The sequence below is a fragment of the Chryseobacterium sp. JV558 genome (assembly GCF_033712365.1).
Classification (GTDB): Bacteria; Bacteroidota; Bacteroidia; order Flavobacteriales; family Weeksellaceae; genus Chryseobacterium.
Map to the genome: position 1 here is coordinate 173015 of NZ_WJHU01000004.1, position 115343 is coordinate 288357.

Sequence of the window (115343 nt, forward strand, 5' to 3'; positions counted from 1 at the left end):
TGCTTCGTTGGAAGCAATACCTCCTCCTGTTCCTCCCATTGTAAAGGCAGGACGAACAATTACAGGATAACCGATCTCATTTGCAAATGCAACAGCTCCTTCTACCGTATTCACGATATCAGAGTCCGGAACCGGCTCATCCAGTTCTCTCATCAATTCGCGGAAAAGGTCTCTGTCTTCTGCCCTGTTGATTGCAGAAAGTGTAGTTCCCAATACTTCCACTTTACATTCTTCAAGAATTCCTGATTTCTCCAGCTCTACCGCCATGTTCAGTCCTGTCTGACCTCCCAAAGTTGGTAATAATGCATCCGGACGTTCTTTTCTGATGATGCGGCTTACAAACTGTAATGAAATCGGCTCGATATATACTTTATCAGCGATTTCCACATCCGTCATGATTGTTGCAGGATTTGAATTGATTAAAATTACCTTATATCCTTCTTCTTTCAAAGACAGGCAAGCCTGCGTTCCTGCGTAATCAAATTCAGCTGCCTGACCAATAATGATAGGTCCTGAACCGATTACTAAAATTGTTTTTATATCTGTACGTTTTGCCATTTTTCTTTTTTTATTAGAGTCAAGAATCAAAATTCTTAAACTTCGTATTTTTTACTTTTATAAGACTTACGATTGTATTTTGTCATTCCGAGAAATCGAGGAATCTAATTCTATTACTGAGATTCTTCACTCCGCTTTCTCTTCTTTCAGAATGACATTTAGTCGTGTTACTTCTTAAAGTCCTCCATCATTTGAATGAACTCATCAAACAAGTAGTTTGCATCTTCAGGACCTGGGCTTGCTTCCGGGTGGTACTGAACAGAGAAACAAGGGTGGATTTTATGTCTTAATCCTTCGTTTGTTCTGTCATTCAATGCGATATGAGTTTCAACAAGATCTGTCCCTTTTAAACTCTCCTGATCTACAGCATATCCATGGTTTTGAGAAGTGATGGCTACTGTATTTTTCTCAAGATCCAGCACCGGGTGGTTTCCTCCTCTGTGTCCGAATTTAAGTTTGAAAGTTTTCGCTCCACAAGCAAGACCAATCAATTGGTGTCCTAAGCAGATTCCGAAGATCGGAACTTTTCCTAATAATCCTCTGATCATATCTAATGCATGTGGTACATCTTCCGGATCTCCAGGACCATTTGAAAGCATGATTCCGTCCGGATCCATTAATAAGATTTCTTCTGCTGTTATATCCTGAGATACAACAATGATATCGCAGTTTCTCTGAGACAATTCTCTAATAATTCCCAGTTTTGCACCGAAGTCTACCAATACAACCTTGAAACCTCTGTTCGGGTTAGCATAAGGTGTTTTTGTGGAAACCTCTTCTACCTGATTGGTTGGGAAGCTTGTTCCTTTCAACTCAGCAACTACTGTCGCTTCATCTGCATCAACGTTTACGATTTTTCCTTTTACCACTCCAGAGTTACGAAGAATTCTTGTCAGTCTTCTTGTATCAATTCCTGAAATTCCTGAAAGGTTTTTCTTTTTAAATAATTCATCTAAAGTAATTTGAGTACGGAAATTGGAAGGAAGATCGCAAAGTTCTTTTACAATAAGTCCTTTGATTGCCGGCTCAATACTTTCATAATCATCACGGTTAATACCATAATTTCCGATAAGCGGATAGGTCATACAAACTATCTGACCGCAATACGACGGGTCAGAAATCAATTCCTGATAACCTGTCATTCCGGTATTGAAAACTACTTCTCCTGCAGTTTCCAATTCTGCTCCGAAACCTTCTCCATGAAACACTTCACCGGACTCCAGTATTAATTTTTTCTTCATTTTAAACTTTTATCTCTTATTATTTTATTTATATGTCATTAACAGGCCGCCCTTACAGGGCTTGGATTGTCTCAATCCTTTTGTTTCCATGGGCTTCACCCATTGCTATTAACAGACCGCCCCTACAGGGTTCATTAACTTTTAACTTCTTACTTTTACCCTAGCTCTTTTAATTGGGCTCTTATTTAAAGGTATAACCCTTGCTTTCCAATGCCTCTTTCAAAATGGCCATTCTTGCGAATACTCCGTTTTGCATTTGTTTGAAGATTCTTGATCTCTCGCATTCTACAAGGTCCGAATCTATTTCTACTCCTCTGTTGATAGGCGCAGGATGCATGATGATGGCTCCTTTTTTCATAGCCTTCTCTCTTTCTTTGGTCAGACCATATCTTTTATGGTATTCTGAAGCAATGAGGCTCATAGCAGCGTCATGTCTTTCATGCTGAATTCTTAATAACATCAGAACATCTACTTCAGTGATCAGTTCATCTACTGACATATAAGTTCCGTTGATTAAAGCTCCTTCATCAAACCACTGTTCAGGTCCTGAGAAGTATACTTTAGCACCTAATCTTCTTAAAGCCTCCGCATTTGAATTGGCTACACGGCTGTGTTTTACATCGCCTACAATTCCTACTTTTAATCCTTCAAACTTCCTGAATTCCTGATAGATGGTCAATAAATCCAGCATACACTGTGAAGGGTGGTTTCCTGTTCCGTCTCCTCCGTTGATTACAGGAATCTTAATATTTTTCAAGTCTTCAAAGTATCTATCTGTCTTATCGCGGATTACTACAAGGTTTACTCCTATACTTTCAATGGTCTTTACTGTATCATAAAGGCTTTCTCCTTTGTTTACTGAACTGTGTGATGCATCAAACGGAATTACCTGAAGTCCTAGTTTTCTTTCTGCAAGATCAAAACTTGTTTTCGTTCTTGTACTGTCTTCGAAGAAAAGGTTTGAGCAAAAAACTTCTCCTTCAATTTTAGCAGTTTTACCGTTCGCAAAAGCCAGCGCTTCTGTCAGTATACTGTTGATTCTCTCGGTGCTTAGTTCTGTAATCGTAAACATAATTCTTATTTTTGGGCATAAAAAAAGCGAAGACAACAATCTTCGCTAATAACAATAAATATCGTAAAGGGCGCTTTCGCCCGGTAAATCTAATGATATAAATGCTTTTTTATTCATTAGGTGCAAAGATATAACAATTTTATGAACCTACAAAAACAAAATTTAAAATAAATTAAAAACCTCAGTATTTCCTTATTCTCATTTAAAATTAATATTTTTGTTACAACTCAAATTATTTTATGGATTTAAAAGACAAAATGATTCTCAGCATTATTCAGGAAGACTCTACACTATCGGTTAAGGAAATTTCCGAAAAAATAGGCCTTACCTTTACTCCTACTTATGAGCGAATCAAACAATTGGAGAAACATGGGATCATTCAGAAATATGTAGGACTTTTAAACCGTGAAAAATTGGGTTTGAATATTGTAGTCTACTGTAATGTACGTCTCAAGGAACAATCCAAGAAAGTATTGGAAACTTTTGAAGAGCATATCGGAAAATATGATGAAGTACAGGAAATCATCAGTCTTTCCGGAGAGTATGACTATATGTTGAAGATCATTGCCAAAGACATCAATTCTTATAATGAATTTGCTGTAAATGTGATCTCAAACATTCCTAATATCGGGCAGTACCACAGCTCCATCGTGCTTCACGAGGTGAAAAAATCTACCAAGTTCAAAATTGATCTGGAATAAATCCTTTTATTTTAAACCATTAAGAGCTTTTAAGAGGTGAAGAATTATTAAGGAATTCGCAAGCGAATTTTAAAACTATGCGGCTAAAAAAATCGCGGCTTTTCTTAACTTACCTTAAACCCTTCATCTACCTTAATGGTTCAATTTATCAATCATCAAATTCAAAGAGCGGAGTAAAAAATCAAACCATTAAGACCACTTAAGCAGATAAGATTTAAGATTAAGGCTTTCACAACGAAAAGGCAGCAGGCTAAAATAATTTTAGAAATTCTACTGATTTTTGCTTAAGTTTTTAATGACCTTAATGGCTTAGATTTTAACCCAATAATTTATTTTTCAGTTTATTGAACTGATATTCTATTTTATCCAGACAAAGATTTCCGATACTTCCCTGGTGGGTATGTTCAAGGTTTCCAGGTTCAAATTCAAACTCATTATTTTCAATTTCCTGTCCTACTTTCACGTAAGCATCACGGAATGAACTTCCGTTTTTCACTTCTTCATTGATCTTCTCAACACTGAAAAGGTATTTGTATTTTTCATCCTCCAGAATTCCGTCTTTTACCTGAATATTAGGTAAAGTGTAGCTTAGGATCTCTAAACATTCTTTCAGGGAATCAATGGCCGGGAAAAGAATTTCTTTCGTCAGCTGCACATCTCTGTGATATCCTGAAGGCAGATTATTTGTCAATAAAATAAGTTCATTCGGAAGCGACTGGATTCTGTTGCATCGTGCACGAACCAGCTCAAAGATATCCGGATTCTTTTTATGAGGCATGATACTACTTCCTGTGGTAAACTCCTTTGGAAAACTTATAAAATCAAAGTTTTGATTCAAATACAAGCATACATCATACGCAAATTTCCCAAGCGTTCCTGCTAAAGTTGCCATAGACATCGCCAGCATTTTCTCTGACTTTCCACGGGTCATTTGAGCATACACAGAATTGTAATTCATCGACTGGAATCCTAAGTTATAGGTTGTACTTTCACGGTTGATCGGAAAAGATGAACCATAACCCGCAGCAGATCCCAATGGATTTTTATTAATGATATTCTTTACTGAAAACAGCATTTCCACATCATCCAAAAGCGCTTCCGCATAAGCTCCAAACCACAATCCGAATGAAGAAGGCATCGCAATCTGCAAATGGGTATATCCCGGAAGTAAAACATTTTTATGTTGATCTGCCAATTGAATCAGAATCTGGAAAAACTCATCTGTAAGAACTGTGATCTCACGGATCTCATCCAATAAATAGAGTTTGATATCCAACAAAACCTGATCATTTCTTGATCTTGCCGTATGAATTTTCTTTCCTGTATCTCCTAATTCTTCAATGAGGATCGCTTCTATCTGAGAATGGATATCCTCAGCTTCTTTATCAATTTCAAAAGTCCCATTCTCAATTTGATTTAAAATAGTGTTCAAAACAGATACCATCTGCTCTGATTCCTCCTGGGAAATAATCCCGGTTTCTGCTAACATTTTGCAATGTGCCATAGAACCTTTGACATCATATTTCGCCAAACGCTCGTCGAAGTCAAGGTCTTTCCCAACGGTAAATTGAGTGACTAATATATTGGTGGCAAGGTTATCCTTCTGCCATATTTTTTTCATATGTAATTATTTATTTTTTTTAAATCATATGCAATCACCACTTCTATCTGCTGTATTACAGAAAAATTCGTTGATAGTGACTTCATACTATTTGATTTAAAATATTTGTTGGTTTTGACATGCCCGGCAAGGCAATCCTTATTACTATTAACTATAAAAAAACATTTCCTTATGAGAAGCTTTCATTTCTAATTTTCTTTTTGCATAAATCTTATTAAAAACTAAACTTCGTGCCTGCCGGGCGGAGTCAAAACATATATTGAGCTGAAAGCCTGATGCTGGAGACTGAAAGCGAATTACAAACTCTAATAACTCCCATCTTCCTGCTTCATTCTTCCATTATTTATAACACTTTTTCTAAAATTCTGATGTAGATTTCTATACCTTCTTCTATTTCCTGAACATAGATAAATTCATCTGCAGTATGAGAGCGCCTACTATCTCCAGGGCCCATTTTCACGGATGTACATGGGATAATCGCCTGATCTGAAGAGGTTGGCGAACCGTAAGTTGTCCTCCCTATTTCGATTCCTGCTTTTACAAACGGATGATCCATTTCGATCTTTGAAGAATTTAGTCTGAAAGACCTTGCCGTCAAAGTGGATTCCATCTGAGACTGAATAATATCAAACGCTTCGTGGTTAGAATATTCATCTGTTACCCTTACATCCAATGTGAAATTGCAAGATTCCGGAACAACGTTGTGCTGCACTCCTGCATGAATTCCTGATAAAGTAACTTTAACTTCTCCCAGATATTCTGAAACTTTTGGAAATTTAAAAGCTAAAATATTCTGCAGATCCAGCATGCATTTTACAATCGAATTATCATCATTAGGATGAGCGGCATGAGAAGGAGTCCCTTTCATTTCTCCATCAATCACAAGAAGTCCTTTTTCCGCAATCGCCAGATTCATCTGCGTGGGTTCTCCTACAATGGCGAGTTCTACATTGGGTAGCTGCGGAAATAGAGCTTCGATTCCATCAAATCCTGAAATCTCCTCCTCTGCCGTCAAAGCAATAACTAAATTATATTTTAAATCTTCTTTATTATAAAAATGCAAGAAAACCTGCGCCATAGAAACCAAAGAAGCTCCGGCATCATTACTTCCCAATCCAAACAGTTTTCCGTCTTTTTCAACAGGCACAAACGGATCCAGTGTATACGCTTTATTAGGCTTTACCGTATCATGATGGGTATTCAGTAAAACAGAAGGCTTGAATACATCAAAGTGCTTATTCACCGCCCAGATGTTATTCTTAAAACGCTTGGTAGGAATCTGATGTTTCTTGAAAAAATTCTCAATTTCTACCGATGTATTGAATTCATCTTTACTGAATGAAGGAATCTCAATCAAATTTTTAAGCAATCCGACTGCATTATTCAACAATTCTTCTTTATAAACAGATTTCAGTTCCTGCATGATGATTTTCTATATGGTTTTTAAGTTCTGTTTCTTTGATCAGAAACACCTTATTTACATTATTTTTAATTGCTCCAAGAGCATTTTCAAGTTTGGGTAAAATCCCTTTGTGAAGTTTTCCTTCTTCTTTTAATACAGCAAACTCTCCTTCAGTTACACTTTTGATCACTGATTCGGGGTCATTTACATCTTCCAACACTCCCGCTTTATCAAAGCAATACAAGAGCTCCACTTCATATTTCTCCGAAAGAGCCTGCGCCATTACAGAGGCAATGGTATCTGCATTGGTATTAAAAAGGTTTCCTTTTTTATCGTGGGTAATTGCAGAAAATACAGGAACCAGATCCAGTTTCATTAATTTTGAAACCAGCTTTTTATTCACGCTTTTCTTATTGATATCTCCTACAAATCCGAAATCAATTTCAGGATGTTCTCTTTTTTTAGCTTTAATTAAATTTCCGTCTGCTCCGGAAAAGCCTATGGCATTGCATTTTTTCTGCTGCAGCTTTTCAACAATATTTTTATTGATTCCTCCTGCATATACCATTGTTACAATGTCCAATGTCTCTTTATCCGTAATCCTCCTTCCGTTGATCATTTTCTGCTCGATGCCCAGTTTATCAGCCAGCGTTGTCGCCAACTTTCCACCACCATGAACAAGGATTTTCTTTTCCTGGATTTCAGAAAATTGTTCTAAGAATTGGGTTAATAATTCCTCATCATCAATTAAAGCTCCGCCAATTTTTATGATGTATAACTTTTCCTTCATTGTAAACGTTTTGTGATCCATACTTCTTTCTATCCTTGTTAAGGTTTAAAATCTTAACAAGGATTATTTCAGGCTTTTAATTCATCTAAAATTTCACTGAACACAGCCTGTGCAGAGAAAATACGGTTTTTCGCCTGCTGATAGATAATAGAATGGTCTCCATCCATCACCTCATCGCTCAGCTCCACATTACGGCGAACCGGAAGACAGTGCATTACTTTTGCATCATTAGTATGAGCTAATTTATCATTGGTCAGCATCCAATCTCCTTTCACTTCAGGCATTGCTGCATAATCATCAAAAGAGGACCAGTTTTTCACATAGATAAAATCTGCATCTTTCAAGGCTTCATCCTGATCATGAATTACTTTTATGTCTTTTGTAAAGTTTTTATCCAAATCATACCCTTCGGGATTGACAATTACCAACTCTACATCCATTTCCTGCATCCATTCTGCGAAAGAATTTCCAACAGCATGCGCAATAGGTTTGATGTGTGGCGCCCAAGTTAAAACCACTTTTGGTTTATGATCTTTTTTCCAGTTTTCTGTAATGGTGATACAGTCTGCCAGACTTTGCAGCGGGTGGCGGGTTGCTGATTCCAGTGAAATCACAGGAACTTTTGCATGCTTTTCAAACTGGCTTAGGATGCTTTCATTTACATCATCTTCCTTGCTCTTCATTCCTGCAAAACAACGTACTGCGATGATATCACAATATTGATTAAGAACCTCGATAGCATCTTTGATGTGTTCTACGGTATCTCCGTTCATTACAGCTCCGTCAGCAAATTCAAGATTCCATGCCTCTTGTGCAGCATTTAACGTCAATACATTTAAACCTAGATTTTGCGCAGCAATCTGGCTGCTCAGACGGGTTCTCAAGCTTGAGTTTAAAAATACAAGTCCTATTGTTTTTCCTTTTCCTTTTTCTGTTTCGGAAAGAGGATCTGCTTTTATTTGTAAAGCTTTTTTTATGATTTCCTGTAAGTTTTCTACATCACTTACAGAGGTAAAATTTTTCATTTTGAATTAATTTTAAAGATTTTGTTTTTAAATCACTTAGATATTTTCCAATACTGTTTTCAAAGCATTGATGAAAAGATCCGTTTCCTCTTTTTTGATATTCAGTGCCGGAAGAATCCTTAAGACACTTTTATCATTAGAGTTTCCTGTGAAAATATGATGATCGAACAACAAGCTTTTCCTTATTTCTGAACAGTCTCTGTCGAGTTCTATTCCGATCATCAACCCTTTCCTTCGGATGGATTTAATATGTGGTAAATCTTTAATTTCATTCTCAATATATTCGCCCATTTTCTGAGCATTTTCGATAAGATTTTCATCTTTCATTACATCCAGCACAGCAATTGAAGCGGCGCAGGCAAGATGATTTCCTCCGAATGTAGTTCCCAGCAAACCGTTGCTTGCCTGAAATTTAGGATGAATCAAAACTCCGCCAACAGGGAAACCATTTCCCATTCCTTTGGCTGTAGTGATGATATCAGCTTCAAGTCCGAACTCCTGATGAGCAAAGAAATATCCGCTTCTTCCGTATCCAGATTGTACTTCATCCAAAATAAGAACAGCATCATTTTTTTCGCACAGTTCTTTAATTTTAGATAAAAATTCCGGTGCAGGAATCATAATTCCGCCTACTCCCTGAATTCCCTCGATAATCACAGAAGAGATTTCACTTCCAAATTTTTCAAAGGTTTCTTCAAGCTGCTGCACATCATTCCATTCCGATTTAATGAATCTTTCTGAAAAGTTAACCGGAGCTACAATTTTAGGATTATCTGTCACTGAAACCGCTGCTGAAGTTCTTCCGTGGAATGAACCTGAAAAATAAAGCACTTTGCTTTTTCCATTATGAAATGAAGCAAGTTTCAATGCATTTTCATTAGCCTCAGCCCCCGAATTACATAAAAAGAGGTTATAATCTTCATATCCTGAAAGCTTTCCTAATTTTTCAGCTAATTCCGTCTGCAATCCATTCTGAATGGAATTGGAATAAAAAGATATTTTTTCCAGTTGATCTTTCAGCTTATTCTGATAATGTGGATGATTATGGCCAATAGAAATGACAGCATGACCTCCATAGAAATCAAGGTACTTTTCGCCTTTTTCATCCCAAAGGAAAGATCCCTTTGCTTTAACCGGATTTATATTGAATAATGGATATACGTTGAATAAATTCATTTTTTGTTTTTTTTAAATTTTTCTTTTGTCTTAAAACAAAAGAAACAAAAGTTCAAGACCTGGAAACTTCCGCTAAAAATTAGTTCTATTCTCTAAAAATTCTAAAACTTGTGCGAATCCGAGATTAGTTCTTCGGCTCAATATTTGCGTCGCACTTCGAACAGTAGAATTTTATTAACGTTCATAGAATTAATTTTCTTAACGCTTCATTTTCCTAAGTCATTTTACTTCTAGTTAGAAATTGTGATTTAAAATGCTATCGGTTTTAAGTTCAGGCCTGCATTTTCTTCCCAGTTCATGGCCAGATTCATATTCTGTACTGCCTGTCCCGAAGCACCTTTTAACAAATTGTCAATCGCTGAGTGAATAACGGCAACATTTCCACTCTTTTCGATCTGAATCACACAGCGATTGGTATTGACAACCTGCTTTAAATCCACTGCCTTCCTACTTACCGTAACGAAAGGCTCCTCCGTATAAAAATCCTGATATAATTGTTCTATTTCCTCCAGCTCCAAATCCGTCTTCATCGTGGAACTTGTAAAAATTCCTCTTGCAAAATCTCCTCTCCATGGAACAAAATTCAGGGTTACTTCTTTATTATTAAATGAAATCAACTGTTGTAAAATCTCATCCACATGCTGATGCGTTAAAGTTTTATATGCTGAAACATTATCATTTCTCCAGGTAAAATGAGTTGTTGCCTGCAAAGACTGTCCGGCTCCTGTAGAACCTGTAATCCCTGTAGTAAAAACTTCATTTAACGCTCCCTTTTCCGCTAATGGCAGCAAAGCCAATTGAATAGCTGTAGCAAAACATCCCGGATTGGCAATACTTTTAGCACCCGACAGTTGTTTTTTATTGATTTCAGGTAATCCGTAAATAAAATCTCTGTTTTCAAAGTTTCCTTCTAAACGGAAATCGTTCCCAAGATCAATCACCAGCGTTTCATCGTTGACAGGATTTTGAGTTAACCAGTTTTGACTTTCCTTATGTGGAAGACATAGAAAAAGAATATCAACCTCTTCAGGTTTATCCGTCAAAACCATTTCACAAACCGTCGTTAAATCCGGGTACAGATCCGAAATTCTTATTCCCGAATTCGAACGACTATATAAAAAACTCAATGTCACATGGGGATGAAAAGCCAGTAAGCGTATCAGCTCACTTCCTGTATAACCGTTGGCACCAATTATTCCTACTGTTTTCTTCATTTTAATTCTGGCGGAACTCTATTCTGCCTTGCATTAATCGTCCTTCCGGAACTAATTGATATTTTGGTTAATCTGGTGGTATATATTTAAGGAATTGCTTACAATTTTTGTATATCCTTTCACATCATCTCCTGTCCATGCTCTGTTTGCTTCTCCATAACTTCCGAATTTATCGGACATCAGGTCATGAGCAGATTCTATTCCATTCAAAATAAATCTATATGGATGAAGGGTTACAAATACTTTTCCAGTCACTGTTTTCTGAGAATCAATCAGGAAAGATTCAATATTTCTCATAACAGGATCTAAGAATAGCGCTTCATGAAGCCAGTTCCCATACCAGTCGGATAACTGAGACTTCATCATTTGCTGATATTTTGAAAGCGTATGTTTTTCTAATAAATGATGTGCTTTGATAATCACCGATGCTGCTGCTGCTTCAAATCCCACCCGTCCTTTAATCCCAACAATAGTATCACCTACGTGAATATCACGTCCGATTCCATACGCTGAAGCCAAAGCCTCTATTTTTTGAATAGCATATACAGAATGTTCAAAACTTTCACCGTTCACTCCTATTACCTCTCCGTTTTTAAATTCAATCTCCAGTTCTGAAGGCTGAGTTTCTTTAATCTGGGATGGAAAAGCTTCTTCCGGAAGATTATTTCTGGATGTCAATGTTTCTTTACCGCCTACTGAAGTTCCCCAAAGCCCTTTATTTACAGAATATTGTGCTTTATGGAATTCCATTTCATAACCATGGTCTTTCAAAAATTCAATTTCTTCTTCACGGGATAAAGCCATATCACGGATTGGCGTAATAATCTCGATATTCGGGCACATTACCTGGAAAATCAAATCAAAACGAACCTGATCATTTCCAGCTCCTGTACTTCCGTGAGCAATAGCGTCTGCTTTTACTTCAATCGCATATTTTGCAATTTCCTGCGCCTGAATTGTACGTTCAGCACTTACAGAAAGAGGATAAGTATTATTTTTCAATACATTCCCAAAAATCAAATATTTCACACATGAATTATAATAATCTTCCTGAGCGTCTACACACCTGTATTCTTTTACCCCAAGATTTAAAGCTTTTCTTTCCAACTCTTTTTCTTCCTCTTTTGAAAAACCTCCGGTATTTACAGTGACTGCATACACATCATACCCAAGCGTTTCACTAAGATATTTTGCACAGTAGGAAGTATCTAAACCTCCGCTAAACGCTAAGATGACTTTCTTTTTCATCTGGACTTTTTTTATTATTATTAATGGTCATATGGAATTCACTTGCAGAGTTTTGTGCAGAATACACAAAATCACTTTGGTTCGCTCCATTATATTTATTTTCAGGCTGATCTTTTACAACCTCTTTTTTTTCTATATTTTCAGGAACAAATAACATCGCTGTACACAGACAGTTTTTACGTTCCTTCATCATTAAAATTTCATAGTTCACACAGTTTTTGCAGCCGCTCCAGAATTCTTCATCCTGAGTAAGCTCAGAATAGATTACCGGTTTATATCCTAAATCACTATTGATTTTCATTACTGCTAAACCTGTTGTCAATCCGAACACTTTCGCTTCCGGATACTTGTCTCTAGATAACTGGAAAACCCTCTGCTTGATTTGAGTTGCTACGCCTCCATTCCTGAACTTCGGTGATACAATTAATCCCGAATTGGCAACAAACTTCCCATGCGACCAGGTCTCTATATAGCAGAAACCTACCCACTCACCATTTTCAGTGGCTACCACAGCATTGCCTTCTGAAATCTTCTTACTCAAATATTCTATGGAACGTTTTGCGATTCCCGTTCCTCTGCGCTGTGCAGAATCATACATTTCCTGCTGTATTTCACTCACATACATTAGATGTTCGCATGAGGAAATTTCTATTTCCATTTATTTATCTAATTTTTTTGGCAAATTTAAAATAAAACTTCTTTAAAAACCAAATAAAAAAGATATTTTTTTTGTTTTAAAATTTTAGACAGGTAAAATTATCTTTATTGAAAAATATACATTTGCTAATTTATTATATATTTGCTAAAATAATATAGTTATGGAAAACGCATGCCCTAAATGCAACAGTACCAAGGTGGTAAAAAGCGGCATCATCAATGAAAAGCAACGCTTCCACTGCAAAGACTGCAAGTATTATTTCACCGTTAAAAAACTGGGAAAACAGATTGATGATTATTATGTCACCAAGGCTCTTCAGTTATATCTGGAAGGTTTAAGCTATCGTGAAATTGAAAGGATTATCGGAGTTTCACATGTCACCATAAGTTCCTGGATTAAAAAGTACAATATTACCAGACCTCCCCATTCTGAGTTCCATCCTGTTTATAAAATATTAAAGCAGAACGAACTCATTGAATATATCGCTCAGGAAGAAAACATTAAAAATTCCGGGATTATCATTACTCAGTTTGCTGATAAGTATATGTTGATTAAATGGGAAAGGTTTAAAAAATAGATACGAGTTGCGGGGTGCGAGTTGCGGGATATAAAATACAGAGTAACACACTAAATATCAATGATTCTTGAATCTCATACCTCGCAACGTGGATCGCAAAACCCGAATCCCGAAACCCGAAACTCATAATCAAATAAATCATAACTATAGTATTACCACTAATATATATTAAATTTTCGTAACTAAATTATTAATTACAATTTGGCATTCACAAAAAACAACGCCAAAAATTGATAATTTATGAAGAAATTACTTACATTTATTGGAGTAGCCTTAATTAGTAGTTCTGTATACTCACAAGGTTCTCCTGATTACGGCAATGGCTTAAAAATAAACCTCAATCCGGATGGTGACAAATTCGTCCGATTTATTTTATGGGACCAGCTTTGGCTGAGAAATACCTCCATGAATCCCGGAAGTATGGTAGGTGGCGAGCCCACAGACAACTCCTGGAGCATAGGAAACAGGCGATTACGTGCTTTAGCATACGCACAGGTCTCTAAAAGATACATGATTCTCCTTCATTTTGGAATCAACAACCAGACCTTCATCAATGGAGGAGCAACAGGCACTTCCGGCACGGGAGGGTATGGAAATGGAAAGAAGACCCAGTTATTTTTTCATGATGCCTGGAACGAATATGCAGTTATTTTACCTGGAGAAGCGGGAAAATTCAGTTTATCTTTAGGGGCGGGGCTTCATTACTATATGGGACTTTCCCGTATGACGATGGCTTCTACACTCAATTTTCTCACCTTAGATTCTCCCGTTTTTTCATGGCCTTTAATTGATAACTCAGACCAATTTGCCAGACAGCTCGGCATGTTTGCAAAAGGTAAATACGGAAAACTGGAATACCGTTTCAGTTTAAATAAACCTTTCGCCACAGATCTTATTCCTGTGAATGTAACAGATCCATCAAAAGCTGTTGCGGTAGACAACAACGGAAATCCCAGTTTTTCAAAAGCAGGATATGTAGAGTATCAGTTCCTTGATGAGGAATCCAACACCCTTCCATACAAAGTGGGATCTTATCTGGGAACGAAGAAAGTTTTCAATATAGGAGCCGGTTTCTATCATCAGGCAGACGGAACAAGAACTTCCGTAAATTCCAACATTGAAAAGCATGATATTACACTTTTTGCAGTAGACGCTTTTGCAGATATTCCTTTGGGAGAAGCGAAAAATAAAATGGCAGTTTCCGCTTATGCTGGATATTACAACTACAATTTCGGCCCAAACTATGTAAGAAATCTGGGAACAATGAATATTGCAGCTTCCGATCCTAATTTTATCGGAAATAAAGCCATTGCAGGACCAGGAAATCTGCAGCCAACCATCGGAACAGGTAATATTATCTACGCACAGGCTGGTTTACTATTACCAAGTCAGGCAGAAAAGCCAAAAATCAGAATACAACCCTTCGCTGCCTATACCCACAAAAGTTTTGAAGCATTTGATAAATCTTCCTCTCAGTTTGATGTAGGAGCCAACTGGTTCATAGACGGACACCATGCAAAAATTACGACACAATATTCAACAAGACCTGTTTATACCAGCCCTACGGAAAGTCCTTCTTCAAAAGGAGAATTTATTGTACAGTTTCAAATCTACTTGTAAAATTCAAATTAATATCCTATTCCATTAACATCAAAAACTAATCAATATGAGTGAAAATCATCACGAAAGCTACGAAAATATGACCGACAGGCAGAAAAACCGCACCATATGGAGTGTGATCACTGCCTCTTCACTCGGTACATTGATAGAATGGTACGACTTCTATATCTTCGGAAGTTTAGCCATTGTTTTAGCTACTAAATTTTTCCCTGCAGATAATCCTACTGCAGCATTTTTATCTACTCTGGCTACTTTTGCTGCCGGATTTGTTGTAAGACCTTTCGGAGCTCTATTTTTCGGAAGACTGGGAGATATCATCGGAAGAAAGTATACTTTTCTTGTTACTTTACTGATCATGGGATTTTCCACTTTCCTGATCGGCTGTATTCCAAGTTATAAAACTATTGGCTTTATGGCTCCTGTTTTAGTTTTAATTTTAAGATTACTTCAGGGACTTGCCCTTGGTGGTGAATACGGAGGCGCCGCCACTTATGTAGCAGAATACGCCCAGCCTCACCGAAGAGGTTACTGGACATCCTGGATTCAGACCACTGCAACAGCCGGACTTTTTATTTCACTGATCGTTATTTTAATTACAAAATCAACTCTTTCTGCAGAAGAGTTTGACAACTGGGGATGGAGAGTTCCTTTCTGGATCTCGATTCTGATGGTTGCCGTTTCTTATGTCATCAGAAAGAACATGAAAGAATCTCCGCTTTTTGCTAAGGCTAAAAGTGAGGGAAAAACGTCTAAAAACCCTTTGAAAGAGAGTTTCGGGAACCGATACAACTTCAAGTTTGTGCTATTGGCTTTATTCGGAGCAGCAATGGGACAAGGGGTTATCTGGTATACAGGACAATTTTACGCCATGAGTTTCCTTCAAAAGGTAATGAATGTAGAATCCGCACAGGTAGATTCACTCATGGCTACTGCTTTATTTTTAGGAACGCCTTTCTTTGTATTCTTCGGATGGCTGTCTGATAAAATAGGAAGAAAAGCAGTGATGATGACCGGAATGCTAGTTGCTATTTTAGCCTACAGACCTATTTATGACAGCATGTTCAAGAGTGTAAATCTTGAAAGTAAAATTGTTGCTGCCAATGGAATTACAGAAAAAAGAACCGCCAAAATCCACAGTGATATTGCCACGGACAGTCTGGTTACTTTCCATAAAGAAACTCTTTACACGGACGGAACTTTGATTAAAAAAGACAGCATCATTCACTGGTCGCCTGCAGGACCTGTTATGAAAGACGGAAAAGCGGAAGAACCAAAAATCTCCACATCCCTAAAATTAAGCGACGATACGAAATGGTATCTGGTCTTCCTTGTATTTATCCAGGTAATATTTGTAACCATGGTATATGGACCTATTGCCGCTTTCCTTGTAGAAATGTTCCCTGTAAGAATCCGATACACCTCAATGTCTCTGCCTTATCACATCGGAAACGGAGTATTCGGAGGTCTTCTACCAGCTGTGGCAACTTATCTGGTTACTACCGGGAAAGAAGCGGGACATGCTACATGGTATCTTGAGGGGCTATGGTATCCCATTGGAGTCGCTACAGTATGTCTCATCATCGGATTATTTTATCTTAAAAGTAAGAACAATAATCTTCACGATTAAGTATTGAATCACTCAGATTTTTATTAATTTTAAAACTACTAAAATGAACGGACTAAAAAAAATATTAGGCATTCTCTGGATCGCAATTGCGGTGATTGTAGGGTATTTCGGAATTACAGTCTTGGGAATCCCCAAAATCGCATCCGGAAAGCAGGAAGATCTGGTTTTTGGCATCATCATTCTTTTTGTACTGATGCCGATTATCTCAGGCGGAATGGCCATTTTCGGTTATTATGCCCTGAAAGGAGAATATTCTGACGACAAAATTTAAAAACAAAATGGATAATTGATGAATGTAGCATTCATCAATTATCCTTTATCAATAATCATTTATGAAAAAGAGACACGAGCAAAAACTTATTATACTGAGCGTAGGGCTTATGATCGCTTTCAGTATTCCTATTTCATTGCTTTTCAACAGTGAAAGGGAAGTTTTAGGCTATCCTATGATCCTTATCTACCTGTTCGTGATCTGGATGATTTCCATTGTGATTTCTTTTGTAATCGTAAAAAGACATGATGAGTAGTTTCGCATTATTTTTTGTAGTCCTGTTTTACCTGGCCCTTCTTTTCTTAGTTGCCCACCTGGCAGAGAAGAAAAAGAGTAAGCTTTGGATCAACAATCCTTACATCTATGCGTTGTCTCTTGCGGTATATTGTACTGCCTGGACGTATTATGGAAGCATTGGTGTTGCAGCTACAAGCGGATTAAATTATCTACCGATTTACATTGGTCCTATTATGATTATTCCGGCCTGGATCTATATCAATACCCGGATTGTGAGAATTGCAAGGGTTAATAAAATAAGCAGTCTTGCTGATTTCATCTCATTAAGATATGGGAATAGCAGAAGCCTGAGCGCTATTATTACTGTAGTTTGCCTTTTAGCCATTGTTCCTTATATCGGATTGCAGATCAAAGCAATTTCGGAGACGTTCCATTTGGTAACGAAAACTCCGATGTCAAAAAATATACTGACCGACAATGCTACTTTTGTTGTAGTCTTAATTGCCCTGTTTTCTTCCTATTATGGAACGCGATATGTAGATGCTTCGGAAAAACGACTGGGAATTATCTCAGCGATTGCACTGGAAAGTTTTTTAAAGCTGTTCTTTATTATCATTCTCGGACTTTTCGTGATCTATTATGCCTTTGACGGGTTCTCAGACATTTATGAGAAAGCCAGCAAGTTTAAAGATTTTAAAGAAAAAAATACCTTCAACGGTATCGAAGGCGCTATGAACTGGATGATTTTGTGTATGATTTCCGCCACGGCAATCTGCATTCTGCCGAGACAGTTTCACACCGCCATTGTTGAGAACAGACAGGAGAAGCATATCAAAACGGCTATCTGGTTTTTCCCTCTTTATCTCCTGATCTTCACTGTATTTATTTTCCCGATTGCCTGGGGTGGAAGGTTGATTTTTGATGGTCAAAAAGTAAACCCAGAGTTCTACTCTATTCTGATTCCACAGCATTTTGACAATACTTTAATTACTGTCCTTGTTTTTCTGGGAGGATTGAGCTCATGTATTTCCATGATCATTATTTCCGCTATCACCTTATCTATCATGCTTTCCAACAACCTCATCATTCCCTATGGATTGCTTGGAAAATTAAAATCTGAAAGTGAGGAACAAAACACAAGAAGCATTACCAACATTAGAAAAATCAGCATTTTCGGGCTGATTATCATGGCTTTTGCCTTTTATAAATATTTCATTCTGAAAACATCACTGGATTCTGTAGGACTGATTTCATTTGTCATCATTGCCCAGCTGGCTCCTGCATTTTTCGGAGCTTTATTCTGGAGAAGAGGAAGCTATAAAGGTGCTGTTACGGGACTTATAGCAGGATTAGCAATCTGTTATTTCGGATTGATTATTCCCCAGTATTATTTTTCATACAATCAGGAGCTCAAAGGGGTACTGAGAGAGATGTATGATGCTTTCGGATTTTTCACAATTCCTTATCTGGGAAGAATTCCACAGATTTTCTTTTGGTCAATGCTGGTGAATACAAGCCTGTTTACGATTGTTTCCGTCAGTTCTAAAGGAAATTACCGTGAAAGAAACTTTGCTGAGCTGTATGTAGATATTGACAAATATATTCAGAATCATGAAAATGCTTTTATCTGGCGGGGAACAGCCTATATTTCAGACATTCAGAATATTCTTGAGCGTTTTTTAGGCAAAAACAAAACAGAACAAGCTCTGCGAATTTTTAATTTAAAATATAATATTGATTCCAAAACGGAAACTGCCGATTCCAGATTTATTAAATTTTCGGAAAACCTGTTGGCTGGAAGAATCGGGACAGCTTCGGCAAAAATATTAATTGAAGGTGTCACCAAAGAAGATAAAATATCTTTAAAAGAGGTCTTAAATATCCTTGAAGAATCTCAGGAAAATATCAGTTTAAATAAAAAGCTTACCGAACAGTCCGAAGAGCTGCAAAAACTGTCTGACGATCTGAGAACAGCCAACGAAAACCTGATCGTCAAAGACCGCCAAAAAGACGACTTTCTGGATTCTGTTGCCCATGAACTGCGAACCCCGATCACCGCTATCCGTTCTGCGGGAGAAATTTTAGCCGATGACGATGATATTCCTTTTGATATCAAACAGGAATTTTTAAATAATATCGTTACAGAATCCGACAGACTAAGTGAAATCATCAATGATATTCTCTATCTGGACAAACTACAGCATGGTGAAATCTCTCTACACATTCAGGAAAATAATATTATTGAAACCTATAAAAAAGCATTAAACCCGCTTCTTCACCTGATACAGCAGAAAAATATTCATTTAAGTGAAGTTAATCTCCTGAATCAGTTTATATTTGAATATGATGAAGCGAGAATGATTCAGCTGTTTCAGAATATCTGGGGAAATGCATTAAAATTTACAGATGAGCAGGGAACCATCCAGACCAAATTATTTGAAAAAGACCAACAGCTGGCCATTAGCATTTTCAATACCGGGAAACATATTCCGGAGGAAGACCTGGAAATGATTTTTGATAAGTTTTATCAGTCTAAAAATCAAAATATTATAAAACCAACAGGAAGCGGGCTAGGACTCGCCATTTCCAAAAAGATAGTACAGGCACACGGAGGAAGTATAAAAGCCGAAAACAGCGGATTGGGCGTAACTTTCACCATAAGCATTCCCGAAAAAATGAAAAAAGAGATTACAGATGAAGTTGAACACCATTAAAACCCTTTTATGAGAAAGATAATTATTGCGGATGACGAACACAAAATACTAATGTCGCTGGAATACAGCTTCAAAAAAAATGGTTATGACGTTTATATTGCCCGTGACGGTACGGAAGTCCTCGACTTTTTGAAAACAATGGTCCCGGATGTGATTCTTCTCGACATTATGATGCCGAATCTTGATGGCTACAGCACTTTGGACCTTATCAAACAGGATGAAAAACTGAGAGATACCAAAGTTATCTTTCTGAGTGCCAAAAACAATCCAAGAGATATTGAAAAAGGTCTGGAAATGGGCGCTGATGCTTACATCACAAAACCCTACTCTATCAAAAAACTGATGCAGCAGATTGAAGAAATGTTTTAACGTATAAAATTAACCATTAAGATTCATAAAGACATTAAGAGTATTAAGAGATTGCTTCGCCTCCGGCTCGCAAGTATCCTTGTCAAGCTTTAAAACCTTGATAAGGATAAGCAAAAAACAAACACAAGACTATTGATATGGATACTGATACATTATTTAAACAAAGCATAGAATATAAAGAGGATTTCTGGAAAGAACAGGCTGGAGAAATACAATGGTTTGATTTCCCCAAACAGATTCTTTCAAAAGATGAAAATGATTACCCTCAATGGTTTTCCGACGGAAAGCTCAATATGTGTTACCTATGTATAGACAAGCACATTGATGACGGATTCGGAGATCAGGTTGCAATTATTTATGATTCTCCTGTCACCAGTCAAAAGAAAACCTACACCTTCAATCAGGCGAAAGAGGAAATTTCAAAATTCGCAGGAGGTCTGGTTTCTTTAGGATTAAAAAAAGGAGACACGGCGGTTATTTATATGCCTATGATCCCTCAGACTCTTTTTGCCATGTTGGCATGTGCGAGAATCGGAGTTATTCACAATGTGGTTTTCGGTGGTTTTGCTCCCCATGAACTTGTGGTAAGAATTGACGACTGCAAACCAAAAGTTTTAATCACAGCAACTGCAGGGGTAGAAATTGCTAAAAGAATTCCTTACCTCCCGCTGGTGGAAAAAGCTATTGAGCTGGCACAGGATAAAGTAGACCACATTGTTGTGTACAACAGAAAATTAGTAGATAATCAGGATGAAATGTTCGATGGACTGATTGATTATGAAGAACTGGTTGAAAAATCAGCTCCTACAGAGTGTATTTCTGTGGAATCTACCCATCCACTTTATCTGCTTTACACATCCGGAACTACAGGAAAGCCAAAAGGCATTGTTCGTGACACCGGAGGTTACGCTACTGCTTTAAAGTTCTCCATGACATCTGTTTACGGAGTGGAAGCCGGAGAAACCTATTGGGCTGCTTCAGATTTCGGATGGGCAGTTGGCCATAGTTTTTCGGTGTATGGACCACTCATCAACAGAAATACGACTATTATTTTTGAAGGAAAACCTATCATGACCCCTGATGCAGGAACGTTTTGGAGAATCATTTCAGAATATAAGGTTTCAGTGATGTTTACTGCACCTACCGCTATCAGAGCAATCAAAAAAGAAGATCCGAATGGAGAACTGGTCAAAAAATATGATTTAACCCATTTCAAAAAACAATTTCTGGCGGGCGAAAGATGTGATGTAGCTACCCTGGACTGGTTTGCTGAACATATCGGAGTTCCGGCTATAGACCATTGGTGGCAGACAGAATCCGGATGGCCTATGCTTGGACTGCTGACCCATGATGAAAGTTATCAGATCAAAAGAGCATCCGCAGGAAAACCTGTTCCGGGATATGACATTAAAATCTTTGATGAAAACGGATTGGAACTCGATCCTCACCATGAAGGTTATCTGGTGATTAAACTTCCTCTTCCCCCCGGTGCCATGCTTGGAATATGGAAAGACTACAAACGTTTTGAAAACAGCTATCTGTCTCAGTACAAAGGGTATTATTTTTCTGGAGACGGAGCTATTCGGGATGAAGATGGCTATATTTTCATCACAGGAAGAGTTGATGATGTGATCAACGTTGCGGGACACAGACTTTCAACTTCTGAAATGGAGGAAATTGTTTCTTCACATCCTGATGTCGCGGAATGTGCTGTGGTAGGTATTGATGATGATTTAAAAGGACAGGTTCCTTTTGCTACAGTGGTTTTAAAGAACGGCTCAACCATTTCTGAAGAAGCTATTGAAAAAGATATCATTCAGATGGTCCGCAACAAAATTGGCGCGGTAGCTTTTCTGAAAAACGCTATGGTTGTCAAACGTTTACCTAAAACACGATCGGGAAAGATTTTAAGAAAACTGATCCGAACTTTACTTGACGGAAAAGATTTTCAGATTCCTTCAACGATTGATGATGAAAAAATCATTGATGAGATTCAGGAAAAAATCAAGGAATACAGGGCCTAAGCCAGAAATTAAACATAAATTTAAAATAAAATAAATTCAAATTTCAAAAAACGAAAGGGATATGAGAAATTACTTAATAGAAGATTTACCACAGTATTTTGAAGATTATAAAAAGTCTATCAAAAATCCTAAAAAATTCTGGGATAAGGTAGCTGATCAAAATTTCGTGTGGTACCAACGATGGAGCAAGGTTGTTAAGTACGATATGAATGAAGCTAAAATTACCTGGTTCAAAAACGCTAAACTCAATATTACCAAAAACTGTATAGACAGGCATCTTGCCATAAGAGGAGATAAAACAGCCATTATCTGGGAACCTAACGATCCAAAGGAAGAAGCACAGCATATTTCTTATCAGGAACTGTATACCCGTGTGAATAAAACAGCCAATGTTTTACACGATATGGGTATTAAAAAAGGAGACAGAGTCTGTATTTATCTTCCTATGATTCCTGAATTGGCTATTACAATGCTTGCCTGTGCAAAGCTGGGAGCAGTACACTCTGTAATCTTTGCAGGATTCTCAGCTTCCGCAGTAGCTTCGAGGGTAAATGACTGTGAAGCAAAAATGGTGATCACATCAGATGGAAGCTACAGAGGAAATAAAGTTCTTGACCTGAAAAGTATTGTTGATGATGCTTTGGAAAAAACACCAACGGTTGAAAACGTTCTTGTCGTTAAGAGAACCCACAACGAAATTAAAATGAAAGAAGGAAGAGATCACTGGATGGCCGATCTGTATGAGAAAGCTTCTGCTGATTTCGTTACGGTAATTATGGATTCTGAAGATCCGCTTTTCATTTTATATACTTCCGGATCTACAGGAAAACCAAAAGGAATGCTTCATACCTGTGCCGGTTATATGGTATATACCGCTTATACATTCAAAAATGTATTTAATTATAAGGAAAATGATATCTATTGGTGTACTGCAGATATCGGGTGGATCACAGGACATTCTTACATTCTTTACGGACCTTTATTAAATGGGGCTACCACCGTAATTTTTGAAGGTGTACCTACCTATCCTGAACCGGACCGTTTCTGGGAAGTGATTGAAAAACATAAGATCACTCAGTTCTACACCGCTCCTACAGCCATCCGTTCTTTAGCAAAAGAAAGTGCTGAGTGGGTAGATAAGCATGATCTTAGCTCTCTGAAAGTCATTGGTTCCGTAGGTGAACCTATCAACGATGAGGCGTGGCATTGGTTCAACGATCATGTTGGAAAGAAAAAATGTCCAATCGTAGATACATGGTGGCAGACGGAAACAGGAGGAATTATGATTTCGCCACTTCCTTTTGTAACGCCAACTAAGCCTACTTATGCCACTCTTCCATTGCCGGGTGTACAACCTGTTTTGATGGATGATAAACGAAATGAAATTACAGGAAATCAGGTAACCGGAAATCTTTGCATCCGTTTTCCATGGCCGGGAATCGCAAGAACGATCTGGGGAGACCATCAACGATATAAGGAAACCTATTTTACCGCTTTCCCGGGGAAATATTTCACCGGAGATGGTGCACTAAGGGATGAAGTTGGTTATTACAGAATTACCGGACGTGTAGATGATGTGATCATCGTTTCCGGACACAATCTGGGAACAGCTCCTATTGAAGACAGCATCAACCAGCACCCTGCCGTTGCGGAATCTGCTATTGTAGGTTATCCGCACGACATCAAAGGAAATGCCTTATATGGCTATGTAACCCTTAAAGAAACAGGAGAAGGCCGTGATAAAGAAAATCTTAAAAAAGAAATCAACCAGCTGATCTCAGATCAGATCGGGCCTATTGCCAAGCTGGATAAGATACAGTTTGTTTCCGGACTTCCGAAAACGCGTTCAGGAAAGATTATGCGTAGAATCCTTAGAAAAATTGCAGAGGGTGACTTCAGTAATTTTGGAGATATCAGCACGCTTTTAAATCCCGAAATTGTAGAGGAAATCAAAAACGAAAGAATTTAATTATATTCAATTTTTTAACCAATGAAAGCCCTGAAAGTTATTTTCGGGGCTTTTTTTATTTATTGATGAAATAATATAACTAGAATTAAACCAAAGCATCTCACTCACGAACATAATACAATAAAACCTTTATTCCTCCAATGTTTGTAATTTCAGTTGAAGAAAATAATTTCTTCTATATAATACATAACCTAATAATGTAATTTTGATTATTTTTATATCATAAACAAAAATTTGATTTATTCAGGAATATTTGATCAATTAAACTTAATAAAAAACACAATGAAAATGCTAAAGAAACAGAATGTAGAATACAAAATAATAATGAAGGATATTATTAGGGCAATTACATATTTGTTGAAGTTTTGTGGAATTTTGATAATAATTGATATTCTTAGTAGCATAACATCCCATGAAGGAAAGTCATTGAATATCATATTTGATATTATTTTTGGTTTTCTATTTTGGATATTATTTATTTTTTCGGGTAAACTTAAAAAATAATATTCTTAGTACATATCCCCTATTGGCACAAACACATTGCTAGTACCATGAATAATAAACAATTTCTCTAATAATGACTTTCATTTTGGCTTAAGAAAATAATCTTCACTGTCCTTCCCAAATCTTACTAAAGTAGAAGTTTGGAAGCTTTTGTTCTACAAACTCAAATATTATTCAATTGTTAAAATTAAACACCTGTTCAATAATTATTCATAGATATTATCATTTTCTATTGAAAACAGAATATTAATTAACAAATTATATTGCCTTAAACACAATGATAATCAGAAAATTATTACTAACTTTAGTCATAACTTTAAAACCAATTAACTATGTCACATATATTAGCTGGACTATTTGATCATCACAGCGACTACAAAAAACTGGAAAGTGATCTGGAAAATTCAGGATTTGAAAACTCAGATTACATTGTATACCTTAATAATGGTTCTAATAATTCCCAATATCTGGCAAGTGTTACCGTGAATGATATCAATCAGATTGATATTGCCCGGAATGCATTTATTCAGAATGCAGCTTTGAAATCATATTTGTTTGAAAATATGAATATCAATGAAACCAATTATGACACTATTAAAAAGTATATTGATGCAAGAAACAGAGCTGAAATACAGAACAGCCCTGATATAAAAATTAAAACGTCAAGCGACGGTATGAATTCTGAAGTGAAATTCTAATCGGCTTAAAACCTAATAACCAAAGATCCGTAGTGTATTCTGCGGATCTTTTATGTTTGAAAAAACTAAAAAATTTCGTATTTTCGTCTTATTATAGGTATGCGCACAAATGAGTTACGATTTAGAACAAGAGAATAAAGAGATCCTTGCCAGATATAAGGACTTGATTTCTAACACATACAGAACGTTGGATGAGGAAAATAACAAACTCATCCGAAAAGCATTCGATATCGCTTTGGATGCTCATAAGGATCAAAGGAGAAAATCTGGGGAACCTTACATCTACCACCCTATTGCTGTTGCTAAAATTGTAGCGACAGAGATTGGTCTGGGAGCTACTTCTATTGCCTGTGCGCTTTTGCATGATGTGATTGAAGACTCCGATTATACTTATGAGGATCTGAAAAAAATCTTTGGAGAAAAAATTGCCAGTATCGTGAATGGTCTGACGAAGATTTCCATCATGAACCACCAGAATATCTCTGTACAGTCTGAAAACTACAGAAAACTGCTATTGACTTTATCTGAGGATTTCAGGGTTATTCTGATCAAAATTGCAGACCGTCTTCACAATATGCGGACTCTGGAAAGTATGGCCCCGGATAAGCAGAAAAAAATCGCTTCAGAAACGGTTTATATCTATGCTCCAATGGCCCACCGTCTTGGATTGTACAACATCAAATCTGAGCTGGAAGATCTTTCCTTAAAATATAACAGCCCCGAAGTATATAACGAGATCACGGAAAAATTGGAACTTGCCAAAGAAAACCGTGAACGATATATTAACGAGTTTACCAAAGAAGTATCTGCAAGACTTGGTGAAGAGGGCTTAAACTTTAAAATTAAAGGCCGTGCAAAGGCCATCTCTTCCATTTACAGAAAGATGCTGAAACAGGGAGTTTCTTTTGAGGAAGTTTTTGATAACTATGCCATCAGGATTATTTATAAATCAGATGCAAAAAATGAAAAGTTTTTAGCCTGGAAAATTTACTCCATCGTTACAGATGTATACCACAGTAACCCGTCAAGAATGCGTGACTGGATTACGCAACCCCGTTCTACAGGATACGAAAGTTTACACTTAACGGTTTTAGGACCGGACAAAAAATGGATTGAAGTACAGATCCGTTCGGAAAGAATGGATGAAATTGCTGAAAAAGGAGTTGCTGCCCACTATAAATACAAAGAAGGTTACAAACAGAGTTCTGATGACAGAAACTTTGAAAAATGGGTAACTGAAATCCGCGAAGTACTGGAACAGCAGCAGAATCTTTCTACTTCGGAGCTTTTGGATAATATTAAGCTTAATTTATACTCCAAAGAGGTATTTGTATTTACCCCGAAAGGAGAAATTAAAATTTTGCCAACCAATGCTACTGCCCTGGATTTTGCCTTCTCAGTCCATTCCGACTTGGGGATGAAATGTCTGGGTGCCAAAATCAATGGAAAATTGGTTCCCATTTCTTATACCCTTCAAAACGGAGATCAGGTAGATATCCTTTCTTCACAGAATCAGAAACCAAAATCTGACTGGCTGGAATTCGTAGTAACATCGAAAGCCAAATCAAAGATCAAAAGTTATCTGAACTCTCAGAAAAACCAACTGGTAGAGGAAGGAAAAGAAATCCTGCAAAGAAAACTTCGTCATGCGAAAATCAATTTCAATGATGAGGAAATTAATAAACTTCAAAAGTTCTTTAATTTAAAATCTTCTCAAGAATTGTTTCTTAAATTCCAAAGCAACGAACTGGATGTCAGCAGTTTGAGAAAATATCTTGAAAGTAAAAACGTATTTAACAACTTGCTTTCAAGATTCAGAAAATCTCCGCCAAAAAATCAGCATTTCGAGGAACCAAAAGAGGAAAACCTTGACATGATTATCTTTGGGAAAGATGAGGAAAAACTAAACTACAGCTATGCAAAATGCTGTACCGTGATTCCGGGAGATAAAATTTTCGGATTCATCACTATTTCAGACGGAATTAAAGTTCACAGTGATAGCTGCCCGAATGCCATCAACCTGAGAGCACAATATGACTACCGTGTCATTCCTGCCAAATGGGTGAATGCCGAAAGCTTCAAAAACAGAGTGAAAATTGAAATTGAAGGACTTGACAGAATGGGTATGATCAATGATATCACCACTGTCATCAGCGGAAGTATGGGAATGGATATGAAGAGTCTCTCCATTGAATCCAACAATGGTGTTTTCACTGGAAATATTATTCTCGAAGTCAAAAATAAAGGTCAGCTGGAGGAAACCTTCAAAAAACTTAAGAATATTAATGGTGTTTCAAGAGTGAGACGACTACAATCATAAACATGAATTTATCTCTTTATTTTAAAAAATTTTTCAACAACAGCCAGTCTTCAGGAATTATTCTTATTTTCTGTGTACTTGTTTCATTACTTATTGCCAATTCATCTGCTGCGGAGAACTTCCAGCATTTTTTAGACAAAGAAGTGGGTACCCATCTTTTTGGATTGGAATATCCTGTCAGCATCTGGATCAATGACGGATTGATGGCAGTATTCTTCCTTCTGGTAGGTCTTGAAATAAAACGGGAACTTGTAGAAGGAGAACTTTCATCCTTTAAAAATGCTTCACTGCCTATTTTTGCAGCGGTGGGCGGAATGCTTATTCCAGCAGGAATCTACAGTATTTTCAATACCGGAACAGAATACAGCAATGGCTGGGGAATTCCTATGGCTACAGATATCGCTTTTTCACTGGCTATTATCTCCATGCTGGGTAAAAAGATCCCCAACTCTATCAAGATATTTTTAGCGGCATTGGCTATTGTAGACGATCTGGGAGCTATTCTTGTGATTGCAATTTTCTATACCGAGCAGATTCACTGGACTTATCTTCTACTCTCTTTTGGGGTGACTGCCTTATTATTTATTTTAAATTTCTTAAAGGTAACCAAAACTATATTTTATATTATTCCAGGACTATTTTTATGGTATTTCCTTCATCACTCCGGAATTCATGCCACAATAGCGGGTGTTTTACTCGCATTTTCAATCCCTACCAACGCTTCGAATGTAGAAATATCACCATTGGAAAAACTGGAGCATCAGCTTCACATTCCGGTAAGCTTTCTGATCATGCCTATATTCGCTTTAACGAATACCAACATCACTTTTTCCAGTGAAATGGTTGCCGGTGTTACAAGTACATTAGGTTTAGGAATTATTTGCGGTCTGGTATTGGGTAAACTGATCGGTATCAATCTGTTTTCGCTCATTGCGATCAAATTAAAGCTGAGTTCCCTGCCTCAAAACAGCAACTGGCTTCAGATGATTGGTGTAGGTTTATTGGCCGGAATTGGATTTACCATGTCCATTTTCATTGCACTGCTATCCTTTAAAGGAGAAATTCCTATTCAGGATGAAGCTAAATTTGCTATTTTGATTGCTTCTTTTATAGCTGCCATTGCAGGGTTTACCATATTAAGTGTAAGTTCAAAAGAAAATCCCGAACTGGAAGAGAATTAATCTTTCTTCCGGTTTTCCAGCTTTCTCTTATGCTCTTCATCACCATCAAAGTCAGGTTCTGTAATCTGGGTATGATAGTGTATGGTTTCTCTCTGGATTTCATCAGACAGCAGCTTTTCTATTCTGAGCTTTCTGATAGCCATATTCAGTTCATTTCCGAATAAAAGCAGATATACATTCACATTCACCCAAACCATCAGCAGAATCATACTTCCAATGGATCCGTAAAGGACGTTGTACCTCGCAATATCCTTTACATAAATAGCAAAAATATAAGTAGTAACAACAAATAGTATTGTGGTTAAAATAGCACCGGGAACTGCCTGACGGAATCTTGTAATTTTAACAGTCCCCAGCCAGTAAAATAAAGTCAGAAGGATAAAATAAAAAAGCGGAAAAGAAACGAATCCAATAATACTGGAAAGGTTATCTACAAGCCAGGTAATATCATAAGCTGGTGTAAAAAGCTTCATCACGACCTCCACATAATACACGCCGAAAAGTGCTAAAAAAACAATGGTAATAAAGCCTATTGTGATAAAGAATGAAAGAATAAACTCTTTTACATCACTCAGCTTTTCATCCGTATTTTCATTAAAGCCATTGATCAGAGAAAATGTACCATTCGTAGCAAAAACAAGTGCCAGAACAATGGTCAGATTACTGATCCCTCTCATATTTGGAATAATATTGTTTTCTATATATCCTCTGACATCTCCTTCCATATTAGAAGGGAAAACATTATGCATCAGTACATCAAAAATATAGAACTGAAGCTTGTCATAATGCGGCATGTAAGGTAAAACAGAAAGCAAAAACAGAAGAAACGGGAATAAACTGATGGTAAAGCTCCAGGAAATAGCAGCGGCTTTCCTCCCTATTTTTCCTTTGAAAATCCCGGAAATATAGATCTGAAACATCTGCCAAAGCGATATTCCCAAAACAGGAATATGGATGCTGTCAAAAAACTCTTGAATCTTCAAAATAAATCTGGGAACCTTTACACTCATCGATCTGTTTGTCTTTATACAAATGTAGGGGAATTAAATTAAATAGGGAAAAGATAAAGGGTGATAGGTGGTAGGAATTAGGTAGCAGGGATTAGGGAAAATACTCTGTGAAATAGTAATGAAGGTTGGTAGAAGTCAATAGTGAATTTTGCTTTGCAAGTGAATGGTGAATTTTTTGAAGGAGATACAAGATAATAATAACCGAAATAGAACTAGCAACTAGCAACTAGCAACTAGCAACTAGCAACTAGCAACTAGCAACTAGCAACTAGCAACTAGCAACTAGCAAAAAAACTACCATCAACATTCAACCCAAAACTTTGAACTTTCCTTCCTGAAGCCGTATCTTTGCCCTCTGAAACTTCTTACAATGCGAATCAGTTTACTTTGTATCGGTAAAACAGACGATAAGGAAATTATGTCTTTAATCAATTATTATCTCAACCGTTTACCCAAACACTGGAATTTTGAAATCACTGAAATCCCGGATGTTAAAAATGCTAAAAACCTATCTCCTGATCTTCTTAAAAAAGAAGAAGCTAAATTGTTTTTAAATCATATTGATAAAAACGATCTGGTAGTGATTCTTGATGAAAAAGGAAAACAGTTTACCAGCCGTGAATTTGCACAGAAAATTGATACCTGGATGAATTCTTCTGTAAAAAAAGTACATATTCTGATTGGAGGTGCTTATGGCTTTTCTGAAGAGATCTACAGCAGAGCAAATGAGAAAATGTCATTATCCAAAATGACCTTTACCCACCAGATGATCCGCCTTTTTATTGTGGAACAGCTCTACCGTGCTGATCAGATTTTGCAGGGCAAGCCTTATCATAACGATTAAAACCCTTCTTAATTCAGAAGGGTCTTTGATTTATCCAGCTTTAAATCTTATTATTTGATTAAAAATATAAGATCAACTTTTATTTCAGATTGATCTGTCTTTTCGCCTCACCCACTACAAAAGCAACGGAATTGGCAATATTAAAGCTTCTGATCAGTTTTGACATAGGAATGGTCAGATGATTTTCAAAACGGTCCAGAACCTCTTTACTCAGTCCTACACTCTCTTTTCCGAAAACCAGCCAATCTCCATCCTGAAAATCGGTTTCCAGATATGATTTTTCAGCATGTGAACTCATTAAAAAAACACGGGACTTATCAGGGATCTGCTGTATCCACTCTTCAATATCTGCATATTCAGAAACATCGAGATGTACCCAATAATCCAATCCGGAACGCTTCAGGTTTTTATCATTAATTACAAATCCAAATGGGTGAACCAGGTGTAATCTGCTTTCGGTTCCTACACATAATCTTCCGATATTTCCTGTGTTATTCGGTATTTCGGGTTCTACTAGAACAATATTCAACATCTCTCTTTCTCTTTATTCGTTTTTTAAACTGCTAAACCTGATTGTGGTATTTTAGTTTGAATTTATTTTAATGACTGGGATTGGAATCTCAATTTATTTTTTGCCGCATTTAGCATAGGAATCTGTCAGCACCGCTTTTTCATAGCCCAAAGCAACTGCTTTATCCAGATTTGCGCAGGCTTCTTTAAGTTTGGAAGTATCCATCAGAATCATGGCTTTGCTCACATAGGATTGTGCGAATTTCGGATCTATCGAAATGGCTTTATTAGCATCGGTAAGTGCTTCTTTATATTTTTTCATTTTAAAATACACATCAGCACGGCCGTTGTAAAGCAATGATTCCGGTTTCTCAGAAAGAAGGGTATTGTAATCTTTTAAAGCACCGTCCAGGTCACCATTATTTTTTTTCAGATTGGCGAGTCCTGTTTTTGCAAAAATATTATCGGGTGCAAAAGTCAGAATCTGATTAAGGTCTTTGATAGCAAGATCTTTTTTCCCTTGGCTGTCATAGATTTTGGAACGGGTAAGATATAAATCCGGAGTCTCAGCATTCACTTTCAATCCTTTTTCTATATATTCCAGTGCTTTTACCTTATTTCCTTTCTGACTGTAAAGCGATGAAAGGTTGACATAAACGGAAACCGACATAGGATTTGCTTTTAAGGCAGAATCATAGGATTTAAAAGCCTGAGTGGTCTTCCCCAGCCTTCGCTGAGCCGTCCCGAGATAATCATAATATTCCGACTGAAATTTTTGAATCTGTTCTTTCTCTGCCAGTTTTAAGTATTGCTCTTCGGCACACTTATAATCAGCTTTATTAAAACAGTCTTCAGCCAGTTTTTTATCCTGAGCATAAAAATTAAGGGAGAAACAAAGGGAAGTTACTAATAATAAAGTTTTTTTCATGAGGTTATAGTTTGTTTATTGATCACTTTTTTGGCGAGTGCACCAAATATCACTCCCAACAAAGATCCAACAAACGCCCCCACCAAAATATCAATTGGGAAATGCACTCCTAAATAAATTCGGCTGTACGAAACAACCAGAGCCCATGCAAATATAGCATAAGGAAACCATTTAATCTTCTTTTTCAGTAAAATACCTAAATACGTTGCCAAAAAGAAGGTATTGGAAGCGTGGGCAGAATAAAACCCAAACTGTCCTCCACATTTTACAATTCTCATATGATGCTCCAAAGTTGGGTCATGACATGGTCTTAACCTCGCTACTCCGTATTTGAAAATATTGGCCAGCTGATCGGAAACTACCGCTCCAAGTCCTATAAATATGAGAATAAAAACTAAAGTTCTTAGTTGATAATTTTTGTATAAAAAATAAAGAAATATAATATAAAGAGGCACCCAGATCCAGGTACTTGAAATAAGCATCCAAAATTGGTCAAAAGATGAATCGCCCAAATTGTTAAGGTAAAGAAATACCTTCTTATCTTCCTGAATGATTTCCTCCATTGTATTATCTGCTTACAGGTCCCTCATGAGTCTCATCATCTGCGGGCTTCAGTTTCGGAGGTTCATTAGAAGCAAGAGTTCCAGGCTCCGTTAAAATATCTTTTTCGATATCTTTCATCGGATTAAAATCTTTGGCAGCATCTTTTACCTTTTCAATCTCACGCTTTATTTCAGAAACAGGATTATCTGTTTCCTTCATGATTTCAGTTTTGATATCTTCTACTGCTCCACGCATTTTTCTAACGCCTGCACCTAAGTCACGCGCAATCTGAGGCAGTTTATCCGGACCGAATAATACAACGATTGCAATGGCAATGAGTGCCATTTCTCCAATGCTTAATTCCATCCTGTAAAATTACAAAAGATTATTGCATTTATAGATGGTAAACTAAAAATTTAAACAAATTTTAAGATTTTGTAAAATAAGAGTGGAAGTTCAGTGTTGTTGGTAGTTATGAGTTGCAAGTTTTTAGTTATGAGTTGTGAGCTTTTGTTTCTGATTTTATTTAGGTTATTATTATGTATCTCCTTCAAAAAATTCACCATTCACTTGCAAAGCAAGATTCACTATTGACTTGAATCAACCTCCATTATTATTTCACAGAATATTTTCCCTAATCCCTGCCACCTACTACCTATCACCTACGAATTAACAAATACTTAATTCAAAACAATGAGAATTACACAACAATTCAGTATATTTATAATGCACAACCAAACAAATATCCATTATGAAAAAACTAGTGACTACTTTTAAAGTTTTCGCCCTCTTATCGGTATTGGCACTCAATAGCTGCCAAAATGAAAACAACGAAATCAATCAACAGGAAATAGTTCAGGCAAAAACTACCGTCGCAGACCTGAAAAAAGAGATCACTCCTCTTTCCTCTCAAATTGTTCCTGAAGCGGTACAGCTTCAACTCAATGAATCCGGAAAAAATCTTGAAACGTACCTGAACAATGATCTGCAGATTGCAGAAGTAAAAGTATTGGGTAAAATTTCAACCCAAAAAAGCATTGACATTTCCAAAAGCCTGATCACCGACAAAGATCAGTTTATCGCATCCGGTAACATCATGGATCCTTCTTCTGTAAAGATTGGAAAAATTGGAGATTTGTATACCGGAGATGATCTGACAACAGCTCAACAGGGATTGAAAGAGGCTGTCACTGAAGAAGTAAAATCCGGTACAAATGTTATGGAAATAACATGGAACAGTAAAAACGGAAAGTTTACTACATTGTGTTTTTACAAAGATTCAGGGATTATCTGGGACAATATTTTCGGAGGTCTTATCATGATGGATCCGCGTGGAAGTACGGAAGCTTCCAACAATAATCAGGCTGCAAAAGTAGTTTCTACCTGGTATAAACAATGGTGGACAGCAAGCTGGCTATGGGGCTCCAAGAGAGGTGAAGCCGGATATCAGATTACAATTTATTATTCAGGTTCTACCGTTTCCAATGCAGATGTAAGCGATTGGGGATATATCAGTTTAGGAAAAGCGAAAAGCGAGAGTAAGATTACGAAAAAAACAGGAGCTTACGGACAATGTCGTTATGCACTGGGACTTTGTACTCCTACAGGTTCTTTAAGCTTTAATACCAGCAATTTCTCTGTATCATTCTCAGGATTGGGCAGCAATATTGTAAGTAACGGGACGAAATCCCTTTATCCATAATTTTCATAAAAATCAGATTTCAAAAAACGGGGAGCTTGCTGAGCTTCCCGTTTGTATTGTAAAAGAATATCAATTTCAAATTTTTGCTTTCAATGCTTCTATTGCATTTTCTTTCAGTCCGAAAGTATTTTTCAGCATAGCAAACAATTCTTCATTATTATGAATCAAAACAGATTCTTTTTCACCTTTTTCATGTCTTATATTTAATGTATTTTCAGTGAAAGTATATCGGGCTTCTGCATCTACTTTGGAGAGTACCAGATTTTTTTTGAAGTTGGATTCAGGATGTGTAGATAAGTACCAGTTAGAAATTTCAAGGTCTCCGTGTTCTACCCGTTCTAATGCAAAACGATAAATCGGCAGCCATTTTTCTTTCCAGATCCACAGGAAATACACTCCTTCTTTTTGTGAAATCTTAAAGAGTCCGTTCGGGGTCTGCTGGGGTTCTTCGTTATTCAACAATAAAGGTGTAGTAAGTGTAGTTGTTCCAAAGCCACAATCTACAAGATATTTCTGGCCTTCTACATCAGCAATCAACATCAAATGACTTCTGGCAGCACTGCTGTCTTCTTCTCTTCGCCATACTACCCTTCCCAATTGTAATTCAACATGAAATCCCAAACTGGAAAGAACTTCTTTTAAAAGTAAATTTTGTTCATAGCAATATCCGCCTCTTGATTCTGTAACCAGTTTTTTAAAAATATCTTCCAGATCCAGAGAAGGAACTGTTCCTGTGTAAGAGTCAATATTCTCAAAAGGAATATGTTTAGGATGAAGCTGGTGTATTGCTTTCAATACCTCCATACTCATTTCCGGAGTTCCGGAGAAATGAATCCGTTCGAAATATTTTTCCAGGTCTAATGTATTCATAATTTATTTTGTGTTTAAAAAAGCAGAAAAACTGCTCCTGTAAAATTATTGAATAGATTGAATCCGGAGCGGCAAATATGTTCGGAATAGAACAAATCTATTGATTCTAAAACTCCTTTTCTATTTTTACTTTTTGTTTTTTCTGAAATGCAGAATAAGTAATCACAACGCTGATTGCCATTAAAATAAATGCTAAAAAGAATGGAGCACCAGAAAACTTGAATGGCGCTTCATCATGCGTGAAAAAGTAAAACAGGTTCGTCATCATCGGAGGCCCGATTATAGAAGTTGCACTCATTAAACTCGTCAACGCTCCCTGAAGTTCACCCTGCTCATTGGAAGGAACACTTTTTGTGATGACGGACTGTAATGCCGGTCCACAGATTCCCCCTAAACAGTAAGGAACTAAAAATACAAACATCATCCATCCTTCAGAGGCAAAAGCAAACAGCAGCATTCCTACTGCATAGAAAGCCAGTCCGTAATAAATACTTTTCTGCTCTCCAAGCCTCGGGGTAGTCCATCTGATAAGCCCACCTTGTACAAGACCAACCAATAAACCAACAACTCCTAATGAAATCCCCACCATTCTTTCTGTCCAGTTGAATTTATACATCGTAAAGAAGCTCCAGTTGCTCTGTACAGCATGACCTGCAATATAAATCAATATTAAGGAAAGAATAAGTCCTGAAATTTCAGGGTGCTTACCTAAAAATTTAAATGAACCAATTGGGTTTGCACGTTTCCAGTCAAATTCTCTTCTTTTATCTTTATCCAAACTTTCAGGAAGGATGAAATATCCATACAGGAAATTAAGCAGACACAAGCCCGCAGCAGCATAGAAAGGAACTCTGGCTCCATAATGTCCAAGTACTCCTCCCAGAACCGGACCTATAATAAATCCGAGCCCAAAAGCAGCGCCTATCAGTCCAAAATTCTTGGCTCTGTCTTCATCAGTGGAAATATCTGCTATGTAGGCACTGGCCGTAGTGACACTTGCGCCAGTTATTCCGGCAATAATTCTTCCGAGAAACAGCCACCAGATTGTGGGTGCCAGAGCAAGGAAAATATAATCCACGGCAAATCCGAAAAGAGAGATCAGAATCACAGGTCTGCGCCCATATTTATCACTCAGGTTTCCAACAAGTGGAGAGAATATAAATTGGGTAAATGCATAGGCAAATCCAAGCCAGCCACCATATTTTGCGGCTTCACTAATATCTGCATGAATAAGTTCCTCAATTAATTTAGGAACAACAGGAATAATGATTCCCCACCCTGTAATATCAATCAGTAAAGTAATAAATATAAAGCCTATAGCTGCTTTTTTCTTTGAATTTTCCATGATGGTGCAAAATTAATCAAATCTTAAAAATAATGGTTCTAAATTTCCATGTATTAAAGAAGTATAACATGAATAATTTACTTTTAGCATCTACAGTGAATAAAAATCAGATAATAAGCAAGAAAAAAGCCTGTTACAAATTTTTCTTTTGAAACAGGCTTGTATAATCAATTAGAAATCAATCTATTTAATTGGAATTCAACTTTGTACATATCATTCTGTTTGTAATAATACATTTGATCAGACAGTTTTGCTTTACTGTTACTTTTACCACATTGGTGTATTGATAACCCGTGGTATTTCCGCTGAGTACAGACCTCACGCCCCGGCGATAATAAGTAGTCTGTGTAACTGGTGGGGCATCATACGTAACAGATGTTGCATTGGTAATATTCACAAATGTTATATTATCTGCTGAACTTTGCCATTGATATTCTGCTGAACCACTTACCTGTGCTGCTGCAGTTTGATTAAATGCAGCAGGATCATTGCTGATATCCATACACACCGTCTGGTCTGCCGATATAGTTCCAGGATCATTTACAGAGTTGACAAAAAGTCTTCCAACAGTAGAAATTGCCTGGAAAGAACAGGTATGGAAACTGGAATTGGCAACTACCCGATATTGATTATTATTAAATCCTACAGGAACATTGCTAATAGTAAGGGTGGATGATGTAACATTACTGTAGTTGGTACCATTTGTCAGATTAGTCCACGTACTTCCGTTAAGAACCTGCCATTGATAAGTAATAGTATCCGGAGTTTCATCTGTAGGAGTATTATTGATCACAGCAGTCATAGTTGTTGATCCACCTGCAGCCACTGTTTTATCCGAAGGCTGAGACAGATACGTCATGGGAGCCAGATAGTATTCTGAGAGAATATTATACACTCTCATCTGGCTGAATGAGAAACCAACCCCTATAGCTTCTCCAAAATCCAGCCTTACTTCATCCCATGCTGCTGTGGGAATTACTTTAATAATCCTGCGCCCCTGATTATCACCAAAATCAAAGAAGAAATGTCCATTGATACCTGTACGGTACACTTCCTGCCCGTTGTTATAGAAAACAAAATTTCCCCCATTAAAACTGGGATTAAAATTGAACCCATCTGAAGCAAAGTCAATATACACAGGTTTATTAGCCTGAAAATCGGCTCCATTGGTTCCTACTCCCACATACATACTGCAAAAAAGGCCAGCGCCTGTCCCCGGTTTCAATGAAGCGAATGAATTGACGTCCGTATCAGTCATATTACCCGGATTAGCAGCTTCTTTTCCCAATCTGAAACAAAGAAAACCACCATCACTTGAACTTGAGGTATTGGTATCCAATAGTCTTCCACATCCGCCATTGGGGAGTGTAACCATTTCTTGAGAGGTCATTTTACCTGATATAAAAAGACCTATTGCTATAAGCATATATCGGAATATTGAATTTATTTTCATCATCATCAATTTTTTAAATTAATTGTACACGAGATACTCATCCCTGAAAAAGGATGATCATAATGACTGTATGCTTCTTAAAATTATTTGATTACAAATACAATATTTACGAAAGAGCAGGCAGTAGCCGATCCTATCACATCATAGCGAAGTATACCATTGGCATCAATGCTTACATTGCTTAACACCGCACTGTCAAAATCAGTCACATAATAGTACAGATCTGATGCGTTTACAAAAAAGGGAATTGCACCCGGAGCTCCTGTACTTGAAACTTTTGGAGTAGAAAACTGCGTTTTATAAAGCTGGAATAAATCTTTTGTTCTTCCTGTTCCTAAAGTAGAAGTATCAATACTGATGGAAGGCATATAGAAGAATTTAACAACATTCCCACTTATCGGGATCCAGTTTGGACTAGCGGGTGTTCCGATGTTCTGGGTTAACGCCTGCCTTTTGAGATCATAAACCAGTAAACCATTAGCTGGAGCAGCTATTGTTGTGAGATCGGAAATTCTGGGGATCAATACACCTTTATTGGTGCCTGTAACATCTAATGCAGAACTTTTATCAGGATTTGGAGTGCTAATTCCAACCTGCGCGTAGAGGAAGCTGGCAGCACATAATGCCACAGCAATGAATAATTTTTCGACTTTCATTTTTGTTTTGTTTTAAGTAAATATAAAATAATAAACTACATAAAACTCTTATTTTTTAATAATTTTTAAATAAAATAACAATTTCAAAACAAAGTCATAAAAATCCTTTATTATTCAGCAATTACACACAATAATTTTATCTCTAAAATTTGAGTTATTAAACATAATTCTACTTTAAGATAATTTTAAAAAATAAAGTTTACTAAAAAATAAATAATAAAATCAAACTGAAAACAACTAATAAACAATTACCAGTAACGGATAAATAAAATAATTAATAATTACATGAAAATTTAATGTTACTAAAGGGAAAATATCAACATCCCTGAAAACATCTGTTATCTGCTCTTAAATTGATTATCAACTCATAAAGTGGCAGAGGATATAAAAAAAGACCGTTTCTTTCGAAACGGTCTTTACTAATTTATTGTAGTGAGTATTACTTTGAAGCAAGTTCTTCTTTTGTAGAAGTCGTTTTTCCGTGTACCTCTTCTTCTTTTCCTGTTTTAAGGAAGTCATAAGCAATTGCAGATGCAATAAAGATGGATGAATACGTACCGAATCCAATACCAATTAACATCGCAAACATGAATCCTCTCAAGTTATCACCACCGAAAATAAAGATCGCAAGGATAACCAGAATCGTAGTAAATGAAGTGTTGAATGTTCTACCCAATGTGCTTGAGATAGAGTCATCAAACAGACCCGCTAATGTTAAAGATTTTTTCTCTCTCAGGTATTCTCTAATTCTGTCAAAGATAATTACCGTATCATTGATTGAGTATCCTAATACTGTAAGAATCGCAGCAACGAAATCCTGATTGATCTCCATGTTGAACGGCATAAACTTGTGAAGCAATGAATAAGCTCCCAAAATGATAACCGCATCGTGGAATAACGCTGCAACAGCACCAAGAGAGAACTGCCATTTTCTAAATCTTACCAAGATATAGATGAAAATACCTGCTAATGCTGCAACTACAGCAAGAATACCGTGAGTCTTGATATCGTCTGCAACAGTAGGTCCTACTTTCTCAGAAGAAATGATTCCTGAGTGATCTTTATCTGCAGATTTGAAATCTTTTAACGTCATGTTTGCAGGTAAGCTGGATTTTAATCCTTCATACAATTTCTGCTCAACAGTCTGGTCAGCTTTCAAAGATTCATCTTCAATAAGGTAATCTGTAGAGATTTTCAACTGCTTATCGTTACCGAAAGTTTTGGCTTCTACAGAAGAGTTTTTACCATCCTCAGTTTGGAATACTTTTACCAAATTAGATTCAACATCTTCAGCATTTACAGCCTTATCAAATCTTACCACATAGTTTCTACCTCCTGTAAAGTCGATACCATATTTGAATCCGTGGATTGCAATAGATGCGACACAAACAATAGTTAAAATACCTGAAACGATGTAAGCATATTTTCTTTTTCCAATAAAATCGATCCAAGTGTTTCTGAAAAGATTTTTTGTAGCACCTGTCCAAACAGAAAGGTGTTTTCCTTTATTCAATCTAGAGAAGATCATTACTCTTGAAATCAATACCGAAGTAAAGAATGTCATCAGGATACCGATTCCTAATGTTAATGCAAAACCTTTGATTGGCCCTGTTCCGAAAAGGAATAGTACACCTGCCGTCAATAATGTCGTTAAGTGACCATCAACAATTGCATTTAATGCATGTTTGAAACCGTCTTTGTATGCTTCAAGAATACTCTTTCCTGCGAAAAGTTCTTCTTTAGTTCTTTCATAGATAATTACGTTCGTATCTACCGCCATGGCCATTGTAAGTACAATACCTGCTATACCAGGAAGCGTAAGGGTAGCATCTACGGAATCCATAATTCCGAAAATGTAGAATAAGTTGATAATCATTGCAATTACTGCATAAACACCAGCTCCACCGTAGTAGAAAATGATATAAGCAATAATTAATAAGAATGCGATACCGAATGACATCACCCCAGCATCAATAGACTCTTGTCCTAATGAAGGACCTACAACAGTAGCCTGAACTACTTTTGCACCTGCTGGTAATTTACCTGCACCTAAAACGTCTACCAATTCTTTAGCTTCCTCCTGAGAGAAGTTACCAGAGATCTGTGTTCTACCGTTAGGAATTGCATTTACAACGTTTGGAGCTGTATAAACTCTACCGTCAAGCGTTACAGCAACCGGCTTACCAACGTTTTTCTCTGTTAATGTTTTCCAATCTTTTGCTCCTTTGGAATCCATCTGCATATCTACTACTACTCTGCTCAGCTCATCATAGCTGATGCTTGCAGTTTCAACAGCACCGTCTACCGGAGCTTTTTGGTTGATGTTACCTCTGATTGCATACAATACTAAGCTTTCAGCATCTGTAGCTTCAGGTTTGTAACCCCACATGAACTGTGTATATTTAATGTTAGCCGGACGTAAAGACTGACCTACTTTACTGTTTAAAATTTTATTTACAACAGCTGTATCAGATAATTTTACGTTAGCAACACCATTAGTTCTTAATTTGTCAAGCTGTAAAAGGTTCATGAAGTTCACATTCTTTGCTACTCCCATAGAATCTCCTTTTGCAGCAACCATAGTTGTCAAAGTCTGGAAATAAGGCGCAATTTCAGGAACCTGCTGTACTTCCCAGAACTGAAGTTTTGCAGAAGTCTGAAGCATTTTCTTCACTTTATCGATGTCCTTCATACCAGGCATTTCTACAGAAATTCTAGCGGTTCCAGGTACTCTCTGAACGTTTGGCTGCACAGCACCCATTTTATCAATTCTCGTTCTGATTACCTCGAAAGCTGTTCCTACAGATGCATCAATTTTTCTTTTAACAATGCTTTTCACCTGCTCATCAGCAGTGTTGTACTTCACCTCAGTAAGTGTTGTATTTCCGAAAATTTCCGGATCTGCCAACTTAAGGTTTGTTCCTTTAGCTCTGTTAACTGCATCGAATTGCTCGAAGAAATTATCAATGTAAGCTTTTGTAGAATTCTTCTGTGCTTCATCAGTTTTGTTTAAAGCCTCGATAAGAACAGGATTTGTAGAATAATTTGTTAAATCATTCACAAGATCTCTTTGGTTGATCTCCAAAAGAACGTTGATCCCTCCTTTCAAGTCAAGACCAAGTTTCATTTCCTTGTCTTTGGCTTTAGTGTAATAAAGTTTTGTGAATCCTAGATTCAAAGTATCCTTAGAAAGTCTAGCAATTTCTTTCTGATACTTTTCCGGATTGTCTCCTGCAATAGCAGTTGCCTGCTTTTCAATTTTGCTGGCGTACCATGTTGGTAATAGCTCGTTTAAGCAAATCAACCCTAGTACAATAGCGACAATTGTAATAAGTCCTTTTCCTTGCATTTTGTTATAACTACGTTAAATTAAGTCGGCAAATATAATGATTTTCTTGTATTTTATGAATTTTTAACAACAGAAATGGTTTATTTTCAGATATATTGGTATTCTGAGTTCTATTTAAGATTTAACAATTTTTTCATGGTATCATAATGAAGTCTTCAAAATTCGATTGGTACAAAATTTTCATTCACTTAATCAACACACTAAATATCAAAATATTATGAGAAAACTACTTTTTACCATAAGTATATTTTCTTCCTTAATCGCTAATTCTCAAAGCATTAATTTGGAAGAATTTGTGACGGGACTTACCAGTCCGGTGGAGATTACAAACGCCAATGACAGCCGGCTTTTTGTTGTTCAACAGAACGGAATTATTAAAATTATTCAACCCAACGGGACAATTAATACCACTAATTTTCTGAATATCGGTTCAAAAATTATTTTTGGTGGTGAAAGAGGTCTGCTGGGACTTGCTTTTCACCCGCAATACTCTACTAACGGGTATTTTTTTGTTTATTATAACAACCCAGCCGGTAATATCATCGTTGCAAGATACAGTGTAAGTTCAACTGATTCTAACGTGGCTGATCCCGCTTCTGAAAAAATCCTGCTGAACATCCCCAAACCATTCGATAATCACAATGGAGGAAGCATTCATTTTGCCCCAGACGGAAAACTCTGGATCATTACCGGAGACGGAGGAAGCGGCGGAGATCCGAATAATAATGCCCAAAATAAAAACGTATTGCTGGGAAAAATGCTGAGGATAGATGTGGATGCTACCGGCCCCTATAATATTCCGCCGGATAATCCTTTTGCAGGAGCTGTGGATGGTGCGGATGAGATATGGGCTTACGGCCTTAGAAATGCATGGAAATTTTCCTTTGACCTAACTACAGGAAATGCGATGATTGCAGATGTAGGCCAGGGAGCCATAGAAGAAATCAACAAAATGCCTATTACTCAGGCTGGCTTAAACTATGGCTGGCGCTGCTATGAAGGAAATAATGCCTACAATACTGCAGGATGTGCAGCTCAATCTACAATGACCTTCCCTGTTGCCGTATACAATCATTCAGGTGGAAAATGTTCTATTACGGGCGGTTATGTTTACAGAGGAACCCAATATCCGTCACTTCAGGGAAAATATTTTTTTGCAGACTACTGTTCTACCCAGATTGGAATTCTGGATAGCAATAATGCCATCACATGGACGACTCCTTATTCGGGAAATAACTTTTCTACTTTCGGAGAGGATTATCAGAAAGAACTGTATGTAGCCGCTGTAAACAGTGGAAAGATTTTTAAGATATCCACAGGAACTTTAGGAATAAAGGAGAATACTTTAGGAACCGTAAAAATTTATCCTAATCCTGCTTCAAAAGAGATTTTCATTGATGGCGTTACTGATAAAAAAGCAACGTTGGAAATTATCAGTGCGGAAGGAAGAAAAGTATTGGAAGCAGATCAGATTATGAGTGGCAAGGGTATTAATATTTCAGGAATACCCGCTGGAGTTTATTATATCAACCTGAAATCCGGCGAATTGAAATCTTACAGTCAAAAATTGATTATCAAATAATAACTACTTGTTATAAACGCAAACGAAACGCTAAGATTTTTAAATTCTATGAAAAAGGGTCGCAAAGGCGTTTCACTAAGCAGAAAAAGCTTGCTAAACACAGTGGCCTTGCGAACAAAAAAGATAGATCAGTATTATAAAATCTTTGAACATATCGCTTAATGATAAGATCAATTTTAAAGCAATAAAAAAGCGGTTCAGATCTGAACCGCTTTTGATTTATATTGTCATTGAGAAAATCCTTGTTTCAGGCTTATTTCTCATCATTCTCAGGTCAAAAACCATGGCTACATTTCTTGTGAAAGCTCGTCCTGCTTCTGTAATTTTAACTTCAGTTCCATTAATCTCTACCAGTCCGTCATTTTCCATTTCTTTCAACATTTGCAAAGCGTTTTCAAGCTCAGGGAAAGAATTGTTGATATCAAACGTTGTTTCAAGCTGACACATCAGATTCAGAATATGTCTTCTTACCGTCAGATCTTCTTCACTCAGAACATGTCCTTTTACAACAGGAATCTCACCTTCTTCAACCATTTTCTGATATTCTTCAACCGTTTTTACATTCTGGGCAAAAGCATACCATGAATCTGAAATGGCAGACATACCAAGCCCTACCATCAGTTGGGTTTTGCTTGAAGTATACCCCATGAAGTTTCTGTGAAGTTTTTTATGAATCAAAGACTGATACAGATCATCATGTTCAAGAGAGAAATGATCCATCCCCACTTCAATATATCCTAAATCCTGAAGCAGTCTTTTACCATCTTCATACAAACGGCGTTTTTCTTCTCCGCTTGGAAGGTCATTTTCATCAAAACCTCTCTGCCCAACTCCCTTCACCCATGGAACGTGTGCATAAGAGTAAAATGCAAGTCTGTCCGGCTTCAGCTCCATAGTTTTTCTGATTGTGTGTTCCATCGCCTCCCAATTCTGGTGTGGCAGTCCGAAAACAAGATCATGGCTGATTCCTCTGTAACCAATTTCCTTCGCCCATTCTGTAACGTTTTTTACGTTTTCAAAGGGCTGGATTCTGTTGATTGCTTTCTGAACTTTAGGATCATAATCCTGAACTCCAAAGCTTACTCTTCTGAAACCAAGGTCGTATAAAGTCTGAAGATGTTCTTTCGTTGTATTATTAGGATGTCCTTCAAAAGAAAATTCCGGATGCTCCGCAATGTCTACTGTTGAAAAAATTCCCTCTAATAATGTTTTTAAATTCTCAGGCGAGAAAAACGTAGGAGTTCCTCCACCTAAGTGTAATTCTTTCAGTTTAGGTTTTTCGTTGAAAAGGTCAAGATAAAGTTTCCACTCTTTCAAAACACTTTCCAGATAAGGTACTTCAACGCTGTGCTGTTTGGTAATACGTTTATGACATGCACAGAACGTACACAAAGCCTCACAGAAAGGTAAATGGATATAAATAGAAATCCCCTCCTCTGCATTACTCTCATGAAAAGACCTGATTACTGTTTCTTTCCATTTTTCCGGTGAAAATGTTGATTCATCCCAATATGGAACGGTAGGATAAGAAGTGTAACGCGGTCCGGGAATATTATACTTATCTATTAAAGAGTTCATTTTGAAAATTAAGATTTTATAAGGGTATGAAATTTAACATAATCAAAATTCCATCTTACAAAATTAACCATTAGTTATGAATTTTAACCTATGAATTATATTAGGTTCTATTTTATAATGAGTCTAAATACGTATGATCAGGCTTTTGGCAAATAGTGATAAATTCTATACCTGATATTTAAAATTTTAATTTCATGACAGCAATTCTGCTATTTCCTGCAAGAACAATACTGTTACCATCAATCCACTGACAGACAAAGAAACCTTTTTCATCAGAAATTTTCTTCCAGGTTTTTCCAAAATCTGAAGAATAGCTGATGTGTTTGTCTCCAACTGCAATGATTTCTTTTCCTTTTGACCCAGGTTTAATTTTCACACAGGTTGTATATCCTGCATTTTGTCCTGAAGCCTGAATCTGCCAGGTTTGTCCACCATCATTAGTGGTTGCAATATTATTGACATTGGCATCCTGTTTTGTATAATCTCCTCCTGCAGCAATTCCGAAATGGTCATCATAAAAATCTATAGAATACATTCCTTGTGAAGATTCTCCTTGTACAACGGGTGTATTGAAAATTTCAATTTTTTCATCTTTCAGATTCATTCTTAGGATTCTTGAAGCCTTCCCTCCGGTTGCAATCCATAGGTGTTTTTTAGTTGATGAAATATTGGTATTACTGGCGGCAAAAGCCGCTTCACCTTCATTCAGGGATACATTATTTTTAAACATATTCCATTTCCCATTTCTATACACTGCCAGTTTCAGCAAGTGGTCTTTATCTGCATCACTAAAGGTAAAGGCAAGCTTATCATTCACAAAACGTAAAGCATCATAAAATGCTGTTTTGGCCGTATCTTTAAAGACAATCTGTGATTTCAGATCTTTCTTATTGATTTTAAAAAAACGGGCAGGACTTTCAATATTGATGGTATAAAAAGAAGTTTTATCCTGTGCCAGCGTTCTGAACTGAAGCTTATCTTCAGATAGCTTGATCTGTTTCTGGTTTTTATGGTCTTTAAGATCTACAAACCCTAATTTGGAGTCTGTACCACTGTACCAAACCTTATGGTCATACAGCTCAAGTGCTCTTATACTGATTTTATCATTCAGAATGGTTTCAACGCTTTCCACCTGCTGGGAAAACGCTGTAAATCCTATAGACAAACACAAAATGGAGAAAATCTTTTTCATATTATAGAAGATAAAAAAAACCGCCGAAGCGGTTTATATTAGTATTAATTTACGTCCTTATATTTTTCAGGATTATTAAGTTTACTATTTGATTTCCCGTAAAGGAAATATACTAAACCTCCTAAGAACAACCATACAGCAGAAAGTTCCAATGCATGAGCACTTAAGTTAAATATCAGATAAATATTGATAAACACTCCCAGTCCTACAACTATTTTATAAGCTGGAACTTTGAAAGGTCTGATCAAATTAGGTTCTTTTTTTCTCATCACCCAAACCGCAATACAAACTAGTGTAAATGCAAACAGGGTTCCGAAACTTGTCATATCTGCCAATGTTGAAATTGGAGTAAATGCAGCGATAAATGCAACTACAATTCCCAACAAAATGATTCCTTTGTAAGGTGTTTTTGTTTTTGGATGAAGCTGACCGAAAAATTGAGGAATCAATCCGTCTTTTGCCATTCCGATGAAAATTCTTGACTGTCCCATCATCATTACCATTACTACGGAAATTAATCCTACAGTAGCAGCGATGGTAACTACATTACTCGCCCAGTGTTTTCCGGCAATTTCAAAAGCATAAGCCACAGGTGCCTTAATAGCATCAGGGTATTTTCCTTCAGGATTAAAGTCTGAATAATGCATCATCCCTGTCAATACAAGTGATACACAAATATAAAGCGCTGTACACACTAAAAGTGATGTAATGATTGCAAAAGGGACATCTTTTTTAGGATTAATAGCCTCTCCTGCCTGTGTAGAAACAGCATCAAAACCAATATAGGCAAAGAAAATAGCTGCTGCTCCAGAAATAATTCCTTTAATACCATAGGCGGAAACCATGTCTCCTTCAGAGTTCTTAAGCTTTACTTGATCCGGAATAAAAGGCTTCCAGTTTTTAACACCATCTACCGCATTATAAAGATCAGTATTAGAAAAAATAATATATACTCCTGCGATAATTACAAAGATAACGGCAGAAGTTTTCATCAAAACGATCAGGTTATTAGCTCCTGCTGCTTCTTTAGTTCCTTTTACCAATAATGCAGTAATTAAAAGAACAAGAATGAATGCCGGCAGGTTCATTGAAAAACCATCTCCTGTATAACTGGCAGGATCTGATGTAAGATAGGCCGGTAAATGAATATTAAAGATTTTCAAAAATTTGGTAAAATATCCGGACCAACTCACGGAAACGGCCATACTCGCCATGGCATACTCGAGGATAAGACACCATCCCATGGCCCAGGCAAAAATTTCTCCTACCGTTCCATAGGCATAGGCATAAGCTGAACCCTCTACAGGAATAATGGATGCAAATTCTGCATAACATAATGCAGCAAAAACGCAGGCAATACCTGCTATGATAAATGAAATGGCAAGTGCTGGTCCTGCGTGATAATAGGCTCCTGTTCCGGTAAGAACAAAGATTCCACCTCCAATGATAGCACCCACTCCAATTGCTGTTAAACTCCATTTTCCAAGGACTTTTTTCAGCTCACTTTTCTTCATATCTGCCTCATAGGCACTTAGTGGCTTTTTAACCCAAATTTTCGACATGTTTTTTTATTTATTAAGGATTTACGAAAATATAAAAAATTTAGGAACTCCCACGTTTATCGTTAAACTTTCGTCATTTATTTTACATTAAAATCTTTAAAAACCTGAGCAACACATTATTTAATCCATTTTAAAAAGTCCATATTTTTGCTTATTTTTGATTGCATGAATTTATATGATCTTTTTGTAAAACCTTATGAAAGCTATGATTCTTTACAGATTACACTGGAAGCATCAGGTGCTGTTTTCGGAATATTGAGCGTATTTTTTTCCATTAAGAAAAATATATGGGTATACCCTACAGGCATTATTTCAACCCTGATCTATGTATATCTTCTTTTTAATGCCGGGCTGTTAGGAGACTGTATGATCAATGTCTATTATTCTGTCATGAGTATTTATGGCTGGGTTTTATGGGCAAGAAATTCTGAAGATCATGTTCATGTAGAAGTTACCTGGGCCACCAGAAAAGAATGGTCTTATGCCACCCTACTTTTTATCTTAAGTCTGGCGCTGGTTACTCTTATTTATTATTATAAGCCTTATATTGATAATCAGTTTTCTATGAAAGGAACCAGTTTAGGATTGTATCATCTGGATTGGGCAAATTGGATGGATATTTTTACCACTTCAATATTTTTAATAGGAATGTGGTTCATGGCCAAACAGCGCATTGAGAACTGGATTTTCTGGATTATCGGAGATATTATCTGTATACCTATGATGATTTTTAAGGGACTTGGAATCACTTCGGTTCAATATTTGGTATTTACTATAATGGCTATCTTAGGATACCTCAATTGGAAAAAAAGTTTTAAAGAAAAAAGTACAATAAAGTCATGAAAAATTTATTTAAAATAGCAGTCAGTATTTTTGCTATTACCAGTTTAACATCTTGCTTAGCATATACCGACGGATACGGAAGCAATAATGGTGGTTATGGTGACCCCTATTATAACAACGGATATTACTATGCTCCTTCCGGATATTATGGAAATGGCGGGTATTATGGTAATGACGGCTATTATTACAGAAATAACGTTAATTACTACTATGATAATGGCATTCCTTATTATTATGACACTTATAATAATTCCAGAAGAAAAGTCTATGTAGAAAGAAGATCATCATCTTCTTCAAGACCTCAAAACGGATTCCAGAATACTCGTACAACGGATGGTAACGGCTCTTACAATAATAACGGAGGATTCAATAATAACAGAAACTCCAATAGTAACAGCAATAGCAGCAGAAACAACAATGGCGGATTCAGAAACCAAAACAGTGGTTCTCAGAATAACCAAGGTAACCAAAACAACAGCGGATTCAGGAATCAAAACAGCGGTAACCAGAATAATCAGGGAACCCAAAATAACAGTGGATTCAGAAACCAAAACAGCGGCAGCCAAAACAGTGGCAGATCAGAATCTTCCGGCGGTGGATTCAGAAACAGCTCCAGTGGCCAAAGCAGTAGTTCAGGCAGACAACAGAGCGGCGGAGGCGGCTTTAGATAAAACGATTATAAATAAGGAAACGAACAGTTAACACTGTTCGTTTTTCATTTTAAATATATTAATTTTGCTTCTTCATTTTAGACAAAAAATATGGAATTTTATAAATATCAGGGAACAGGAAATGATTTTGTAATGGTAGACAACCGCGATCTGCAGTTTACTAAAGATAAAAATAGTATTGAAAAATTGTGTGACAGACGTTTTGGAATAGGTGCTGATGGTCTTATTCTATTGGAAAACGATTCTGACTATGATTTCAAAATGGTTTATTACAATTCTGACGGAGGAGAAAGTACCATGTGCGGAAACGGAGGAAGATGTCTTGTAGCTTTTGCTTTTTTCCTTGACATCTTTGAAGATAAGTGCAAATTCATTGCAACAGATGGAGAACACGAAGCTGAAATCCATAACGGGATCATTAAATTGAAAATGATCAATGTGGACACCATTTCACAGGACGGAAATGACTTTGTTCTGAATACGGGATCTCCACACTATGTAAAATATGTAGAAAATCTTCCGGATTACAATGTGTATACTGAAGGAAACGGGATCAGAAATTCTGAAAATTATAAAGAAAAAGGAATCAATGTGAACTTTGTAGAAAAAATTTCTGATAATGAAATTTTTGTAAGAACCTATGAACGAGGCGTTGAGGACGAAACTTACAGTTGTGGAACAGGAGTTACAGCTTCTGCTTTAACTTTTCTTCAAAAACATAATCTAACCTCTGTAAAAGTTAAAACTTTAGGCGGAAACCTTAAAGTATATGCTGAAAAAAGCGGAGATACATTCCAGAATATTTGGCTGGAAGGTCCTGCAAAGCAAGTTTTTAGAGGTAAAACAGATCTTCTTTAAAAACAAAAAAACTTTTAATCAACATTTATAGGAATGAAAAAAGCTATTCTCATTATCATTCTGCTGGCTTTTGTAACTGCAGGATTTTTTGGTTTGAGATTTTATAATAAATATTTAGGAAACAACGTAGAAAAAGACGGTTATGTTCTGATTCCTCATAGAGCAGGTTTTAAACAGATCCTTGACTCTATTGCTCCTTATATTAAAGACAAAGAATCTTTTGAAGCCGTAGCTAAAGAGAAAGGTCTTGATGCTAATTTTAAAGCAGGACGTTATCACATCCAGAGCGGAACAGGAAACAAGAACCTTGTCAACATGATCAAAGCAGGTAATCAATCCGCAAATTCTTATAGAATCGGAGATTTTGGAGATATGTACCAGATGATTGGCAAGGTGACCAAAAAGACGGAAATTGATTCATTACATTTTATAAATGATCTGGATGCCGTGGCACAGGAAAAAGGGTATAAAAATGTTGAAGATTTAAAAAAATATTTTTTCATTGATACTTATAACTTTTTCTGGACCGTAAGCCCAAGAGAGTTTTTCGCAAAGTTTGAAGATCAGTATAATGATTTCTGGACGAGTGAAAGAAAAAATAAAGAACAGCAGTCTGGTCTTACAAGAGATCAGATCTATGCACTGGCTTCTATTGTTTATAAGGAATCCGGAGGAAAAAAAGATGAAATGAAAACGATTGCCGGATTATATTTAAACCGTTACAGAAAAGGAATGAAACTTCAGTCTGACCCTACGGTGATCTACGCAATCAATAAGCAGACTAATTTTAAAGAATCTATTAAAAGGGTATTATATAAGCATTTGTCTACACCATCACCTTACAACACTTATGCAAACGCAGGTATTCCTCCGGGCCCCATCTGTGTAGTGGATAAAAATTCGGTTGATGCTGTTTTAAATGCTGAAAACAACAATTATATATTTATGTGTGCTGATCCCGCAAGGTTTGGATACCATAAGTTTACGGCAAGTGCTGAAGAACATGCTGTAAATGCAAAAGCGTACCAGGACTGGCTCAACTCAAAAAATATAAAATAAGCTTAGAAAGCACCTATAAATTTATACAGCTAGAAAAACAATAAACGATCATAATGTTTTGAAGATCAAATTAATATGGATATTCAAAATGTTAAGGGTTATCCTTTCACGATTTTATACAAAAAAATAACCTATGAAGAATAAGACAGAAATTGTCAATATTTTCACCAGAAAAACTTTAGGACTTACGTTAGTACTTTCAGCGGCGGCGATGGCATTTGCACAGGAGAAGGCTGGAGTTTCAGGGACTATTGTCAACAAAAAAAACCAACCGGTTCCTTATGCCTCTGTAACTTTCAGCAATAAAGTGAGCAAAACATTAAGTGATGCTGTACTGACAGATGAAAAAGGCCAGTATAAGCTTGAGCTTGTACCGGGAGATTATGATATCACAGTAGAGGCTATTGATTACAAAAAAAATGTAGTCAGTAAAAATATTGCTATAGCAGGTAATATCGGGGCATTATCTTTAGAGCCTGAAGCTGCTACAACCATTGATGGCAAAACAAAAGAAATCCAGGGTGTTGTAATTACTGCTTCAGCAGCCAAACCCTATAAAGTAGAACTTGACAAGAAAACATATGATCCTTCACAAGATATCGTGAGCAAAGGAGGAAGTCTTCAGGATGTATTGACCAATGTTCCTTCAGTTTCTGTAGATACGGATGGAACCGTTTCTATGAGAGGAAGTACCAATGTAAAGTTTCTGATCAATGGAAAACCTTCTGCCCTTCTGGGAATAGATGATGGGGCCAACGCCTTACAAAGTATCCCGGCTGATCAGATTGAAAGAATTGAAGTCATTACCAACCCTTCTTCTAAATTTGAAGCAAGCGGAACTTCCGGTATTCTGAATATTATCCTTAAAAAGAACAAAAAAATCGGATTTAATGGTAGCGTTGTAGGATCTTTAGGATATTTCCCAAGAACCTCGCTTAACACCAATCTGAGCTGGAGAAAAAATAACTGGACCTGGTTTGTAAACGGTGGCGGCGGTTACACGGAAAATAAAACTAAAAATAATTCGGAAACGACATATCATAATCTTACTTTTCCTAAGATCCTTCCTGATACGCAGCCAAATGATGTTCTTGCTCATCAACTGCAAAACTCCACCAGTAAGACCTATAACAAAAATTATAATGTAAGTGCTGGTTTTGTGTATGATTTGTCTGACAAAACATCCATCAATGTAACAGGATTGGTAAGAACTTTTGAAGGAGATGGAAATGAGCTTCTGCAGACGTATGACAGTTTTCACAGATTTTTCACAGATCCATCAGATCCAAATGGAACTGCGGGAACATGGCAGTTATTAAACCCTTACGGACAAAGAGAATCTAAAACGATATTTAATAACCTTGCTTTCCAGGGAGATTTAGGTTTAGATCACAAATTTGATGATAACGGTCAGAATTTATCAGTATCATTAAGTTTACAGAGAAACAGAAGCAACAACAATGCGAATATTCTTGAGACCAACGACCTTCTTCCGGATGTACAGGATATTACCCGAAGACATTCTGTAAGCAAAACAGTGATCGGGAAAGCAGATTACGAATTACCTATAGGAGAAAAGTCTAAGATTGAAGCAGGATACAGATTGGATGTGAATGATAACACTTATGATAACTTTGTAAGCAGTACTTCCAATAATCCTTATATCCAGAACTATAACAACAATACAGATTACAGGGAGATCTTCAATGCTTTCTATTTACAGTTTAAAAGTAAAATCGGAGAAAAATTTGCTTATCAGCTTGGTTTAAGAGATGAACTTTCCAATGTAAAGATCAATTATATCAATCAAAATCCTAATGATCCGCAATTAAATAAAACAAAGAACTACAACAATTTATTTCCGAGTGTATTCTTAAGCTATGATGTATCTAAGAACAATCAGATTTTGGTTAATTATTCCCGTAGAATAGACAGACCAAGATCTTTCTTCATGGTTCCCTTCCCGAATTACAGCAACAGCCAGAATATTTTTGAAGGAAACATAGATCTTAACCCATCATATGTAGACTCATTTGAAGTAGGATATAATATTACAAAAAAGAAGTTTACTATTAATCCTACCTTATACTACAGACATGCTACGGATGATACTAAAATGCTAGTCTACAGACCTGATGAAAATCTGGGAGTATTCTATACAAAACCTATCAACCTGGGAAGTGACGACCGCTATGGTTTGGATCTGAACTTTACCTATGATCCTTTTGCATGGTTAAAAATAATGGGTAGCTTAGACATGTTCGGATATAAGACGACCGGAATTGCTTATTATGATGCTATTGATAAAAATAAGCAGCAGCAAACACGTAATATGAACTTTACAGGAGATGGTTTCTCTACCAGAGCACGTCTTAATACGACATTTAAGCTTGATAAAACATTAAGTGTACAGCTGCAGGGATTCTATAGAGGAGCTCAGAAATCTGCCAACCAAAATACAGAGGATATGTATGCGCTGAACCTTGGTGCTTCCAAAACGATCTGGAAAGGAGACGGAACAATTTCCTTCAATATTCAGGATATCTTCAATACAAGAAGCAGAGAAGTACTTAGTTTCAATGAGGATTATACCCGAAGAAACTATATGCAGTGGCAGCCAAGACAGTTTTCTATTTCTTTAACCTATAGATTCAAACAGGGTGAAAAAGTAGATCAGCCTAAAAAGAAAAAGGATATCAATTCCAATGCAGCCGGAGACGACCAACAAGGCGGTCCAATGTAATACAACAAAAATAAAATCCCGAAAAGTACTTTTCGGGATTTTTTATTAATGTTATTTTACAGTCTCAGCTTGTGAGTCTTTTTCTTTTTCAGCTTCATAGATTCTTCTTCTCAGATCACTGGTGGAAAACCTATGGTCTCTTTTGTTGTAAAAGATCTCAATTCCTTTTTCTTCACAGTATTTCTTACCTGTAAAGTCTCTGTCCATATAATCATCTCCAATGATTCTTACATCAATCACAAATGATTTTAAAATATCCAAAAGATCTTCTTCCGTATAATAAGGAATGATCTCATCCACCGCATTTACTGCTTTCAGTTGAATGTATCTTTCAACGATGGTCTGGCTTGGCTTATTTTTATTGGGACGATCGTGGGAAGGGTCGATCTGAAGTCCTACGATTAAATAATCACATACAGTTTTGGCTTCTTCAAGCATTTTGATGTGCCCAGCATGTAATAAGTCAAATGAGGAAAATGTAATCCCTATTCTCTGTGTCTTCATATTAATTTTGAATTAAAAACTTCACTGAAATAAATGTTCTTTTAAAAAGATAAAAAACAAAAAATTCAGGGAAGACGTTTTGTAATTTGTTTATATAATTCGTTCTTTAATTGTTCTTTCATATGGTTAGTAAAATTTCATAACCATTGAAACTTATACATTCCTTGTATTCAAATATTTCTGCCATTCCCAAACCGTTCTTAAAGATTCTTCCAGAGACGTTTCAGACTTCCAGTTGAGCTCTTTTTCGGCCTTTTCAGCGTTGGCATACGCAATCGTGATATCTCCTTCTCTTCTTGCGCAGATCTGATAGGGTACTTCTACATTATTAGCCTTTTCAAAAGCTTTCACCACTTCCAATACAGATGAACCTTTTCCTGTTCCCAGATTGTAGGTATCAATCACAGCTTCCATTGAAGAATCTTCTATCAATTTCTTTAATGCTGCAACATGTGCTTTCGCCAGGTCAACAACATAAATATAATCACGAACGGCTGTCCCGTCCTCTGTAGCATAATCATCTCCCCAAATACTCAGTTTCTCGCGTACTCCTGAAGCGGTCTGCATCACATAAGGTACCAGGTTATTAGGAATTCCTATCGGCAGTTCTCCAAGTTTTGCAGAAGGATGAGCTCCGATTGGGTTAAAATATCTTAATAACGAAATTTTACGTTGATAAGCATTTGCAAAATCAATCAGGATCTGCTCTCCCATTTGTTTTGTTTTCCCATACACACTTTCAGGTACTTTTAAAGGAGTATTTTCGTCAATTGGCATTACATCTGCCTGCCCGTATACTGTACAGGATGAACTGAAAATAAAGTTGGAGATTTCTCTTTCTTTAAATTCCTGAAGAATATTAATCATTGAGAACAAATTATTCTCATAATAGTCCACCGGTTTTATCTGGCTCTCTCCTACTGCTTTAAAAGCTGCAAAATTGATACAACCATCGATCTGATGGGCATCAAAAACCTGAGTAAGAAGTTCCTTTCTTCTTAGATCAAAAGGATAAAAAGCCGGCTTTTTACCTGTAATCTCTTCTATATTCTTTAAAATAAATCTTTCCGTATTGGATAAATCATCTACTATAACTACTTCAAAGCCGCTATTGATAAGTTCTACCACTGTGTGAGAACCAATATATCCAAGTCCTCCTGTAACAAGTATTGCCATTTTTATTTTTTAATCTTCATGTTTTCCTATACTTTCTATTTCGTTACCACTCTTATATTTTTTCACCTTAAACATATTTATAATCAATAAACTGAACATCAATATAATTAAAAATTTAAAAGTAAAATGTCCTAAAATATTATATCCATTTAAAAATCCAAGTAATAAAGGATAGCCTAAAATAATTATGGATAAAAATAAACTAAGATTTAGGAACACTATAGCTTTATCATATTTTTCAACTAAATTGACAAATGCAAATGAATTAATAACTAACGAAATACCAATAAATAATGTTTTAAATAAACTAAAATCATTAAATATATCAAGAACCAAAAATGATGATATTATAAAAAGTAATAAGCTGGTGGTTACCGCTAAGTAATATACCAACTTATACTTAAATATCTTTTTGTTCATTTATTTATTTCATAAACTCAAGAACAGCATCTGTAATATACTTCAGTTGTTCTTCGTCTAATTCTGTATGCATTGGTAAAGAAATTACCTGATCCAACAGCTTATCTGTATTCACAAAGTCTGCATCATTACTTTCCTGGAAGTATGCTTTCTGCTTTCTTAGTGCTACCGGATAATAGATCATTGCAGGGATTTCTTTTTCCGTTAAAAACTTCTGAAGCTCATTACGTTGTCCGTTCAGAATTCTTAAAGTATACTGGTGGAATACGTGAGTAGAGTTTTCAGCTCTTTTCGGAGTCAGAATATTAGGGTTTCCTTCGAATGCTTCATCATAAAAATCTGCTGCTCTTTTTCTTGCTTCGTTGTAAGAATCAAGGTGAGGAAGTTTTTTTCTTAAAACCGCAGCCTGAATACTATCCAGACGGGAGTTTACTCCTACCTCATCATGGTAGTATCTTTCGTACATTCCGTGGTTTACAATCCCTCTTAAACGGTGTGCTAATTCATCGTTGTTGGTGAAAATAGCTCCACCATCTCCGTAGCATCCAAGGTTTTTTGAAGGAAAGAAAGAAGTTGTTCCTACAGTAGACATTGTTCCTGCCTGTTTTACAGTTCCGTCAGAGAATGTATATTCTGCACCAATTGCCTGGGCATTGTCCTCAATAACATATAGATTGTGCTCTTCAGCAATTTTCAAAATTTCTTCCATATTGGCACACTGTCCGAAAATGTGTACCGGAATAATCGCTTTTGTTCTTGGCGTAATCGCTTTTTTAATCTGTTCTGTAGAAATAGTGAATGTATCATAATCTACATCTACCAATACAGATTTCAATTTAAGCAGGTGAATTACTTCTACCGTTGCAGCAAAAGTAAAATCAGCTGTGATAATTTCATCTCCTTCTTTCAGATCTAATGCCATTAGGGCAATCTGTAAAGCATCTGTACCATTGGCACATGGAATCACATGTTTTACTTCTAAATAAGACTCCAATTCATTCTGGAAAGACTTTACTTCAGGACCGTTAATAAACGCTGCAGAGTCCATTACATTCAAAACTGCATTGTCTACATCATTCTTTATTTTGTAATACTGACTTTGCAAGTCAACCATCTGAATTTTTTTCATATAACAAATATTTCTGTAAAAATAAGGAATTTAATATCCTATCAAAAATTTTATTGATTTTGTTTTTATCTTTATACAAAATAATCTTATGAAAAAACTTTTACTCTTTTGTTTCCTAACAGGTTATCTTAATGTATCTGCCCAAACAGAACTTGTTTTTGTTTTCTTTACTGATAAGCCGAATAAGGCTGCTTTCTATGCAAATCCGCTGTCTGAACTCAGCCAGAAATCACTCAACAGACGTACAACGCTGGGAATTCCTCTCAACGATCAGGATGCGCCTATTGAACAGTCTTACCTTCAGAATCTTCAAAATTTAGGATTTACTGTTACAGATTACTCAAAATGGCTCAACGGAGCTGCAGTGAATGCTACTCCTGCCCAAAAAGCATTGCTGCAGACTCAATCTTTTGTTTTGTCTGTTGAAAGTTTTGCCAGAAACAGCTCAACCACTGTAAAAGCAGCACCTGGAAAATGGAAAGATGATGCCAATCTCAATAAACTGCTTACCACCTTTAATTATGGTTCCGGCGCCGGCCAAATTGATCAGGTTAATATCCGCCCCCTTCACCTGGCAGGTTATACCGGAACAGGGATTTCTATAGCAGTCATTGATGCCGGATTTCCAACGGTGAATACGGGAACTGCTTTTTCCAGATTATGGAATGGTAATCATATAAAAGCGGCCTATGATTTTGTCACTAAAACCGGAAACATTTACAATACAACACTCAGTCCGCATGGCTCAGTGGTATTAGGAGCTATCGGCGGATATCTGGAAGATATTTTTGTTGGTGCTGCTCCGGATGCTGATTTCTATCTCTACCGAAGTGAAAATGCCACTGTAGAAGTTCCTGAAGAAGAGCTATACTGGATTGAAGCCGCTGAGGAAGCGGACAGAAAAGGCGTGGAAATCATCACCTCATCACTGGGATACAACATTTTTGATGAAAGCCGTTACAATTATACCTATGCCAATATGAACGGAAGTACTTCTTTCATTGCCCGCGGAGCAGGTATTGCTGCTGAAAAAGGAATTTTTGTTCTTGCTGCTGCCGGAAATTCCGGGCTTCAGCCGTGGCATTATCTGATGACCCCATCTGACAATGCTAAAGTATTCTCTATCGGATCTGTAGATTCTGCCGGAAATGCATCAGGGTTTTCTTCTTTCGGACCTAACTCCGTTGGAGTGGTAAAACCTGATGGAAGTACCCAAGGAACTGCTACAACAACAGTATATGATAATGCTACTACAATTGTAAACGGAACGTCCATTGCTACCCCTATTGCTGCAGGAGGTGTAGCCTGTCTTATCCAGGCATTTCCAACAATGGACAGGGAACAGATGAGAACAAAGCTAAGACAAACCGCCTCGCTTTATCCTGCTCATTCAGATCAGACAGGATATGGTATTCTCAACTTCGGAAGCCTGTATAATCTGGTTCTGAATACTTCTGAAATGGTAAAGAAAGATAAACTTTCTATTTTCCCGAATCCTGTTAAAAACATTCTGAATATAGCATCAGAGCAGGAAGTTCAGTCTTTGGAAATTTATGATAACCTGGGAAGACTGATCAGAAAAAGCAGTCATCAGAAATCTATAAAAGTGGAAGATTTTGCAAAAGGAACTTATTACCTGAAAATTCAGATGAAGGATAAAGTTTACTATGAGAAATTCTTAAAGGAATAAAAATTTTTGTCTCTCGCAGATTTTGATTTGTTGAATGTGCGAGGGATATTATGAGTTTTCTAAAACTGCATATACTCTATTTTGGCTAAAGCCGATGGATTGATTCATAAAAAAGAACGGGCTAAAGCCCGTTCCTATTGATATATTATTGTACAATCTGTACAAAACATTTGTTTAAATAACTTACGCTGAGTTTCTACTCGCATTAATATTCCCGAATAAAGACCGGGTCACCAGCTTTTCATAAGCTTCTTTATTGCCCTCTCCTTTCTGTATTTTCATCAACGCATATTGTTGAATGCTCAATAATGGAAGTACAATCTTTTCACGGATCTTCACTGATTTTCTGGACAGAGGATCTTCTTCCTGAAGCATTTTAAATCCTGTCAATTCCAGCATGATTTCTCTTGAAAGCTCATATTCATCAAAAAGAACATTCCAGAATGCACCAAATTTCGGGTTGCTTTTAATATAATAAGTCAAAGGGAAATAAGACTTGTTCATACTCATCATGGAGTTCAACACTAAAGTTTTAAAGAAATCCGAACCTTTATACAGTTCTCTTACTTCTTCAAACCTTCCCTGCTCTTTCATCTTTTGCATCGCATACCCAAAACCGAAGAAACCGGGAACGTTTTGCTTCAACTGTGACCATGACCCCACAAACGGGATAGCTCTCAGATCTTCAAATTTCAGTTCGCTTCCGTTTCCTCTTTTGGAAGGACGGCTTCCGATATTTGTTTTTCCATAATATTCAAGGGTACTCATCTCCTGAAGGTAAGGAACAAACATAGGATGAGCTTTTAAGTCTGAATATTTTCCGTAGCTGATATCTGCCAATTCAATGATCAAGGCCCTTTCCTTTTCTGTAAGCTCTTTTTTTGCATTTTTGAATACATCATTTTCCACACCAGCGGTCAGAAGCTGTTCAAAGTTATATTTCGCCTGTTCTTTATTTCCAAAAATACTGGTAATCGTCTGCCCCTGAATTGTAAGTTCAATCTTATTATTGGCAATAGTTTTTCCTTGAGAAGCATAGAAATCATGGGTCTTTCCTCCTCCTCTGGCTGGCGGTCCACCTCTGCCATCGAAGAATATAACTTTGATATTTTTCTGCTCGGAAAGCTTGGTCAATACTTCTTTGGCTTTATAAATTTCCCAGTTGGCTTTTAAATATCCTCCATCTTTAGTTCCATCAGAAAATCCAAGCATAATGGTCTGCTGGTTTCCTCTTTTTTCCAGGTGTTTTTTGTAAACAGGATTATGATACAGTTCATTCATCACGTTTTCAGCGTTGGCAAGACCTTCCATCGTTTCAAAAAGGGGAACAATATCCATATTGATATCTTCGTCTTTATAACCACAGACTTTAAAGAATGCATAGACATTCATCACATCTTTTACTGCATCGGAATTGGAAATAATATAACGGTTCATTCCTCTTAATCCGTTCAAATTCTGAATGCCTGTAACCTGTGAAACTGTTAACAATGTATCTTTCACAATATCTTCAAAATCTTCAGCGTTTACGGTTTCTGAAACCTGAATCAGTTTATTGAATTTATGTTCGTAATCAGCCTCTTCATTCCCGTATACTTTTGCGTAAACGTCATCAATCACTTTCTGATGAATCCTGCTGTCCTGGCGGATATCCAACGTTGCAAAGTGAGTTCCGAAGATCATCACCCGATCCTTGAAATTAGCCAGAAGATCTAAAAACAAGGAATTATGTTCATTAATTACTATTTTTTCCGCTTCTGTGGCTTTCTTTAAAATATCTTCAGCTGTAATACTTTTCCCATCAAAAATTGCTGCATACAGTTCTTCACTTAATTGGGTTAAAACTTCAGAAACCCCTCTAAAACTCAATCTTCTTCTAATGAATTTCAAATGACTGTAATAGGATTTCAGAATGGCTGAGCGAAGTTCTTCCGCCACCCTTTTCGTCACATCTGCCGTTACAAACGGATTTCCGTCCCTGTCTCCTCCAGGCCAGAATCCAAGCTGAATAATATCTTCATGAAGATGGAAATGTCCGTTTCCAAAAGTCTTTTTGATCTTTGTAAACAGTTCGCCAATTGTATCGTAATACACATATCTCAGATATGAAATGATGCTTAAAGCCTCATCTATAGGAGTCGGTTTTTCTTTGTTGACAAAAGGAGTCTTCCCTAGCTGCTGCAAAAGCATATCAATCTGAGTAACGGAGTCACTGGTAATAGCTCCTCTTAAGTCCTGAATGATCCTTTGTACGGAGCTTGGATAAAACTGTGTAGGGTGCGCCGTAAAAACAACTTTTATACTAAAGTCTTTTAATTTTTCGCGAACTTTTTCAATTTTATGATCCTGAAAAGAACGTTCAAAGAGATTGGTTACAGTACCGCTGTCACTTTCAGAATGAAGATTCGGAAAAGCAGCATCTTCAATACTGTCAAACAAAACTACCTGTCTTTCTATATACTGAATGATCTTAAAAAGCAGTTCGAGTTTCTGCTCTTCGGTCTGAAGATCGGTATGGTTTTTAAAAAATTCTTCGACGATGTTTTCGGGAGTTTTTCCTGCTTCATAGCCGGTTCTGCTTTCCTCATAAAGAAACGGAAGCAGCATTCCGATATTCGTCATTTTATCATAAGGCAGGCTCATAAATAATGAATTGTAGATCTGGAACTTATTTTCCACGATCTGCCTGAATTTTTCTGCGCGTTGGTCGTGTATCATAGTAACAAATGTAAGCGATTTTTAAATGAATTGAATTGACAAATGACAAAAATTACAGCCATGAAAATGAAATTTATATTAATTTTACTTAGTTTTGAAAGCTATTAAAAGAACCATGATCAAATTCAATTTTAACGTCAATGTGAATGTTAAAACCAACGGAACCCAGCTTGATAAAAAGGGACTGAAAACTATTTTAATCATATTTGGAGTGTTTATGCTGGTCTTTGTTTTTTCAGCAATAGCTTTTAGTTCTTTTGCTTTTGGTAGTATGGAATCAATGCAGGAAAGAGTTGATGAATATAATAAACAGGTAGATGCCATCCACTCATTACCGGTTCTTAAATGCATCGTTTATACAGACCAAACGACCTCAGCTCCTCTATCAGGAAAAGATGCAGCATTCTATCTGCTGCGTGTGGGTACCGTCAAACGAAACAAACGATATAAAGAAAACTACGAAAAATTCGATTACGTCATGGCAGCAGGCTATCCCAAAGGAGCTCAACTTTTAATCAATGGCCAACCATATCCTATTGATTTTAATAGATGCATCATAAAAAATCCGGATCAAAGAAACATACCTTTTGTCTACGAAACTTATACTACCAGTGATAGAACACCTTATTATCTGCAAGATTATAAAGCCAGAGGGACTCAAAAAATTTCTTTATTAAAAGATCAGCATCCCTGGATTCAGTCTTTTTTTGAACCTGACGGGTTAAATAATCTTCTTGTCAATGAATATATTTTCAAGAATGGCGATTCTGTTTATATCAATGGAAAAATTGAGAATAACAGGATTGTTCCGTTTGTGGAACATATGCTCGACTAATTCTTTGATATATATATGTAGAAGATACTTTAATATAATTTTCATTAATTTTACTCGTACAACATCCATAATCCATGAAAAAAATATTTACTTTTCTACTCCTAGCCATTCTGTTCATCTCTTGTGAAAAAGATTGTTACAATGCACCGCTACCTATCATTTTTGAGTTTGTAAATTCCAATAATGAAAATCTTATTGCCAATGGAACATTGACCACCTATTCGGTTCAGGATGAAAACAATGTTAATGTACAATTAAGCAAAACATCAGACAACAAGTTTATTGTAGAAAATGTAGGTGCTTATAACGGAACAAAAAAATATAAATTTTATTCTAATATTAAAAACCTTGATTTTTCAATACAGTCATCGGAATTTAAAGGGGCTTGTGATGGGTATCAAATCAATAAACTGACTTTTACAGGGATAGATATTGATGTAACTGATGAAAAGGGATATTATAAAATTGTATTGGAATAATTCTCTTTAAATTTGTACTGAAAAACACGTTATCTATGAAACTCATCATCGCATTTTCCCTGATCCTTTCCAATCTCCTCTTTGGGCAGATCAAGGTACCTGATGATTATAAAAAAATTCCTGATATCCTTGATACGGTGGATTATCTCTACCCTTTCATTGTTCCTGATAAAGACTATGCCTACTGGCGGGTACTCAGTAATGACACTGATTATGAAAAAGCAGTGATCTACGAGAGCCAGGCTCCCGATTTTATGACGATCAATGAGCCTGTTCCGGAAAGAGGTTTTTTCCAGAAATGTATGGGCAGCAACTGTTTTTCATACATCCTTGCATGTAAAAATGAAAGATCTGTTTATTTTTCCAATGAACAGCAGTTAAGAAATTTTATCGGAACGGTGGACAATCTTCCGGAAGCTATTCTGCTGGCAAAAACTTATGGCTATTCGGTAGATACGAGTAACCGTTTTACCGGAGCTTATAAAATTGAGGACCGCCATATCTCTATGTATCTGATGCAGTCTAAGGGCTGTCCCGTTGTGAAAGAGTCTTTTTTGGTTAAAATCAACAGAAAAACCGGAAAACTGGAGGCAAAAAGTAATGGAATCTATTCAAAAGATGAAAACTGTACTTCTTTGTAATTATTTTTTTTAGAAAACGCTAAGACACAAAATAGTTTTTATGCTTCATAAAGCAATAGCTTTCATAAAATATAATAATAGCAATTTTAAAATTTCATTAACTCAATTTTCCTTTTCCATTCCGTAAATTTGGGTACAATAAATTTAGAACAATGCTTAATTTCGAGTTTAAAAATCCAACAAAAATACTTTTCGGGAAAGGCGAAATCGCTAAAATTTCCAAAGAAATCCCTAAAGATGCCAAAATATTAATGATTTACGGAGGCGGGAGCATCAAAAACAATGGTGTTTACGACCAGGTAACAGAAGCTTTGAAAGATCATGAAGTGTATGAATTTGGTGGAGTTCCTGCCAATCCTGAATATGAAGTCTTAATCAATGCCTTAAGTTTTATTAAAGAAAAAAATATCACTTACCTTCTTGCTGTTGGTGGCGGATCTGTGATTGACGGAACAAAATTCCTCTCTGCAGCAGCTAATTATACTGGTGAGCCATGGGATATTCTGAGAAATTCGGTAAGAACTTTTGAAGGACAAGGAATGCCGTTTGGAAGTATTTTAACGCTCCCTGCAACCGGTTCAGAAATGAATTCGGGGTATGTTATTTCAAGAAGAGAGACCAATGAAAAACTATCTTCCGGAGGTCCCGGTCTTTTCCCACAGTTTTCTGTACTGGATCCTGAAGTAATCAAATCTATTCCAAAAAATCAAATTGTGAACGGAATTACCGATGCGTATACCCACGTATTGGAACAATACATGACGGCTCCTTCTTCTGCTGATCTTCAGGAAAGAATTGCAGAAAGCATTCTGATCAGTCTTCAGGAAACTGCTCCTAAAGTATTGGCTGATGATTTCAACTACGATGCTGCTGGAAACTTTATGTGGTGCTGTACAATGGCTCTGAACGGACTGATCCAGAAAGGAGTGATTACAGACTGGGCAGTACATGCCATGGGACATGAGCTGACAGCTTATTTCGGTATTGATCATGCCAGAACGCTGGCAATTATCGCTCCATCCCACTACCGTTACAATTTTGATGATAAAAAAGGGAAACTTGCACAATATGCAGAGAGAGTTTGGGGAATAAAAGACGGAAGCGTAGAAGAAAAAGCAGAGCTGGGAATCAAGAAAATGGAAGAATTCTTCCACAGTCTTCATATCAAAACCAAACTTTCTGAATATACAGAAGACTTTAAAGGAACAGCTGAAAAGGTTGAAAAGGCCTTTACAGACAGAAAATGGCTAGGTCTTGGGGAGTATAAAAAACTGACTCCGCAGGATGCCTATAAAATTGTGGAGATGAGCTACTAATAATTCAAAGTTCAAAATTTAAGGTTTAAAAATTACGTTCTAGCTAGCCTTGTAAGTTTTGGCAGAAGCTATGAATGGTAGTTAATTTATATAGAAAGCGGGCTAAAGCCCGCTTCTTTTGATTATAGATGTTATTGACAAACTGTATGTTTTTTTAATCGATTTTTTATTTTTATGGCTTTCTACGCTTGAAAATGCTGATTACCCTCTCGAAATTATTCAATTTACAAACATTCGTTTAAAAAATCATTATTTCATTATAGATATTTCAAATTTATTTATATTTTAGCATATTCTTAAATTTTGTGAAAATGAAAAAACAGCTACTTTTATTTGCCTTTTCTGCCCTGGCACTTACTTCTTGTAAAGATTACAATCTTGACGCTTACGAAATGGATATCATGAAGGGAGATTGGAAGGAAGTTAAAAGGGAAGTAATTTCCGGAAAAGATAATAAAACAGTGCTTTATACTGAAACATTAACTGGATGTGCAGCCAAAAATACTCTTTTCCTAAGAACAGATTATTATGTGAGCTATACAGCCTATACAGGAGTAGGTGCAGATTGCACTCCATCTCCAAAAACTGAAGGAAGATATACTTATGATGCAGATTCAAAAGTTATAGGGATTAAGTTTGGTGAAGAAGAAGCACCCATCACTTACAGAATTGATGTTTTGACAGGTAAAGATCTTAAACTTGCTCAGAAATCCGGAATTTTCGATATGGATGGAGATAAAATTCCTGATATCCCATATGTTACTTACAAAAGATAAATCATAAAACTCCCGATTAACGGGAGTTTTTTATTACTTTTATATCTAATTTAAAACTGAATATAATGAAGAAGATTCTATCAGCATTTCTATTGCTGTGCTTTACTATTGCCTTTTCTCAGGAAAAAAAACCAATGTTCTGGCAGGACATTCAGGAATTCAAAAAACAGGATCAGCAAAACCCGCCACCAAAGGATGCTATCTTATTTCTGGGAAGCTCATCATTCACAAAATGGACTGATATCGTAGATTATTTTCCTGATAAAAAAATTATCAACAGAGGATTCGGAGGTTCCAGGCTTACAGACCTTAATGATTTTTCAAATGATCTTTTAGCTCCCTATCAGCCTAAACAAATCATTATTTACTGTGGTGAAAATGATTTTGCAGACAACCATCAGCTAAAAGCAAAAGTAGTAGTGAACAGATATAAAGCTTTTTATAAAAAAATACGTGAAAGATTCCCTAATATTGAAGTTGATTACATCTCCATTAAATACTCGCCAAGCAGAGAAGTGATCTGGCCGCAGATGAAAATTGCCAACAAAAAGATCGCTGCATTTATGAAAAAAGAACCCAATGCTGAATTCATAGATGTCACTAAAGCTATGGAAGATGCTGAAGGAAATGTAAGAAAAGATATTTTTGTGGAAGATATGCTTCATTTTAAACCAGAAGGATATAAAATCTGGACCAAAGTGATCACTCCTTACCTGAAATAAACGACAACCCATGATAAAAAAACCAATAACCATTTTATTTTCCGTTTTACTGTATTCTCTTTCTTTTTCTCAGGAGAAACCGAATGAAAAAACAATTCTTCAGGAACTTTCAGAAAACGCATGTAAATGCGCTGATTCTATTGCTCTGTCTAACAGAAAGAAAGAAGATATCATTAAAGATGTGCATGGATGTATTGACAAATACACCGGAGCACTTCAGATATCTACCCTTTTGAAAGGAGCAGAAAAACAATCTGAAAACGCCCCCAGTGTCAACGGAAAAAAGCAGATTAACCTGAATTTTAATACTAATAAGAATTCACAGCAGTACAAGGACAGCTATAATGAGCTGGAACGCTATCTGATGCAAAACTGCGAGAGTGTGCAAAGAGCTACCGAAACTACTGAAACCAGTTATGGCAAGTTCTCAAAAAATGATACAGCAATTGACTTCTATGAAAAAGCCGCTGATGCGGGAAAAGCGGAAAACTGGAAAGAAGCTATTCAAAATTATGAACAGGCTGTAAAAGCTGATCCGAAATTCATTTATGCTTGGGATAATCTGGGAATCACCTATAGAAGAGTTGGAGAATATGATAAGGCTCTAAATGCTTATAAACAGTCATTGGCTGCTGATCCAAAAGGTAAAATGCCTTTGCAGAATATAGCAATCACGTATGTTTATAAAAAGGAATATCAGAAAGCTATTGATGCCTATAATGATTTTGACAAAGTATATCCCGGTGATCCGGAAGTTTACTATGGAATGGGGCAAGTTTACTTTACTCATCTGAAGAATAATGAGAAAGGTCTTGATAATATTTGTAAAGCTTACAAGATTTATTCTGAACAGAAATCACCATACCGATCTGATGCTGAAAAAATGATAGGATACATTTACAAGAGTATGAAAGACGAAGGCAAAGCAGATAAGTTTAAAGAAATTTTAAAAAGCAACAACATTCAATTCGATTAAAAATAAAAAAACGATTCCTGATACTGGAATCGTTTTCTTTTTTATTTCTTTCTTTTCGATTTTGATATGGATTTCTGCTGGGCTCTGTTTGCACCGAATTTCTTAGGTGTTTTTCTTTTGGATGGGCCACCCCAGTTTTCCTTTGTATTCTTAGCTTTCTTCTCATGGAAAGCTCCTCCTCCATCATTCAGTTTTACCTGTGCAGGGTTTTTCATTACCACCTGATCTTCTTCAGCCGCAATTTTCTTAGGATTGATCTTAACGTCTTCCGGGAATTCATGAAATTTCAGATCTTTATCCATCAATAGCTCAATATCAAGAATCAAAGGTTCCTCTTTTTTGGTTACAAAAGTTATAGCCTTTCCTTCTTTGTCTGCTCTACCTGTTCTACCAATTCTGTGGATATACTGCTCAGGAATATCTGGAGTTTCAAAGTTGATCACATGGGTAATATTTGAAATATCAAGACCTCTTGCCATTACATCTGTGGTAATCAAACCTCTCACTTCTTCATTCTCAAAGCTCTTCATAGCCTTAAGTCTGTAGTTCTGAGATTTATTAGAGTGAATTACATCAAACTGTTCAGGGAAAAGCTCATCAATTTTAGTAAAGAGCAGGTCAGCATGTCTTTTATTATTGTTAAAAATCAATACCTTGGACATATCTGTATCATTCTTCAGTAAATGTTCAAGTAAGTTGATCTTGGTATTGAAGTTTTCTACTTTATAAGCAGTCTGCTCAATTTTTTCAAGCGGTGTTCCAGATTTTGCTAATGAAATTTCAATCGGGCTTGCAAAATATACATCCAGCATTTCATCTACAGCTTCCGTCATGGTTGCAGAGAAAAGAATATTCTGTCTCTTCTCTTTCATCATTTCAAAAATATGGGTAAGCTGCGGTCTGAAACCTAAATTAAGCATCTCATCAAATTCGTCAATGACAAGTTTCTGAACTTCTTTAAGAGAGATAGCATTGTCTATGGAAAGGTCCATCACTCTTCCCGGTGTTCCTACCAAAATATCGCAGCCATTGTTGAACAATAGTTTTTGAGTATTGATATTTTTCCCACCGTATATTCCGATTACTCTTGCAGTAATATTTTCTGTCAGTTTCTCAAGGATTTCAGTTACCTGTACTACCAATTCTCTTGTAGGAACAAGCACCAAAACAGTTGGATTTCCTGTTTTGCTGTATTTCCAGGTTTTAAGAACGGGTAAAAGGTAAGCTAATGTTTTCCCGGTTCCGGTTTGCGCAATTCCCATTACATCTCTTCCTGAAAGAATAGGTTTCAAGCTCTTCTCCTGAATGGGTGTAGGTTCAAATAATTCCAAATCCGCTAAAACATCAAGAATTTTAACCGGAAGGTCAAAATCTGCAAAAGTGAGTTTTTCCATTTTGCAAAGATAGGTATTTAATTACAAGTTAAAAATTAGAGGGAGCAGATATTAGGTTACAGATTGCAGGTACTAGCTGCCGGGGGAGAATATTCCCTGATTATATTAAGTAAAACAAAATATATTTATATTGATACAATACTTTCAACTGTTAATAAAAAAGACCAACAACAAAGTAACAATCTAATTCACTTTCACACTGTTGCTTTTTATTTTTATATCATCATCTTCCCATTTGCTGGAGGTGACAATAACATATCCTTTCTTTTTCGGATCTTTTTTGATGGGAAACTTATCTTCTTCCCACTGATTACAATGCGTGGAAATAGAAGGAATTAAAAGTTTCCAGCCCGTTTTCCCCGATGTATAGACCAGAAATCCCCGCCAACAGCTTGTACACCACCCAGGATAAATACCAAGTTCATCCTTACCATCCTCATTAAGATCCCCAAGATTGTATAAAGTTCCGTCATAGGCCGGCGAAACAGTAAATGGTTTTATCTTTTTATCACTGAAATAAACAATGGTTTCACATTTTCCGTCACATTCATCAGTACAGTCACTTACTTTTGTATAGGCATATTCTTGGGTTCCATTTCCATCAAAATCTCCCTGAATTTTTTCTCCATTGTTTTCTTGAGCCATACAATATGAGCTGAATAAAGTGATGACTGTTATAATAAGTGTTTTCATTGTTGATTTTGGTTGTTAGATGTGGGATTGGAGATTCGGATTTTAGAATTTATAATTTTTATGTTCTGGATTACTTTCGTGTCACTCTCAATAAAAGTATTAATACTAAAATGATTGAAAAAACAAAACCTAAAACGGCTACTAAAGACAGCTCTCCTATTCTCGGCCCGGATTCTGAACTAAAAACAATTGCTGTTGCAATGATATTCGCACCTAAAATCATGGCCAAAATCAAATTGACCACACTGGATTTGATCAGCTGGTTGGTCTTATCTATATTTTTGATCTCACTGGAAACCGTAAATTTGTTTTCATCCAGTTTTTGAAGAACAGAACGGAGCTCTTTCGGGATTTCATCCACATTATCTGTGAAGTTCATCATTCTGTCCATTCCTGTTTTTAAAAGATTCTTAGGGTTTATTTTCTTGGTAAAAATCTTTTTGGTGTAAGGATGAAGACTTTTAACGATATCCAGATCAGGGTTAATGCTTCTTCCCACTCCTTCTATCAGGCTGATCCCTTTGAATAAAAGATAGAAATAATCTGGCATATAAAGCCTGTTGTCCTTTAAAATATCTTTCATCTTGTTGATGATCACCTGTACATTAATATCCTGCAGTGATGAGCTGTGAACAAAATTCAGAATGTCATCTACATCGTTTTCAAATCTTCTCTCATCAGGAATTTCATAGCTTATGGCCATTTTCTTGAGCGAGCGGACTATTTTATGTGAATTTTTGGCCACAAAACTTACGATAAGATTTTCAAGAATTTCTTTATCATTAGGCTGAATTTTTCCTACTGCGCCAAAATCTATAAAAACAATTTTACCGTCTTTTTTCACTAAAATATTTCCGCCATGAGGATCTGCATGGAAGAATCCATAGTCTAGGATCTGTGATACAAACAACCTTAATCCTGCTTCGGAAACTTTTACAGGATCAATGCCATTGGCTAAGAGAAGTGATTTATCGGTAACCTTTATCCCATCAATGAATTCCATACAAAGAATATTGTTGTTGGAAAATTCTTCATAGACTTTTGGGACATAGGTTTCTTTGTTATTTTTAAAATTCAGGCGGAACTGCTGGATATTATTTCTTTCATTAGTCAAAGACACTTCTTCCAACAAAGACCTTTCAAAGGTAGAAATGGCTTGCTTCAGGTTAAGTTTTTCTCCTATTTCGGAATATGCAGAGATCAGCTTTTCAATATCTTTGATCAACAATAAATCATCCTCAATAACTGACTGTACATCAGGTTTTCTCAATTTTAAAATCACCGGACTGCCATCCAGCAAAACAGCTTTGTAAACCTGTGCAATGGAAGCTGTAGCCAATGGTTCTTTCTGAATTTCGCGGAAATAATCTTTAACGGAAATATTGAACTCACTTTCCAGCGCTTCTTCTACATCCATATCTACCGTTTCTACTTTATCCTGAAGTTTCTGCAGTTCCTGAATCAATTCCGGAGGTAATAGATCTTCTCTGTTGCTGAATGTCTGGCCAAGCTTTACAAAAGTAGGTCCCAGTTCTTCAAGAGCCAGTCTTATTCTTTCATAAACGGTTCCTTTTGAAATGATTTCATCTGAACCGGAAGTTTCTTCCTGTTTATTTCCCCCATTCATTCTTGCCAGCATATCTTTGAATCCATATTTACTCAATACGGAAATCAGTCTTGCGGATCTTTTCAGTTTTCTTTGCTGCTTGTCAAACATAGTATATCAATAGTAGGTGCAATTTACTCCAAAAATTGTTCCTTTATTAAAAAGAATCATCACAATAACACCAACCTATAAAGTTAAAAATAGCAACACGAAATCAATGTTTTAAAGAATTAAATACATCAATAATTACAAAAACCTCCATTTATCATAAAAATTAATATATTTACAACGTACAAATAAAACAAACCAAAAGTATTACAACATGAAAAATTTACGTAACAACAAACTTTCAAGAGAGCAATTAAAAGGGATTGCAGGAAGCGGAATCATTATCGGAAACTGCTCAAACCAATGCTGTCCTACAGACGGAAGACCAAGATGTCCAAAACTGATCTGCCCTGCCGTAGTATGTCCTCAGTATATGTAATTTACCCCGGTAAGCAACAATAAAAGTGATCAAAAGATCGGTTTTTATTGTATACGACTATACTTAATCAAAAAATATTCAAAATGAAAAATTTACGCAACAACAAACTTTCAAGAAAGCAATTAAAAGGGGTTATAGGAAGTATGGGCATCAACTGTACCTATGAGTGCTGTCCTACTGACGGAAGACCAACATGCCCATGGCTAATGTGTCCCGACGTAGTATGTCCTGAGTACTCATAATGGCTCCCAAAATAAATTTTAGGTAAATAAAAACAGAATGCAAATGCATTCTGTTTTGTTATTTAAGATAGGTTTCATAAAGATCTTTCCTTCTGTCATTCATTACCTGCACTGAACCGTTGTGATGGAGGTCCTTCAATAGATTAAGGTCTACATCTACAATAAGGGTCATTTCTGTATTGGGAGTAGCTTCTCCTTTTACTGCATTGGATGGGAAAGCAAAATCTGAAGGAGTGAATACGGCAGCCTGTCCGAACTGGATATCCATATTGTTTACTCCCGGCAGGTTACCCACACAACCCGCAATAGCCACATAACATTCATTTTCAATTGCTCTCGCAGCAGCACAGTGACGCACTCTGATATAGGCATTTTGCGTATCTGTAAGGTAAGGAACAAAAAGAACCTTCATTCCCTGATCGGCCAGAATTCTTGGTAATTCAGGAAATTCTACATCATAACAGATCACAAGTCCTATTTTCCCGCAGTCGGTATCAAAAACCCGAATCTCGTTTCCTCCTTTCATCCCGTAATATTTTTTTTCGTTTGGAGTGATATGGATTTTTCGGTATTCATCAATACGTCCATCACGGTGCAACAGATAGCTGACATTGTACAAATCATTATTATCATGATCAAACACAGGCATGCTTCCTGAAATAATATTGACATTATAACTGATCGCCAATTCAGAAATTTTATTCTTTATTTCTTCACTTAATTTAGCCAGCTCGATCATACTGTCTCTTTCTGAAAGCTTATTGAAGGGTGCTAAAAGTGGAGTATTGAAAAGTTCAGGGAAAAGAACAAAGTCTGATTTGTAGTCTCCCATTACATTAACAAAGAACTCTACCTGCTCATAAAAAGCATCAATATTTTTAAAATGCCTCATCTGCCATTGTACCAACCCTAAGCGGATGATACTATCTTGCATCGTATTGGGCTTTTTGCTGTAATAGATATTGTTCCACTGCAGCAAAACAGCGTTTTCCAATGATGATTCATCTTCGGGAAGATATTTTTTCAGAATCTTTATGGGAAGGAAGTTATTGGAAAGCTGGAAAGACAACACAGGATCATAAATTTCCTTGTCTCTTACTCTTCGGATGTATTCTCTTGGAGAAAGCTCATCACTATATTTATGATAGTTCGGAATTCTTCCACCCAGAATAATTGATTTTAGATTGAGCAGCTCACATAATTCTTTTCTGGCATCATACAATCTTCTTCCCAGACGCAACTCCCGGAATTCAGGATCAACAAAAACTTCTATTCCATACAATACATTTCCTGTTGATAAATGGGTATTGAATGTATAATTCCCTGTGATATCAACATAGGTATGGTCGTCCCCAAATTCGTCATAATTCACGATAATGGACAGCGCTACGGCAGCTAACTTCCCGTCTACGGTGATACAAATCTGACCTTTAGGAAATATTCTCGTAAGTTTTTCTATACTTTTTTTAGACCAGATAGATTCAGACATCTGAGGATACGCCCTTTTCATTGTCACAACCAATTCATCATAATCCTGAACAGTCAGGGGTCTCGTTTCTATTTGCATTTGATATAATTTTACTTAAATTTAGTGAAAAATAATTAAGAAAATATAATAGAAGTGGGTACTTACATAAAATACACTGATGAAAATAATATCGAAATACCAAAAGAACAGGTGCATAAGCTTTCAGAATTTAATTGTTTAGTTTATGATTCTACTACTAATGAGCTTAAGAAAATAGAGCGGTTTTCAAAAAACTACAGAACACAGCAAATTGAACAATTAGGAGGTGAAATCTTTCTTTCTTCGGAAGACCAATTACCAGAAGTCATTACTAATCATATAGATATTGGGTCATTTGGCAAGCCTTGGACATTTTATTATAATAAAGAAAAGAACAATAAAGGAGAGGCTCAATGGGAGTATGTATTTTATCGTAATGGCAGCCTGTTCGGCAAAGGTATTTTTGTATTTGACGATAGAAATAGAAAATTAGCCGGATGCGCAATAGATTTAATGAAAGGCCTCACAACTGATAAATTTAAAAATTTTTATGGTGATCCTTCTGTATTTGATGATGAATTCCAAAATGAAACCATTCCTAATATTCAATTTAAATATAAACAAGATGATTCTATCGAGGAAATTTATTTTCAAGATGATGATTATTCGTTGAGAGATTTTCTAAATAATGACGAAATAAGTATGAAATTCAATTGGAAAGAAAAAACATATTATCATTCTTTTGAGCCCTTACTTTCCTCAAATTAGAAAACATCTTTTTAAACTTTTATTGATAAATGAAACCATATGCACTCACCTTAATCATAAGTGTCACCATTATTTTTATCTTAAGATTTTTTTATCCTGACTCAATCATAAATATTTCACATAATTTAAACTTGTTTTCAGTATTTCAATTAAATGTTCAGGAAGTTAAAACCCTTGTTTATTTATATTTAGCCGGATTAGTATTTTTAAACTATCTTATTTTCCATAAGCATATATTATTCAAGCTGATCTATTGTTTATTAATTACTATCAATATCATACTCATCGTTTTTTCATTAAAACAATTTTTATAGATTTCTTCAAACACACAGCATTTATATTATAAATTATGGAAGAGTTGATTTATCAAAAAATTCAGGAATACGATTCAAAAATGGAAAATTTTGAAGTTTCATTTACTGATCATACCTTATCAATAGATGATTTAATTAGTTTGTATAGATTTAGAAATGAGATAGCAAGAACTGAAGATGTAAAGAAACTAACACAAAAAATCCATGATGATTTCTGTCTGATAAAACAACAGCGTCATGAAAACATCAAATTTGTCACTGCAAGATATGATGGAATAGCTAGAATGTTCTTTTTCAGTGAAGATTATTCTAAAATTTTTTCGGATCATCAATTGTAACAAAAAAATCCCACCCAAAACGGGCAGGATTTATATTTTAAATTCAAGTCAAAGATTATTCCCACTCAATCGTTGCAGGTGGTTTGCTAGAAATATCGTAAGCTACTCTATTGATTCCTCTTACTTCGTTGATGATTCTGCTGGAAACAGTATCAAGGAACTCATAAGGAAGTCTGCTCCATGTTGCTGTCATAAAGTCGATAGTGTTGGCAGAACGAACTACAGCGGTGTATTCGTAAGTTCTTTCGTCTCCCATTACTCCTACAGATTTTACTGGAAGAAGTACAACGAATGCCTGAGATACTTTTTCGTAAAGGTCATTTTTGTATAATTCTTCGATGAAGATATCATCAGCTTCCTGAAGAATTCTTACTTTATCAGCATCTACAGCTCCCAATACTCTGATTCCTAATCCAGGTCCTGGGAAAGGGTGTCTGTATACCATGTGGTGAGGAATTCCTAATTCTTCTCCTACTCTTCTTACTTCGTCTTTGAAAAGCTCTCTTAGCGGCTCTAATAATTCGAATTCCATATCTTCAGGAAGTCCTCCTACGTTGTGGTGAGACTTGATCACTGCAGATGGTCCGTTTACAGACTGGCTCTCAATAACGTCAGGGTAAATGGTTCCCTGCGCTAAGAATTTAGCACCTTCAATTTTATGAGATTCTTCATCAAATACATGGATGAATTCGTTTCCGATAATCTTTCTCTTTGCTTCAGGATCGTCAACACCAGCTAATTTTGTAAGGAATCTGTCCTGAGCTTCTACCATTTTAATGTTCATATGGAAATGCTCTCCATACTGATCCATTACTTTCTTACCCTCATCCTTTCTCAATAATCCCGTATCTACGAAGATACAAGTCAACTGATCACCGATTGCTTTGTGGATCAAAACAGCCGCTACAGAAGAGTCTACTCCTCCTGAAAGTCCAAGGATCACTTTGTTGTCTCCTACTTTCTCACGGATTTCCTCAACTGTTTTTTCAATATAGTTAGTCAGTTTCCAGTTTTTCTCTGAGTTACAGATTCCGAAAACAAAATTTTCAAGCATTTTCCCTCCTTCTTCTGTATGAGAAACTTCCGGGTGGAACTGAACACAATAGATTTTGCTTTCTTCATTTGAGATAGAAGCAATAACACCTGATTTTGCATTCAATTCAAAACCTGCAGGCAATTCTCCTACTTCGTCAAAGTGGCTCATCCAAACTACAGAGTTCTGGGTAACTCCTTTTAGTAAAGAACTTTCTTTAACGATCTCTAGGTTTGCTTTACCGTATTCTCCTTTTTCTCCTTTGTTTACTTTTCCTCCTAAAAGGTGAGCAGTCATCTGCATTCCGTAGCAGATTCCCAACACAGGAATTCCTTGTTCGTACAGTTCTTTTTCAACCAGGTGAGCATTCTCTGCGTTTACAGAGCTTGGTCCACCGGAAAGGATAATTCCTTTTGGCTGTTTTGCTAAAATATCTTGTAAAGGTGTATTGTAAGGTAAGATTTCAGAGTACACTCCCATCTCACGGATTCTTCTTCCGATAAGTTGGTTGTACTGGGATCCGAAATCTAAAATAATAATACCGTTGTTCATTTTGATAATTGATTTGTTTGAAAGATATCAGACATCAGATTTCAGATTTTTGTTCTGAAGTCTGGAATCTAGTATCTGACTCTTATTTTTAATATTAACTGTTTTACAAAAAAAGACTTGGAATAGCTCCAAATCTTTTTTCGTGATTTTTATTAAAACTTTCCGATGTCTTCTCTGTAGAAGCCGTAATCGAAATGTACGTGACTTGCATCTTCGTAAACTTTCTTGCGGGCATCTTCATAGGTAGCTCCTGTAGCCACAATGTTCAGTACTCTACCACCATTGGAAACCACTTTATCTCCTTTGCTGATTGCTCCTGCATATAATAGTTTACTATGTTTCAGTTTATCTTCTCCTGTAATTTCGAAACCTATTTCGATGTTTCTTGGATATCCTCCTGAACACATTACAAGGCAAACTGCTTTTTCGTCTTTAAATTTAAGTTCAATGTCTTTTCCTTCCATACAGTCCTGGATCACATCTAAAAGATTGTTTTCCATAAGTGCCATCAATACCTGAGTTTCAGGATCTCCGAATCTCATGTTGTATTCAAGAAGGTAAGCTCCGTTTTTCGTAACCATCAATCCGAAGAAGATGATTCCTTTAAATCCAAAACCTTCGGCTTTAAGCCCCTTAACAGTAGGCTCTAAGATATTTTTCTCGAAGTCTGCATAGTGCTCCTGAGTAAATTCCGGACTTGGTGCTACTGATCCCATACCTCCTGTATTAGGTCCTGTATCACCGTTTCCAGCTTTCTTATAGTCTTTTGCTGCTACACATGGGAATAGTTTTTCACCATTAGAGAAAGCAATAATAGACGCTTCAAAACCTTGTAAAAATTCTTCAATAACTAAACGGATACCAGCATCTCCATAGATTCTTCTGATCATGAAGTCATGAATGGTAGCTTCAGCTTCTTCAAGGTTGTCACAAATAACAACACCTTTTCCACCTGCCAAACCACTGGCTTTAATTACCAAAGGATACTGCTGGGTCTGCACATATTCTTTAGCATCATTGTATGAATCAAATACGACCGCCTTAGCTGTTTTGATATCATAGGTCTGCATAAATTTCTTAGAGAAAGCTTTACTTCCTTCAAGGCTTGCTACTTTCTGAGTAGGACCGAAAACTTTAAGATCGTGTTTTTTAAATTCGTCCTTGATACCCGCTACAAGAGGAGCTTCCGGACCTACGATCGTAAGATCAATCTTTTCTTTAATAGCGAAATCTCTAAGTTCTTTGATTTCCGATAAATGAACATTTTTCCCTATTACATCGGTAGTAGCATTCCCGTTAGCAAAAAACATTTTAGAAATTCTTGAGTCATTCTGAAGCTTTGCCGCTAAAGCAGATTCTCTACCGCCTTCACCTATGATTAATATTCTCATACTTTTTTATTATCTAGTCTTATTTTACAAATATATAATTTTGAATGCTAAAAATACAATCCCTAATTATTTTTTAATTCTATTTTAATTAGTGGAAAAAGTGTCTAACACCTGTAAACATCATTGGGATACCGTGTTCATTTGCAGCCTCTACACTATCCTGATCTTTTACACTTCCACCTGGCTGAATAATCGCCTTGATACCTTCCTGAGCGCAGAAATCTACTACATCACGGAAAGGGAAAAATGCATCTGAAGCCAATACTAAGTCTCCGGAGAATTTTTCTTTTGCTCTTTCGATAGCCTGCTGTGTTGCCCAGATTCTGTTGACCTGTCCGCCACCAATACCGAATGCCTGAATTCCGTTGGAAACTACAATAGCATTTGATTTCACATATTTTACCACTCTTTGAGAGAAAAGTAATGCTTTTTTCTGCTCTTCTGTAGGCTGTATTTCAGTAACTACTTTGATATCGTCAGAAAAATGAGTATCGTTATCCTGAACCAGGATACCTCCATCTACTTTCACCCAGGTCTGTTTGTCTGAAACAGGGTTTACGATTTTGATGATTCTCAGATTTTTCTTCTTTCTTAAAACTTCAAGAGCTTCTTCGTCAAATTCAGGAGCCATTACAATTTCAAGGAATGTCTTGTTCAATTCTTCCGCTGTTGCTGCATCAATTTTATAGTTCATTGCAACAATTCCGCCAAAGATAGAAACCGGATCACATTCAAATGTTTTCTGATATGTTTCCAACGCTGAAGTTCCGATAGCAACTCCACAAGGGGTAGAGTGTTTTACGGCGCAACAAGCCATTTCTTCTTTGAACTCCGTAACTACTTTCCAGCAAAGGTCCATATCACGAAGATTGTTGAAAGAAAGCTCTTTACCACCAAGTTGTTCAAAGTCTTTCATTGCTCCATTCTCGAAAGTAGAAACATAGTAAGCTGCTGTCTGGTGAGGATTTTCTCCGTATCTTAAATCAGCAACTTTTTTATAAGAAGCATTCAGATACGTAGGATATTCTTCGTCTAAAAGCATTCTTGAAATAGCGGCATCATACGCAGAGGTAAGGTTGAATACTTTTCCTGCAAGCTTTTTACGGGTCTCGATGTATGTATCACCGTTTTGTTCCATTTCCAGTTTTACAGTCGTGTAATCTTCCACATCTGTAATTACGGTAACAGAATCAAAGTTTTTCGCTGCAGAACGAAGCATTGAAGGACCTCCGATATCGATAAATTCTACCTTTTCATGTAAAGAAATGTTTTTGTTCACATTTTCAAAGAAAGGGTAAAGGTTTACGATCACCATGTCAATCAGACCAATTCCGTGTTCCTGAACTGTTTTCATGTGCTCTTCGTTGTTACGAACAGCCAATAATCCTCCGTGAACTTTCGGGTGCAGAGTTTTCACTCTACCATCCAACATTTCAGGGAAATTGGTTACCTCATCAATCTGAATAGGATTTAAACCAGCGTCTTTCAAATGTTTGAACGTTCCTCCTGTTGAGATCAACTCATAATTCTGAGCCTCCAAAAACTGCGCGAATTCTATTAATCCACTTTTGTCAGAAACACTGATTAAAACTCTCTTTTTACTCATTTTACTTTCAATTTTTTACTTTTTACAGCTATTTCAAACTGTGTCCGGGTCTTTCACCTCCGAACTTACTTTTATTTACTTAGATTTCTTTAATCATCTCGTCAAAAAATTTTAATTTTTGACACCCTTTCAAAGAAAGGGAATTAGTTTCCCAGGACCTTATTGATCGCTATTGGAAATATCTCATATTCAATCTGGTGAACTTTCTGAGCCAATGTTTCAGGAGTGTCGTCAGCGGTTACTTCAAAAGATTTCTGAAGTATAGCTTCTCCTTCATCAATGCCCGTCGTTACAAAATGTACAGTGGCCCCACTCTCTACTTCTTTAGCTTCTATTACTGCATTATGAACGTTCATTCCCCACATTCCTTTTCCTCCGAATTTCGGAAGCAAAGCTGGATGAATATTGATTATTTTACCATTCCAGTTTTCACAGAATTCAGATTTTAAGATGGATAAAAATCCTGCCAATACAATAAGATCTGTATTTTCTGGGATTACTTTGCCCAACTCACTGCTGAAATTCTTTCCTCTTGGAATGAGTATGTTTTCTATATTGTGATTCTTTGCTCTTTCCAATCCGAAACATTCTCTGTCTGCCACTACCAAAGATACTTTTGCATTCTGGATTTCTCCAGCTTCAATGGTATCAATGATTCTCTGCAGATTGGTTCCTGAACCGGATACGAGTACAACGATGTTCTTCATTATTCAGATGTTAGATCTCAGATTTAAGATTACAGACTTACAGTCTGATGTCTAGGGTCTGAAATCTGATGTCATTTAAAATTTTAAATTGATTTTCTCTGCTCCTTCAGTGATTTCTCCTATTTCGTAAGCATCATCTAAAAGGTGTAATACTTTTTCAGCATGTTCAGCATCTACAACGATTACCATTCCAACACCCATATTGAATGTTCCGTACATTTCCTCACGGGCTACCTCACCTCTCTTTTCAAGCTCAAGCATCACGCTAGGAATTCTGATTTTTGATTCGTCAATAGAAGCACAAAGTCCTTCTGGAATAATTCTTGGAACGTTTTCGTAAAGACCACCTCCTGTAATGTGAGCAATTCCGCTTACTTTTACTTCTTCCAATACTTTATGAATATCTTTATAGTATAGTCTTGTAGGAACTAAAAGTGTTTCATATAAAGGTTTTCCTTCAAATTCTTCTTCAAAATTAGGGAATACTTTTCTTACTAAAGAGAACCCGTTTGAATGGAATCCTGAGCTTGGTAATGCAATAATTTTGTTACCTGGTTTGATGGTAGATCCGTCAATGATCTGATCTTTTTCTACAATTCCTACACAGAATCCAGCAACATCATAATCTCCAGGCTGGTACATTCCCGGCATTTCAGCAGTTTCTCCACCAATCAATGCACAGTTGTTATCTTTACAAGCTGCCACCATTCCTAAAACAATTTCTGCTGCGATTTCTGAATCAAGCTTTCCGCAAGCCAGATAATCCAGGAAGAATAAAGGTTTTGCTCCGTGACAAAGAATATCATTGGCACACATTGCGAAACAATCTACACCAATAGAGTCATATTTTTTAGTATCTAAAGCTACTTTCAGCTTTGTTCCTACTCCATCTGTTCCTGATACAAGAACAGGATTTTTGTATCCACCGATTTCATAGAAAGCACCAAAACTTCCCAAATGGTTCAGTACATTAGAATTGTGGGTTTCACCGACCGCTTTTTTGATCTTGTCAACCGTTTTGTATCCTTCTTCTTTGTCTACTCCTGCTGATTTGTAAGTGTTGCTCATGTCTGCTTAGATTTTTAGATATCAGATTTCAGATTTCAGATTTCATACTATTTAGTAACTGCTTCTGGAGTCTTCTTATCTTTTAATATTTCAATTACTTTTATACTCGATTTTAGAAAACAAAAAAGCCGACAATCTTTTCAGATTATCGGCCGTTATTTTATCTCAGAATTTCAGAGCCCACAACTTTCCCTTTATGAGAAAAACATTGTTTATAGGAGGTCTGAATTTTCATCTCTTTTCTTTTTGCAAAAATAGTAATTTTAAATGAATATTCAAATTCTATTTTTCAAGGATGGTTTCAATAGCCGCAATCTTCTTGATTTTTTCTTTTAACTCATTGATTTTATCTTCATTAGAAATCTTTTGAGTTGTTTTATCAAAGTTATCATTAAAGAAAGGTAATGAAAAAGTTTCCACCACATTTCCTCCATGGAAAGGGAAACGCTTCGATGCAGCTTCCAAAACTCCTGCTCCACCTCTACCTCCGGGAGATGTAGACATCAATAGCATGGGTACTTCATTCCAAACCGTTCTGTCTTTAATTCTTGATACCCAGTCGAACACATTTTTGAATGCTGTAGAATACGTTCCATTATGCTCTCCCAAAGAAACCAATAATACATTAGCACCATCAATTTTGGCTGCAAAATCATGAGCTTCCTGAGGAACACCACCAGCTAATTCTCTTTCGTGTTTATAGATGGGCATTTCGAAAGGATTTAAATCAATCACTTCTACTTCTGCATTTTCAAATAATGTTGATGCGTATGCCACCAACTGTTTGTTCATTGAAGCTTCTGAGTTACTTCCTGCTATTGCTAAAATTTTCATAGGTGAGGTTTATTTTTTAAGATTACAAATTTAGTTTTTTATTTAAGATAAGAAGGCAGTTCCATTGGGACTTCCATTAATAATATTTCAGTGTCTTCTTCGGCTTCAATATTAAAGCTCTGGGTATCCCAGATTCCCAATCCATCTCTTTCATTGAGAACACGGTCTCCAATTTTTGCACTGCCTTTTAAAACAAATGCATAGACTCCGTTTCCTTTTTTGTTGAGCATATAATTTTTGCCGTTTCCTTTTTTAAAGTTAGCCAGATTGAACCATGCATCCTGATGAATCCAAACTCCGTCATCATTTTTATTGGGAGATAAAATCTGTTGGAATCCATTGATCTTTTCACCTTCTTTAATGCTTTTCTGATCATATCTTGGTTCCACATCCAGCTCTCTTGGGAAAACCCAGATTTGAAGGAATTTTACCTCTTCATCTTTATTTTTGTTATACTCACTATGCTTCACACCTGTTCCAGCACTCATCACCTGGATTTCGCCTTTTCTGATTACAGCTGTAGTTCCTATTGAATCTTTGTGTTCCAAATCTCCTTCCAGAGGAATGGATATAATCTCCATATCCCTGTGTGGATGTGTTCCGAAGCCCATTCCCTGAGAAACGGTATCATCGTTCAATACTCTCAAAACACCAAAATTTGTTCTGTCTCTGTTTTGATAGTTGGCAAAACTGAATGTATGGTAAGAGTTTAACCATCCGTGGTTGGCATGACCTCTTGAATCTGCTTTATGATATACTGTTTTCATTTCTGTGATTATTTATGGTACAAATGTACAGCATGAGTTGTCTAAAAAAGTTGATGTAAGGTAAGAAAGGAAATTTATGGGGTCAAAAGAGTTTAGGAAGTAAAAATGACGGGTAGGTTGGAAAACGCTAAGACGCAAAGGTTTTTATATTCTTTATCTTTTTAAGACGCAAGGATTTTATCTGCGATAAAATTTTAAGCTGTATAGTATTTACTTCATAATTGAGTAGGATTTAAATAGATTGTATACATAAATGTAAACATCTGTGCCATTTGTGAAATCTGTCGGAAACTAACTCTGCTCTTTGTTATAAATATATGTTTTGGCTAAAGCCAATTGATAAACGTATAAAAAAAGCGGGCTAAAGCCCGCTCCTATGAATTGTATACTATTTCAGATTTTAGTTAAGATATTTTCAGCACAACTTCTTACTAGAAATGTACCTGTTTGATTTCTTCTTCAATTTCTTTAGGGGTTTCATCTTCGGATTTAACAAAAATCATGGTGACTACAGCTCCAATCAGCATGCAAACACCTCCTACCACAACATAATCCATCGCTTGTTTTCCGAAAACACCACTTACAACAGGACCACCAAATACTCCATTGATGATCTGTGGAATGACAATAAAGAAATTGAATATCCCCATATAGACTCCCATTTTTCTTTGTGGAATCACTTCAATAAGCATCGCATAAGGCATTGCCAGAATACTTGCCCAGGCGAAACCTAATCCAATCATTGAGATCCATAGATTGTTGATATCTTTAATGAAATACATTGAAACAAGACCTAAACCTCCGCACAGCAAAGCTAAAGCATGAGTCTGTTTTTTACCAATCAGTTTCGCTATAGGTGTTAATAAAAAGGCAAACGGAATGGCCCATAGATTATACATTCCAAAAAGCTTCCCTGTTAAATCCCCTGCATCATTAAATGCCTTGGAATGGGTATCTTCCGGAGAAAGTCCAAAATGATGGGTGGCCAGCGCACTGGTAGTAAATACCCACATGGTAAATAGTGCAAACCATGAAAAGAACTGAACAATTCCCAGTTTTTTCATCTGTACAGGGATCGCCGCAAAGTCTTTAAAAATATCTGAAAATTTAGATTCCTGTTTTTCTACTTCTTTTCCCTCTTCAAAATCGGCAAATTCCTGTGGAGAGTATTCTCTGGTTGTCATTATGGTGTACAGAATTGAGATGATAAGCAATCCTGCGCCTATATAAAAAGAGTAAATCACATTATCAGCTACAAATCCAGCCGGGGCTTCGTTGGAAATTCCCATTTTTGTTAACCAATCCGGCAGATAAGAGCCCAATACAGCTCCGATTCCGATCAGAATTGTCTGTACTGAAAATCCTATTGTTCCCTGATGTTTCGGGAGCATATCTCCTACCAAAGCCCGGAAAGGCTCCATTGCGATATTCACTGAAGCATCCATCATGGCAAGGAATATTACGGCCAATAAAAGAGCATTGGCAGCAAACATCTGAGTCACAGAAGCTGCATTCGGAAGAAGTACCAGCCCTATGGCACACAAAACAGCTCCAATTAGAAAGTAAGGTTTTCGTCTTCCCAACGGACTCCAGGTATTGTCTCCCATATGCCCGATGATAGGCTGCACAATAAGTCCTGTAACGGGAGCAACGAGCCAGAACCAGGATAATTCATGAACATCAGCTCCTAAATTCCCCAGAATACGGCTTGCATTTCCATTTTGTAACCCGAACGCCATTTGAATTCCAAGGAATCCCATACTCATGTTAATAATCTGAAGCATGGATAAGTTTGGCTTTTTTCTTCGTCCAAATGGTCCCGAATTATATCTCCCCGCCATTTCTGCCATTATGACTTCAGTTTTTGGATTAGCGCATCTTCGATAGGTGTTTTCTCCACTACCACTTTATCTACCACCTCATTAGGAACCGTCACAGAAAGAACATATTGTTTTACCTTCCAGCTTCCGTTGATTTTTTCTACAACACCAGAACCTCTGCATATTTTCATCTGAGTATCCAATAGTTCGTCGAACCACGCCAGTTTTCCATCTTTACTGAAGTAAATATTTCTTTTAAGAGCTTTAAAATCCCAGGTTTTCTTTTTGTCGAAATGAGGTTTTGCCCACACCATGAATTCTTTTTTATTCCATATTTCGGTAGCATCTGTTCCGATGAAGGTAGATTCATCTGCAAAGAAGTTAAAATACCCTATGTAATCCGCCTTTGCAGCAGCTACATTGAATGCATCCAGCATCGTACTGATTTCTGATTTTTCTTTCTCAAATGGAGTTTTTGACTGAGCACTGAATAAAGAAAATCCCAGTACAAAAAGGATTAATGTATAAGCAGTCGTTAGTTTTTTCATATGTATTAATTATTTTTCAAGTTCAATAATGAATGGGGTTTTCGCAGGAATATTCATACTGTTTTGTAATGAAATCTCCTTTCCTGAAATTACTTCTTTTCCTTTTGTAAATCCGTTAAGTGATTCGGCAAATCGTTTCAAGTCTAACGTCTGTTCTTTTTCATTATTGTTGATGATCACCATTACACTTTCTTTTTCATTGTATCGGAAATAGACAAAAACACCGTCCTGAGGAACGAAATTTTTAGTTTTTCCATTATGAATCACGTCTTTTCCTTTTCTCCAGTTTAATAATTTCTGAGTAAACAGGAAAAATTCTTTCTGCTCCTGAGTCTGAGCAGATGGATTGAAGGCATTTTGAGAATCAGACTTCCAGCCTCCCGGAAAATCTCTTCGGATATCTGCATCACCGCCTTTCGTCTTATCTCCTCTCATGCCTATTTCTGATCCGTAATAGATCTGTGGAATTCCTCTTACTGTAGAGATCAGAGCAAGTCCTATTTTGTAAGCATCAGGGTTTGCATTAAAGATTTCATTCCATCTTTCTGTATCGTGATTTTCAAAGAAAACCAAGAGATTATTGATATCCGGATAAAGGAAATCGCTGGTAAAGGAATCGTAAATCCGGATCATGCCTTTATCCCAGCCTTCTTTTTCTTTAAGAGCTTTAGGCATATTTTCAAACAGCATAAAATCCATTACCGAGGGTAAATTTGAATTGTATCCTTCTATGGCTCCTATTTTAGAATTTTTCTGCCACGCTGCAATTTGTGCCGCAGTATAAAGCCAGGTTTCTCCTGCAATATTGAATTTCGGATATTCATCGGTAATGGCTTTAGCCCATTTTGCCATGGCATCTTTATCATTGTAAGGATAGGTATCCACACGGAACCCTCCCAATTCTGCATATTCTATCCACCAGATTGCATTTTGGGTCAGATATTTCAGAACCAGTGGATTTTTTTGGTTAATATCAGGCATGGTGGTATCAAACCAGCCATCCAAAGCATATTTTTTATCAATATCAGAAGCATTGGTATCAAATTGCGTAGTTGTTTTGTAATTGGAGCGTTTAAATCCTTTCTCTCCCTCATCAAACCAATGGATCCAGTCTTTTGAAGGAAGGTCTTTGATCATCCAGTGTGAGCCGCCCCAATGATTGGTCACATAATCCATCACCAGCATCATATTTCGTTTATTCAGTTCTTTGGATAAAGTTTTATAGTCTTCATTGGTTCCGTATCGGCCGTCAATTTTATACAGATCTGTCTGAGCATATCCGTGATAAGAATACACTTTTTCATTGTCTTCATTCACCGGAGTCAGCCAGACTGCCGTAGCTCCAAGATTCTGAATATAGTCAAGATGATTAATGATACCGCTGAGATCTCCGCCATGTCTTCCATTGGGCAGACTGCGATTTACTTTTTCTGTAAGTTCCGGTGTTGAATCATTCTTTTCATTGCCATTGGCAAAGCGATCCGGCATGATCAGATACATAACATCTTTTGAGGTAAAAGATTCACGGTTGGCAGATCCGGGATTCCTTTGCTTCAGTTCATAGGCATAGGAACTCAGGTTTTTGTTACCTTTTTTAATAGTAATAGTAAACTTCGGAACATTTATTTCGTTGGTGTTTACGGTAATAAAAACGTAATTCGGATTATCAACTTTCCGGATCTCTTTGATCTGTATTCCGTCCGAAAGTGCAATCTCGTTATGGGCAATGTCTTTTCCGTACACAAGAATCTGAAGTTCGGGGTTTTTCATTCCTTTCCACCAGAAAGCCGGCTCTATTCTTTCCAACACTTTTTGGGAAAAGACGGCAGAAGCAATTGAAAGGGCTAATGCTGCAAATATTGTCTTCATATTAATGTTCAATTTAGCATTTAATTTTCATATAGACATTTAAAACATGTTAGAAATGCCTCTTTTTTCATCTTAGTACCTGTAAATTTTCAAAATTTGACACTCATTTTTTTACCATCATAAAAAAAACTTAAATTTTTCATAAAAAATTCATTCAAAAAGTTAATTTATCACCCTTTTTATCTTTAGTTTTACAGAAAAAAGATGTTTGATTTCAGTAGTATGTTCAAAGCTGAGGGGCCAGATGTTGTTTACGCCTGGACTATTCCTGTGTTTGCTGTAATTATTTTTGCAGAAATGGCTTACAGCCACTTCAATAAAGAGAAGATTTATGAGACTAAAGATGTAGCAACCAATGTTCTTTTTGCTTTGCTCAATTACGGACTGGACATCATCATGAAAGGTTTCTCTTTGTTTGTCATGATGTTTTTTTACCATCACCGCATCTTCGACTGGCAAGAGGGAATCTTGTATTGGATTGCTGTATTCCTTGCTCAGGATTTTGCTTATTATGTTCATCATTATGTAGATCACCACTCGCGTGTTTTCTGGGCAGTACATATTACCCATCACAATTCTGATTATTTCAACATCAGTACAGGATTCAGAAGTCCTGTATTTCAGCCTTTGTACAGGTATTTGTTTTTCTCTCCATTAGCATTTATGGGCTTTCATCCATGGCATATCCTTGTAGCCTATTCTGCGATACAGATTTATGGCACTTTTGTACATACCCAATCTATTAAAAGTATGGGATTTTTAGAGTATATTCTGGTTACTCCTTCTCATCACAGGGTACATCATGCATGCAACATCAAATATCTGGACCGTAATATGGGTATGGGACTGATTATCTGGGATAAAATTTTTGGAACATTCGAAAAAGAAGATCCTGAGGTTCCTGTGAAATATGGCATCTATCCTAAGATGGAGTCTAAAGATCCGGCAACTACTCTATTCTATGAATGGCGAAGAATAGGGAAAGATATCAGACAGCCGGGACTTTCCTTCAAAGACCGCATAAAATATCTTTTTAATTCCCCGGGATGGAGACATGATGGTACCGGAAAAACGGTAAAGCAGTTTCAAAAGGAATATCTTGAGAAAATAAAAAATAAGACTTCTGCGGTAAAAAAAGAGCCAGTTCCAGAAGCAGAATATGAATATACAGAGGCAATGGATAAGTAAAAAATAACCCCGGATCCTGAAAATTCAATGATCCGGGGCACCTTAGTGTCTCTTTAAAATTATTTTACAGGCTTGATAGAAACCGCGAAACCGCCGCTTCTTACCATTTTAAAATTAATTTTTGACTTGGCTGTAATCTCTTTCTTATAGATATTATAGCTTTGAGGATTATCAATATAATCAGCATCTTTTCCATCTTCATAGATTGTTGCTTCATATTTCTTTCCTTTCTCCAGGAATGAGAAGTCTACGGTATACTCACGTTTATTTTCATCGGTAATACCTCCTACAAACCAGTTTTCAGTACCTTTTGCTTTTCTTGCCGTGATCACATAATCTCCCGGTTCTGCAGATAAGATTTTAGTATCGTCCCAATCTGCTGCTACATCCTTGATAAACTGGAATGCATCCATATGTTTTTTGTAGTTCTCAGGAAGGTCTGCAGCCATCTGAAGCGGCATATACATCGTTACATAAAGAGCGAGCTGTTTTACCAGCGTAGTTTTTACGAAACGGTTATCTCCAGGGAAGTAATAATCTAACTTCGTCTGGAAAATTCCTGGTGTGTAGTCCATAGAACCTCCCATCCATCTTGTGAACGGAAGAACAGTCTGGTGATCGGGTTTGTTTCCTCCGAATGCTTCATATTCTGTTCCACGGGCTGCTTCAGCAGAGATGTAGTTTGGATAGGTACGGCTTTCTCCTGTAGGACGTACAGATTCATGAGAGTTAACCATGATTTTATAGTCATTTGCTTTTTCTGCAATTCTATAGAAATGGTTGATTGTCCATTGAGAATAATGGTGTTCTCCTCTCGGAATAATATCTCCCACATATCCTGTTTTCACAGCGTCATATCCATATTTGTTCATCGTTTGGAAAGCTTTGTCTGCCCATCTTTCATAGTTCGTCGCAGAACCTGAAGTTTCATGGTGCATAATCAGCTTAATTCCTTTTGAATGCGCATATTCATTCAACATTTTGATGTCAAAATCCGGGTAAGGAGTAATGAAATCGAAAACAAATTCTTTAGAGTGTCCGAACCAGTCTTCCCAACCAATATTCCAACCTTCAATCAATAGTCCCTGGAAACCGTTTTCCGCAGCAAAGTCAATATATTCTTTAACTTTTGTATTGTTAGCAGCGTGTTTTCCATTCGGAGTCAGTTTAGCAAAATCAGTTTTCCCTAAGTGTACATTTTCAGCGGTAGAATAAGCCCATTGTGATTTTCCGATGATCATTTCCCACCAAACTCCCATGTATTTTGTAGGGTGAATGTAAGAGGTATCGGTATATTTTGTAGGCTCATTAAGGTTAAAGATCATTTTAGAATCCATTACCTGCTCTGCTTTCGGAGCTACAATAATGGTTCTCCATGGCGTTACCGAAGGAGTCTGGATATATCCTTTCGCTCCCTGTCTGTCAGCTGTCAAATGCGTTTTGAACTTATAGTTCTGAGCATCTACTTCCAGATGAGAAGCCGGATAATCTAATACGGCAGCTTCAGCAACGTTAATGTACAATGGTTCTTTTCCTTCTTTTTTAAGCATTAAAGGAGACTGAACAGCATTTTTCACCAATGACTGGGAAGCGTTCGCATCGTATGCTTTATCCCATTTTGATGGAATTTCAGAAACCTTTGTTTCCTGATACTGGTATTCCTGAGAGTCATAATCTGCAACCATCCACCATGCCTTCATATCGGTAGGGAAATCGATTTCAGAGTCTTCTTCTCTGATCACGAAATAATTGAGATTCTTCTGCTGAGGAAATTCATATCGGAATCCTAATCCATCATTAAACAATCTGAATTTCACCACAATACTTCTGTCTGTAGAAGCCTGATTCAGGGTAACTGCCAATTCATTATAATGATTGATATAGTTTTTCTTTTCTCCTAAAACCGGCTGCCAGGTTTCATTTTTAGAGTCTCTTTTTTCATCTGTCTTTGCAAAACCGTTATTCAGGTCGAATTTTGCATCTTCTGGTTTGGCTATTTCAGAAGCGAATTTTATGGCTGTGTCTTTAAATAATCGCAATCCCAATTTAGAATCTTCAACTACTACCGCACCGTTGTACTTCAGGTTATAGTAAGGTACTCCTTCTTTCAGCTGAAAGCTCATTTCGAACTTCCCATCCGGAGATTTTAAAGATTGGGCTTTCACACCTGTAAACATCATTGAGAGCAAAAGCGCTCCAACTGTAATTTTCTTCATAATGACTATTTAATTAACTTAAAAAATAGATAAAGTGCTGCTGTAAACAGCACTTTGCTTTATTATCAGATTGAACTTATTATATAGGTTTTATTGTATATACTCCTAATTTAACATTTACTGTGATTTTATAATTTCCACCTGTACCGTCAAATTGTATATTTCCATTGCTTCCTTTTGGTCCCAGATATCCTGTATTTCCATCATCTGTTATATTCCCCCAGTCTAAATCTCCAAAACTCTGTTGGCCAAGAAATTTAAATTGAGAACCCGCAGGGAGAGCAATTGTATGCTCAAATTTTCCATTTCCTAAACTGGTCATTGGAATAGATGTAGCTGCATTCCATCCGTTAATAGTACCTACCAGATATACATTTGCAGGATTCCAATTATTGACAGGTGATGGTGTAACAGTAATTGATTTTTGTGTAGCATCTGCGTCAATAACTATTTTATACATTCCTGTTGTGCCACTGAACTGAATATTTTCAGCTGGTGCAGCCACTAAATTGGTTGACCAGGTTTTGAAATACTTATAGTTTGCATTCATTCCTGCAGTATCTAAACTATAATTTATAGGATTCCAATCCTGCTGTCCTAAAAATCTAAATGATTTACCATTCTCCAGATAAGTATATATTGTAGAATAGTTATCCTTTTTATAAAGAAGTTGTGAAGTTGCAGCATCCCATCCTACGGCTGAAGCATCTCCTACAAGGTAAAAAGATGGAAGTTCTGTCAAATAAGGCGTTACAGTAATCGCAACCGAATTAGAATACAATGTTACATTTCCCACTTTTGATCTCAATCTGACTTCAATTTGGCTAGCTGTACCTGGTAAAATTCCAGCATCTAACATTATTTTGTTAAAATCACGAATTGTATATGTTATCGTCTGATCTTTAGCAGCTACATCAATGCTTTTTGCATTTTGAAAATTCGTACCTATTTTAGCAATTTCAAATGCATTATTAAAAGCAACCTGAATATTAAATTTAGGGTTTACCCAATCAAATTTTATGGCTTTATCATTTTCATGATCTTTATCCAGTATCAATACTTTCGCATCAGCTGCTAGAGAAGGGTTAGTACCTTCTCCTAAAACCGCCTGATCCTCATCTTTTTCACAAGATATAACAAAAACCCCTATCACCAGAGCTATAAATATTTTAAAGAAATTTTTCATGTTTGTTATTTTATATTAATATCCAGGATTCTGAGAAAGGTTACTGTTTAAATTAAGATACTTGTTAGGTATAGGGAAAAGTAATTTATTGCTAGTAAGATCTGATCCATTCATACTTCCACCTTTCCACTGCCATGCATATCCGGAAGCAAATTTTCCGAAACGGATAAGATCCTGACGTCTGTAACCTTCCCAATAAAGCTCTCGTCCTCTTTCATTCAATATAAAATCCGGAGTTAAAGCAGACTGCATTACAACAGGGGCTCCAGCTCTGGTTCTTAGTACATTGATGTAATTTAAAGCAGAAGCTATACTTCCTTTCCCATTTACTATAGCAAGTTCGGCATACATTAAATAAGCATCTGCCATTCTAAATAAAGGAAAGTCTGCATCTACAAAATTTGCGTCACTTCCATTGGATCCAGTTGAAGTCTTATTAGAAAATTTAATAAGCTTTGCACCCTGATCAAATTTCAAATAATCTGAAATAGAAGCAGGGTCATTATTTCCAGCAACTTTCATCACCCTTGGATCCGTATTCCCTACAGATTCCATAAACTCCTGTCTTACTCTATAACCTTGCCATCCAAAATCAATTCCTAAAGTTACACCGACTTCATTGGTGCAGTTTGCATGAACAAGAAATGTAGTACCTCCGTAAGTTCTTGTTCTAACCCCGTCAAAAGCTATCGGAAAAATAATTTCTTCCTGAGCTCCATTACTATTATTATCTGCTTTAAACAAATTGTTAAAAGGAATTTGTGCCACTTTATAGCTTGAACCAATTACTTTTGCAACTTCTGCAAGGGCTTCAGTACTTTTATCAGCTCCTGTATAAACTTTAGCATTAAGATATAGCTTTGCTTTTAGCATCCATATCGCTGCTTTATCAGCTCTTCCATATTCATTCATTCTTGGCGCAGGAAGTTCTCCTTCAATGGCATTTAGCTCACCAATTACATAATTGAACATAAATTCTCTGGACTGCATTACCGGCTTTGTTCCTAGAGGATCATTTTCTGTGATAAATGGCATTTTTCCATAAATATCGATAGCATGATAAAAAGATAAAGCTCTTAAAAATCTAGCTTCCGCTCTGAAAGTTTTGATTTGTGTTTTTAAATCTTCTGCAACTCCTCTTGAGGCAAGTTTCTCATCGGTTGTTTCTCTTAAATACTCATTAACCAATCCTATCTGAAAGAAAACCCTTGCAAAAAAAGCTTCATTAAAAATATTATCCGCATTCCATGTATTAAAATTCAAATCTCTGATCGTTGGATTATCACTTTCTCCCCAAGCAATAAGAGCTTCGTCAGTAGTTAATTCCTGTAATTGCCAATACCCTCTAAGATACTGCGAAAAACCCTCATTTGGACCTCCATCATCTTCAGCACCAAGGTCCGAGTCTCCATTTCCGGCTTTTTGACCCGTTACCGCAAGTCCAGCATATATTTTCGCTAAAAATTGCTTATAAGAAGCAGGATTAGCATAAAATTGCTCTGATGTATATAATTCATCATCATTAACTTTAACATCAAGATCATTTAAACATGATGATGTACTGAAAAGAAAAATACCTGCAATAGCTAAATTTCTTAATTTGAATATTTTTATCTTATTAAATTTCATTGTTAAAACGGATTAAAAGTTAGCACTAACACCTAAAGTAAACATCCTTGCTCTTGGATAAATCGAATTATCGATTCCATTATTAAATATTTCAGGATCTAGGTTTTTGTATTTGGTAATGACCAAAACATTCTGCGCTGCAACATACATTCTCAGCGAAGCATTCTCTCCAATGAATTTATTGAATGTATATCCTACCGTAACGTTATCAAGCTTCAGGAAACTTCCATTTTTAAGATAGTAATCTGACATTTTATTGGCTGATATAAAATGTGTTGAATTAAAGTCTACAGGTGCATTATTAATTGTATTATCTACTGTATTATTAATATTTCCCAAGTGTGCTCTATCTGCAGAGATCTGATCATACACATAGTTTCCAATACTTGCTCTCCAAGCCATTGAGAAATCCCAGTTCTTTCCTATTGTAGCATTGGTCATTAGCCCCATTGTAACATCTGCCTGAGGTTTTTTATAATTGTATTTATCTGCAGAAGTAATTATCCCATCACCATTTCTGTCTACATAAGCTCCCTCTATAGGCATACCGCTTTTATCATATACTTGTTGATACACCCAAAATGCATATGGAGAATACCCCTCTCTAAAGGTCTGTACAAATCCACCTAAACCAACTCCTCCTCTGTCAATTCCATTAACTTCAAGTTGCTGAATGTTAATTTTATTATATGAAAGGTTATAATTGAAGTTCAATGTAAAATTCTCTTTTTGTATTGCCTTTATATCCAATCCAAGGTCAATTCCTTTGGACTGAAGTTTACCAATATTTTTTGGACCAATGATTCTCAGGTTTTCAAGAGGTCCCTCAGGAACAATTGACAAAAGGTCTTTTGTATCTGCAAGATAAAAATCCAAAGTACCTTTAATTCTGTTATTTAGCAATCCAAAATCTAATCCAATGTTATATTTTAAACTTTCTTCCCACTTTAAGTTTTGATTATATCCATTTGCTTTTGCAATTTCATAAAACTGGTTTCCAAACTGATAATAAAGCGTTGACGAAACATTATAAGTTTTGAAGTAGTCATATCTGTAAATTCCAATATCTTGCTGACCTGTCTTCCCAACACTTGCTCTTAATTTTAAATCTGAAATGTTATTATTTCCTTTTAAGAAATCCTCTTCGGAGATTTTCCAAGCAGCAGCAACTCCTCCAAAATCACCCCATCTGTTATCTTTACTGAATCTGGATGATCCGTCCTTTCTATAATTAATAGTAAGTAAATATTTATTCGCAAAGCCTAAATTCAATCTTCCAAAGAATGCCTGTAAATTCACATCAGGTTTAGAATCTGGATTATAGAAATTACTTGTTGGGTCTAGGGTATAAAGCAAAGTATTGCCTGATGCTGAACTTACTTTATGATAATTTTGATATTCATATCCTGCCATTGCCTCTAAATTAAACTTACCAAAGGTTTTGGTATAATTAAACTGGACATTCGCATTTTTGTTTAATATACTTTCATCAGAATAAGAGTCCTCTCCATAGAAACCAAAAACATTTTTCACAGAATAATATCCGTTTCTGGAGTTTTTATTAGTAACCACATGTCCATCTAATTCTTTGCTATCTAGACCTGCATTTACAATTAGTCTTAATTCAGGAAGGAAATGGAATTTATAATCCATACTGATGTTTCCAAAAAATCTTTTGAAATTCTGAACATCATGCTTATTTCTAAGCATACTCACAGGGTTTGAAACTCCGTATGCTTTCAACACCTGCTGTCCATTTTCATTATCATATCTAGTCCATTCCGTATAACCATCAAAGGGAGAACTTGAATCATACACAGATTTTGTAGGATCATATGAAAGAGCATTTTTTATGGCATCTTCATTTGCTTTATTCTGAAACGTATAAGAATATGTACCTGTAATATTAAATTTTAAATGATCATCAAAAAAACTTGGACTTAATGAAATATTCGCCGTTGTTCTTCTGTATCTGGACGTTATCAATAGTCCTGAATTATCCATATTATCTACAGAAAAACGAGCTGGCACTTTACCAAATAAACTACCAGATACTGAAGCATTGATATCAGAAGTCACAGAAGTTCTAAATATTTCATTCTGCCAATCTGTATTCGCCGTCCCCAATTTATTAGCCTTTTCAGGAGCAAATTGATTAATGATCCCTCGGAATTCATCCCCCGAGTACACTTTAACTTTTTTTGCTAGGGTATTAACTGTAGTAAATGTGTTTAAAGATACTCGCAGTTTTTTACTCCCTTTTTTCGTAGTAATTAAAATTACCCCGTTAGATCCTCTTGAACCATAAATTGCAGTAGAAGCTGCATCTTTCAAAATAGAAAATGATTCAATGTCATTAGGGTTAATTGTTGACAAAGAAACTCCATCTAAAGGTAAACCATCTACTACTAATAATGGATCATTACTTGCATTTAAAGAAGAGCCACCTCGAATTCTTATTGTTGCCTCATTTCCTGGTGTCCCAGACTGAGTAATTACCAATCCCGAGGATCTACCGTTGATTAGCCCTTCGGCAGTAGTTACAGCGCCTTTGTTAAAGTCTGCGGTGGTCAAAGCTGTTATAGATCCGGTAAGGTCTGTTTTTTTCTGTTTACCATATCCTATCAGTACAACTTCCTCAATTTTCTTTTCCTGAGGAACGGAGTCTTTTGTCTGCGCGTGCATTATTGTGCTGGCCAATAAAAAAGCAGGCGCAATTTTCAATACTGTTGTAAAATTATTCACAATCATATTTTTTTATAGTTTCGTTTTTTCAGTCTTAATTCGGCTTGTAGCCAGACTCGCAATTTAAAAAAAAATTAGAATTATCGTAATTTTAATATAATTTTAGTTAAAATTATGTATATTACGACACCGATTTTAGTTAGTTTTTTAGATTTCAATAATTTGCACTGTCTTATGCATTGCATAATATTTACATTAAATTAATATTTAGTTAAACAACCGTTTAACTAAAATTCATATTCAACCTTGGAAAATTGGCTTTCTCCATCATAATAACACCACCAATAGCGGTATTCAACAGATATTCCTTATCTTTGCAGTTAAAACTTTACTATAAATGTCAAACAGAAAGATGATTACGGCAGCTTTGCCTTATGCAAACGGGCCGGTTCATATAGGACATTTGGCAGGTGTTTATATTCCTGCGGATGTTTACGCAAGATTTCAGAGAAGATTAGGAAAAGATGTTGCGTTTATCTGTGGTTCAGATGAGCACGGAATTCCTATCACCATAAGAGCCAAAAAAGAAGGAGTTACTCCTCAGGATATCGTTGACAAATATCACGGGATCATTAAAAAATCTTTTGCTGATCTGGGAATTTCATTTGATGAATATTCAAGAACAACTTCTAAAAACCATTATGAAACCAGCCAGGATTTCTTCAAGGTTTTATATGAAAAAGGAAAATTCACGGAAGAAGTTTCTGAGCAGTATTTTGATGAGCAGGCAGGAGAATTCCTTGCTGACCGTTATATTGTAGGGACGTGTCCTAATTGTGGTAACGAAAATGCTTACGGTGACCAGTGCGAGAAATGTGGTTCTACCCTTTCTCCTTCTGAGCTGATCAATCCGAAATCAATGCTTAGCGGAAATATTCCTATCCTTAAAGAAACGAAAAACTGGTATCTGCCATTAAACGAATACGAAGACTTTTTAAATGAATGGATCATTGAAGGCCATAAAGACGATTGGAAGCCTAACGTATACGGACAGGTTAAATCATGGTTAAACGACGGCCTTAAGCCTCGTGCCATGACCAGAGATCTAAACTGGGGTGTTCCGGTTCCTCTTCCGAATGCAGAAGGAAAAGTATTGTATGTATGGTTTGATGCTCCGATTGGTTATATCTCTTTCACCAAAGAATGGGCTGAGAAGAATGGAAAAGACTGGAAAGATTACTGGCAGAGCGAAAGCAGTGATCTGGTACACTTTATCGGAAAGGATAATATTGTATTCCACTGTATTATTTTCCCGGCCATGATGAAGGCTCACGGAGATTATATTATGCCTACAAACGTTCCTGCTTTTGAATTCCTGAACCTTGAGAACGATAAGATCTCAACTTCAAGAAACTGGGCGGTATGGGCACATGAGTATGTAGAAGATTTCCCTGGACAGCAGGATGTTTTGAGATATGCTCTTCTTTCATCTGCTCCGGAAACTAAAGACAACAACTTTACATGGAAGGATTTCCAGACTAAGAATAATTCTGAATTAGCTAATATTTTTGGTAACTTCATTAATCGTGTTGCAGTATTAATTAACAAAAACTTTGAAGGAAAAGTTCCTGAAGGAGATGTTAATGCACCTGAATTAGAAGAAATCAGCAAAAGAGCTATTGAAATTAGAAACTTCCTTGAAAATTATGAATTCAGAAATGCTTTAACAGCTTTCATGAATCTTGCAAGATTTGGAAATCAGTATTTGCAGAATGAAGAACCTTGGAAGACTGTGAAAAATGACATTGAGAAAACAAAGAATACACTATTTATTGGAGCTCAAATTTCAGTTGCATTAGCAAATCTAGCCGAACCATTTTTACCTTTTACAGCTCAAAAATTATACGATATTTTTAATGTTGAACAAAAAGAATGGGCTGAAGTTGAAAATTCGAAAGTATTAATTGAAGCAGGTCATTCAATAATAGCTAACGCTCCAATTTTATTCTCTCAAATTTCAGATGATGTCATTGAAGCTCAAATCCAAAAGCTGGAGAACACAAAACAAAACAATAAAAAAACAAACCCTAACGCAAACCCTATGAAAGAAGAGATCACATTTGATGACTTTACTAAAATAGACCTTAGAACAGCAACCATTACAGAAGCTGAAAAAGTAGAAAAAGCAGATAAATTATTAAAACTTACTGTAGATACAGGAGTAGATGTAAGAACTGTTGTTTCCGGGATTGCAGAAAGCTTTACTCCTGAAGAAGTAATCGGTAAGCAGGTAATGATCCTGCTGAACCTTGCTCCAAGAAAAATCAGAGGAATTGAGTCTCAGGGAATGTTATTATTAACAACTAAACCAGACGGAAAATTATCTTTCGTAACACCGGACGACAACAATGTTGAAAACGGGATTGAGATCGGATAATTAACATCATTATAAAGATAACAGGCTGTTTCACTAGAAGCAGCCTTTCTTTTATATCAGCTTATGGTCAATAGAAGTGTTTTAAGAAAGCTTTCCAATCAGGAATTAGAGGGATATTTAAAAGAAGGCAACCGCTTTGTTCCGGAAGCCGTTCAGATCGCTTTTGAAATTCTGGAAGAAAGAGGACGTGTTTTCAGTGAAGTGGAAAAAATATCCGTTCAGCAATTGATTCAGAATAAAAAAGAAGAAGAGGAAGCAAAACGTACAGAAGAGGTAGAAGTATGGAAAGACCATATTACAGAAGATCCCAATGCCGTCAAACTCCATTCAAGAATTGCTATTCTTATAGTCAGTGTTTTTTTCGGCACCATTCCAGGATCAATTTTACTTTTTCTGAATTTCATACAATTAAAAAAGTATCCTGCAGCAATCCTCGCACTGATGTATGGATTTCTTTTTTTTATGGTGCAAAAATATGTTCTGCTATCCGATTTTGATCCTAATTCAATATCACGGTTGAGCCCTGAAATAGGTGTTATAGCCGTAGGAGCACTTGGATTACTGGTTATTTGGGTTGTAGCTACTCCAAAAAAGTTGCCTTATCGCCAGAAGTCCTATATTCTTCCCGTGATTTTATGTATTGCAAGCGCTGTTCTGATGTATTTTTATTTTCAGGAATGGTTTTCTTACTATCCGCTTGTAAGAACCATCCATCTATTCAGACAATGGTAAGGAGCTTATTCCCGCTATCCACTCTTACTCCTCGCACCTGGCTCCCAACCCGAGCATAAGCCGAAGAATCCCAACCGCATGCTGCGGGGTAACCGTTTCTATCGGCGCTGGGAAGAAGTACAAAAAACAAAAATTGCCATCCTGTTCACAGAATGACAATGTATTATTTGTTGAGATTGCTTCGCTTTCAGCTCGCAATGACTTGTCGTTACTATTTCTTAGTCAGTTTTGCTAAATAAGAATCTTCGTCTTTCAATACTTTTTCTATTTTGAAACCGTTATTTTTGGCCGCATTTTTCAACGTATTGAAATCAAGATACAGCCAGGTAATCGATTCTTCAGATTCACCTTTATAATGAACTACGTAATCCAGTTCTCCATAATATCCTCCTGCAGGAATATATACTCCGCCATCTTTATCACGGTCAAACATATAAAGGATATCTGTACTGTCTATCAGCACCTGTCCCCCTTTATTTACTAAAGAATATAATTTCTGAAGATAGGTATCTATTTTCGCCAGGCTTTCAAAAACACCGGTACCATTCATTAATAATAAAATCGTATCAAAAGTCTCTCCTGAAAAATCAAGCATATTTTCACAAACTGCATTTTTAATGCCTCTCAGCTGGCAGACTTCAATAGATTTTGGTGAAATATCCAATGCTGTTACCTCAAGATTTCTTTCATTCTGAAGGTATAAAGAATGAGAACCCGCTCCAGCGCCAATATCCAGGACTTTCCCTCCGGATAATTCCAGTGCTTTCTGCTCAATATCATTCATATCTTCAAAATCTCTGAATAAATATTCTACCGGAAGTTCATCCAGTTCAGAGATTGACGTTTCAGTCTGCAGATCCTCCGGATTTTCATTGTGGTAATAATCCCAGATCGCTCTGCCCATTAAATCTTTCATAGGGCAAAGATACGGGTTCGGGGTTCAATGTTCAAAATTTTTGGATACGGGTTGCGAGATTCGAGGTGCGGTTGTGTAATACTGGTTATTTTTGTTACTGGTTACCTACAACCATAAACTTCGAACTTTAAATCTTCTACTCCCTAATTCCTGCTACCTATCATCTGCCACCTATCTCCTTCCTACTCCATCGAATCCTTCTCCTTATGTCTGTCTGCCTGCGATTCGTTCTCTGCAACACCCGCTTTCCAGTAAGAATAAGCGTATAATTCCTGGGAAGTCCAGTTTTTCTCTTTTCTCAGATAGTTTCTGATCTCTTTTACACTTGAAAATTCACAGGCAACATAACCAAATTTACTCACCTCAGGAATCTCAATACTTTTTACAATATTTGGAATTTCACTGTTGATCTGAGGTTGTGCATTGTGTAGCCATTTAAAATCAATTTGAGCCTTGGTTTCAAGCTGTTGTTCGTCTTCCTTTCCATGAACTTCGATGATACATATGCCTTTTGCTTTTTCAGGAAGTGTTTCCAAAATAGCACTGATCACCGGAATGGCTGTAGCATCACCTACCAACAGATACCAATCTGCTACAGGATATAGTTCTTTTCCTTCCAAACGCATCATCACTCCCAGCTTGGAACCTGCCTCAGCCTCTCTTACCCATCTGGATGCAGGACCTCCGTCTCCATGATCTACAAAATCGATGATTAATTCATTTTTCGCCAGATCAATTCCTCTGTGGGTGTAGGTTCTGATAGCTGGAGCTACCTCTTTAGGCGGATAAACCCATTGATGATTTTCATCCAGCGTGGGAAAATGGATCTCGTTGAGACCTGCTGGCGGAACAGCAATCTTATTATTATCTCCCACCATGGTATTTTTGAATACCTGAACTTCCGATGAGTATAAATACACTCTGATAAAATGGTCAGTAATGTATTCTTTTCTGGTGACTTCGGCAACAATCTGCCCTGTTGAAATTTTAGCCATAACTGATTTTTTAAAATTAAAATCAGGTTTCCGATCAATTTCAGAAACCGGATTTGAAATACAATATATTTTCAGATCAAGGCCATTTAAACCTTAATCGTACTTTTAAAATTCAAAAGTGTAAGAAAGATTGAATGTTCTTCCTCTTCCTTTATAATTAAACAATTCCGGAAGTCCGTAGGTAGAATATAAAACCTGGGAACGCTTGCTCCAAATGGTTTGATAATCTGTATTAAATAAATTCTGGATTCCTAAATTGAATTTACCCCAGTTAAATCGGTATCCCATCATCAGGTCTGAAGTATTGTAGCCTTCCACCACATTATTAAGTTCGTCTTTCTGTTTGAAATTCTGTAACGACTGGAATCTGAATGACCAGTTTTTAATATTATACCCGATATAGGTCACCAATTTTGATGGAGAAGCATTGTAAATCTCCTGCTTCTGCCATTCTCCTTTATTATCAACTTCAGATTTGATCAAAAGTCCGCTTGCTCCGAAATAAACTCCATTGCTTAAGGAATAGGAAACCTCAGCTTCTATTCCCATGTTTCTTAATTTCAAATCATTCACAAGAATCTGGAAAGTCTTTTTATCTACAGCAACCGTTTTATCAGAAGTACTCAGGAATCCGGCAATCTGGGCTCTTAAACCTCCTCTGTTTACACGGTATCCTACTTCAAACTGATTGGTTTTGATCGCCTGCAGCGGCTGTTCTTTTACATTGATACTGGATACAACATCCCAGTTGGTCCCCACAAGTTTATATTGCCCGATTCCGTAAAACTTGGCAGGATCAGCTAAACTTGCTCCCTGAGAAAAAGTTCCCCAAACCTGATGCTGCTCATTAAACTTGTACAATAATCCGGCATTGGCTAAGGTTACATTATAAGAACTTTCACCACCGGGAATTGCAGATGCTGAACTTCCGTATCCCATCGCAACCTGTGTCTGCTGTTCGGAACCTACAAAATCGTCCATCTTAACATTAATATTCTGATAACGGATTCCTGCATTCAATTGTAGTTTTGGAAGAATATTATATTTTGCCTGCACATACCCTGCATAACTCTGTGAGTGGTTGGTAGGATATCTTCCCAAGCTGTATTTTGTTTCATTGACTAAACCTCCGCTGGACATTGTTTTGGCAATATCATAAACAGATTGTGTTCCTTCAAATTTCTCAAAATCAAAATCAACTCCATAGGTAACGTTTAATCCACGCCAAGATTTGGATAGCAAAGCTTTAATCCCGGAATAATAAGTATCCTGTTGTGAAGAAGACATATAAGGTATTCTCCCTGACTGTAACGTAACATTTCCAGGGAATGGATAGAATCCTAATTTTTCACCACGGGTTGCCAGCTGTATATAAAGGTCCTGACCGCCCAAAATTCCATTTGCATTATAAGCTACTGTTGCCATATAACGCTCTGTACCTACATTTTTATCGGATGAGAAACCATCTTTCATTTGTAGCAATGAAGCATTTTTTGTCGTGAACGCACTTAAGTTTTCACCTAAAAATAAACTTCTGTCTCCATTAAATTTAGAATTATAATACTGAAGAGAGGCTGTGATCTTATGTTTATTGTTAAACTGATATCCTCCTGTAGCCAAAATATCAATCGACTGGTTATACTGAAGGTCGGTTTGTGTAATATCTGTAAAAAGCTGTTTCTGATCTGCTCCATACACACCTCCGTTCTGCTGATAAGCAACTCCTAGCCTTCCGAAGAATTTATCACCTTTGGCAGCAATGGATTGAGCAGCACGGAAATCATGATCGTCTTTACCCATAAAACCTGTACGCACTCCAAGTTCTGTTTCTCCACTGATTCCTTTTTTAGAAGGTGTTTTTGTAATAATATTAATAATTCCTCCGGTAGCATTTCCCCCATAGATTGAGCTTGCTCCGGAAAGAACTTCAATTCTTTCAATATTAAAAGGATCGATGGCATCCAGCTGGCGGCTGATTGCACGGATACTGTTCAAAGAAACTCCATCGATCATCACCAGCGCAGAACGGCCTCTCATATTCTGCCCGTAGTTGGTTCTTCCCTGTGGGCCAATATCCATAGAGGGAATTAGAATTGATAACATTTCTTTGATGGGAACTCCGCTTTTAGCTTGTTCCTGGATCTTTTCTTTCTGTACTACCCAAACGGTTCCCGGAACTTCAGAAATTTTCGTAGGTTTTCTGGAGGCTACAATCACCACATCTTCAATACCTTTAGAGGCAATAGAGTCTTTAGCTGTCTGGGAAATCATCACTCCCGAAACCAAAAGACCTATGAATGCATACTGCTTTTTCATTCTTTCTACTTCAAAGTTTTATAATCTCACAAAGATAATTCTTATTTAGAAAGAATAAAAATAACATACTATGAGATTTTCCCTTATTTTATGATGGTAAACATCTTTTTACAGAAAAGTTTTCTAAATCTGGATATAAATAAAAACCATTAAGAAGGAATAAAGTATAGTTAAGATAAATCATTCTGATTTTTAAGCTTAAAGCGAAGCACATCTTAATACTCTAAACACCTTAATACAATCTTAATGTTTCAAAAAAGTTTAAAATTTGACATCTTCTTAAAAACGTAAAATCCCGACCCAATGAAGGACCAGGATTTTACTAGTGAAAAACAAGGTTTCATTTATACTGCAGGTCCTGCAGCATCTTTTATTTCTTCTAATAATTTTTTTCTTTCACGAAGTCTTCTTCTTGCGATGACTGATTTCCCGCCAAGTACTCTGATAAATCTTAAATACTGGAAACGTTCTTTTCCAAAATGATGAGTAAGAACATATATCAAGACTCCAAATCCAACCAAAATAATGTATCCAAACAGTTTTTTACCCGCTATAATAATGGCATTCAGCTGAATTGCTTTCATATTGGAAGCTACATTCTGAGGTGTAATCGTCATCCCATCCATATAAACAGCAAGATCTCCTATAGCAATTACCTGAAAATGGTATTGAAACCATGAAAAAATCGCTGAAAAAAGACCTACTGCAAGAAACGTTCTCCAGACCAGGACAAGCCCTATCGCTGCCAGCATATCATCCATTTCAAGTTTATCCAAAGTATAAAACCATACCGAGATAAATAACGCACACATTCCGTAACCTTTCAGAAACATTGGCAGATACCAGTTGTCATAATTGAATTCCAGTACCATGGAAAAGTACATGATAATCGAATATCCCATCATCGCAGCAAATCCTGAGAAGATGAACATTCTTAAGGGTTTCTCTTTTTTAAACCAAAATACGGCAATCACCCCCGCCAGAATGATCCCGGGAATCATCAGCATACTCAGTCTGGCATTCGTAACCGAATCATATCCCAGCACTCCTAGCGCAAACGTATTCTGAATAGATGCCGTTCCTAAAAACATTCCCAGCCAGGTTAGCATAAACAGACCGTGCTGAACATTGTTTTTTGCGAATATTTTAAATGAAAGGTAAGGTCTCTTCAATGTCAACTGACGAATGGTAAGCAGTGCAAAACTTGTAAAAGCGGCAATACTGGCATTAATGATATTCTTTGAGTTCAGCCAATCCTGCTGTTTCCCGAAAGAAAATACATAAGCTGAAAACATGAAAGTAGAGATAAAAAGCAGAATACTCAGCCAGTCGATATAATGTAATGGTACTTTTAGCGCAAAGTATTTGTTATGCATAAAAATCCAATGGATAAGTGCCAGTATCATACATAAAACAGATGTCAGAATATAAAACTGCTGCCAGTTGTAAGAAACAGCTACTTCAGCAGCATAATAAGTCGCTACCTGGTTCATCATCAAAACAAATGTATAGAACAGACCGTAAAACATTCCCCGGTTTCCGATCATCATCATCAGCGGAAGAAACAGTTCTATTGTGATCATCATTTTCATAAACCCGATAAGCAGAGAAGTAAATACAAACACCATTGGTTGTAGAGTCGTTGCATTCACAAAGTTCAGAAATGCAAGAATCACCAGTAAAGCCACCATTTTATCTCTTACTTTGAACCTCATTTTCATTCTGAGAACAATGGGCATACAAGCCCCCATTCCTATGGTGGTCGCATAATTAGCCCACATGAAGTATTCCGTCATGGCGCCGGTACCTCCTGCAAGATAGCTGATATTCCCAGTATACACTCCACCGATAGGCATTACCACTGCAAGCAGCAATACAATCAGCAGCAGCTGTACGGGTTTCGGTACCCAGTCACTATATAATCCTTTGTTGTACATGATTTTTTAGGTAATAGATGGTAGATATCAGATGGCAAACTTTCAGCATTCAACCTTGGTTTTCCCTACACATAATGTCTGGAATCTGATATCTTACATCTTTAGTCTTTATTAATATTCACATTCATATTCATTCCTGCGCTCAGTTTATCCAGATCTTCTTTTGTATTGGAAGCTGTAAATTCTATTCTTACAGGAATTCTCTGCTGTACTTTAATGAAGTTTCCGGTAGAATTATCTGTCGGCACATTTGAATATCTTGATCCGGTAGCGGCTGAAACGGCAGTCACTACTCCTTCAAATGTTTTACCTCCCAAAGCATCGGCTGTCATGGATATTTTCTCACCAATTTTAATATTGGGCATCTGGTTTTCCAAAAAGTTGGCTGTCACCCATTTCTGACCATTCAGAACAATAGTTGCCACTTGCTGGCCCGGCTGAATCAACTGGCCTTCAGAAATAGTTCTTCTTCCCATTACTCCGTCATAAGGTGCAGTAATCACTGTATATGATAGATTGATCTTAGCCATATCCAATGCTGATTTCGTTCTTTTGATTTCAGCATCATTGATTCCTAATTTGCTTTTCACTTCGGTAGTGGAAAGGTTAGCTGACTGTTTTTGGTTTACTAAAGCATCATAAGCTGCCTTTTGAGCATCATATTCTGTCTTTACCTGATCGTACTGCTGTCTTGTAACTGCTTCAGCAGATAAAAGATTTCTATATCTGTTTAAGTTCTGTTCTGCATTCCATAGTCTGGCTTTTGCTCCGGCAATATTAGACTGCATCACACTGATATTGTTTGAAACTGTATTCACAGAAGAACTTGTTGCTGTTCTTTGTGCCATCGCATTCTGATAGGCAGCTTCAGCCTGTCCCAATTGGGTAAGAATTTCACGGTCATCCAGAACAACCAGCGTATCTCCTTTTTTTACATGCTGATGTTCAATGAATTTAATTTCTTTGATATAAGCAGAAACTCTTGTATTAATAGGATTGATAAATTCTTCTACCTGCGCGGCTTCTGTATACGTTTTACTTCCAATATGGAAATAATTGCGTACCAGCCAGAATAATCCAAAGCCAATGACCAAGAAGACAATGATATTGGAAATAATAGCTCTGATTTTATTGGTTTTATTTTTCTTTTTTTTATTCTCTGCGCTTGGCGCAGCAGGAGCTGGTGTTGTATTTTGAGTGGTTTGTTCCTTGTTTTCCATTGTTGATTTTCAGTTTTAAAAATTAAAGTGTTCCTGTAGATTTCAAAAGGTTATAATACTGATACAAAACATTGATTTCAGCGTTGGCATAATCTAACTCCGACTGCAGTTTCTGGTTCTGGGCATCTATCATTTCGGCCTGTACTGCCAGCTGGTTCAGATATTTGGCTTCCGTAATCTTGTAATTTTCTTCAGCCAGTCTTTTGGAGTCATTCAGAATATCCGCCTGCTGGATGGCTTCCTGATATTTTGTATAGGCTGCATTCACTCCCATATCTACATTCTGCTGTACCAGGGTCATAGCATCATTTGCCTGGTTCTTTTGCATTACACCCAATTTTACTTTTTCTTTCGTTTTATACAACGTATCTATATTGTAACTCAAAGAAACTCCGGTCTGCCAGCCTCCGGAATACATATCCAAAACAGGATTTCTTGTCGTAATCGGTCTTTGTAGGGTATAGCCTCCAAATCCGGCTACAGTAGGTGCATTATCGGTTTTTATGATCTCAATGTTTTTATCTGCAACAACAATATTTTTTTGAGCAGATTTAAGCAATGGGTTTTTCTCATGAGCAAGGTCTGTATAGTAATCCATACCTATCCCCGATTCCTTATTCTCTAAGTTTTCTGTAGGAACAATTTCTGTATCCGAGGATAAACCTAAAGCAATATTCAAATTATAATTAAGGATTTTCTTATTGTTGGTAAGCGTCAGAATTCCCTGATCCAGGTTTTTGATGGCCAATTCTCCACGAATCACTTCGTTTCTGGTCACCATCCCTTGCTGATAGAACTTCTGAATATTTTTAAGACGTTCCTGCGCCAGCTTTTTGTTATTCTGAAATACCTCTTGCTGGTTCACCGTTTTATAGACGTCCAGATAATTGGAAATTACCAAAAACTTTACATCCTGCTTATTTTTCTCTAAATCCAGTTCAGAAAGCTGCTCACGAAGTCCTGCCATTTCAACAGACTTATTCACCAATCCTCCTTTGAAGATTAGTTGTGTGGCCTGTACAGCATATGAACTTCCGTAATGCGGCATCGGAACTTTTGTAGAATTTGAAAAATCTTTGTCGATGGCTACTGCATCCCCTAAATAGAACTGGCTTGTAGAAGCAGTAATAGTGGGCAGTTTTTGAAGTTTAACAACATTCGTGTTTTGCTTTGCAATATCAATATTCTGTGCAGACACTTTGAGCTGCTGATGGTTCTGAACAGCGAGTTCCGCCACCTCACCTGCGGTCATCTGCTTGATCTGTTGTGAAAAAAACAGCGCGGGAAAAGCGGCTATCAAAACTGATAGTGCTGTTTTTATTTTCTTTGTCATTTTACCTTGTTTTACAGATGCAAAGTTAGGACAACAACAAAATCAATCAAATGTTTGATTTTTGGAAAAAGATGTTCAAATGTAAGATTCTAGCTTTCGAACAGATGTCTGTACTGTGTAGGACTTACTTCCATATGTTTCTTAAAAAAATGAGAAAATGCGTATTGATCACTAAAACCAAGCATAGAAGAAATCTCTGAAACTGGTTTATTAGAAGAGTTTAGGAGTACTTTTGCTTCATTGATGACAATTAAAGCAATGATCTGACTCGCAGATTTACCTGTAATCGTCTTCACCACAGAAGACAGATGTCTGGTTGTAATCGACTGCCTTTCGGCATAGAACTCAACGGTTCTTTCAGTAAGGTGATGCTCTGCAAGATCAGTAAGAAACACAAATACAATCTCCTGCTGTCTGGACATCTGATTCATAGAACTGTTATCCTCCTTAGAAATGATTCCTGCCATCTGATAGCAGAAAACAGAGAAAAGATGTTCTACCATTTCTTTCTTGTACAACATTTCTGTTTCAGAGTCCAAAATATACTTCAGGAAATTGACACTTTTCCAGACTACTTCCATTTCATCTTCGGGAAAAGGAACGCCTTTATTCATCTGCTGCCTGAAATAACGATAGGTAATCAAACGGTTAAATTTCAATGATAAAGCAGAAATAAATTCTCTTTTATAAGAAACCATGCGGGACTGAAAATCATCGGTCACAGAAACCACTTCATAGATGGTTTGCGGATCCGTTACCATAAACATATTGGCGGAAACTTCCAGATCACTGAAGTGCTGGCGAAGTTTTATGGTTCCTGATTTAATAAAAATAAAAGCAGGATTATCAGGACGGAAAGGCTTATCGACAGCTATTCGCTCGAAAATATTACGTTCTGTAAAAATATCAACTCCGAACTTTTCTAAGGCAGACATAAGACAAATGTAAGCAATCTTGCCAGTGATTACAAAATTTTATTATTTTAGCATCAATCCAATTTCCTGTCAGTATGAGAAAGGTTGATCTATTATTTGCAGAATACAGTAAAAGCCACAGAAATGCTATCAACAAGTTTATTCACTGGATTTGTGTGCCTTTAATTTTCTGGACGATTCTGGGCTTTGCATCCCTGATTCCATCACCTCATTTCTGTGCTTCTTATTTCGGATGCATCAGTATCATCAGCTTTATTGTGATTTTTCTTATTACTTTATTTTATATAAGACTTTCTCTTTTGATCGCTATTATGATGGCGGTCATTATGCTTATTATGGAGCATTTTATTTATTTGGCCAATATCAGTTTTGGTAAACAATCATGGATCGTTTACCTTTCTGTATTCGTTATTACCTGGATTTTCCAGTTGATAGGTCATAAAATAGAGGGACAAAAGCCATCTTTTCTCAAAGATCTTCAGTTTCTTCTGATAGGGCCGATCTGGTTGTTAGGTTTTATTCTTAAAAAGACGGGAATCAGATATTAATCTTCCAGAGCATATACTGCAAAACTTGCCAGCCAGTGATCACCTCCGTAATTCCCTTGGAAAAGCAACGGTAAACCATTAGCAAGAAATACATCTGCCTTTTTTCTGAAGTCTTTTTTCAGTAGATGACCTGTAGGAAGAGCATTGGAAATACCTTTCATACACCATGCTTTTGAAAATGATAATCCCACAAGGTGAACGGTCTGATAATCGCTAAGATCACTTACCACAGGGATTTTTTCAACATTTTCCAGACTTCTTTTTTCGTAGAAAGCACTCAGCCACTGTACAAATTCTTTTTGAGGAAGAACTCTGCGCATCAGATCAGCAATTTCAAGACTTGGCGAAAAGAAATCTGACCCATCAGGCTCAAGATAAGCAGGTGTTTTCTGCTCTTTTAAGAAGAAGTATTTAGCCTTTTCCATCAGCTGGTTTTCAAACTCTTTATCTTTATTGGCTCTTGCCCAATCTATGGCAAAAGACATTGCAAATGCAGTATTGGGGTGAACTCCTGTTCTGTTTGGATAAGTTTGTTTTGGAAGATAGGTTTTCCAGGATTTAAGGATCTGATCGGTTAGCGGTTTCAGGTTTTCATGCCATATTTTAGCTTTCGGATGGTCCCAGTTGATCAATTCTTCGTCCAGTTTTAAGATCCATGCCCAGCCATAAGTTCTCTCAAAAGTTCCTGTCAGTTGATATTTTGTAAAATAATCAGCCTCTGTTTTCAATTTATCCTTCTGAAAAGATTCATCCAGAATTTTTTCAATCTCTTTGGCATTGGAGAGATTGGGTTTTGTTTTCAAAAGTCTTGTGAGCATCCAATGTCCATGAACAGAGCTGTGCCAGTCAAAACACCCATAAAAACTAGGGTGTAGATCTTTTGGAGTTAAAGGAACTTCGCCTGCATTATTGATGATATGCGCAGTTTTATTAGGATATTCCTGATTGATACAGTGAAGTGGCTTGTCGGATAATTTCATCGCCATTTCGTCTGTAAGTTTCGGGGCTTCCTGGGCGTACATCAGAAATGGAGAAAACACAAATGCTAAAAGACTTTTTTTCATGAATTAAAAATAGAAATAATTTACCAGTCACAGCAATTTTTAAGGTAGGTTTTACAGCTATTTCCTCTGCTTATTAAAACATTCTTTCGTATTTAAATTTTAATCAATCTTACAAACAATCATTTTTGAGCACACTTTTTGATCATATCCGTAAAAAACTAATTAACAATTAACCCATGAAAAAAATTATTTTCCTATTATCAGGTCTTATCCTGATCAATTGCAACAAATCTGGTGGTGAAAAACAAGAAGTGAAAGCCGACCTGATGGAAGTTATAACCGAAGACAAAACACCTTCTTCTGCTACAGCACCTTTACCTCCACCAGCTTTTGTTTCTGAAAAACTGTCTTCTGATGAGAACGGAACCAACAAAGATGTTTACACCCCAAAGAAAACTGATACGATCTCCAAAAAAATCATCAAAAACGGTGACATGAAGATCCAGGTGGGCGATATTAAAAAAGCTCAGCGCCAGGTGAATGATATCTTAAAGAAAAACAATGCTTATATTCAGAAAGAGGATTTTCAAAATACTGATATGGATGATAATCTTAACCTGATCATCAGGGTTCCTCATAAAAATTTTGATGCCCTTATCAGTTCATTTTCTGACGGAGTAGGGTCTGTTTTATCCAAAAATATTTCATCCAATGATGTCACTGAAGAATATACTGATGTATCAATAAAACTGGCCAATAAAAAAATCTATCTCGAAAAGTATCGGGACATGCTTAAAAGTGCTGCAACCACAAAAGATATGCTTGAAATTCAGGAAAAAATCCGCGAGCTTGAAGATGAAATTGATGTGGCAGAAGGCAGACTTCGTTTTATAGATGACCGCGTGAATTACAGTACCTTAAGTTTAAATTTATATAAAGAAAAAGTGAGAAGTTCGGCAACCTCAAAAATAGGTTTTGGAAGCCGGTTTGTAGATTCGGTAACGCAAGGCTGGAACAGTTTTGTAAGCTTTATGCTCGGAATAGTTTCTCTTTGGCCCTTCTTTTTAATCATTCCGTTTATTGTTTTCTTTTGGAAGAAATGGAAATCTGGCAAAAAAAATAAAAATTAATATCTAAAAACCCGGGCATCGAAGATGCCCGGGTTTTCACTGCATTATCAACAATTTATATTGTTTCCAGTATAGTTTTAAAAAACAAGAATAATGCAATAGCCTTGTTAAGAGCTGTTAAATATTTTTATAGTTTTCTAACAAAAAAAAGCCGCCTTATTACAAGACGGCACTATTAATTTTTTTGTACTTTTTTACTTTCTAATGGTTTTAGTAATAGTACTTCCATCCTTATTAAGGATTCTCACAAAATAGATTCCGGATTGAAGGCGGCTGATATTCACACTGCTTTTCCCAGGATTCATAAAAGTCATGATCTGAAGTCCGTGAGGCGTAATGATATCTACTCTACTTATTCTATCAACGTAGCTTTCCGGTACAAAATTCATCAGATGTTCAGATACGATCACTGAAAGATCGTTTTCTTTCTGAGTAAGACTGGATATTTTACAATTCTGACCTTCATTGCAATCACTTACAACTTTCCAGACAGAATTACTTCCCGGTGTATCTCCCGGATTTGCATACCATTTGTTTTCCCATATTTTACAGGCATGGAAAACTTTTGTTCCTGCGGCCGGATAAGTTTTCACCGAACTATATTCCTGTGCGCCACAATAGGTTACCGGACCACTTGATTCACAGCCAGGGCCTTCGGTGCATACACTTATTTCTTCCCATACCATATTTGTACCTGGCTGCTCCCCCGGATTTGCATACCATTTATTTTTCCATATTTTACATGAGTAGAAAACTTTCGTTCCAGCTGTAGGATATGCGTTGACTGCAATATATTGTTCTGTTCCACAATATGTTTGGCCATTTCCTGATGTAATTTTCTTGGTTCTGATTTTTAATTCATTACTTATGTCAGAGATCTGATCGTTCATTGCAACAGATCTTACAGTGTAACGATACTCTGTATCTTGTGTTAAGCCGGTTCGTAAGAAGCTTGTTTGCACGGTCTCTCCTATTTTGACTCCATTTTCAAAGACATGGTAATTTTTGATCCCCTGCGAATGAGTTGAAGCCATCCACATGAGTGAAACGGAATTTTCGGTAACGCCCATTGAGTGAAGATTTGATGGGGCTGAGGGTTTTTCAGGAGCCCCTTCACTGTTTGTTTTTACACTGAGTGATAAGCTTTTCCCTGAAGTAAGTCCTGAAGAGCCTTTCGCCTGTACTTCATACGTATACGTTGTATTGGCTGTTAAACCGGTATCTTCAAATACCGCTGCATTTACCTGCTGAATATTCTGTCCATTACGGAAAACAATGTAGGATACAGCATCTGACTGTGGAGCCCAGCCTATTTTAGCAGAAGAACTGGTTACTCCCAGCTGAGTTAATCCTGTAGGTGTTGCTGGTGGTGTAGATACGGATCCTGAGGTTACATTGACATCAATGACATTATAAAATGCATTGGTGGTATCTGCTACATCCCAGACTGCTAAAATAATATGATAGCCCGTACGGTTAGCAGGAACTGTTATCTGATGAGACACATTATCCTGTGGAGGTGTTCCATTATGCGCCACTGTACCAATGAGCTCCAGATCCTGACGGGAAAGAGGCTGATTGGGATTCCAGCCTTGTTTGGTCATGTAGTAATGCCATTTTGCCGTTGCATGGTAAGCCAGATATTTCCAGATGAAAGCATTTATCCCAGTGGAAATATTGGTTTTCTTCCATCGGTCAGCGGTTTGGATATCCAATGTAGTATCCCCGCCTATACTTCCATTAGCAGAAGCAATCTTTCCATCTGCCGGACCTAATGCAGGAAAACCTTTTGGTGCTTCCAGAGAGCCGGGTTCATTAATGATAGATCCATAAATTCCAAATGCTGCAGAATAGCCAATCGCAGCCTTATCCAGACTTCCCTGATATCCTCTTGAGGCAGGACTCATTACATATCCATGTGCAGATACATGAAGTAAAGAAGGCACCAGTATGGCCAGTATCAGCAATACCGGAAAAAAAATTTTACGTGTAATCATATTTTAATATTTTGGTGTTGATTTGGTTTGATCAATTTTATACAAAACTGAACTTTGAAATTATAACTTTCCTTATCATTAATGAAAAGCGAAAGATATTAGCTTAAATCTACGAAAACAGTTTAAATTATAAAATTTATAATGAATATTAAATAAAACAATACAAATTAATTAATATTATAAATTAATTTGCGAATTTAAAACCAATAACATGTTATAATTAAATATAAATTTAGAATATTTTACACAATAAAACCACAACAAATCCAATTATATTTATCACATATTGTTGAAATATTATTAAATTAAAGTCAAGATCGAGTAGTTTGAAGAGCAAAAAATTTAAAAGACATTATCAATTCCATGAGGAAAATTTCCGATAGTTATTCTGATTTTCAAACAAAAAAAAACTCCTATGCTTATATTGTAAAGCTATAGGAGTAAAGTTTATTTTCCAAGTACAAATACCGCAGGAATTTTATGAAGTTCCGGCTTCTGTTTCTGCCAGTCTTTTATAGATTTTGTTTTGATGAATTCATGTTCGGGGTCGTTGATATTAGCCGCAATACACAGCTTGGTATTGGGCGATAAAAACTTGCACAGATCTTCAAAAAGCTGATTGTTTCTGTATGGTGTTTCCATGAAAATCTGTGAATATCCGGTTTTCTGAACCAGCCCTTCAAGATTCATAATGTGTTTCTTTTTCTCTCCTTTATCAATCGGAAGATAGCCGTTGAAGGTGAATTCCTGTCCGTTGAATCCACTGGAAATCAAAGCAAGAATAATGGATGAAGGCCCTGAAATAGGAATTACTCTGATATTTTTATCATGACACCATTTAACAATCAGGTTTCCAGGGTCAGCAATACAAGGCAATCCAGCTTCTGACAACAATCCGAAGTCCTGCCCTTTCAGCATCAATTCCTGAGCTTCTTTGATGTCTGCATTTTCCGTGTATTTGTCTAATAAGAATAACTTCAGATCTGCCTGTTTTTTTTCCGGAGCAAAAAATTTAACAACCTTTCTCGCCGTTTTTTCATTTTCCACAAAGAAATAGTCTGTCTGCATGATATAATCTTTTAAAACAGGCGAAAAATGGGTAATAGAAGTGTTTTCTGATAAGTAAGCAGGGAGTAAAAAAAGCATTGTATTATTTTTTAGTTCTTTCGTTCAATGAGGGTTGCGTAAAGTATTTTGTAAGATCCATAGAAAAGGTAACGGAAGTAATCTTCCAGGTTCCGTTGATCTTCATCAATGTCCAGATCTCCTTTCCCCAGTTTTCCATTTTACCGTCATACCAAAAGCTGTAATCGAAATTGGCAGAAGCTATTGCTCCATCTTCCACGATCTTAATATTGTCAAATTTCTCTTCAGATTTATCATCTTTAAAACTTTTGATAAAAGCTTTATAGTCATCTGAAAAATAGTAGTCTGCCTTAGGATTTTTCTCAAGGCGTTTGGCCTGCGTTCTGTCTTTGTAAATTCCTGTCCAAAGTACAGGTTCCTGAAATAAAGAGAGGTATTTGGCTTCATCTCTGGTTTTAATACATTCCATAAAGTCATCCATTACTTTACGGATCTCCTTTTCATCTTTGGTTTGTGCAAAAGAGAAATTAAAGCTTATCAGGAGCAGTAACAGCAGTTTTTTCATGATTATGATTGGGGTATTTGGTTCTTAATAGCGTCACATCCTCTATCCAAAAGCTGAAAGACCTTTTCAAAATCACTCATATCACCCCAATAAGGATCCGGAACCTCAGCATTTTCATGATCTCCCAATACTTCCAAAAACAATGATACTTTCTGTCGCTCTTCTTCATTTCTTGTTTTGGAAACCACATCTTCAAATACATCAATATCCATGCAGTAGATCTTATCAAAGGTTTCAAAATCTTTTC

General features: G+C 36.6%; 96 protein-coding genes (2 of these 96 running past the window's edge). 38 read left to right on the forward strand and 58 right to left on the reverse strand.

Annotated elements, in window-relative coordinates:
* The 3 genes from carB to GFU89_RS15290 form a co-directional block, all read right to left on the reverse strand.
* Nucleotides 1-558, reverse strand: the beginning of a protein-coding gene (carB, locus tag GFU89_RS15280) for a carbamoyl-phosphate synthase large subunit (RefSeq protein WP_318847953.1). The gene continues 2625 nt to the left of window position 1, outside the view; the window shows 558 of its 3183 coding nt (coding positions 1-558); it begins with the start codon at nt 556-558; its stop codon lies off the left edge, out of view.
* A gap of 167 nt (nt 559-725) precedes the next feature.
* The gene (locus GFU89_RS15285) at nt 726-1799 is read right to left on the reverse strand and encodes a carbamoyl phosphate synthase small subunit (protein WP_318847954.1); all 1074 of its coding nucleotides are present in this window, start codon (nt 1797-1799) and stop codon (nt 726-728) included.
* Nucleotides 1800-1980: 181 nt separating this feature from the next.
* The gene (locus tag GFU89_RS15290) at nt 1981-2871 is read right to left on the reverse strand and encodes an aspartate carbamoyltransferase catalytic subunit (RefSeq protein ID WP_318847955.1); all 891 of its coding nucleotides are present in this window, start codon (nt 2869-2871) and stop codon (nt 1981-1983) included.
* Nucleotides 2872-3110: 239 nt separating this feature from the next.
* Between GFU89_RS15290 and GFU89_RS15295 the strand changes: the two genes are divergently transcribed.
* Nucleotides 3111-3572, forward strand: coding sequence for an Lrp/AsnC family transcriptional regulator (locus GFU89_RS15295; protein ID WP_318847956.1), 462 nt, complete (start codon nt 3111-3113; stop codon nt 3570-3572).
* A gap of 316 nt (nt 3573-3888) precedes the next feature.
* On the opposite strand, the gene argH is transcribed toward GFU89_RS15295, so the two are convergent.
* The 8 genes from argH to GFU89_RS15335 all read right to left on the reverse strand — a co-directional run bounded on the left by argH (nt 3889) and on the right by GFU89_RS15335 (nt 12706).
* The gene (gene argH / locus GFU89_RS15300) at nt 3889-5193 is read right to left on the reverse strand and encodes an argininosuccinate lyase (protein ID WP_318847957.1); all 1305 of its coding nucleotides are present in this window, start codon (nt 5191-5193) and stop codon (nt 3889-3891) included.
* A 343-nt stretch (nt 5194-5536) separates the two neighbouring features.
* Nucleotides 5537-6616: a M20 family metallo-hydrolase gene (locus tag GFU89_RS15305; RefSeq protein WP_318847958.1), complete on the reverse strand. Its 1080-nt coding sequence runs from the start codon at nt 6614-6616 to the stop codon at nt 5537-5539.
* Nucleotides 6591-7385: an acetylglutamate kinase gene (gene argB / locus GFU89_RS15310; RefSeq protein WP_318847959.1), complete on the reverse strand. Its 795-nt coding sequence runs from the start codon at nt 7383-7385 to the stop codon at nt 6591-6593. The genes GFU89_RS15305 and argB overlap by 26 nt, the downstream gene beginning before the upstream one ends.
* Before the next feature lie 68 nt (nt 7386-7453).
* On the reverse strand, nt 7454-8410 hold the full coding sequence (locus GFU89_RS15315) for an N-acetylornithine carbamoyltransferase (protein ID WP_318847960.1): 957 nt from the start codon (nt 8408-8410) through the stop codon (nt 7454-7456).
* A 36-nt stretch (nt 8411-8446) separates the two neighbouring features.
* Nucleotides 8447-9586, reverse strand: coding sequence for an aspartate aminotransferase family protein (locus GFU89_RS15320; protein WP_318847961.1), 1140 nt, complete (start codon nt 9584-9586; stop codon nt 8447-8449).
* Nucleotides 9587-9834: 248 nt separating this feature from the next.
* On the reverse strand, nt 9835-10800 hold the full coding sequence (gene argC / locus GFU89_RS15325; RefSeq protein WP_318847962.1) for an N-acetyl-gamma-glutamyl-phosphate reductase: 966 nt from the start codon (nt 10798-10800) through the stop codon (nt 9835-9837).
* A gap of 51 nt (nt 10801-10851) precedes the next feature.
* Complete coding sequence (locus tag GFU89_RS15330; protein ID WP_318847963.1) at nt 10852-12048, reverse strand: argininosuccinate synthase; 1197 nt, start codon at nt 12046-12048, stop codon at nt 10852-10854.
* Nucleotides 12020-12706 (reverse strand): GNAT family N-acetyltransferase, encoded by a 687-nt coding sequence (locus tag GFU89_RS15335; protein WP_318847964.1) that lies wholly within the window; start codon nt 12704-12706, stop codon nt 12020-12022. The genes GFU89_RS15330 and GFU89_RS15335 overlap by 29 nt, the downstream gene beginning before the upstream one ends.
* Before the next feature lie 160 nt (nt 12707-12866).
* Between GFU89_RS15335 and GFU89_RS15340 the strand changes: the two genes are divergently transcribed.
* The 12 genes from GFU89_RS15340 to nhaA all read left to right on the forward strand — a co-directional run bounded on the left by GFU89_RS15340 (nt 12867) and on the right by nhaA (nt 28817).
* The gene (locus GFU89_RS15340) at nt 12867-13283 is read left to right on the forward strand and encodes a helix-turn-helix domain-containing protein (protein ID WP_318847965.1); all 417 of its coding nucleotides are present in this window, start codon (nt 12867-12869) and stop codon (nt 13281-13283) included.
* Between the two features lie 240 nt (nt 13284-13523).
* Complete coding sequence (locus GFU89_RS15345) at nt 13524-14903, forward strand: porin (protein WP_318847966.1); 1380 nt, start codon at nt 13524-13526, stop codon at nt 14901-14903.
* 46 nt (nt 14904-14949) lie between these two features.
* Nucleotides 14950-16530 carry an MFS transporter gene (locus GFU89_RS15350; protein WP_318847967.1) on the forward strand — a complete coding sequence of 527 codons (1581 nt, stop codon included), beginning with the start codon at nt 14950-14952 and terminating at the stop codon, nt 16528-16530.
* A gap of 43 nt (nt 16531-16573) precedes the next feature.
* Entirely contained in the window at nt 16574-16801 is a 228-nt protein-coding gene (locus GFU89_RS15355; protein WP_034696261.1) for a DUF6814 family protein, read from the forward strand.
* Nucleotides 16802-16862: 61 nt separating this feature from the next.
* Nucleotides 16863-17057: a hypothetical protein gene (locus tag GFU89_RS15360; RefSeq protein WP_213278718.1), complete on the forward strand. Its 195-nt coding sequence runs from the start codon at nt 16863-16865 to the stop codon at nt 17055-17057.
* Nucleotides 17050-19752 (forward strand): ATP-binding protein, encoded by a 2703-nt coding sequence (locus tag GFU89_RS15365; protein WP_318848309.1) that lies wholly within the window; start codon nt 17050-17052, stop codon nt 19750-19752. The genes GFU89_RS15360 and GFU89_RS15365 overlap by 8 nt, the downstream gene beginning before the upstream one ends.
* A gap of 9 nt (nt 19753-19761) precedes the next feature.
* Entirely contained in the window at nt 19762-20121 is a 360-nt protein-coding gene (locus GFU89_RS15370; protein ID WP_318847968.1) for a response regulator, read from the forward strand.
* Between the two features lie 137 nt (nt 20122-20258).
* Nucleotides 20259-22145 carry an AMP-binding protein gene (locus GFU89_RS15375; protein ID WP_318847969.1) on the forward strand — a complete coding sequence of 629 codons (1887 nt, stop codon included), beginning with the start codon at nt 20259-20261 and terminating at the stop codon, nt 22143-22145.
* 61 nt (nt 22146-22206) lie between these two features.
* Complete coding sequence (acs, locus tag GFU89_RS15380) at nt 22207-24114, forward strand: acetate--CoA ligase (RefSeq protein ID WP_318847970.1); 1908 nt, start codon at nt 22207-22209, stop codon at nt 24112-24114.
* An 836-nt stretch (nt 24115-24950) separates the two neighbouring features.
* Nucleotides 24951-25316, forward strand: a complete 366-nt coding sequence (locus tag GFU89_RS15385; protein WP_318847971.1) for a hypothetical protein — start codon at nt 24951-24953, stop codon at nt 25314-25316.
* Nucleotides 25317-25425: 109 nt separating this feature from the next.
* Complete coding sequence (locus GFU89_RS15390; protein WP_318847972.1) at nt 25426-27636, forward strand: RelA/SpoT family protein; 2211 nt, start codon at nt 25426-25428, stop codon at nt 27634-27636.
* A gap of 2 nt (nt 27637-27638) precedes the next feature.
* Entirely contained in the window at nt 27639-28817 is a 1179-nt protein-coding gene (gene nhaA / locus GFU89_RS15395) for a Na+/H+ antiporter NhaA (RefSeq protein ID WP_318847973.1), read from the forward strand.
* On the opposite strand, the gene GFU89_RS15400 is transcribed toward nhaA, so the two are convergent.
* Nucleotides 28814-29827: a YihY/virulence factor BrkB family protein gene (locus GFU89_RS15400; protein WP_318847974.1), complete on the reverse strand. Its 1014-nt coding sequence runs from the start codon at nt 29825-29827 to the stop codon at nt 28814-28816. The genes nhaA and GFU89_RS15400 overlap by 4 nt on opposite strands.
* Before the next feature lie 370 nt (nt 29828-30197).
* Here GFU89_RS15400 and GFU89_RS15405 point away from each other — a divergent pair, with 370 nt between their 5' ends.
* On the forward strand, nt 30198-30671 hold the full coding sequence (locus GFU89_RS15405; protein WP_318847975.1) for a 23S rRNA (pseudouridine(1915)-N(3))-methyltransferase RlmH: 474 nt from the start codon (nt 30198-30200) through the stop codon (nt 30669-30671).
* 79 nt (nt 30672-30750) lie between these two features.
* On the opposite strand, the gene GFU89_RS15410 is transcribed toward GFU89_RS15405, so the two are convergent.
* From GFU89_RS15410 to GFU89_RS15425, 4 genes are all read right to left on the reverse strand, one after another.
* A complete protein-coding gene (locus tag GFU89_RS15410) occupies nt 30751-31203 on the reverse strand; it encodes a tRNA (cytidine(34)-2'-O)-methyltransferase (RefSeq protein ID WP_318847976.1) in 453 nt (150 codons plus the stop codon).
* A gap of 93 nt (nt 31204-31296) precedes the next feature.
* Nucleotides 31297-32109: a tetratricopeptide repeat protein gene (locus tag GFU89_RS15415; RefSeq protein WP_318847977.1), complete on the reverse strand. Its 813-nt coding sequence runs from the start codon at nt 32107-32109 to the stop codon at nt 31297-31299.
* Nucleotides 32106-32672, reverse strand: a complete 567-nt coding sequence (locus tag GFU89_RS15420) for a phosphatase PAP2 family protein (protein ID WP_184552725.1) — start codon at nt 32670-32672, stop codon at nt 32106-32108. The genes GFU89_RS15415 and GFU89_RS15420 overlap by 4 nt, the downstream gene beginning before the upstream one ends.
* Nucleotides 32673-32676: 4 nt before the next feature.
* The gene (locus GFU89_RS15425; RefSeq protein WP_309434977.1) at nt 32677-33018 is read right to left on the reverse strand and encodes a twin-arginine translocase TatA/TatE family subunit; all 342 of its coding nucleotides are present in this window, start codon (nt 33016-33018) and stop codon (nt 32677-32679) included.
* A 385-nt stretch (nt 33019-33403) separates the two neighbouring features.
* On the opposite strand from GFU89_RS15425, the gene GFU89_RS15430 reads away from it, so the two are divergent.
* Entirely contained in the window at nt 33404-34354 is a 951-nt protein-coding gene (locus GFU89_RS15430; protein ID WP_318847978.1) for a hypothetical protein, read from the forward strand.
* A gap of 75 nt (nt 34355-34429) precedes the next feature.
* Here the strand turns inward: GFU89_RS15430 and GFU89_RS15435 are convergent, their stop codons facing one another.
* The 5 genes from GFU89_RS15435 to secD all read right to left on the reverse strand — a co-directional run bounded on the left by GFU89_RS15435 (nt 34430) and on the right by secD (nt 42027).
* Nucleotides 34430-35224, reverse strand: coding sequence for an arylamine N-acetyltransferase family protein (locus tag GFU89_RS15435; RefSeq protein ID WP_318847979.1), 795 nt, complete (start codon nt 35222-35224; stop codon nt 34430-34432).
* Nucleotides 35225-35330: 106 nt separating this feature from the next.
* Nucleotides 35331-36569, reverse strand: a complete 1239-nt coding sequence (locus GFU89_RS15440) for a TCR/Tet family MFS transporter (protein ID WP_318847980.1) — start codon at nt 36567-36569, stop codon at nt 35331-35333.
* Between the two features lie 187 nt (nt 36570-36756).
* Complete coding sequence (locus GFU89_RS15445; RefSeq protein WP_318847981.1) at nt 36757-37995, reverse strand: hypothetical protein; 1239 nt, start codon at nt 37993-37995, stop codon at nt 36757-36759.
* A gap of 110 nt (nt 37996-38105) precedes the next feature.
* The gene (locus GFU89_RS15450) at nt 38106-38678 is read right to left on the reverse strand and encodes a hypothetical protein (RefSeq protein WP_318847982.1); all 573 of its coding nucleotides are present in this window, start codon (nt 38676-38678) and stop codon (nt 38106-38108) included.
* A 439-nt stretch (nt 38679-39117) separates the two neighbouring features.
* On the reverse strand, nt 39118-42027 hold the full coding sequence (secD, locus tag GFU89_RS15455; RefSeq protein WP_318847983.1) for a protein translocase subunit SecD: 2910 nt from the start codon (nt 42025-42027) through the stop codon (nt 39118-39120).
* Between the two features lie 217 nt (nt 42028-42244).
* Between secD and GFU89_RS15460 the strand changes: the two genes are divergently transcribed.
* Nucleotides 42245-43609 (forward strand): PQQ-dependent sugar dehydrogenase, encoded by a 1365-nt coding sequence (locus tag GFU89_RS15460; RefSeq protein WP_318847984.1) that lies wholly within the window; start codon nt 42245-42247, stop codon nt 43607-43609.
* A gap of 219 nt (nt 43610-43828) precedes the next feature.
* Here the strand turns inward: GFU89_RS15460 and hemN are convergent, their stop codons facing one another.
* From hemN to GFU89_RS15475, 3 genes are all read right to left on the reverse strand, one after another.
* Nucleotides 43829-45187 (reverse strand): oxygen-independent coproporphyrinogen III oxidase, encoded by a 1359-nt coding sequence (hemN, locus tag GFU89_RS15465; protein WP_318847985.1) that lies wholly within the window; start codon nt 45185-45187, stop codon nt 43829-43831.
* 178 nt (nt 45188-45365) lie between these two features.
* The gene (locus GFU89_RS15470; RefSeq protein WP_318847986.1) at nt 45366-46379 is read right to left on the reverse strand and encodes a glycosyl hydrolase; all 1014 of its coding nucleotides are present in this window, start codon (nt 46377-46379) and stop codon (nt 45366-45368) included.
* A 44-nt stretch (nt 46380-46423) separates the two neighbouring features.
* Nucleotides 46424-47941, reverse strand: coding sequence for an amino acid permease (locus tag GFU89_RS15475; protein WP_318847987.1), 1518 nt, complete (start codon nt 47939-47941; stop codon nt 46424-46426).
* A 165-nt stretch (nt 47942-48106) separates the two neighbouring features.
* Between GFU89_RS15475 and pnuC the strand changes: the two genes are divergently transcribed.
* The 5 genes from pnuC to GFU89_RS15500 all read left to right on the forward strand — a co-directional run bounded on the left by pnuC (nt 48107) and on the right by GFU89_RS15500 (nt 54115).
* Nucleotides 48107-48784 carry a nicotinamide riboside transporter PnuC gene (gene pnuC, locus GFU89_RS15480; RefSeq protein ID WP_318847988.1) on the forward strand — a complete coding sequence of 226 codons (678 nt, stop codon included), beginning with the start codon at nt 48107-48109 and terminating at the stop codon, nt 48782-48784.
* Nucleotides 48781-49455, forward strand: a complete 675-nt coding sequence (locus GFU89_RS15485) for a hypothetical protein (protein ID WP_318847989.1) — start codon at nt 48781-48783, stop codon at nt 49453-49455. The genes pnuC and GFU89_RS15485 overlap by 4 nt, the downstream gene beginning before the upstream one ends.
* A gap of 90 nt (nt 49456-49545) precedes the next feature.
* Nucleotides 49546-50313, forward strand: coding sequence for a diaminopimelate epimerase (gene dapF, locus GFU89_RS15490; RefSeq protein WP_318847990.1), 768 nt, complete (start codon nt 49546-49548; stop codon nt 50311-50313).
* Nucleotides 50314-50346: 33 nt separating this feature from the next.
* On the forward strand, nt 50347-51372 hold the full coding sequence (mltG, locus tag GFU89_RS15495) for an endolytic transglycosylase MltG (RefSeq protein ID WP_318847991.1): 1026 nt from the start codon (nt 50347-50349) through the stop codon (nt 51370-51372).
* Between the two features lie 133 nt (nt 51373-51505).
* Nucleotides 51506-54115 (forward strand): TonB-dependent receptor domain-containing protein, encoded by a 2610-nt coding sequence (locus GFU89_RS15500; protein ID WP_318847992.1) that lies wholly within the window; start codon nt 51506-51508, stop codon nt 54113-54115.
* Nucleotides 54116-54166: 51 nt separating this feature from the next.
* Here GFU89_RS15500 and GFU89_RS15505 read toward each other — a convergent pair whose 3' ends face one another.
* The 4 genes from GFU89_RS15505 to GFU89_RS15520 form a co-directional block, all read right to left on the reverse strand.
* Nucleotides 54167-54619 carry an adenylyltransferase/cytidyltransferase family protein gene (locus tag GFU89_RS15505; RefSeq protein WP_318847993.1) on the reverse strand — a complete coding sequence of 151 codons (453 nt, stop codon included), beginning with the start codon at nt 54617-54619 and terminating at the stop codon, nt 54167-54169.
* 153 nt (nt 54620-54772) lie between these two features.
* Complete coding sequence (gene galE, locus GFU89_RS15510; protein ID WP_318847994.1) at nt 54773-55795, reverse strand: UDP-glucose 4-epimerase GalE; 1023 nt, start codon at nt 55793-55795, stop codon at nt 54773-54775.
* Nucleotides 55796-55804: 9 nt separating this feature from the next.
* Complete coding sequence (locus tag GFU89_RS15515) at nt 55805-56215, reverse strand: hypothetical protein (RefSeq protein ID WP_318847995.1); 411 nt, start codon at nt 56213-56215, stop codon at nt 55805-55807.
* 4 nt (nt 56216-56219) lie between these two features.
* Nucleotides 56220-57344, reverse strand: coding sequence for a DegT/DnrJ/EryC1/StrS family aminotransferase (locus GFU89_RS15520; RefSeq protein WP_318847996.1), 1125 nt, complete (start codon nt 57342-57344; stop codon nt 56220-56222).
* Nucleotides 57345-57432: 88 nt separating this feature from the next.
* Here GFU89_RS15520 and GFU89_RS15525 point away from each other — a divergent pair, with 88 nt between their 5' ends.
* Nucleotides 57433-59034 carry a S8/S53 family peptidase gene (locus GFU89_RS15525; protein WP_318847997.1) on the forward strand — a complete coding sequence of 534 codons (1602 nt, stop codon included), beginning with the start codon at nt 57433-57435 and terminating at the stop codon, nt 59032-59034.
* Between the two features lie 183 nt (nt 59035-59217).
* Here GFU89_RS15525 and GFU89_RS15530 read toward each other — a convergent pair whose 3' ends face one another.
* A complete protein-coding gene (locus GFU89_RS15530; protein WP_318847998.1) occupies nt 59218-61752 on the reverse strand; it encodes a phosphoenolpyruvate carboxylase in 2535 nt (844 codons plus the stop codon).
* 115 nt (nt 61753-61867) lie between these two features.
* Between GFU89_RS15530 and GFU89_RS15535 the strand changes: the two genes are divergently transcribed.
* The 7 genes from GFU89_RS15535 (at nt 61868) to GFU89_RS15565 (ending at nt 67497) form a co-directional block, all read left to right on the forward strand.
* A complete protein-coding gene (locus GFU89_RS15535) occupies nt 61868-62587 on the forward strand; it encodes a hypothetical protein (protein WP_318847999.1) in 720 nt (239 codons plus the stop codon).
* A 74-nt stretch (nt 62588-62661) separates the two neighbouring features.
* Nucleotides 62662-63066, forward strand: coding sequence for a hypothetical protein (locus GFU89_RS15540; RefSeq protein WP_318848000.1), 405 nt, complete (start codon nt 62662-62664; stop codon nt 63064-63066).
* A 35-nt stretch (nt 63067-63101) separates the two neighbouring features.
* Nucleotides 63102-63707, forward strand: a complete 606-nt coding sequence (locus GFU89_RS15545) for a hypothetical protein (protein ID WP_318848001.1) — start codon at nt 63102-63104, stop codon at nt 63705-63707.
* A gap of 152 nt (nt 63708-63859) precedes the next feature.
* Nucleotides 63860-65023 (forward strand): iron-containing alcohol dehydrogenase, encoded by a 1164-nt coding sequence (locus GFU89_RS15550; RefSeq protein ID WP_318848002.1) that lies wholly within the window; start codon nt 63860-63862, stop codon nt 65021-65023.
* Between the two features lie 311 nt (nt 65024-65334).
* Nucleotides 65335-65799, forward strand: a complete 465-nt coding sequence (locus GFU89_RS15555; protein ID WP_318848003.1) for a lipocalin family protein — start codon at nt 65335-65337, stop codon at nt 65797-65799.
* 65 nt (nt 65800-65864) lie between these two features.
* A complete protein-coding gene (locus tag GFU89_RS15560; RefSeq protein ID WP_318848004.1) occupies nt 65865-66521 on the forward strand; it encodes a GDSL-type esterase/lipase family protein in 657 nt (218 codons plus the stop codon).
* Between the two features lie 10 nt (nt 66522-66531).
* Complete coding sequence (locus GFU89_RS15565) at nt 66532-67497, forward strand: tetratricopeptide repeat protein (protein ID WP_318848005.1); 966 nt, start codon at nt 66532-66534, stop codon at nt 67495-67497.
* 41 nt (nt 67498-67538) lie between these two features.
* Here the strand turns inward: GFU89_RS15565 and GFU89_RS15570 are convergent, their stop codons facing one another.
* The 3 genes from GFU89_RS15570 to GFU89_RS15580 form a co-directional block, all read right to left on the reverse strand.
* The gene (locus GFU89_RS15570) at nt 67539-68891 is read right to left on the reverse strand and encodes a DEAD/DEAH box helicase (RefSeq protein WP_318848006.1); all 1353 of its coding nucleotides are present in this window, start codon (nt 68889-68891) and stop codon (nt 67539-67541) included.
* Nucleotides 68892-69074: 183 nt separating this feature from the next.
* Entirely contained in the window at nt 69075-69584 is a 510-nt protein-coding gene (locus GFU89_RS15575; protein WP_318848007.1) for a hypothetical protein, read from the reverse strand.
* Nucleotides 69585-69654: 70 nt separating this feature from the next.
* Entirely contained in the window at nt 69655-71301 is a 1647-nt protein-coding gene (locus GFU89_RS15580; RefSeq protein WP_318848008.1) for an ABC1 kinase family protein, read from the reverse strand.
* A gap of 211 nt (nt 71302-71512) precedes the next feature.
* On the opposite strand from GFU89_RS15580, the gene GFU89_RS15585 reads away from it, so the two are divergent.
* Nucleotides 71513-71677, forward strand: coding sequence for a hypothetical protein (locus GFU89_RS15585; RefSeq protein WP_167510741.1), 165 nt, complete (start codon nt 71513-71515; stop codon nt 71675-71677).
* Nucleotides 71678-71760: 83 nt separating this feature from the next.
* The gene (locus tag GFU89_RS15590; protein WP_318848009.1) at nt 71761-71919 is read left to right on the forward strand and encodes a hypothetical protein; all 159 of its coding nucleotides are present in this window, start codon (nt 71761-71763) and stop codon (nt 71917-71919) included.
* A gap of 58 nt (nt 71920-71977) precedes the next feature.
* On the opposite strand, the gene GFU89_RS15595 is transcribed toward GFU89_RS15590, so the two are convergent.
* Nucleotides 71978-73486, reverse strand: coding sequence for a carbon-nitrogen hydrolase family protein (locus GFU89_RS15595; RefSeq protein WP_124536194.1), 1509 nt, complete (start codon nt 73484-73486; stop codon nt 71978-71980).
* A 54-nt stretch (nt 73487-73540) separates the two neighbouring features.
* Here GFU89_RS15595 and GFU89_RS15600 point away from each other — a divergent pair, with 54 nt between their 5' ends.
* Both GFU89_RS15600 and GFU89_RS15605 read left to right on the forward strand, forming a co-directional pair.
* Nucleotides 73541-74194 (forward strand): hypothetical protein, encoded by a 654-nt coding sequence (locus GFU89_RS15600; RefSeq protein WP_318848010.1) that lies wholly within the window; start codon nt 73541-73543, stop codon nt 74192-74194.
* A gap of 349 nt (nt 74195-74543) precedes the next feature.
* A complete protein-coding gene (locus GFU89_RS15605; protein WP_318848011.1) occupies nt 74544-74846 on the forward strand; it encodes a hypothetical protein in 303 nt (100 codons plus the stop codon).
* A 55-nt stretch (nt 74847-74901) separates the two neighbouring features.
* On the opposite strand, the gene guaA is transcribed toward GFU89_RS15605, so the two are convergent.
* The 10 genes from guaA to GFU89_RS15655 all read right to left on the reverse strand — a co-directional run bounded on the left by guaA (nt 74902) and on the right by GFU89_RS15655 (nt 87041).
* Complete coding sequence (gene guaA / locus GFU89_RS15610) at nt 74902-76431, reverse strand: glutamine-hydrolyzing GMP synthase (RefSeq protein WP_318848012.1); 1530 nt, start codon at nt 76429-76431, stop codon at nt 74902-74904.
* 152 nt (nt 76432-76583) lie between these two features.
* Nucleotides 76584-77822, reverse strand: a complete 1239-nt coding sequence (gene purD / locus GFU89_RS15615) for a phosphoribosylamine--glycine ligase (protein ID WP_318848013.1) — start codon at nt 77820-77822, stop codon at nt 76584-76586.
* Nucleotides 77823-77910: 88 nt separating this feature from the next.
* On the reverse strand, nt 77911-79428 hold the full coding sequence (purH, locus tag GFU89_RS15620) for a bifunctional phosphoribosylaminoimidazolecarboxamide formyltransferase/IMP cyclohydrolase (protein WP_318848014.1): 1518 nt from the start codon (nt 79426-79428) through the stop codon (nt 77911-77913).
* Nucleotides 79429-79571: 143 nt separating this feature from the next.
* On the reverse strand, nt 79572-80135 hold the full coding sequence (gene purN, locus GFU89_RS15625) for a phosphoribosylglycinamide formyltransferase (protein ID WP_318848015.1): 564 nt from the start codon (nt 80133-80135) through the stop codon (nt 79572-79574).
* Nucleotides 80136-80210: 75 nt separating this feature from the next.
* Complete coding sequence (purM, locus tag GFU89_RS15630) at nt 80211-81203, reverse strand: phosphoribosylformylglycinamidine cyclo-ligase (protein ID WP_318848016.1); 993 nt, start codon at nt 81201-81203, stop codon at nt 80211-80213.
* 282 nt (nt 81204-81485) lie between these two features.
* A complete protein-coding gene (locus GFU89_RS15635; RefSeq protein WP_318848017.1) occupies nt 81486-82037 on the reverse strand; it encodes an NAD(P)H-dependent oxidoreductase in 552 nt (183 codons plus the stop codon).
* A 38-nt stretch (nt 82038-82075) separates the two neighbouring features.
* Nucleotides 82076-82804, reverse strand: a complete 729-nt coding sequence (locus tag GFU89_RS15640; protein ID WP_318848018.1) for a pirin family protein — start codon at nt 82802-82804, stop codon at nt 82076-82078.
* A 431-nt stretch (nt 82805-83235) separates the two neighbouring features.
* Nucleotides 83236-84654: an MFS transporter gene (locus GFU89_RS15645; RefSeq protein WP_318848019.1), complete on the reverse strand. Its 1419-nt coding sequence runs from the start codon at nt 84652-84654 to the stop codon at nt 83236-83238.
* The gene (locus tag GFU89_RS15650; protein WP_318848020.1) at nt 84654-85172 is read right to left on the reverse strand and encodes a nuclear transport factor 2 family protein; all 519 of its coding nucleotides are present in this window, start codon (nt 85170-85172) and stop codon (nt 84654-84656) included. The genes GFU89_RS15645 and GFU89_RS15650 overlap by 1 nt, the downstream gene beginning before the upstream one ends.
* A gap of 9 nt (nt 85173-85181) precedes the next feature.
* Nucleotides 85182-87041, reverse strand: coding sequence for a glycoside hydrolase family 13 protein (locus GFU89_RS15655; RefSeq protein WP_318848021.1), 1860 nt, complete (start codon nt 87039-87041; stop codon nt 85182-85184).
* A gap of 204 nt (nt 87042-87245) precedes the next feature.
* On the opposite strand from GFU89_RS15655, the gene GFU89_RS15660 reads away from it, so the two are divergent.
* A complete protein-coding gene (locus tag GFU89_RS15660; protein WP_318848022.1) occupies nt 87246-88229 on the forward strand; it encodes a sterol desaturase family protein in 984 nt (327 codons plus the stop codon).
* A 59-nt stretch (nt 88230-88288) separates the two neighbouring features.
* Here GFU89_RS15660 and GFU89_RS15665 read toward each other — a convergent pair whose 3' ends face one another.
* The 4 genes from GFU89_RS15665 to GFU89_RS15680 form a co-directional block, all read right to left on the reverse strand.
* The gene (locus GFU89_RS15665) at nt 88289-90445 is read right to left on the reverse strand and encodes a glycoside hydrolase family 97 protein (protein WP_318848023.1); all 2157 of its coding nucleotides are present in this window, start codon (nt 90443-90445) and stop codon (nt 88289-88291) included.
* A 79-nt stretch (nt 90446-90524) separates the two neighbouring features.
* Nucleotides 90525-91631, reverse strand: a complete 1107-nt coding sequence (locus GFU89_RS15670) for a SusE domain-containing protein (protein WP_318848024.1) — start codon at nt 91629-91631, stop codon at nt 90525-90527.
* Nucleotides 91632-91646: 15 nt separating this feature from the next.
* Nucleotides 91647-93260, reverse strand: coding sequence for a RagB/SusD family nutrient uptake outer membrane protein (locus tag GFU89_RS15675; RefSeq protein ID WP_318848025.1), 1614 nt, complete (start codon nt 93258-93260; stop codon nt 91647-91649).
* 12 nt (nt 93261-93272) lie between these two features.
* Nucleotides 93273-96005 (reverse strand): SusC/RagA family TonB-linked outer membrane protein, encoded by a 2733-nt coding sequence (locus GFU89_RS15680; RefSeq protein WP_318848026.1) that lies wholly within the window; start codon nt 96003-96005, stop codon nt 93273-93275.
* A gap of 337 nt (nt 96006-96342) precedes the next feature.
* Here GFU89_RS15680 and metG point away from each other — a divergent pair, with 337 nt between their 5' ends.
* Entirely contained in the window at nt 96343-98382 is a 2040-nt protein-coding gene (gene metG / locus GFU89_RS15685) for a methionine--tRNA ligase (RefSeq protein WP_318848027.1), read from the forward strand.
* A gap of 63 nt (nt 98383-98445) precedes the next feature.
* Nucleotides 98446-99114, forward strand: a complete 669-nt coding sequence (locus GFU89_RS15690) for a hypothetical protein (RefSeq protein WP_318848028.1) — start codon at nt 98446-98448, stop codon at nt 99112-99114.
* A 211-nt stretch (nt 99115-99325) separates the two neighbouring features.
* On the opposite strand, the gene GFU89_RS15695 is transcribed toward GFU89_RS15690, so the two are convergent.
* The 6 genes from GFU89_RS15695 to GFU89_RS15725 all read right to left on the reverse strand — a co-directional run bounded on the left by GFU89_RS15695 (nt 99326) and on the right by GFU89_RS15725 (nt 108766).
* Nucleotides 99326-100030, reverse strand: a complete 705-nt coding sequence (locus tag GFU89_RS15695) for a class I SAM-dependent methyltransferase (protein WP_318848029.1) — start codon at nt 100028-100030, stop codon at nt 99326-99328.
* 182 nt (nt 100031-100212) lie between these two features.
* Entirely contained in the window at nt 100213-101025 is an 813-nt protein-coding gene (locus GFU89_RS15700) for a siderophore-interacting protein (protein ID WP_318848030.1), read from the reverse strand.
* Between the two features lie 105 nt (nt 101026-101130).
* Nucleotides 101131-103341 (reverse strand): TonB-dependent receptor, encoded by a 2211-nt coding sequence (locus GFU89_RS15705; RefSeq protein WP_318848031.1) that lies wholly within the window; start codon nt 103339-103341, stop codon nt 101131-101133.
* 2038 nt (nt 103342-105379) lie between these two features.
* Entirely contained in the window at nt 105380-106498 is a 1119-nt protein-coding gene (locus tag GFU89_RS15715; protein WP_318848033.1) for an HlyD family secretion protein, read from the reverse strand.
* A gap of 22 nt (nt 106499-106520) precedes the next feature.
* On the reverse strand, nt 106521-107831 hold the full coding sequence (locus tag GFU89_RS15720; RefSeq protein WP_318848034.1) for a TolC family protein: 1311 nt from the start codon (nt 107829-107831) through the stop codon (nt 106521-106523).
* Nucleotides 107832-107920: 89 nt separating this feature from the next.
* Nucleotides 107921-108766 carry an AraC family transcriptional regulator gene (locus tag GFU89_RS15725; protein WP_318848035.1) on the reverse strand — a complete coding sequence of 282 codons (846 nt, stop codon included), beginning with the start codon at nt 108764-108766 and terminating at the stop codon, nt 107921-107923.
* Nucleotides 108767-108840: 74 nt separating this feature from the next.
* On the opposite strand from GFU89_RS15725, the gene GFU89_RS15730 reads away from it, so the two are divergent.
* Nucleotides 108841-109314: a DUF962 domain-containing protein gene (locus GFU89_RS15730; protein WP_318848036.1), complete on the forward strand. Its 474-nt coding sequence runs from the start codon at nt 108841-108843 to the stop codon at nt 109312-109314.
* On the opposite strand, the gene GFU89_RS15735 is transcribed toward GFU89_RS15730, so the two are convergent.
* Nucleotides 109311-110378: a DUF2891 domain-containing protein gene (locus GFU89_RS15735; RefSeq protein WP_318848037.1), complete on the reverse strand. Its 1068-nt coding sequence runs from the start codon at nt 110376-110378 to the stop codon at nt 109311-109313. The genes GFU89_RS15730 and GFU89_RS15735 overlap by 4 nt on opposite strands.
* Before the next feature lie 176 nt (nt 110379-110554).
* On the opposite strand from GFU89_RS15735, the gene GFU89_RS15740 reads away from it, so the two are divergent.
* Entirely contained in the window at nt 110555-111448 is an 894-nt protein-coding gene (locus tag GFU89_RS15740) for a DUF4349 domain-containing protein (RefSeq protein ID WP_318848038.1), read from the forward strand.
* A gap of 194 nt (nt 111449-111642) precedes the next feature.
* Here GFU89_RS15740 and GFU89_RS15745 read toward each other — a convergent pair whose 3' ends face one another.
* The 4 genes from GFU89_RS15745 to GFU89_RS15760 form a co-directional block, all read right to left on the reverse strand.
* Nucleotides 111643-113445, reverse strand: coding sequence for a lytic polysaccharide monooxygenase (locus GFU89_RS15745; RefSeq protein ID WP_318848039.1), 1803 nt, complete (start codon nt 113443-113445; stop codon nt 111643-111645).
* A gap of 447 nt (nt 113446-113892) precedes the next feature.
* The gene (locus tag GFU89_RS15750) at nt 113893-114591 is read right to left on the reverse strand and encodes an SAM-dependent methyltransferase (RefSeq protein ID WP_318848040.1); all 699 of its coding nucleotides are present in this window, start codon (nt 114589-114591) and stop codon (nt 113893-113895) included.
* A 4-nt stretch (nt 114592-114595) separates the two neighbouring features.
* Entirely contained in the window at nt 114596-115096 is a 501-nt protein-coding gene (locus tag GFU89_RS15755; protein ID WP_318848041.1) for a nuclear transport factor 2 family protein, read from the reverse strand.
* 2 nt (nt 115097-115098) lie between these two features.
* On the reverse strand, nt 115099-115343 hold the 3' portion of the coding sequence (locus GFU89_RS15760; RefSeq protein WP_318848042.1) for a low molecular weight protein-tyrosine-phosphatase. It continues 208 nt past the right edge of the window; 245 of the gene's 453 nt are visible here — the last part of the coding sequence; its start codon lies off the right edge, out of view — the gene reads right to left on this strand; the stop codon is at nt 115099-115101.

Bases quoted from the DNA above. Each gene is read 5' to 3' on its own strand.
- GFU89_RS15295 (WP_318847956.1), top strand. From the start codon at position 3,111: ATGGATTTAAAAGACAAAATGATTCTCAGCATTATTCAGGAAGACTCT.
- GFU89_RS15525 (WP_318847997.1), top strand. From the start codon at position 57,433: ATGAAAAAACTTTTACTCTTTTGTTTCCTAACAGGTTATCTTAATGTA.
- argB (WP_318847959.1), bottom strand. From the start codon at position 7,385: ATGAAGGAAAAGTTATACATCATAAAAATTGGCGGAGCTTTAATTGAT.
- GFU89_RS15540 (WP_318848000.1), top strand. From the start codon at position 62,662: ATGAAAAAAATATTTACTTTTCTACTCCTAGCCATTCTGTTCATCTCT.
- secD (WP_318847983.1), bottom strand. From the start codon at position 42,027: ATGCAAGGAAAAGGACTTATTACAATTGTCGCTATTGTACTAGGGTTG.
- GFU89_RS15320 (WP_318847961.1), bottom strand. From the start codon at position 9,586: ATGAATTTATTCAACGTATATCCATTATTCAATATAAATCCGGTTAAA.
- GFU89_RS15555 (WP_318848003.1), top strand. From the start codon at position 65,335: ATGAAAAAACAGCTACTTTTATTTGCCTTTTCTGCCCTGGCACTTACT.
- GFU89_RS15470 (WP_318847986.1), bottom strand. From the start codon at position 46,379: ATGAAAAAGATTTTCTCCATTTTGTGTTTGTCTATAGGATTTACAGCG.
- GFU89_RS15700 (WP_318848030.1), bottom strand. From the start codon at position 101,025: ATGGCTAAAATTTCAACAGGGCAGATTGTTGCCGAAGTCACCAGAAAA.
- GFU89_RS15460 (WP_318847984.1), top strand. From the start codon at position 42,245: ATGAGAAAACTACTTTTTACCATAAGTATATTTTCTTCCTTAATCGCT.
- GFU89_RS15445 (WP_318847981.1), bottom strand. From the start codon at position 37,995: ATGCTTATAGCAATAGGTCTTTTTATATCAGGTAAAATGACCTCTCAA.
- GFU89_RS15355 (WP_034696261.1), top strand. From the start codon at position 16,574: ATGAACGGACTAAAAAAAATATTAGGCATTCTCTGGATCGCAATTGCG.
- GFU89_RS15315 (WP_318847960.1), bottom strand. From the start codon at position 8,410: ATGAAAAATTTTACCTCTGTAAGTGATGTAGAAAACTTACAGGAAATC.
- GFU89_RS15435 (WP_318847979.1), bottom strand. From the start codon at position 35,224: ATGAATACATTAGACCTGGAAAAATATTTCGAACGGATTCATTTCTCC.
- GFU89_RS15340 (WP_318847965.1), top strand. From the start codon at position 12,867: ATGGAAAACGCATGCCCTAAATGCAACAGTACCAAGGTGGTAAAAAGC.
- GFU89_RS15720 (WP_318848034.1), bottom strand. From the start codon at position 107,831: ATGACAAAGAAAATAAAAACAGCACTATCAGTTTTGATAGCCGCTTTT.
- GFU89_RS15485 (WP_318847989.1), top strand. From the start codon at position 48,781: ATGAAAAATTTATTTAAAATAGCAGTCAGTATTTTTGCTATTACCAGT.
- GFU89_RS15330 (WP_318847963.1), bottom strand. From the start codon at position 12,048: ATGAAAAAGAAAGTCATCTTAGCGTTTAGCGGAGGTTTAGATACTTCC.
- GFU89_RS15740 (WP_318848038.1), top strand. From the start codon at position 110,555: ATGAAAAAAATTATTTTCCTATTATCAGGTCTTATCCTGATCAATTGC.
- GFU89_RS15565 (WP_318848005.1), top strand. From the start codon at position 66,532: ATGATAAAAAAACCAATAACCATTTTATTTTCCGTTTTACTGTATTCT.
- acs (WP_318847970.1), top strand. From the start codon at position 22,207: ATGAGAAATTACTTAATAGAAGATTTACCACAGTATTTTGAAGATTAT.
- GFU89_RS15715 (WP_318848033.1), bottom strand. From the start codon at position 106,498: ATGGAAAACAAGGAACAAACCACTCAAAATACAACACCAGCTCCTGCT.
- GFU89_RS15405 (WP_318847975.1), top strand. From the start codon at position 30,198: ATGCGAATCAGTTTACTTTGTATCGGTAAAACAGACGATAAGGAAATT.
- GFU89_RS15345 (WP_318847966.1), top strand. From the start codon at position 13,524: ATGAAGAAATTACTTACATTTATTGGAGTAGCCTTAATTAGTAGTTCT.
- GFU89_RS15530 (WP_318847998.1), bottom strand. From the start codon at position 61,752: ATGATACACGACCAACGCGCAGAAAAATTCAGGCAGATCGTGGAAAAT.
- GFU89_RS15350 (WP_318847967.1), top strand. From the start codon at position 14,950: ATGAGTGAAAATCATCACGAAAGCTACGAAAATATGACCGACAGGCAG.
- GFU89_RS15640 (WP_318848018.1), bottom strand. From the start codon at position 82,804: ATGAAAACAGTATATCATAAAGCAGATTCAAGAGGTCATGCCAACCAC.
- GFU89_RS15665 (WP_318848023.1), bottom strand. From the start codon at position 90,445: ATGAAGAAAATTACAGTTGGAGCGCTTTTGCTCTCAATGATGTTTACA.
- GFU89_RS15675 (WP_318848025.1), bottom strand. From the start codon at position 93,260: ATGAAATTTAATAAGATAAAAATATTCAAATTAAGAAATTTAGCTATT.
- purD (WP_318848013.1), bottom strand. From the start codon at position 77,822: ATGAGAATATTAATCATAGGTGAAGGCGGTAGAGAATCTGCTTTAGCG.
- purN (WP_318848015.1), bottom strand. From the start codon at position 80,135: ATGAAGAACATCGTTGTACTCGTATCCGGTTCAGGAACCAATCTGCAG.
- GFU89_RS15290 (WP_318847955.1), bottom strand. From the start codon at position 2,871: ATGTTTACGATTACAGAACTAAGCACCGAGAGAATCAACAGTATACTG.
- GFU89_RS15375 (WP_318847969.1), top strand. From the start codon at position 20,259: ATGGATACTGATACATTATTTAAACAAAGCATAGAATATAAAGAGGAT.
- GFU89_RS15745 (WP_318848039.1), bottom strand. From the start codon at position 113,445: ATGATTACACGTAAAATTTTTTTTCCGGTATTGCTGATACTGGCCATA.
- GFU89_RS15755 (WP_318848041.1), bottom strand. From the start codon at position 115,096: ATGAAAAAACTGCTGTTACTGCTCCTGATAAGCTTTAATTTCTCTTTT.
- GFU89_RS15570 (WP_318848006.1), bottom strand. From the start codon at position 68,891: ATGGAAAAACTCACTTTTGCAGATTTTGACCTTCCGGTTAAAATTCTT.
- GFU89_RS15415 (WP_318847977.1), bottom strand. From the start codon at position 32,109: ATGAAAAAAACTTTATTATTAGTAACTTCCCTTTGTTTCTCCCTTAAT.
- pnuC (WP_318847988.1), top strand. From the start codon at position 48,107: ATGAATTTATATGATCTTTTTGTAAAACCTTATGAAAGCTATGATTCT.
- GFU89_RS15645 (WP_318848019.1), bottom strand. From the start codon at position 84,654: ATGGCAGAAATGGCGGGGAGATATAATTCGGGACCATTTGGACGAAGA.
- GFU89_RS15730 (WP_318848036.1), top strand. From the start codon at position 108,841: ATGAGAAAGGTTGATCTATTATTTGCAGAATACAGTAAAAGCCACAGA.
- GFU89_RS15360 (WP_213278718.1), top strand. From the start codon at position 16,863: ATGAAAAAGAGACACGAGCAAAAACTTATTATACTGAGCGTAGGGCTT.
- GFU89_RS15590 (WP_318848009.1), top strand. From the start codon at position 71,761: ATGAAAAATTTACGCAACAACAAACTTTCAAGAAAGCAATTAAAAGGG.
- GFU89_RS15545 (WP_318848001.1), top strand. From the start codon at position 63,102: ATGAAACTCATCATCGCATTTTCCCTGATCCTTTCCAATCTCCTCTTT.
- GFU89_RS15475 (WP_318847987.1), bottom strand. From the start codon at position 47,941: ATGTCGAAAATTTGGGTTAAAAAGCCACTAAGTGCCTATGAGGCAGAT.
- GFU89_RS15750 (WP_318848040.1), bottom strand. From the start codon at position 114,591: ATGCTTTTTTTACTCCCTGCTTACTTATCAGAAAACACTTCTATTACC.
- GFU89_RS15400 (WP_318847974.1), bottom strand. From the start codon at position 29,827: ATGAGTGTAAAGGTTCCCAGATTTATTTTGAAGATTCAAGAGTTTTTT.
- GFU89_RS15560 (WP_318848004.1), top strand. From the start codon at position 65,865: ATGAAGAAGATTCTATCAGCATTTCTATTGCTGTGCTTTACTATTGCC.
- GFU89_RS15285 (WP_318847954.1), bottom strand. From the start codon at position 1,799: ATGAAGAAAAAATTAATACTGGAGTCCGGTGAAGTGTTTCATGGAGAA.
- GFU89_RS15420 (WP_184552725.1), bottom strand. From the start codon at position 32,672: ATGGAGGAAATCATTCAGGAAGATAAGAAGGTATTTCTTTACCTTAAC.
- GFU89_RS15635 (WP_318848017.1), bottom strand. From the start codon at position 82,037: ATGAAAATTTTAGCAATAGCAGGAAGTAACTCAGAAGCTTCAATGAAC.
- GFU89_RS15695 (WP_318848029.1), bottom strand. From the start codon at position 100,030: ATGAAAGATTTAATGGGCAGAGCGATCTGGGATTATTACCACAATGAA.
- GFU89_RS15430 (WP_318847978.1), top strand. From the start codon at position 33,404: ATGAAAAAACTAGTGACTACTTTTAAAGTTTTCGCCCTCTTATCGGTA.
- GFU89_RS15390 (WP_318847972.1), top strand. From the start codon at position 25,426: ATGAGTTACGATTTAGAACAAGAGAATAAAGAGATCCTTGCCAGATAT.
- GFU89_RS15535 (WP_318847999.1), top strand. From the start codon at position 61,868: ATGATCAAATTCAATTTTAACGTCAATGTGAATGTTAAAACCAACGGA.
- GFU89_RS15725 (WP_318848035.1), bottom strand. From the start codon at position 108,766: ATGTCTGCCTTAGAAAAGTTCGGAGTTGATATTTTTACAGAACGTAAT.
- GFU89_RS15655 (WP_318848021.1), bottom strand. From the start codon at position 87,041: ATGAAGACAATATTTGCAGCATTAGCCCTTTCAATTGCTTCTGCCGTC.
- argC (WP_318847962.1), bottom strand. From the start codon at position 10,800: ATGAAGAAAACAGTAGGAATAATTGGTGCCAACGGTTATACAGGAAGT.
- purH (WP_318848014.1), bottom strand. From the start codon at position 79,428: ATGAGTAAAAAGAGAGTTTTAATCAGTGTTTCTGACAAAAGTGGATTA.
- GFU89_RS15500 (WP_318847992.1), top strand. From the start codon at position 51,506: ATGAAGAATAAGACAGAAATTGTCAATATTTTCACCAGAAAAACTTTA.
- GFU89_RS15515 (WP_318847995.1), bottom strand. From the start codon at position 56,215: ATGAACAAAAAGATATTTAAGTATAAGTTGGTATATTACTTAGCGGTA.
- GFU89_RS15705 (WP_318848031.1), bottom strand. From the start codon at position 103,341: ATGAAAAAGCAGTATGCATTCATAGGTCTTTTGGTTTCGGGAGTGATG.
- GFU89_RS15425 (WP_309434977.1), bottom strand. From the start codon at position 33,018: ATGGAATTAAGCATTGGAGAAATGGCACTCATTGCCATTGCAATCGTT.
- galE (WP_318847994.1), bottom strand. From the start codon at position 55,795: ATGGCAATACTTGTTACAGGAGGACTTGGATATATTGGTTCTCACACA.
- GFU89_RS15690 (WP_318848028.1), top strand. From the start codon at position 98,446: ATGGTCAATAGAAGTGTTTTAAGAAAGCTTTCCAATCAGGAATTAGAG.
- GFU89_RS15385 (WP_318847971.1), top strand. From the start codon at position 24,951: ATGTCACATATATTAGCTGGACTATTTGATCATCACAGCGACTACAAA.
- GFU89_RS15450 (WP_318847982.1), bottom strand. From the start codon at position 38,678: ATGAAAGTCGAAAAATTATTCATTGCTGTGGCATTATGTGCTGCCAGC.
- GFU89_RS15735 (WP_318848037.1), bottom strand. From the start codon at position 110,378: ATGAAAAAAAGTCTTTTAGCATTTGTGTTTTCTCCATTTCTGATGTAC.
- argH (WP_318847957.1), bottom strand. From the start codon at position 5,193: ATGAAAAAAATATGGCAGAAGGATAACCTTGCCACCAATATATTAGTC.
- dapF (WP_318847990.1), top strand. From the start codon at position 49,546: ATGGAATTTTATAAATATCAGGGAACAGGAAATGATTTTGTAATGGTA.
- guaA (WP_318848012.1), bottom strand. From the start codon at position 76,431: ATGAACAACGGTATTATTATTTTAGATTTCGGATCCCAGTACAACCAA.
- GFU89_RS15605 (WP_318848011.1), top strand. From the start codon at position 74,544: ATGGAAGAGTTGATTTATCAAAAAATTCAGGAATACGATTCAAAAATG.
- GFU89_RS15335 (WP_318847964.1), bottom strand. From the start codon at position 12,706: ATGGAAATAGAAATTTCCTCATGCGAACATCTAATGTATGTGAGTGAA.
- GFU89_RS15410 (WP_318847976.1), bottom strand. From the start codon at position 31,203: ATGTTGAATATTGTTCTAGTAGAACCCGAAATACCGAATAACACAGGA.
- nhaA (WP_318847973.1), top strand. From the start codon at position 27,639: ATGAATTTATCTCTTTATTTTAAAAAATTTTTCAACAACAGCCAGTCT.
- GFU89_RS15550 (WP_318848002.1), top strand. From the start codon at position 63,860: ATGCTTAATTTCGAGTTTAAAAATCCAACAAAAATACTTTTCGGGAAA.
- GFU89_RS15595 (WP_124536194.1), bottom strand. From the start codon at position 73,486: ATGCAAATAGAAACGAGACCCCTGACTGTTCAGGATTATGATGAATTG.
- GFU89_RS15670 (WP_318848024.1), bottom strand. From the start codon at position 91,631: ATGAAAAATTTCTTTAAAATATTTATAGCTCTGGTGATAGGGGTTTTT.
- GFU89_RS15440 (WP_318847980.1), bottom strand. From the start codon at position 36,569: ATGGAAAATTCAAAGAAAAAAGCAGCTATAGGCTTTATATTTATTACT.
- GFU89_RS15305 (WP_318847958.1), bottom strand. From the start codon at position 6,616: ATGCAGGAACTGAAATCTGTTTATAAAGAAGAATTGTTGAATAATGCA.
- GFU89_RS15505 (WP_318847993.1), bottom strand. From the start codon at position 54,619: ATGAAGACACAGAGAATAGGGATTACATTTTCCTCATTTGACTTATTA.
- GFU89_RS15650 (WP_318848020.1), bottom strand. From the start codon at position 85,172: ATGAAAAAACTAACGACTGCTTATACATTAATCCTTTTTGTACTGGGA.
- mltG (WP_318847991.1), top strand. From the start codon at position 50,347: ATGAAAAAAGCTATTCTCATTATCATTCTGCTGGCTTTTGTAACTGCA.
- GFU89_RS15520 (WP_318847996.1), bottom strand. From the start codon at position 57,344: ATGAAAAAAATTCAGATGGTTGACTTGCAAAGTCAGTATTACAAAATA.
- hemN (WP_318847985.1), bottom strand. From the start codon at position 45,187: ATGAACTCTTTAATAGATAAGTATAATATTCCCGGACCGCGTTACACT.
- GFU89_RS15365 (WP_318848309.1), top strand. From the start codon at position 17,050: ATGAGTAGTTTCGCATTATTTTTTGTAGTCCTGTTTTACCTGGCCCTT.
- GFU89_RS15370 (WP_318847968.1), top strand. From the start codon at position 19,762: ATGAGAAAGATAATTATTGCGGATGACGAACACAAAATACTAATGTCG.
- GFU89_RS15585 (WP_167510741.1), top strand. From the start codon at position 71,513: ATGAAAAATTTACGTAACAACAAACTTTCAAGAGAGCAATTAAAAGGG.
- GFU89_RS15580 (WP_318848008.1), bottom strand. From the start codon at position 71,301: ATGTTTGACAAGCAGCAAAGAAAACTGAAAAGATCCGCAAGACTGATT.
- GFU89_RS15575 (WP_318848007.1), bottom strand. From the start codon at position 69,584: ATGAAAACACTTATTATAACAGTCATCACTTTATTCAGCTCATATTGT.
- GFU89_RS15660 (WP_318848022.1), top strand. From the start codon at position 87,246: ATGTTTGATTTCAGTAGTATGTTCAAAGCTGAGGGGCCAGATGTTGTT.
- purM (WP_318848016.1), bottom strand. From the start codon at position 81,203: ATGAGCAACACTTACAAATCAGCAGGAGTAGACAAAGAAGAAGGATAC.
- metG (WP_318848027.1), top strand. From the start codon at position 96,343: ATGTCAAACAGAAAGATGATTACGGCAGCTTTGCCTTATGCAAACGGG.